The 115,343-nt window shown below is 50.7% G+C and carries 115 protein-coding genes, 6 tRNA genes and 5 pseudogenes (1 of these 126 running past the window's edge); 82 read left to right on the forward strand and 44 right to left on the reverse strand.

Annotated features, from left to right (window positions below):
- Positions 1-59 precede the first annotated feature (59 nt).
- The 16 genes from ACESSO_RS11875 (at position 60) to ACESSO_RS11950 (ending at position 23,152) form a co-directional block, all read left to right on the forward strand.
- Positions 60-362, forward strand: a complete 303-nt coding sequence (locus ACESSO_RS11875) for a hypothetical protein (RefSeq protein WP_373165589.1) — start codon at positions 60-62, stop codon at positions 360-362.
- 141 nt (positions 363-503) lie between these two features.
- Entirely contained in the window at positions 504-752 is a 249-nt protein-coding gene (locus ACESSO_RS11880; RefSeq protein WP_373165788.1) for an HU family DNA-binding protein, read from the forward strand.
- Between the two features lie 43 nt (positions 753-795).
- Positions 796-8,088, forward strand: coding sequence for a beta strand repeat-containing protein (locus ACESSO_RS11885; protein ID WP_373165591.1), 7,293 nt, complete (start codon positions 796-798; stop codon positions 8,086-8,088).
- Entirely contained in the window at positions 8,082-10,616 is a 2,535-nt protein-coding gene (locus tag ACESSO_RS11890) for an S-layer homology domain-containing protein (protein ID WP_373165593.1), read from the forward strand. The genes ACESSO_RS11885 and ACESSO_RS11890 overlap by 7 nt, the downstream gene beginning before the upstream one ends.
- 366 nt (positions 10,617-10,982) lie before the next feature.
- A complete protein-coding gene (locus ACESSO_RS11895; protein WP_373165595.1) occupies positions 10,983-11,150 on the forward strand; it encodes a hypothetical protein in 168 nt (55 codons plus the stop codon).
- Positions 11,126-11,914 (forward strand): hypothetical protein, encoded by a 789-nt coding sequence (locus tag ACESSO_RS11900; protein WP_373165597.1) that lies wholly within the window; start codon positions 11,126-11,128, stop codon positions 11,912-11,914. The genes ACESSO_RS11895 and ACESSO_RS11900 overlap by 25 nt, the downstream gene beginning before the upstream one ends.
- A 2-nt stretch (positions 11,915-11,916) precedes the next feature.
- Positions 11,917-12,231 (forward strand): thioredoxin family protein, encoded by a 315-nt coding sequence (locus ACESSO_RS11905; RefSeq protein WP_373165599.1) that lies wholly within the window; start codon positions 11,917-11,919, stop codon positions 12,229-12,231.
- A complete protein-coding gene (locus ACESSO_RS11910) occupies positions 12,231-13,082 on the forward strand; it encodes an NAD(P)/FAD-dependent oxidoreductase (protein ID WP_373165600.1) in 852 nt (283 codons plus the stop codon). The genes ACESSO_RS11905 and ACESSO_RS11910 overlap by 1 nt, the downstream gene beginning before the upstream one ends.
- 133 nt (positions 13,083-13,215) lie before the next feature.
- Positions 13,216-14,946, forward strand: a complete 1,731-nt coding sequence (locus ACESSO_RS11915; protein WP_373165601.1) for an ABC transporter ATP-binding protein — start codon at positions 13,216-13,218, stop codon at positions 14,944-14,946.
- Complete coding sequence (locus tag ACESSO_RS11920; protein WP_373165604.1) at positions 14,943-16,691, forward strand: ABC transporter ATP-binding protein; 1,749 nt, start codon at positions 14,943-14,945, stop codon at positions 16,689-16,691. The genes ACESSO_RS11915 and ACESSO_RS11920 overlap by 4 nt, the downstream gene beginning before the upstream one ends.
- Positions 16,688-17,221, forward strand: coding sequence for a hypothetical protein (locus tag ACESSO_RS11925; RefSeq protein ID WP_373165606.1), 534 nt, complete (start codon positions 16,688-16,690; stop codon positions 17,219-17,221). The genes ACESSO_RS11920 and ACESSO_RS11925 overlap by 4 nt, the downstream gene beginning before the upstream one ends.
- Positions 17,196-17,960: a LytR/AlgR family response regulator transcription factor gene (locus ACESSO_RS11930; protein ID WP_373165608.1), complete on the forward strand. Its 765-nt coding sequence runs from the start codon at positions 17,196-17,198 to the stop codon at positions 17,958-17,960. Before ACESSO_RS11925 ends, ACESSO_RS11930 begins: the two co-directional genes overlap by 26 nt.
- A gap of 13 nt (positions 17,961-17,973) precedes the next feature.
- Positions 17,974-20,844, forward strand: a complete 2,871-nt coding sequence (locus tag ACESSO_RS11935) for an insulinase family protein (protein ID WP_373165610.1) — start codon at positions 17,974-17,976, stop codon at positions 20,842-20,844.
- A gap of 12 nt (positions 20,845-20,856) precedes the next feature.
- Complete coding sequence (locus ACESSO_RS11940; RefSeq protein WP_373165612.1) at positions 20,857-22,119, forward strand: serine dehydratase subunit alpha family protein; 1,263 nt, start codon at positions 20,857-20,859, stop codon at positions 22,117-22,119.
- Positions 22,120-22,626: 507 nt separating this feature from the next.
- The gene (locus ACESSO_RS11945) at positions 22,627-22,875 is read left to right on the forward strand and encodes a transposase (protein ID WP_373165613.1); all 249 of its coding nucleotides are present in this window, start codon (positions 22,627-22,629) and stop codon (positions 22,873-22,875) included.
- The gene (locus ACESSO_RS11950) at positions 22,838-23,152 is read left to right on the forward strand and encodes a hypothetical protein (RefSeq protein ID WP_373165614.1); all 315 of its coding nucleotides are present in this window, start codon (positions 22,838-22,840) and stop codon (positions 23,150-23,152) included. Before ACESSO_RS11945 ends, ACESSO_RS11950 begins: the two co-directional genes overlap by 38 nt.
- A gap of 63 nt (positions 23,153-23,215) precedes the next feature.
- Here the strand turns inward: ACESSO_RS11950 and ACESSO_RS11955 are convergent, their stop codons facing one another.
- Together ACESSO_RS11955 and ACESSO_RS11960 are read right to left on the reverse strand one after the other, a co-directional pair.
- Positions 23,216-23,977 carry a 4Fe-4S binding protein gene (locus ACESSO_RS11955; RefSeq protein WP_373165615.1) on the reverse strand — a complete coding sequence of 254 codons (762 nt, stop codon included), beginning with the start codon at positions 23,975-23,977 and terminating at the stop codon, positions 23,216-23,218.
- 56 nt (positions 23,978-24,033) lie between these two features.
- Positions 24,034-25,035: an NADP-dependent oxidoreductase gene (locus ACESSO_RS11960; protein WP_373165616.1), complete on the reverse strand. Its 1,002-nt coding sequence runs from the start codon at positions 25,033-25,035 to the stop codon at positions 24,034-24,036.
- Between the two features lie 186 nt (positions 25,036-25,221).
- On the opposite strand from ACESSO_RS11960, the gene ACESSO_RS11965 reads away from it, so the two are divergent.
- Positions 25,222-25,680 (forward strand): Rrf2 family transcriptional regulator, encoded by a 459-nt coding sequence (locus tag ACESSO_RS11965; protein ID WP_373165618.1) that lies wholly within the window; start codon positions 25,222-25,224, stop codon positions 25,678-25,680.
- Between the two features lie 105 nt (positions 25,681-25,785).
- Here the strand turns inward: ACESSO_RS11965 and ACESSO_RS11970 are convergent, their stop codons facing one another.
- Complete coding sequence (locus ACESSO_RS11970; RefSeq protein WP_373165619.1) at positions 25,786-26,331, reverse strand: flavodoxin family protein; 546 nt, start codon at positions 26,329-26,331, stop codon at positions 25,786-25,788.
- A gap of 124 nt (positions 26,332-26,455) precedes the next feature.
- On the opposite strand from ACESSO_RS11970, the gene ACESSO_RS11975 reads away from it, so the two are divergent.
- From ACESSO_RS11975 to ACESSO_RS12025, 11 genes and pseudogenes are all read left to right on the forward strand, one after another.
- Positions 26,456-26,803, forward strand: a complete 348-nt coding sequence (locus ACESSO_RS11975) for a winged helix-turn-helix transcriptional regulator (protein ID WP_373165620.1) — start codon at positions 26,456-26,458, stop codon at positions 26,801-26,803.
- Between the two features lie 377 nt (positions 26,804-27,180).
- Positions 27,181-27,378 (forward strand): annotated as a pseudogene (locus ACESSO_RS11980) (DUF1349 domain-containing protein); the annotation flags it as partial.
- A gap of 735 nt (positions 27,379-28,113) precedes the next feature.
- Complete coding sequence (locus tag ACESSO_RS11985) at positions 28,114-28,404, forward strand: hypothetical protein (protein ID WP_373165621.1); 291 nt, start codon at positions 28,114-28,116, stop codon at positions 28,402-28,404.
- A gap of 151 nt (positions 28,405-28,555) precedes the next feature.
- Complete coding sequence (locus ACESSO_RS11990) at positions 28,556-28,744, forward strand: hypothetical protein (protein ID WP_373165790.1); 189 nt, start codon at positions 28,556-28,558, stop codon at positions 28,742-28,744.
- Entirely contained in the window at positions 28,665-29,201 is a 537-nt protein-coding gene (locus ACESSO_RS11995) for an aldo/keto reductase (RefSeq protein WP_373165623.1), read from the forward strand. Before ACESSO_RS11990 ends, ACESSO_RS11995 begins: the two co-directional genes overlap by 80 nt.
- Before the next feature lie 15 nt (positions 29,202-29,216).
- Positions 29,217-30,254 (forward strand): aldo/keto reductase, encoded by a 1,038-nt coding sequence (locus ACESSO_RS12000; RefSeq protein ID WP_373165625.1) that lies wholly within the window; start codon positions 29,217-29,219, stop codon positions 30,252-30,254.
- Positions 30,255-30,330: 76 nt separating this feature from the next.
- Positions 30,331-30,481: pseudogene (locus tag ACESSO_RS12005) on the forward strand (family 1 glycosylhydrolase); the annotation flags it as partial.
- On the forward strand, positions 30,455-30,583 hold the full coding sequence (locus ACESSO_RS12010; protein ID WP_373165801.1) for a hypothetical protein: 129 nt from the start codon (positions 30,455-30,457) through the stop codon (positions 30,581-30,583). The pseudogene ACESSO_RS12005 and the gene ACESSO_RS12010, both read left to right, overlap by 27 nt.
- Before the next feature lie 13 nt (positions 30,584-30,596).
- The gene (locus tag ACESSO_RS12015; protein WP_373165627.1) at positions 30,597-30,785 is read left to right on the forward strand and encodes a PTS glucose transporter subunit IIA; all 189 of its coding nucleotides are present in this window, start codon (positions 30,597-30,599) and stop codon (positions 30,783-30,785) included.
- Positions 30,767-30,958, forward strand: a complete 192-nt coding sequence (locus ACESSO_RS12020; RefSeq protein ID WP_373165628.1) for a DUF6363 domain-containing protein — start codon at positions 30,767-30,769, stop codon at positions 30,956-30,958. The genes ACESSO_RS12015 and ACESSO_RS12020 overlap by 19 nt, the downstream gene beginning before the upstream one ends.
- A gap of 64 nt (positions 30,959-31,022) precedes the next feature.
- Complete coding sequence (locus ACESSO_RS12025) at positions 31,023-31,322, forward strand: TIGR04076 family protein (RefSeq protein WP_373165791.1); 300 nt, start codon at positions 31,023-31,025, stop codon at positions 31,320-31,322.
- Positions 31,323-31,393: 71 nt separating this feature from the next.
- On the opposite strand, the gene ACESSO_RS12030 is transcribed toward ACESSO_RS12025, so the two are convergent.
- Positions 31,394-31,759: a winged helix-turn-helix transcriptional regulator gene (locus ACESSO_RS12030; RefSeq protein ID WP_373165630.1), complete on the reverse strand. Its 366-nt coding sequence runs from the start codon at positions 31,757-31,759 to the stop codon at positions 31,394-31,396.
- A 152-nt stretch (positions 31,760-31,911) separates the two neighbouring features.
- On the opposite strand from ACESSO_RS12030, the gene ACESSO_RS12035 reads away from it, so the two are divergent.
- The 7 genes and pseudogenes from ACESSO_RS12035 to ACESSO_RS12065 all read left to right on the forward strand — a co-directional run bounded on the left by ACESSO_RS12035 (position 31,912) and on the right by ACESSO_RS12065 (position 38,253).
- Positions 31,912-32,415 carry a flavin reductase family protein gene (locus tag ACESSO_RS12035; protein WP_373165632.1) on the forward strand — a complete coding sequence of 168 codons (504 nt, stop codon included), beginning with the start codon at positions 31,912-31,914 and terminating at the stop codon, positions 32,413-32,415.
- A 23-nt stretch (positions 32,416-32,438) separates the two neighbouring features.
- Positions 32,439-33,146 (forward strand): radical SAM mobile pair protein A, encoded by a 708-nt coding sequence (locus ACESSO_RS12040; RefSeq protein ID WP_373165634.1) that lies wholly within the window; start codon positions 32,439-32,441, stop codon positions 33,144-33,146.
- A complete protein-coding gene (locus ACESSO_RS12045; RefSeq protein ID WP_373165635.1) occupies positions 33,116-34,030 on the forward strand; it encodes a radical SAM mobile pair protein B in 915 nt (304 codons plus the stop codon). The genes ACESSO_RS12040 and ACESSO_RS12045 overlap by 31 nt, the downstream gene beginning before the upstream one ends.
- Positions 34,031-34,234: 204 nt before the next feature.
- A pseudogene (locus tag ACESSO_RS12050) lies at positions 34,235-34,411 on the forward strand (cation transporter); the annotation flags it as partial.
- 360 nt (positions 34,412-34,771) lie between these two features.
- Positions 34,772-36,151, forward strand: coding sequence for a PTS transporter subunit EIIC (locus ACESSO_RS12055; protein ID WP_373165637.1), 1,380 nt, complete (start codon positions 34,772-34,774; stop codon positions 36,149-36,151).
- A gap of 20 nt (positions 36,152-36,171) precedes the next feature.
- Positions 36,172-37,572 (forward strand): glycoside hydrolase family 1 protein, encoded by a 1,401-nt coding sequence (locus ACESSO_RS12060; protein WP_373165638.1) that lies wholly within the window; start codon positions 36,172-36,174, stop codon positions 37,570-37,572.
- A gap of 30 nt (positions 37,573-37,602) precedes the next feature.
- Complete coding sequence (locus ACESSO_RS12065; protein WP_373165640.1) at positions 37,603-38,253, forward strand: hypothetical protein; 651 nt, start codon at positions 37,603-37,605, stop codon at positions 38,251-38,253.
- Between the two features lie 7 nt (positions 38,254-38,260).
- On the opposite strand, the gene ACESSO_RS12070 is transcribed toward ACESSO_RS12065, so the two are convergent.
- A complete protein-coding gene (locus ACESSO_RS12070) occupies positions 38,261-39,145 on the reverse strand; it encodes a MurR/RpiR family transcriptional regulator (RefSeq protein WP_373165641.1) in 885 nt (294 codons plus the stop codon).
- 127 nt (positions 39,146-39,272) lie between these two features.
- On the opposite strand from ACESSO_RS12070, the gene ACESSO_RS12075 reads away from it, so the two are divergent.
- From ACESSO_RS12075 to ACESSO_RS12095, 5 genes are all read left to right on the forward strand, one after another.
- Positions 39,273-39,776, forward strand: coding sequence for a PTS glucose transporter subunit IIA (locus ACESSO_RS12075; RefSeq protein WP_373165643.1), 504 nt, complete (start codon positions 39,273-39,275; stop codon positions 39,774-39,776).
- A 109-nt stretch (positions 39,777-39,885) separates the two neighbouring features.
- Positions 39,886-40,674, forward strand: coding sequence for a sulfite exporter TauE/SafE family protein (locus tag ACESSO_RS12080; RefSeq protein ID WP_373165644.1), 789 nt, complete (start codon positions 39,886-39,888; stop codon positions 40,672-40,674).
- Between the two features lie 202 nt (positions 40,675-40,876).
- The gene (locus ACESSO_RS12085; RefSeq protein ID WP_373165645.1) at positions 40,877-41,293 is read left to right on the forward strand and encodes a hypothetical protein; all 417 of its coding nucleotides are present in this window, start codon (positions 40,877-40,879) and stop codon (positions 41,291-41,293) included.
- 284 nt (positions 41,294-41,577) lie between these two features.
- Complete coding sequence (locus ACESSO_RS12090; protein WP_373165647.1) at positions 41,578-42,447, forward strand: tyrosine-type recombinase/integrase; 870 nt, start codon at positions 41,578-41,580, stop codon at positions 42,445-42,447.
- Between the two features lie 1,035 nt (positions 42,448-43,482).
- On the forward strand, positions 43,483-49,482 hold the full coding sequence (locus ACESSO_RS12095) for an S-layer homology domain-containing protein (protein ID WP_373165648.1): 6,000 nt from the start codon (positions 43,483-43,485) through the stop codon (positions 49,480-49,482).
- A gap of 189 nt (positions 49,483-49,671) precedes the next feature.
- On the opposite strand, the gene ACESSO_RS12100 is transcribed toward ACESSO_RS12095, so the two are convergent.
- The gene (locus ACESSO_RS12100) at positions 49,672-50,151 is read right to left on the reverse strand and encodes a helix-turn-helix domain-containing protein (RefSeq protein ID WP_373165649.1); all 480 of its coding nucleotides are present in this window, start codon (positions 50,149-50,151) and stop codon (positions 49,672-49,674) included.
- A 256-nt stretch (positions 50,152-50,407) separates the two neighbouring features.
- Between ACESSO_RS12100 and ACESSO_RS12105 the strand changes: the two genes are divergently transcribed.
- From ACESSO_RS12105 to ACESSO_RS12115, 3 genes are all read left to right on the forward strand, one after another.
- Positions 50,408-50,584, forward strand: a complete 177-nt coding sequence (locus ACESSO_RS12105; protein ID WP_373165651.1) for a hypothetical protein — start codon at positions 50,408-50,410, stop codon at positions 50,582-50,584.
- Between the two features lie 202 nt (positions 50,585-50,786).
- Positions 50,787-51,290 (forward strand): transposase, encoded by a 504-nt coding sequence (locus ACESSO_RS12110; RefSeq protein WP_373165653.1) that lies wholly within the window; start codon positions 50,787-50,789, stop codon positions 51,288-51,290.
- A gap of 17 nt (positions 51,291-51,307) precedes the next feature.
- Positions 51,308-51,547 (forward strand): hypothetical protein, encoded by a 240-nt coding sequence (locus ACESSO_RS12115; RefSeq protein WP_373165655.1) that lies wholly within the window; start codon positions 51,308-51,310, stop codon positions 51,545-51,547.
- A 45-nt stretch (positions 51,548-51,592) separates the two neighbouring features.
- Here ACESSO_RS12115 and ACESSO_RS12120 read toward each other — a convergent pair whose 3' ends face one another.
- From ACESSO_RS12120 to ACESSO_RS12140, 5 genes are all read right to left on the reverse strand, one after another.
- A complete protein-coding gene (locus ACESSO_RS12120; protein WP_373165656.1) occupies positions 51,593-52,000 on the reverse strand; it encodes a hypothetical protein in 408 nt (135 codons plus the stop codon).
- A gap of 157 nt (positions 52,001-52,157) precedes the next feature.
- Positions 52,158-53,000, reverse strand: a complete 843-nt coding sequence (locus ACESSO_RS12125) for a metal ABC transporter permease (RefSeq protein WP_373165657.1) — start codon at positions 52,998-53,000, stop codon at positions 52,158-52,160.
- On the reverse strand, positions 52,987-53,706 hold the full coding sequence (locus ACESSO_RS12130; RefSeq protein ID WP_373165658.1) for a metal ABC transporter ATP-binding protein: 720 nt from the start codon (positions 53,704-53,706) through the stop codon (positions 52,987-52,989). Before ACESSO_RS12130 ends, ACESSO_RS12125 begins: the two co-directional genes overlap by 14 nt.
- A 12-nt stretch (positions 53,707-53,718) precedes the next feature.
- Positions 53,719-54,738 (reverse strand): metal ABC transporter substrate-binding protein, encoded by a 1,020-nt coding sequence (locus ACESSO_RS12135; RefSeq protein WP_373165659.1) that lies wholly within the window; start codon positions 54,736-54,738, stop codon positions 53,719-53,721.
- A gap of 126 nt (positions 54,739-54,864) precedes the next feature.
- Entirely contained in the window at positions 54,865-55,161 is a 297-nt protein-coding gene (locus ACESSO_RS12140; protein ID WP_373165660.1) for a hypothetical protein, read from the reverse strand.
- Positions 55,162-55,685: 524 nt separating this feature from the next.
- Between ACESSO_RS12140 and ACESSO_RS12145 the strand changes: the two genes are divergently transcribed.
- On the forward strand, positions 55,686-55,850 hold the full coding sequence (locus ACESSO_RS12145) for a hypothetical protein (protein ID WP_373165662.1): 165 nt from the start codon (positions 55,686-55,688) through the stop codon (positions 55,848-55,850).
- A 250-nt stretch (positions 55,851-56,100) separates the two neighbouring features.
- A complete protein-coding gene (locus ACESSO_RS12150; RefSeq protein ID WP_373165663.1) occupies positions 56,101-56,430 on the forward strand; it encodes a recombinase family protein in 330 nt (109 codons plus the stop codon).
- Positions 56,431-56,822: 392 nt separating this feature from the next.
- On the opposite strand, the gene ACESSO_RS12155 is transcribed toward ACESSO_RS12150, so the two are convergent.
- Positions 56,823-56,898, reverse strand: a tRNA-Ala gene (locus ACESSO_RS12155).
- Positions 56,899-57,038: 140 nt separating this feature from the next.
- Between ACESSO_RS12155 and ACESSO_RS12160 the strand changes: the two genes are divergently transcribed.
- Positions 57,039-58,430: a glycine--tRNA ligase gene (locus ACESSO_RS12160; protein WP_373165664.1), complete on the forward strand. Its 1,392-nt coding sequence runs from the start codon at positions 57,039-57,041 to the stop codon at positions 58,428-58,430.
- Positions 58,431-58,474: 44 nt separating this feature from the next.
- Here the strand turns inward: ACESSO_RS12160 and ACESSO_RS12165 are convergent, their stop codons facing one another.
- The 3 genes from ACESSO_RS12165 to ACESSO_RS12175 form a co-directional block, all read right to left on the reverse strand.
- On the reverse strand, positions 58,475-58,693 hold the full coding sequence (locus tag ACESSO_RS12165; protein WP_373165665.1) for a DUF378 domain-containing protein: 219 nt from the start codon (positions 58,691-58,693) through the stop codon (positions 58,475-58,477).
- Between the two features lie 85 nt (positions 58,694-58,778).
- Positions 58,779-59,495, reverse strand: coding sequence for an NAD-dependent protein deacylase (locus ACESSO_RS12170; protein WP_373165666.1), 717 nt, complete (start codon positions 59,493-59,495; stop codon positions 58,779-58,781).
- A 15-nt stretch (positions 59,496-59,510) separates the two neighbouring features.
- Positions 59,511-60,032 (reverse strand): nitroreductase family protein, encoded by a 522-nt coding sequence (locus tag ACESSO_RS12175; RefSeq protein ID WP_373165668.1) that lies wholly within the window; start codon positions 60,030-60,032, stop codon positions 59,511-59,513.
- 179 nt (positions 60,033-60,211) lie between these two features.
- Between ACESSO_RS12175 and ACESSO_RS12180 the strand changes: the two are divergent.
- From ACESSO_RS12180 to ACESSO_RS12195, 4 genes and pseudogenes are all read left to right on the forward strand, one after another.
- A pseudogene (locus ACESSO_RS12180) lies at positions 60,212-60,850 on the forward strand (ATP-binding cassette domain-containing protein); the annotation flags it as partial.
- A gap of 30 nt (positions 60,851-60,880) precedes the next feature.
- Positions 60,881-61,816, forward strand: a complete 936-nt coding sequence (locus ACESSO_RS12185) for an ABC-F family ATP-binding cassette domain-containing protein (RefSeq protein WP_373165792.1) — start codon at positions 60,881-60,883, stop codon at positions 61,814-61,816.
- Positions 61,817-62,182: a DUF2752 domain-containing protein gene (locus ACESSO_RS12190; RefSeq protein ID WP_373165669.1), complete on the forward strand. Its 366-nt coding sequence runs from the start codon at positions 61,817-61,819 to the stop codon at positions 62,180-62,182.
- Between the two features lie 150 nt (positions 62,183-62,332).
- Positions 62,333-62,944, forward strand: coding sequence for a CpXC domain-containing protein (locus ACESSO_RS12195; RefSeq protein WP_373165671.1), 612 nt, complete (start codon positions 62,333-62,335; stop codon positions 62,942-62,944).
- Positions 62,945-62,989: 45 nt separating this feature from the next.
- Here the strand turns inward: ACESSO_RS12195 and ACESSO_RS12200 are convergent, their stop codons facing one another.
- Complete coding sequence (locus ACESSO_RS12200; RefSeq protein ID WP_373165672.1) at positions 62,990-63,850, reverse strand: putative manganese transporter; 861 nt, start codon at positions 63,848-63,850, stop codon at positions 62,990-62,992.
- Between the two features lie 120 nt (positions 63,851-63,970).
- Here ACESSO_RS12200 and ACESSO_RS12205 point away from each other — a divergent pair, with 120 nt between their 5' ends.
- Positions 63,971-65,584 (forward strand): DEAD/DEAH box helicase, encoded by a 1,614-nt coding sequence (locus ACESSO_RS12205; RefSeq protein WP_373165673.1) that lies wholly within the window; start codon positions 63,971-63,973, stop codon positions 65,582-65,584.
- Positions 65,585-65,642: 58 nt separating this feature from the next.
- Positions 65,643-66,824: a phosphodiester glycosidase family protein gene (locus ACESSO_RS12210; protein WP_373165674.1), complete on the forward strand. Its 1,182-nt coding sequence runs from the start codon at positions 65,643-65,645 to the stop codon at positions 66,822-66,824.
- A gap of 60 nt (positions 66,825-66,884) precedes the next feature.
- On the opposite strand, the gene ACESSO_RS12215 is transcribed toward ACESSO_RS12210, so the two are convergent.
- The 5 genes from ACESSO_RS12215 to ACESSO_RS12235 form a co-directional block, all read right to left on the reverse strand.
- On the reverse strand, positions 66,885-68,207 hold the full coding sequence (locus ACESSO_RS12215) for a replication-associated recombination protein A (protein ID WP_373165675.1): 1,323 nt from the start codon (positions 68,205-68,207) through the stop codon (positions 66,885-66,887).
- 101 nt (positions 68,208-68,308) lie between these two features.
- A complete protein-coding gene (locus ACESSO_RS12220) occupies positions 68,309-69,631 on the reverse strand; it encodes a hypothetical protein (RefSeq protein ID WP_373165677.1) in 1,323 nt (440 codons plus the stop codon).
- Positions 69,632-69,656: 25 nt separating this feature from the next.
- Positions 69,657-70,181, reverse strand: a complete 525-nt coding sequence (locus tag ACESSO_RS12225) for a sigma-70 family RNA polymerase sigma factor (protein WP_346704042.1) — start codon at positions 70,179-70,181, stop codon at positions 69,657-69,659.
- A 99-nt stretch (positions 70,182-70,280) separates the two neighbouring features.
- Positions 70,281-70,943: a hypothetical protein gene (locus ACESSO_RS12230; protein WP_373165678.1), complete on the reverse strand. Its 663-nt coding sequence runs from the start codon at positions 70,941-70,943 to the stop codon at positions 70,281-70,283.
- A 98-nt stretch (positions 70,944-71,041) separates the two neighbouring features.
- Complete coding sequence (locus ACESSO_RS12235) at positions 71,042-72,283, reverse strand: 6-phosphofructokinase (protein ID WP_373165679.1); 1,242 nt, start codon at positions 72,281-72,283, stop codon at positions 71,042-71,044.
- A 249-nt stretch (positions 72,284-72,532) separates the two neighbouring features.
- On the opposite strand from ACESSO_RS12235, the gene fba reads away from it, so the two are divergent.
- The 15 genes from fba (at position 72,533) to ACESSO_RS12310 (ending at position 81,637) form a co-directional block, all read left to right on the forward strand.
- Positions 72,533-73,501, forward strand: coding sequence for a class II fructose-1,6-bisphosphate aldolase (gene fba, locus ACESSO_RS12240; protein ID WP_373165680.1), 969 nt, complete (start codon positions 72,533-72,535; stop codon positions 73,499-73,501).
- Between the two features lie 178 nt (positions 73,502-73,679).
- A complete protein-coding gene (locus tag ACESSO_RS12245) occupies positions 73,680-73,976 on the forward strand; it encodes a YerC/YecD family TrpR-related protein (RefSeq protein ID WP_297283087.1) in 297 nt (98 codons plus the stop codon).
- Complete coding sequence (locus tag ACESSO_RS12250; protein ID WP_373165681.1) at positions 73,969-74,709, forward strand: class I SAM-dependent methyltransferase; 741 nt, start codon at positions 73,969-73,971, stop codon at positions 74,707-74,709. The genes ACESSO_RS12245 and ACESSO_RS12250 overlap by 8 nt, the downstream gene beginning before the upstream one ends.
- A gap of 6 nt (positions 74,710-74,715) precedes the next feature.
- Positions 74,716-75,597 carry an Hsp33 family molecular chaperone HslO gene (gene hslO / locus ACESSO_RS12255; protein ID WP_373165682.1) on the forward strand — a complete coding sequence of 294 codons (882 nt, stop codon included), beginning with the start codon at positions 74,716-74,718 and terminating at the stop codon, positions 75,595-75,597.
- Between the two features lie 84 nt (positions 75,598-75,681).
- Positions 75,682-75,758: transfer RNA gene (locus tag ACESSO_RS12260), tRNA-Asp, on the forward strand.
- A 32-nt stretch (positions 75,759-75,790) separates the two neighbouring features.
- Positions 75,791-75,866, forward strand: a tRNA-Phe gene (locus ACESSO_RS12265).
- 7 nt (positions 75,867-75,873) lie between these two features.
- Positions 75,874-75,949 (forward strand) — tRNA-Gly (locus ACESSO_RS12270).
- Between the two features lie 5 nt (positions 75,950-75,954).
- Positions 75,955-76,028, forward strand: a tRNA-Cys gene (locus tag ACESSO_RS12275).
- Positions 76,029-76,156: 128 nt separating this feature from the next.
- Complete coding sequence (locus ACESSO_RS12280; protein ID WP_373165683.1) at positions 76,157-76,858, forward strand: response regulator transcription factor; 702 nt, start codon at positions 76,157-76,159, stop codon at positions 76,856-76,858.
- On the forward strand, positions 76,855-78,921 hold the full coding sequence (locus ACESSO_RS12285; protein WP_373165685.1) for a sensor histidine kinase: 2,067 nt from the start codon (positions 76,855-76,857) through the stop codon (positions 78,919-78,921). The genes ACESSO_RS12280 and ACESSO_RS12285 overlap by 4 nt, the downstream gene beginning before the upstream one ends.
- A gap of 150 nt (positions 78,922-79,071) precedes the next feature.
- Positions 79,072-79,449, forward strand: coding sequence for a GntR family transcriptional regulator (locus ACESSO_RS12290; RefSeq protein WP_373165794.1), 378 nt, complete (start codon positions 79,072-79,074; stop codon positions 79,447-79,449).
- The gene (locus ACESSO_RS12295) at positions 79,449-80,300 is read left to right on the forward strand and encodes an ABC transporter ATP-binding protein (protein ID WP_373165686.1); all 852 of its coding nucleotides are present in this window, start codon (positions 79,449-79,451) and stop codon (positions 80,298-80,300) included. The genes ACESSO_RS12290 and ACESSO_RS12295 overlap by 1 nt, the downstream gene beginning before the upstream one ends.
- Positions 80,297-80,956 carry an ABC-2 transporter permease gene (locus ACESSO_RS12300; RefSeq protein WP_373165687.1) on the forward strand — a complete coding sequence of 220 codons (660 nt, stop codon included), beginning with the start codon at positions 80,297-80,299 and terminating at the stop codon, positions 80,954-80,956. The genes ACESSO_RS12295 and ACESSO_RS12300 overlap by 4 nt, the downstream gene beginning before the upstream one ends.
- A 2-nt stretch (positions 80,957-80,958) precedes the next feature.
- On the forward strand, positions 80,959-81,108 hold the full coding sequence (locus tag ACESSO_RS12305; RefSeq protein ID WP_373165688.1) for a zinc ribbon domain-containing protein: 150 nt from the start codon (positions 80,959-80,961) through the stop codon (positions 81,106-81,108).
- A 64-nt stretch (positions 81,109-81,172) separates the two neighbouring features.
- Complete coding sequence (locus ACESSO_RS12310) at positions 81,173-81,637, forward strand: TspO/MBR family protein (RefSeq protein WP_373165689.1); 465 nt, start codon at positions 81,173-81,175, stop codon at positions 81,635-81,637.
- Positions 81,638-81,703: 66 nt separating this feature from the next.
- Here the strand turns inward: ACESSO_RS12310 and ACESSO_RS12315 are convergent, their stop codons facing one another.
- A complete protein-coding gene (locus ACESSO_RS12315; protein ID WP_373165691.1) occupies positions 81,704-82,366 on the reverse strand; it encodes a gamma-glutamyl-gamma-aminobutyrate hydrolase family protein in 663 nt (220 codons plus the stop codon).
- A 117-nt stretch (positions 82,367-82,483) separates the two neighbouring features.
- On the opposite strand from ACESSO_RS12315, the gene ACESSO_RS12320 reads away from it, so the two are divergent.
- On the forward strand, positions 82,484-84,271 hold the full coding sequence (locus ACESSO_RS12320; protein WP_373165693.1) for a Na/Pi cotransporter family protein: 1,788 nt from the start codon (positions 82,484-82,486) through the stop codon (positions 84,269-84,271).
- Between the two features lie 45 nt (positions 84,272-84,316).
- On the opposite strand, the gene ACESSO_RS12325 is transcribed toward ACESSO_RS12320, so the two are convergent.
- Both ACESSO_RS12325 and ACESSO_RS12330 read right to left on the reverse strand, forming a co-directional pair.
- Complete coding sequence (locus tag ACESSO_RS12325) at positions 84,317-86,422, reverse strand: hypothetical protein (RefSeq protein WP_373165694.1); 2,106 nt, start codon at positions 86,420-86,422, stop codon at positions 84,317-84,319.
- Entirely contained in the window at positions 86,409-88,721 is a 2,313-nt protein-coding gene (locus ACESSO_RS12330; protein WP_373165695.1) for an RND family transporter, read from the reverse strand. The genes ACESSO_RS12325 and ACESSO_RS12330 overlap by 14 nt, the downstream gene beginning before the upstream one ends.
- A gap of 170 nt (positions 88,722-88,891) precedes the next feature.
- Between ACESSO_RS12330 and ACESSO_RS12335 the strand changes: the two genes are divergently transcribed.
- On the forward strand, positions 88,892-89,440 hold the full coding sequence (locus ACESSO_RS12335) for a TetR/AcrR family transcriptional regulator C-terminal domain-containing protein (RefSeq protein ID WP_373165696.1): 549 nt from the start codon (positions 88,892-88,894) through the stop codon (positions 89,438-89,440).
- 75 nt (positions 89,441-89,515) lie between these two features.
- Here ACESSO_RS12335 and ACESSO_RS12340 read toward each other — a convergent pair whose 3' ends face one another.
- Together ACESSO_RS12340 and ACESSO_RS12345 are read right to left on the reverse strand one after the other, a co-directional pair.
- Positions 89,516-90,646 (reverse strand): glycosyltransferase, encoded by a 1,131-nt coding sequence (locus ACESSO_RS12340; protein ID WP_373165697.1) that lies wholly within the window; start codon positions 90,644-90,646, stop codon positions 89,516-89,518.
- A gap of 66 nt (positions 90,647-90,712) precedes the next feature.
- Positions 90,713-90,988 carry a SpoVG family protein gene (locus ACESSO_RS12345; protein WP_373165698.1) on the reverse strand — a complete coding sequence of 92 codons (276 nt, stop codon included), beginning with the start codon at positions 90,986-90,988 and terminating at the stop codon, positions 90,713-90,715.
- Positions 90,989-91,158: 170 nt separating this feature from the next.
- Here ACESSO_RS12345 and murC point away from each other — a divergent pair, with 170 nt between their 5' ends.
- The gene (gene murC, locus ACESSO_RS12350; RefSeq protein WP_373165700.1) at positions 91,159-92,529 is read left to right on the forward strand and encodes a UDP-N-acetylmuramate--L-alanine ligase; all 1,371 of its coding nucleotides are present in this window, start codon (positions 91,159-91,161) and stop codon (positions 92,527-92,529) included.
- Positions 92,530-92,703: 174 nt separating this feature from the next.
- Positions 92,704-93,315, forward strand: a complete 612-nt coding sequence (locus tag ACESSO_RS12355; protein ID WP_373165701.1) for an AAA family ATPase — start codon at positions 92,704-92,706, stop codon at positions 93,313-93,315.
- Between the two features lie 128 nt (positions 93,316-93,443).
- Here the strand turns inward: ACESSO_RS12355 and ACESSO_RS12360 are convergent, their stop codons facing one another.
- The 4 genes from ACESSO_RS12360 to ACESSO_RS12375 all read right to left on the reverse strand — a co-directional run bounded on the left by ACESSO_RS12360 (position 93,444) and on the right by ACESSO_RS12375 (position 97,631).
- On the reverse strand, positions 93,444-94,886 hold the full coding sequence (locus tag ACESSO_RS12360; RefSeq protein ID WP_373165702.1) for an aminoacyl-histidine dipeptidase: 1,443 nt from the start codon (positions 94,884-94,886) through the stop codon (positions 93,444-93,446).
- 25 nt (positions 94,887-94,911) lie between these two features.
- A complete protein-coding gene (locus ACESSO_RS12365; protein WP_373165703.1) occupies positions 94,912-95,256 on the reverse strand; it encodes a hypothetical protein in 345 nt (114 codons plus the stop codon).
- Positions 95,253-95,612 carry a PqqD family protein gene (locus tag ACESSO_RS12370; RefSeq protein ID WP_373165704.1) on the reverse strand — a complete coding sequence of 120 codons (360 nt, stop codon included), beginning with the start codon at positions 95,610-95,612 and terminating at the stop codon, positions 95,253-95,255. Before ACESSO_RS12370 ends, ACESSO_RS12365 begins: the two co-directional genes overlap by 4 nt.
- Before the next feature lie 75 nt (positions 95,613-95,687).
- Positions 95,688-97,631 (reverse strand): OPT family oligopeptide transporter, encoded by a 1,944-nt coding sequence (locus ACESSO_RS12375; RefSeq protein ID WP_373165705.1) that lies wholly within the window; start codon positions 97,629-97,631, stop codon positions 95,688-95,690.
- A 779-nt stretch (positions 97,632-98,410) separates the two neighbouring features.
- Here ACESSO_RS12375 and ACESSO_RS12380 point away from each other — a divergent pair.
- The 5 genes and pseudogenes from ACESSO_RS12380 to ACESSO_RS12400 all read left to right on the forward strand — a co-directional run bounded on the left by ACESSO_RS12380 (position 98,411) and on the right by ACESSO_RS12400 (position 101,456).
- Positions 98,411-98,896 (forward strand): hypothetical protein, encoded by a 486-nt coding sequence (locus ACESSO_RS12380; protein WP_373165706.1) that lies wholly within the window; start codon positions 98,411-98,413, stop codon positions 98,894-98,896.
- Positions 98,897-99,109: 213 nt separating this feature from the next.
- On the forward strand, positions 99,110-99,391 hold the full coding sequence (locus ACESSO_RS12385; RefSeq protein ID WP_373165708.1) for a hypothetical protein: 282 nt from the start codon (positions 99,110-99,112) through the stop codon (positions 99,389-99,391).
- Complete coding sequence (locus tag ACESSO_RS12390; RefSeq protein WP_373165709.1) at positions 99,388-99,771, forward strand: rhodanese-like domain-containing protein; 384 nt, start codon at positions 99,388-99,390, stop codon at positions 99,769-99,771. The genes ACESSO_RS12385 and ACESSO_RS12390 overlap by 4 nt, the downstream gene beginning before the upstream one ends.
- Before the next feature lie 1,165 nt (positions 99,772-100,936).
- A pseudogene (locus ACESSO_RS12395) lies at positions 100,937-101,302 on the forward strand (NgoFVII family restriction endonuclease); the annotation flags it as partial.
- 28 nt (positions 101,303-101,330) lie between these two features.
- Complete coding sequence (locus ACESSO_RS12400) at positions 101,331-101,456, forward strand: hypothetical protein (protein WP_373165710.1); 126 nt, start codon at positions 101,331-101,333, stop codon at positions 101,454-101,456.
- A gap of 579 nt (positions 101,457-102,035) precedes the next feature.
- On the opposite strand, the gene ACESSO_RS12405 is transcribed toward ACESSO_RS12400, so the two are convergent.
- The 14 genes from ACESSO_RS12405 to ACESSO_RS12470 all read right to left on the reverse strand — a co-directional run bounded on the left by ACESSO_RS12405 (position 102,036) and on the right by ACESSO_RS12470 (position 109,496).
- The gene (locus ACESSO_RS12405; RefSeq protein WP_373165712.1) at positions 102,036-102,635 is read right to left on the reverse strand and encodes a TetR/AcrR family transcriptional regulator; all 600 of its coding nucleotides are present in this window, start codon (positions 102,633-102,635) and stop codon (positions 102,036-102,038) included.
- A gap of 20 nt (positions 102,636-102,655) precedes the next feature.
- The gene (locus ACESSO_RS12410) at positions 102,656-103,015 is read right to left on the reverse strand and encodes a dihydropteridine reductase (protein ID WP_373165713.1); all 360 of its coding nucleotides are present in this window, start codon (positions 103,013-103,015) and stop codon (positions 102,656-102,658) included.
- Positions 103,016-103,223: 208 nt separating this feature from the next.
- On the reverse strand, positions 103,224-103,478 hold the full coding sequence (locus ACESSO_RS12415) for a hypothetical protein (RefSeq protein ID WP_373165714.1): 255 nt from the start codon (positions 103,476-103,478) through the stop codon (positions 103,224-103,226).
- Between the two features lie 98 nt (positions 103,479-103,576).
- Positions 103,577-103,972, reverse strand: a complete 396-nt coding sequence (locus tag ACESSO_RS12420; protein WP_373165715.1) for an SRPBCC family protein — start codon at positions 103,970-103,972, stop codon at positions 103,577-103,579.
- 10 nt (positions 103,973-103,982) lie between these two features.
- Complete coding sequence (locus tag ACESSO_RS12425) at positions 103,983-104,618, reverse strand: GyrI-like domain-containing protein (RefSeq protein ID WP_373165717.1); 636 nt, start codon at positions 104,616-104,618, stop codon at positions 103,983-103,985.
- 2 nt (positions 104,619-104,620) lie between these two features.
- Entirely contained in the window at positions 104,621-104,944 is a 324-nt protein-coding gene (locus ACESSO_RS12430; protein WP_373165719.1) for a TfoX/Sxy family protein, read from the reverse strand.
- A 1-nt stretch (position 104,945) separates the two neighbouring features.
- A complete protein-coding gene (locus ACESSO_RS12435; protein WP_373165721.1) occupies positions 104,946-105,854 on the reverse strand; it encodes a helix-turn-helix transcriptional regulator in 909 nt (302 codons plus the stop codon).
- A gap of 213 nt (positions 105,855-106,067) precedes the next feature.
- Entirely contained in the window at positions 106,068-106,709 is a 642-nt protein-coding gene (locus tag ACESSO_RS12440) for a CatB-related O-acetyltransferase (RefSeq protein ID WP_373165724.1), read from the reverse strand.
- A gap of 108 nt (positions 106,710-106,817) precedes the next feature.
- Positions 106,818-107,300: an EFR1 family ferrodoxin gene (locus ACESSO_RS12445; RefSeq protein WP_373165726.1), complete on the reverse strand. Its 483-nt coding sequence runs from the start codon at positions 107,298-107,300 to the stop codon at positions 106,818-106,820.
- Positions 107,297-107,557 (reverse strand): hypothetical protein, encoded by a 261-nt coding sequence (locus tag ACESSO_RS12450; RefSeq protein WP_373165727.1) that lies wholly within the window; start codon positions 107,555-107,557, stop codon positions 107,297-107,299. Before ACESSO_RS12450 ends, ACESSO_RS12445 begins: the two co-directional genes overlap by 4 nt.
- Positions 107,554-107,874, reverse strand: coding sequence for a hypothetical protein (locus ACESSO_RS12455; RefSeq protein ID WP_373165728.1), 321 nt, complete (start codon positions 107,872-107,874; stop codon positions 107,554-107,556). The genes ACESSO_RS12450 and ACESSO_RS12455 overlap by 4 nt, the downstream gene beginning before the upstream one ends.
- 96 nt (positions 107,875-107,970) lie before the next feature.
- Positions 107,971-108,105, reverse strand: coding sequence for a hypothetical protein (locus ACESSO_RS12460; RefSeq protein ID WP_373165730.1), 135 nt, complete (start codon positions 108,103-108,105; stop codon positions 107,971-107,973).
- 390 nt (positions 108,106-108,495) lie between these two features.
- Positions 108,496-108,571 (reverse strand) — tRNA-Pro (locus tag ACESSO_RS12465).
- A 364-nt stretch (positions 108,572-108,935) separates the two neighbouring features.
- Complete coding sequence (locus ACESSO_RS12470) at positions 108,936-109,496, reverse strand: cysteine hydrolase family protein (protein ID WP_373165732.1); 561 nt, start codon at positions 109,494-109,496, stop codon at positions 108,936-108,938.
- Between the two features lie 136 nt (positions 109,497-109,632).
- Between ACESSO_RS12470 and ACESSO_RS12475 the strand changes: the two genes are divergently transcribed.
- The 6 genes from ACESSO_RS12475 to ACESSO_RS12500 all read left to right on the forward strand — a co-directional run.
- Positions 109,633-110,337 (forward strand): N-acetylmuramoyl-L-alanine amidase, encoded by a 705-nt coding sequence (locus tag ACESSO_RS12475; RefSeq protein WP_373165734.1) that lies wholly within the window; start codon positions 109,633-109,635, stop codon positions 110,335-110,337.
- Positions 110,338-110,347: 10 nt separating this feature from the next.
- Entirely contained in the window at positions 110,348-111,703 is a 1,356-nt protein-coding gene (gene radA / locus ACESSO_RS12480) for a DNA repair protein RadA (RefSeq protein ID WP_373165736.1), read from the forward strand.
- A gap of 37 nt (positions 111,704-111,740) precedes the next feature.
- The gene (locus ACESSO_RS12485; RefSeq protein ID WP_373165738.1) at positions 111,741-112,745 is read left to right on the forward strand and encodes an efflux RND transporter periplasmic adaptor subunit; all 1,005 of its coding nucleotides are present in this window, start codon (positions 111,741-111,743) and stop codon (positions 112,743-112,745) included.
- Positions 112,742-113,914 carry an ABC transporter permease gene (locus ACESSO_RS12490; RefSeq protein WP_373165740.1) on the forward strand — a complete coding sequence of 391 codons (1,173 nt, stop codon included), beginning with the start codon at positions 112,742-112,744 and terminating at the stop codon, positions 113,912-113,914. Before ACESSO_RS12485 ends, ACESSO_RS12490 begins: the two co-directional genes overlap by 4 nt.
- Positions 113,915-113,975: 61 nt before the next feature.
- Positions 113,976-115,046, forward strand: coding sequence for an aspartate carbamoyltransferase (gene pyrB, locus ACESSO_RS12495; protein WP_373165796.1), 1,071 nt, complete (start codon positions 113,976-113,978; stop codon positions 115,044-115,046).
- 260 nt (positions 115,047-115,306) lie between these two features.
- Positions 115,307-115,343, forward strand: partial view of an SPOCS domain-containing protein gene (locus ACESSO_RS12500; protein ID WP_373165741.1) — the beginning only. It continues 1,439 nt past the right edge of the window; 37 of the gene's 1,476 nt are visible here — the first part of the coding sequence; its start codon is at positions 115,307-115,309; the stop codon falls past the right edge of the window.

Genomic DNA, 115,343 nt, shown 5'->3' on the forward strand with positions numbered 1-115,343 from the left:
CAACAACTTTCCCATGAGGCCTCTGGGTTGGCTTTCTCCTTTTGAGTTCTCTGTCCAATATGTTTGACAAACCTACAATTTTTCTAAAAGAGGGCGCAAAAAGGCAGATCGCAAAACTCAAAGATTTTGCGATCGCCTTTCTTGTGCTCTTTTTTATTCTGCTGAGGCTGTTTGAAGGCGTATGCAGTACCGTGAAAACGGTGTATTTGGTCGCGCAGATGCCTTCCTATCAACAAAATATAGATTTAAATATAGATTTTGCTGATAGGGGTGCAGAATCAATGAAAAACAAATGGTTAGTCTACTGGCCGCGAGCGAGGCCTGTATACTGGCAGGTCTTGGTGAGTGCAGCCTGTCCATAGGGAGTGGCGGAATGTATGATTCCTCTCCGCGTTCGAACCATGCGGTTCAACGGGTCTGACGATAGGATATATCCCACCGAGGAAAGCGTTCGGACGGCCTAATCCATACGTGAATGTAATTACATAAAAAGATTCATTGAACTGGTAATCGGTGAAATCAGGTTGCTCAAGCGGAAGGACGAGCAGATGAAGGATGTGGTGTTCCAAACATTGGACAAACTTATGACTCGTGGGGATAGACTGCAAGGTTCTAGGTTTGCCGTGCTTGATACCAGCATCCGCAGGGACCGTACCGCACGGAATCCCCGCACCGGTGAACTTATCCACCTGCCTGAGGAAAGGAGTGTTGCATTCAGGCCAGCGCAGGTATTGAAAAAAACAGTTGAGTGAATCCGGCAAAAGAAAAGACAAATAAAAAGAAGGAGATGGAAACATGAAGAAACGGCTTTTGGCATTGGTCATGGGATTGTTTCCAACGGCTTTCGCGGCTGGCCAGTCAGGAAACAGTTCTTCTTCCGACGGCGTGAGCACGCGGGCTATGACATCGGATAAGGATTATACCATAAGTTTCGTTAAGGACGCCTTCAACATTACGCAGATTGGCGTCAGGGTGGTCGACGGCAGCAGTCCGCCGGCTAATCTGTCAGGGCAGTTTAACGATGCTACGAAGCAGAAAATCACCTTGGACGGCGCCAGCTTTTCGATCGGCGACGGCTCGATGTCGCCGGCTAACATGGTGGCCGGATACGGACTGATGGATGTTACAACTACTAAGGTAGGCACATACTACTATCAGTATGCCACTTGGGAGCGGTCACTGACAGCTGATCCCGTTACGAGCCTCACCTATGAGGATATTAAAGCGCACGCGGGCCAGACTCTCTACCTCAATTATCGCACGTCTGCAGGTAAGCTGAAGGTTCCCGTCACCGCAGTGTCGGATACTGGCGAGACGCTTGCCCAAAAGTCTGACTTTGTTCCCGGTGATATCACCGAGGCGCAGGCGCAGGAGGTTGTGGCTGGGTTGAGTTCCCCCTATTACTTCCAAGGGGCAGAACTGCGGCCTAAAAGCGGAACGGCCAGCCCGATTCCCATTACCTATGTCAACCTTTTAAACGGTTGTTACTATGTCAAAAGCAGCTTGAGCAGCAATAGCATGGATGCCTTCGACATAAACGATTGGGATGTATACCTTGTGTATGAGCAGGCCTACAAACTGACCCTGCACATTGAGGATCCGGGCAACCACGCTAATAATAAGGTTAATGGGGTGCACCGCACAACCGGAGATTACGTCTACCAGATTCCTAAGAATGGTGTTCTGGAACTGACGTTTGGAATAGGTACGAACAGCAATCTCACAGTGACCAACACCACCGGTGGCGGCAACAACGTGCTCTTTAACTCTGCAACGAGCGGCTATCAAATCAAGGAATACACACTGACCTTGACCGGCTCGATGCTCAGCGGGGATCAAACGGTAACTGCAAACTATGAGAATTTATTGGGTAAGACCAGTTTTACGCTGGACTATAGCCACTACATAGATAGCCCGAACAGTTACCATGGCAATGAGGTGAAGCTATTCCCGGGCGGCGGCAGTAATGGCACTGCACTCGACAAAAATAGCACCACCACAACCATCAAACAAGGTGATATACTGCGATTCTATTGTAACGCATCTAGTGCAAGCTATCTGGTGAATACCCTGGTACTCAACGGCACGGCACTCAACCTGCCAGCCTGGGAGTGGGGCGGAAAAGGCACTCATGAGGCATCTGCTGATACCACCATCTATGATTCAGCGGGCAATGTGATGGCACAGGTAACCACTAGTGTGTGGATTCAGTACCAGTCTAGCACCCAATACACCTATCCCAAACAAGCCGATTTCTATATAACCTTCAAGGTACTTAATAATAATATCAAGCTTGACCGCGCCAATATGGCGCCCGTGACCTTTCCCGACCTCATTATCTACGAGATGGGAGACGGACTCAACGTTGAATACTACAATAACGCTTCAATGGCGTCTGAAGATGATAGAAAGCCTGCTCCCATCGGCTGCGGCATCTATCCCCTTGAGAATGGCGCGGTCTGGGTCACTCCGGAATTCGGCTACTATGTGACACAGTTCCGCATGGGCGAAAGCGATGCCTTGATCCCGACGACGGATACCGGTACTACATGGTATGGAGCTAAGACGTATAGAACCAATGATGGCGGTAGCGGTGCACCGAGCACTCAGAACCGCCAAAAAATTACTGATGCTGGTAGTAGTCCGGGTTATATCAAGTCTGACCTCATTGATTATTCCTTCCAGTATGACTGGGATGGCAATGTAGGCGATGGTTACTATACCGATAGCGCGGCCTTCAACTTGGGTATGGATAATTTGGCGACATCGGTTCTTGACGCCAGCTTGCAGCCCAATGCACCTGCAGGCACAACCTTCGTCGGGTGGAGCCTGACTCCTACCAATGGCGGATACGTAGATGACTATTATCTTCCCGGTCAGAGCATTCCGCGAGATGTGGTCGCGGCGAACAAATCTGCCATTACCTACGGTAACACCGGCAAGGCCGTCATCAATCTCTATCCTGTGTTCGAGAATAACAGTAACAGTCCTTATGTGAGTTACACGGTGACCATTCATGTGGGCAACGCAACCTATACTTTACCTTTCACTGGCGGCATGTTAGGCTCCAGCTTGGATCGCGATCTTGTCATGGCGCTGGGGCAGGTGTCGAGTTATATTGGTGGTCTGACTGATAACTATGTAATGGACGGTGCCCGCAGTGACAGCCTGGTGGAACTCACGGGTTCAGGGTCCAATGCCTTTAACCTCTACTATGTTGACACTGACCCGGTGAACATCACTTTTGTATCACCCTATGGCTTTACTGATGGAACTACAGGCTCGGAGCAGACCAAGACAGGTAAGCAGACACCCGGCAGTATCATGGAAGTGCCTACGCCCTATGAGGGGGATGGTGCTAACGCTTCTTTCATCGGATGGAGTTTGGACAAGAGTGCTACAACAGGCATGAACCTGACCAACGCTCTGGTGCCCTATGGGGATACCACCTACTATGCCATCTACGCGCCTAACCACACTGTCTCTTTCTACACATGGACGGAGGCGGACAGTTGGGGCGCGAGTGCTGCTCTGACTGCTTCCGTGGGTAATGGCCAGACTATCCCTACGAATAAGAAGAGTGAGATCAACGCCCTGACACCCAACATTACGGGTTACAATTTCCAAGGGTGGGCCAAGAACGGTCCCAGCGGTCCGACAGTTCAGGTGGACGCTCTGATGCAAACGACGTTCACAACAGACACGGATTATTATGCTGTTTATACCCCGAGAGATGATATTTCCGTTACGTTGAATGCCAATGGCGGTACGTTTGGTGCAGCACAGAATACCAAGACATTGTCTAATCAGGTCTACGGCCAGACGATGAACTATGGCGATGCTCCGACCCGTGAAGGCGGGTATGTCTTTGCCGGATGGAGTACTGACAAGAGTGCTACCGTGGGTCAATTGACCATCACCGCTCCGGCTACCCCGGGCGCCACTTATTACGCTGTGTGGATTCTGCCCCAGCTGGAAGTGACAGCGAATGGTCCTTTCACTTATGACGGCACAACAAAGACGCCTACGCTCACTGTAAAGTACAATGGAAAAGAAGTGTCCTCAGGAGACTACAAGGTACAATACAGCAGCGATACACGCGCTAACGCCGGTACTTACACCGTTTTGGTGACCTATCAGGATTTGCAGGGCATTGCAACCTTCATTGTTGAGCCGAAAGCCATCAATGACTCAAGTGTTACGGTGGAAAACATCGCCCAGCAGGAGTACACCGGTAGCGAACTGCGTCCCGGTGTGACGATCAAAGACGGTGAAAAAACACTGAATCTCAACGCCGATTATGTGGTAAGTTACAGCAATAACACGAAAGTAGGCGGCGGTGCTACTGTGACGATTCAGGGTATTGGCAACTATAAGGCGAGCACAAGCAAGACCTTCCAAATCGTGCCGCCCGCAAACATTTCTATTGCCGCCATTCCGGATCAGGAGTACACCGGAAAAGCGGTTACGCCTGATCTTGTGGTGTACGATAGCAACGGTCGTATGCTGACCAAGGAAACAGATTACACCGCAAACTTCACCAACAATACCAACGTAGGCAACGCAAATGTCAGTGTCATTGGTAAGGGTAACTATGCGGGCAAAACTGCAAACAGCACTTTCCGTATTACTGCTGCGGGCAACGCGCTCACTGTTACGGTGGATCCGGTGCAGATGACAACAAGTCAGGGAGCGCCCACTATCACCGTAAGCTCGGGCAATGTGCAGTTGTCTGCCGATAACGATTATACCCTGAGTTACCAGATGTATGGCGAGAATGGTGCTTTGCAGTCTACAAACGCTTCCATGACTGCGGCGGGCATTTATCTGATCACTGCAAACGGCAGGGGAAGCTATCAGGGTGCTACCGGTTCCGCCACTTTCGTGCGCATTCCGGTGGATACTGGTAATGATTTGACCATCACCGGCATTGATGCAGACAATCAGGTGCTCACCTACAATGGTCAGAACCAAAACACGGTGCTGAATGGTCTGAAGGTGCAGTATCAGGACAGTAACTTGTCTGCATCAGATTACGATATTTCCATCCAATACAACAATACAACGACATGGAATAGCGTGGCTGATGCGCAGTTGATCAACGCGGGTACCTATCTGGTTACTGTCACGGCTAAGAATACCTATAGCGGTACCGCCAACCTGACCATCTACATCCAGCCAAAGAACATTGCGGATGAGAATATTGTGGTAGACGGCACTCTTGAGGCGGTCTACAACGGTCAGGCGCATGACCACCCCTTCACTGTCACCGACAATGCTATTAGCAGTGGAACTGAGCTAATCAAGGATACTGATTATACTCTGGTGGATCCGGACCACGCTCAGCACACAGATGTTGGTTCCTACCCCCTCACTATCACCGGCAAGGGGAATTACAACGGTACGCGCGAGGTCACATACACCATTACGCCCGCAACCGGCACCGCTGGTACAGGCGGCGGTTTGACCATCGCACCCATTCAGAACCAGACCTACACCGGCAATGCTATTGAGCCGGAGGTGACCGTATCTTTTGACAGCACACCGCTGACGAAGGATACCCACTATACGGTGAAGTATGACTTTAATGTAAACGCGGGTCTTGGTGTGGTCACCGTTACCGGTAAGACTGGCACAAACTATGAAGGCATGACCGGCAGTGCTACCTTTACCATTGAACCAAAGAATATAGCTTCTCTCACCGTGAACGGCATCAAGAATGCCAACTACACCGGCAGCCCCATCCGGCAGACGATTACCATCCAAGATGGCGGAAAGACTCTGGTAGAGGGTACGGACTATTATGTGGAGTACTCTAGCAATATCAATGTAGGAACTGCTACCGTGACGATTTACGGCATCAACAACTACAAGGGTACAAATGCACAGAATTTTACCATTAGTACGGTGGATATCGGCGGCGGGGATGGCGATACCACTACGCCCGGCAGTGGGTTTGGTGTTGCGGTATATCCGCCTACCGGCGTGTATACCGGTGTGACACACAATCCTGCTGTGGTAGTGACCTACAACGGCGTGGCACTGGATGCTAACAGCGACTATACTTTGATGTATAAGACCCTCGAGGGTGTGGATGTTGGTGCTGGCGGTATGATCGACGTAGGCACTTATGTCATCACTGTCACCGGTCAGGGCAATTACACCGGCACAGTGGACGCTCGCTACACCATCACTCCGGTGAGTGATAGCTCTACCGGTGCGGGCAGCACACTGGCTATCGCCCCCATCGATTCCAAAACCTATACCGGAGACAGCATTAAACCCACAGTCAGTGTAACCTACAACGGACAAGTGGTGCAGCCCGATGCTTACACCGTAAGCTATAGCGCCAATGTTAACGTAGGTCAGGCGACTGTTATTGTCAGCGGTAACGCGGATACCAATTATGAAGGCATGGTAGGCGCTACAACCTTTACTATTACGCCTAAGGATATCACTCTCGATGATATCTCCGTCGGTGCAATTCCTGACCAGACTTATACTGGCAGCGCCATTGAGCCGGAACTTACCATCACGGACATGACCCGACAGGCCGAGCTGATCATGGGCGCGGATTACATTCTGGGTTATAAGAATAATGTGGACGTGAGCAGCCGGACAGCGACTGCCGTTATTACTGGCCGAGGCAACTACACCGGCACGAAAGAAGTGACCTTCAACATCACTCAGGCGAACATCGGCGGTACAGACACTGACCCAACTACACCCGGTACGGATTTCGCCGTGGAGGTCTATCCAAGCAAGGGTGCATACACCGCCAAGGCACATACCCCTGCTGTGATGGTTCATTACAAGGGATTACTGCTGGAGGAAAACAAGGACTATTACGTAACCTATACGAAGGATAGCGACAGCAGTGATGTAACTGCTTCCGGAATGATCGAAGTGGGTACATACACCATTACTGTCACCGGAAAAGGGAATTACAGTGGATCCGTTACTGTAAAATACGAGATTACCGCGGCGGATTCGAGCCAGGTGTTGATAACTGAACCTATTTCGGATGTGGAGTATACTGGCAGCCCAATTGAGCCTTCTCTGGAAGTGAGCTATAGCGGCCAGGAACTGACTAAGGACCGAGACTACACCGTGTCCTACGAGACCGACAACGTCAATGCGGGCGTGGTTGTGGTCAAAATTCAAGGTCAGGGTGAAACCTATGGCGATCTGAGCACCACATCGGCTTTCCAAATTACCCGCAAGGATATTGCCAGCAGCGACATTTCCTTGCCGTCCATTGGCAGCCAGACTTACACAGGTGGGTATATTACGCCTGCCGCCACCGTTACCGACGGTACCCGGTCTGAGCAGTTGGTATTGAATAAGGACTACACGGTAGAGTATTCCAATAACCTGAATGTTGGTGAGGCTACTGTTACTATCCGAGGCATCGGTAACTACAGCGGTCAGCGTACCACCACCTTCCAAATTGCGGCGGCAGACGTGAGCAAGCCCGGCACTTCCGGCGGCGACACTGGCGGCATCACCGCCAATGTATATCCGAATAGTGGCGTATTCAACGGCACGAGCCACGCTCCTGCAGTTATCGTCACACATGACGGAGCCATTCTGGTATACGGCAAGGACTATGAGCTTTCTTATGCCAACCAATCCGGTGGTATCAACGCAAATGGTATGATTGATGTGGGTGAGTATACCATTACTGTCACCGGTAAGGGCAACTATACCGGCGTCAAGACAGCCACCTATACCATTACCCCTGTAGATGGCCAAAGCAGTGGCACGCTGGTTATCGATAAGATTGCCGACGTGACCTATAATGGCAGCGAACAGCAGCCTGCGGTTACCGTAACCTATAATGGCGCTACCTTGAACGCTGATACGGATTATGATGTGACCTACTCAAACAATGTCAACGCTGGCCTTGCTACTGTTAAAGTTATCGGTAAGGATAACTACGAAAACATGACCGGCATTGCCACATTTAACATCAGACCCAAGGAGATTACGTTGACCACGGTGGATCCGATTGATGATCAGACCTATACTGTTCGGCCATCCAGCCCACGATCACTGTCACAGATGGGGATAAGAAGCTGGTGCTGAATAAGGATTACACGGTCACATACAGCAACAACACTACTGTGGGAGCGGCCACGGCCATTGTGAGCGGCATCGGCAACTATACTGGTGTGCGTTCGGAGACCTTCCAGATTGTGGCTTCTACCGGTCTTCGGATTGAGGCCATCCCGGATCAGACCTATACCGGCGAGACTATCACGCCTGCTGTGGTAGTAAAGGACGCCAGCGGCAAGGTGTTAAAAGCTGACACCGATTACACGGTGGCATATCGTAACAACATTGAAGTGGGCATCGCTACCGTCACAGTCACTGGCATTGGAAACTATGATGGCTTGACGGGTTCCATGACTTTCCTGATTGTTGCCAAATTGCTTCATCTGGAGGTGACGGCAGAACCGGCTCAGATGGAAGTGAATAAGGGCGATCCTGCCATCACTGTGAAACTGAACGGCACTGGTCTGACGGAAAACACCGACTACACCCTGAGCTATCAGAAGTATGGTGAGAGTGGTGCGCTGGAGAATGCTGAAGAGCTCTCGGACGTGGGCATGTATATCATCACCGCCACCGGCGTCAACGACTACGAGGGAGCTATCGGCTCCACTGTGTTCGTTCGTCTGCCTGTGTCCACGGAGGATGGTCTCACCGTAGGCGGAGTTGACGTATCACAAGACGGAAATTTCATTGAACGGACCTACAATGGTCAGGACCAGAAGTCTGTTCTGGATGGCCTGACCGTAAGTGCGGGCGACAGTCAGCTTACAGCAGATGACTACACCGTTTCCGTAGCCTACAATGGCGGTAGAGATACGACTCTGGAAGAAGCGGAGATGGTCAATGCAGGTATCTATGTCGTCACGATTACCGGTAAAAACAGCTATGGCGGCAATAGCGCGACTCTGGTTGTGCTAATCAACCCCAAGGATATTTCTGATTTGTCCATCGATGTAACAATCCCCGAGTCTGACTATAATGCCAAGGAGCAGACCGCCAGCGTCACCGTCAGTGACAGCGACATTGCAGGAATTTACAACGTGACGCCAGATACCTTCAGCAGGATCGTTCCCATGGTTGATTCCGATGCGAAAGCACGAACGGTTGATGTCACCGCGATCAACAGCGGTAGGGAAACTGTCTACATGCTAGCGCAGGATACCGATTACACTGTGATTGGCGGCACTCAGACCAACGCAGGAAAGCATCGGGTGACCATTACCGGTATCGGCAATTACACCGGTATCCGCTTTGAGGATTTCATGATCAACCCGGCGGAAATCACCGTCAGCGGTGAGGAGACTATCACCTATGGTGAGACTCCTAATCTGGATACCATGACGATCAGCGGCATTCTGGATGCGGATGTGAACGATGTTACTGTGGAGCTTTCTGCACCTGCGAATTTGAATGCAGGTGTGCATGCTGTGATAGCCAGCCTGTCAGGGGCCAAGTCGGGCAATTACACGGTGAATATGACCGCAAAGATCACCGTCAATCCGCTGGATATTGGCGGCGGTGAAGGGGAAGGCGGCGATGAAGACAATGCCAATAGCTTCACCGCGAAGCTGACTCCCACCAGTGGATACTACAACAACCAGCCGCACAACCCTGTTGTGACTGTGACTTGTAACGACAAGAACCTGACTCAAGGTGTGGACTACATCGTAAATTACTCCGATAGTGAGGGCAATCCTGTGAGCGAAATGGTGAAGGTGGGTGCATATACCGTCACTGTTGTTGGAACAGGAAATTACACTGGTACTCTGCAACTGACTTACACCATTATGAACACGCCCAGCGGCGGCGGTGGCGGTGGCGGCGGTGGCGGCACCACCGACCCCGATACGAATCCGCAGGAGCCTGATCAACCCGATGAAAATCCGGGTGTCGCTAATCCGGACGATACCGGCGTATCCAATTGGCTGAATACTTCCGAGCATATCGCATACCTGAGTGGATACCCTGGAAATCTCTTTGGTCCGAATAAGAACATGACCCGCGCGGAAGCTGCCCAGATGTTCTACAATTTGCTGCTGAATCAGAATGTGCCCATCACGGTTAACTTCAATGATGTTTCCGCAGATGCCTGGTATGCTCAAGCGGTGAATACTCTGGCTTCGCTGGGCATCATCAACGGCGTGGGGGACAATCGGTACGACCCGACACGGTCTATCACTCGTGCAGAGTTCACAACCATCGCTATGCGCTTTACCAATGCGAAAGGCAGCGCAGAGAATATTTTCTCGGATGTGAGCTCGGACGACTGGTTCTATGAGTATGTTTTGGGAGCCATTCAGTACGGATGGATTCAGGGATATCCGAATGGTACATTTGGTCCCTATGATACCATCACTCGTGCGGAAGTAACCACAATTGTAAACCGGATGCTGGGCCGCAGTGCTGATGAGAGCTATGTTGACGGACATCAGGACATCCTGATGCAGTTCAACGACATAAGCAGCAGCCACTGGGCTTATTATCAGGTCGTAGAGGCTACTAACGCTCATGACTATACCAAGAATAACAACAAGGAAACCTGGACTGGGCTGAAGTAGGTCCAACTGTACTATTTGTGCGACTACAATGAGGGATATCAAACCTCGAATGTGGCGCAGTACGGCATATCCGACTCTGTACTGCACAAGGTGACACAACTGGAAAAAAGCACCGGCGTCTACATCATTTCATGTAGATGCCGGTGTTTTTCAATGACTGTTTTGATAATAAATCAGTCAAGATTCAAATCGATAAACAACAGGGACGTTATGACTCTGTGCAATATGGAATTGCCGCGCGCTGCAACCGCGTGCCAAAATCCGACAGATTCGGCAAGGATACCGGCAGATTCTACACGGTTTATTGTGGACTTCGGGTAAATTATGTATACTGTCTCTAAAAGTGCATGATGGGAGGAAAATATCTTGCAATCAAGGGTCATCTCCATGTTCCCATATCAAAAGGTCGATATAACGCCTTTCAAACGCAGCCCGGAAATTGACGAGGCGAAGCTGCAAAAGGAGTTCGATCGTGCGGTATACCCCACATCACGTGGTCAGACGGCGATGTGGCCGCTCTGGGAGACGTGGTAGAGTGCAGCATGACTTCTCCGGACAAGCGCTTCCAGCGCCCCAGTGCAAAGATTACGGTGGGTGCTGGGTTGCTGGACCGAGAGGAGGAAAAAAAGCTGGTGGGACAAAGGGTAGGCGATACGCAGATGCTTATTTGCCGCGGCAGCGAAGTCAGCGTCACAATTCTTTCGGTTAAGAAGCGGTGTGTGCCACCGCTGACCGATGAGATGGTGGACGCTCTGGGCCTTGAGGGGGTGCGCACGGTGGAACAGTACCACACCTATCTGGTGGAACAGGCGTTGGACGAGCGGTTCTCTAATGAGAGCTATGCAGTCATCCAATCCGTGCTTCAGACCGTGCGGGAGCGCAGCGAGGTCTTGATCACCCAGGAGGATTGGCAGCAGAGCGTACAGTGGGACATCAACCGGCTTTCGGTCATTGCACGGTTCGACGGGATGGAACTGGAAAAGATGACAGCGGCGGAGTTTGAGGGACGTATCCCGGTTCAAAGTTATTATGAGCTTGTGGCTATGCTGCAGCGTGATGCATGGCAAAACACATGGCAAATGCTTCTAGGCCGGAAGTTGGCGGAAGAGGATGGTTTCACAGTGACCGAGGCAGGATACGAGGACTTTCTGGCTGAGCTTGCTGCGTCATGGAATTCCACTGTTGAGGCGTACCGCCCCGCCTATCCCTATGCCTACTATGAGGCGATTCAATACCGCATTCACTATTATGACGCCGTATCCGATTACATCCGTAAAAATATTTATAGGGAGGACTAACCATGGCCATTCAGTATGCAACCGCAGAAAATTTTGATGAACTCGTCCAGCAGGATTTTGTAATCGTGGATTTCTTCTCTGACCACTGTGGACCCTGCAAGGTGTTCAGCAAGATTCTGGAGGATATCGCAGCGGAGATGCCCTTTGTCAACATCGTCAAGGTTAACACCACCGCAGAACCTGCACTAGGTGAGCGGTTTGAAATTCATGCGGTGCCGACGGTTCATTTTTACCGCAATGGTGAGTTTGCCGAGAGCTATCTTGGTGTCATTCCGGCCGACAAGCTGCGCGAGATGATTTCGGGATATCTATTCTGATGAAGGATTTGTTGATTGTGGGCAGTGGCCCAGCAGGAATCTCGGCCGCGTTGACCGCCGCTGCCCGGGGATTGGATTTTCTGTGGTTCGGCAGTCGGGAACTCAGCCCGAAAATTACACAGGCGCCCGAGATTTCCAACTATCCGGGGCTGTGTCGGGCATCAGGTCGTGCATTTCAAAAGGTATTGCAAGAGCAGATTGGGACTATGGAGCTTGAAATACGCGAGGAGCGCATTGACTCTATTTTCCCTATGGGGGATTATTTTGCGGCCTGTGTTAACGAAACTATGTATGAGGCAACAACCGTTTTGCTTGCTGTGGGGGTTTCTGCAACGGGGACAGTGCCGGGTGAACTGGACTATGTGGGGCAGGGGGTAAGCTACTGCGCAACCTGCGACGGTGCGCTGTACCGAGGCAAGACCGTGGCCATTGTCTCCACAAACCCGGCATTTGAGGAGGAGGTCGATTTTTTGGTTGGCCTTGCCGCCAGAGCGTATATCAGCCGCAGTTACGCGGCGGTTGATACGCCCAATGCTGAGTGTATTCCTTCCTTTCCCAGAAGCATTCGGCGGGAGGGGGGCAAACTGCTGCTCACCTACGCCGATGGAGAGCGCGCCGTGGACGGAATCTTTTTCTTGAAAGACTCTGTTTCTCCAGCTGTTCTATTGCAAGGCTTAGATATCGAAGGGGCGCACATTGCAGTAAACCGTGATCTGGAGACGAATATTCCCGGCTGCTTTGCCGCGGGAGACTGCACCGGCCGGCCGTATCAGTATGCCAAAGCGGTAGGTGAGGGCAATGTGGCCGTCCATACCGCGATTCGCTATCTGAAGCAGAAAAAAGAATCATGAAACATATGAAAACGCCGTCGGTTGGAACAGCCCGCTGACTTCTCCGGAGCGCAGGACGCACGGAAGGCGTTGGAAGGATTGTCCGCCGAAGCAACGGCTGCGGTCCAATCTCAAAAAAAGAGGATGAGCGCATATGCAAAATAAACTGCCTGTAAAAGGCTCCATGGGCAGGTTCTTTTCCATGCTGTGGAAGGCACGCTTGCCTTACGCTTGGATTTTGGGTTATATTATTGTTAACATCGTATTGACCAATGTGGGAGTCAGCACCACCGAGTATACCGCTGAGCTGTATGCCGGCAATGTGGATTTTATGGGCGTGGTGCTGCCATTCCTGATGGTTTCTCTGGTCAGCCTTGTTATCAGCAGTATCTCGGGAATTCTGAGTGGGTTGTGTATGGCGCGCATCGACCGCAATCTGCGTCGGGCAGTGTGGGAAAAAGTAGTACGCCTGCCCTTTGGTTATTACCAGCAAAACGCGCCTAAGGAGCTGATCTCCCGCGTGACCACCGATGTCAGCACCATCAGCGCTCTGATTATGCAGGTGTTTATTCTGGCGTTGACCTCGTTGTATGCGACGGTGCGCCTCTTTGTACAGATCCGGTCTTACGACCCACGGCTCATGGTGGCGACACTGGTGCTGCTGCCCCTGCAGGTGGTCATCGGCGGTATCGCCGGACATCTCAAATTCGGGCTGAGTGATCGGGTCAACCGCCGGACGGCGGAACTGACAGAGGCGATATCGGAGCGCACCAGTCAGGCTATGCTCATCAAGTCTTTCTCGGCGCAAGAGCGGGAGGAACACACCGTTGGCCAGCGCGCCAAAGCCTTCTATAAGATTTCGATCCAAAACGCATGGGTCACCAATTTTGTTTCCCCGGTCTATGTGCTGGTGGGCGCGCTGCAATTCATCGTCATCGTTATGGTGGGGCGTGGATTCTATTCGGACGGTTCGATTACATTGGCTCAGTGGGTGGCTTATTTTGCCTTTGCCAATCAGATCATCAATTACCTGACTGCCTACACCGGTTACTGGACAAGCCTCAAGGCGGCTCAGGGTGCGACAAACCGGGTGGCCGCCGTGATGGCCGAGCAGGAGGAAGATCGGGATGCCGGCGACAAGGTGGAAACACTTCGGGGTGACATTGCCTTCGACCATGTCTACTTTGCCTATGGGACAAAGCCACTCTTTGAGGATTTGTCCCTGACCATTCCTCAGGGACGGGCCACGGCGGTGATCGGCCCCTCGGGCAGCGGAAAAACGTCGCTGCTCAACTTAGTGGAACGACTGTACAGCCCGCAGTCCGGGTCCATCCGCATCGGTGCGGATGACATCCGCCGTTTCAGCAAAAAGAGCTATCGCGCTGCGCTCACTTACATTACGCAGGAATCTACCATGCTTTCGGGCACCATCCGTGAAAACCTTGTGTTTGGTGTCCGCCGCGAGGTGGAGGATGACGAGTTGGATCAGGTTTGCAAACAGGTCAATCTGCTGGATTACATCCGCAGCCTGCCTGCAGGCTATGACACACAGGTAGGCGAGGATGGGTTCCGGCTTTCGGGCGGACAGAAGCAGAAGCTGGCAGTTGCCCGGGGCATGCTGAAAAATTCCGAATATTTTCTGATGGACGAAGGTACAGCGGCCATGGATGCCGAAGCCAAGGATGCGGTGTGGGACGCAGTATCCCGCATGATGCGTGACAAAACCACACTCTATGTGGCTCATGACAGGCAGACCGTGCTGAAAGCAGACTACGTGGTAGTCATGGAGCAGGGCCGCGTGACGGCCTTTGGCCCCATCGAAACGGTGTACGAGAAGAATGATTACCTGCGGCAGCTGGTTGGCGAGGGAGGTCTGAAACGATGAAGCAAGCGAAAAAACACGAAAAGGAACGGCCCCGGAGGGAAAAACTCTGGGGGCCGTTTCTCAGACTTTATACCCGGTTTCCCATTCCCTGGCTGTTTTTTATCGGCGCGATTCTGCTGGGGGTCGCCGCTACGGAACTTGCGCTGCGGGTGGCAGACTTGACGATCCGAGTCAACAAAGGAGAACTATACAACGGGGTCATCATCGCGTATGTGTTGCTTAGCATTCTGAACGCTGTGATCATAGGCTTCCAGAATATATTGGTCACCTATGGTACCCAGACTACCACATTGCGGGTGCGGGGCGTAGTGTGGCGGGCAATCTTGGGACTGTCGATGAAGGATGTTGAGCAGGAAGGTCCCAGCAATCTGATCTCCTGTGTGACCAATGACGCCACGCAAGCAGCCAGTGCTTTACAGATGCTGTTTTTGTGTGCATCCTCGCTGTATGCACTGATACGTGCCTGTATGAAAATGGTGATTTACAACGTGAGAATGTCGCTGGTGTTGGTTATCGCGATTCCGCTGGCTATGTTGGTGTTCTTTATCGTAGGACGAATGCAATTCATTGCCAGTCGGCGGCAGTATGAGGCACTCAACACGATGACAGCCTTTTTTTCCGAGCATATTGCCTGCACCAAGCATGTCAAAGCGCAGGGGATGGAGGAACGCGAGATTGAGGAGGGGATGCATGCCATTGAGACGCGGTACAAAGCAGATATTCTCAATGTGCTGTTCAATATGGTGCAGACGGGCTTGTTCAGCCTTTGCGGAAAGCTAAATACCGTACTGATCGCCGTAGGCGGATCACACCTCATCCGCACCGGTCAGATGGAGAGCACCGGCATTAACGATTTCACTACTTACTCCGGCACGGTGGAACAATATGAGAGCGAGATGCTGACTCTGTATCAGACCGTTAAGGGAACACAGGGCAGCTTGCGGCATGTCAACGAGATTCTAGGGCGCGAAGCGGAGCAGTTGGACGTGGGCAGCCCGCTGGGTCCGTCTGGTGACATTGAACTGCGCGACGTTCAGTTCAGCTTTGACGGCGAGTATTCCGTTCTGCGAGGCGTTTCCTTCACCATTCCTTATGGCAAGCGCACGGTGATCATCGGCGGCAACGGCAGCGGTAAATCCACCGTACTGAAACTGCTGCAGGGGTTTTACCGGCCGGATTCCGGTTCCATCACAATAAATGGCCAGAATCTGGCGGACGTTCGATTGTCCGACTTGCGCAGTCGCTTTGCCTATGTACTGCAAAATACGCCGTTACTTGCCGGCACGATTCGGGAAAATCTGGTCTACGGCGCCAAGACCATGCCGGACGAACAGACTATCATTGCGGCTGCCAAAGCCGCGAATGCCCACGATTTCATCCGGCAGCTGCCCGACGGATACGACACGCAGGTAGGTTCCGCCGGAATGCACCTTTCGGGCGGTCAGCGGCAGCGAATCGCCATCGCGCGCGCTCTGTTGGTACAGCCGGAATATCTGCTCCTGGATGAAGCCACCGCCAGTCTGGACCATCAAACCGGCGGACAAGTGTTCCAGAACATTCTCGATGGTAAGGTGCCTACGGTTATCTATATCTCCCATAACATGGACGAAGTCCGACGGGCTGACCATGCTGTTGTCCTGCGGAACGGACAGGTTGAGGCGAGCGGCACCCCCGAAGAGTTGGCACGCGTAAGCCCGACTTACCGCGATTATGCGGCCAAGCAGCGGGTGGAGGTATCGGTATGAGAAAAATTACGATTACCTTTATGCTGCTGCTTATTCTGGCGACGGTCGGCGCGTTGGTCTTTGTAGGACTCTCACCGGACTTTGTGGAACCGCTCAAACTGAACGACCAAACGGAGCTGACGGCCGATAACCCGATATGGGGTAAGTCTATCGACGAACTGGCGGAGTATCTGGTTGCGCAGGGTGTATTGCCCTCGGCAGAGTACGCGCCGCTGTCGGGAGGTATTGCTACCGTGGCGCGGAGCTACAGCGGTCTGGAACTGTACTGGTGGGATCTGGAGACTATGAAAGAGGGCAGTGATGAGTACAATGCCTATATCGGCGCTCGGGACAACGGAGCAATTGATCTCTGGGGCAGCGGTAGTCTGATGACTATTACGGCGCTGCGCGGTCCCTTTGCCCTGAACATTACCACCGCCTACACCGGCGATCCTGTCAAAGCGGAAGCGGCATTCCGGAGCTTTTGTGCGGACGCGGAAAACCAAGCGGAAGGAGGAGACAGTTATGCAGATTCGGACAGTAATCGTTGAAAAAAATCCCGAACAGCTCATCGAAATTGAAAATCTGCTGGCGTTCTACCGCAAGTTCGAGATTGTGCGCACCTTTGACGACATTGATTCTGCCAGCCAGTATTTACAGGAAGAGGAGGTCGGTGCGGTCTTTATCCGCAGTGACGTAGGTGATCCTCAGCGCACTCCGGACGGCAGCTTTCTGTTAGGCTACATCACACAGAAAAAGCCCGATCTGTTGGCTGTGCTTTACTGTGATTCCAAGGATACCGCTTTTTGGGGGCTGACGGCTGGGGCAGTGGCCGCCTTCACCACGCCCATTGATCCGCTGCTGTTTCAGCGTGCCATCGACCGGGTGCTCTATGTGTTTGACCTGCTGCAGTACAAGCGGGATGCTCAGGCGCGGAGCATTATGGTAAAAACCAAGGACGGATACCGGATGCTGCGCCTGACGGATATTCTGTTTATTGAACGCCGGGAGCGCAAAAAATACATCGTCTGTGCTGATGGCTGTGAGGTCACGGTGTCCAACTATTCTATGGATGACTTGGAGACAATGCTGAGCACCAGCCATTTCTATCGCTGCTATTCTTCTTTTATCATTAATCTGGAACGGGTGGTTCGCATCAACATCAACACAGACAAAAAGCTCTATTCTATCACTCTGGACGGCTTTGACGGAGAGATTATTCTGAGCCGTGAAAAGTACAAGGAGCTTATGGCTGTTCTGAAAAAGAAATATTCTGACTTGACACTGTAAAGGAGGTTCCTTCATGGGATTTACCCTTCTCTCCAAACGTCCGCTGGACGAGCTGGATGCCGTGATGTGGGAAATGCAGCATGAGCCGACCGGTGCCAGATTGATCTGGCTGGATCGTGCGGAAGAAAACAAGACGTTTTGCATCGCGTTTCAAACCCAGCCGCGGGATGACACCGGTGTTTTTCACATCTTGGAACACTCAGTGCTTTGCGGTTCCGAGCGATATCCGGTTAAGGACCCCTATGTGGAGCTGATGAAAACTTCGCTCAACACCTTTCTAAACGCCATCACCTTCCCGGACAAGACGCTGTACCCCTTTTCCAGTCGCAACGAGCAGGATTTCCGCAATTTGCTGCGGGTGTATCTGGATGCCGTGTTCCATCCGCTGCTGCACCAAAAGCCGGAAATCTTTGCGCAGGAGGGGTGGCACTATGAGGTCAGCGCCGATCGGGCTGTCAGCTGCAAAGGCGTGGTATTCAATGAAATGAAGGGCGTTTTTTCCTCTCCTGACGCGCAGCTGGAATACGAGATGAACCGTCGTCTTTTCCCCGACACCTGCTACCGCTGGGTGGCCGGCGGTGATCCCGAACACATCCCGGAACTGAGTTACGAGCAGTTCGTGGCGGTCCACCAGCAGTGGTACCATCCCTCCAATGCCTACATTTTTCTGGATGGCGCTTTGGATCTGGACGAGGTACTGAAAATCTTGGATGACGAATATCTGTCGGCCTGCGCCCGTCGTACTCCACCACCGCCGGTTCCGATGCAGACGCCGGTGGACGGTGGTACAGCCACTCTGGACTATGCACTTAGCCGGCAGGAATCGCTGTCCGGCCACTGCTGGCTGGGACTCGGATATGGGGCCGGTACCTTTCGTGACCGAGAACAGCTGACCGCGCTGCAGGCACTCTGCGATGTCCTCTGCGGCGACAATGAATCACCCCTCAAACGCTGCCTGCTTCGCAAGGGTCTGGCGCAGGATGTGACGATGCAACTGAATAGCGGCGTGCTGCAGCCCACCGTTTTGCTGACCGTGAAAAACTGCGATGAGAACCGGCTGGAGGAGGCCTCTGCCGCGATTCAGGACGAGCTGGCGCGTTTGGTGCGTGACGGCTTGAACCACCAGCGAATCTGCGCTACGCTGGACAATCTGGAATTCAACCTGCGGGAGCGGCAGGGCGGCTGGATGCCCCAAGGCCTGCTGCTGGCTACGCAGGTGTACGGGAGCTGGCTCTACGGCGGCGACCCGGCGGCAAATCTTTGCGTAGGCACTCTGTTTCGGCAACTGCGTCAACAATGCTCGGAAGGGTATTTTGAGCAGCTGATTGATCGGGTGCTGCTTGACAATTCTCATCGTTGTCGGGTGATTCTGCGACCCTCCCATACTCTGGGGGACGAGCGCGCTGCGCGGGAGTCTGGGCGCATCCGCGCAGCAGCGGAAGGCTGGGACGTTGGTATGTGGGAGGCTGTCCGGTACCTGCAGACGCAGACTGAGGCGTGGCAGACCACGCCTGACAGCACCGAGGCACTGGCCACGATCCCACGGCTGCGCCTTGATCAGATTGAAGCGGAACCCCGAATGCTTCCGACGGAGGTCGAAACCCTGACGGGGCTGTCTGTGCTGCGGCATACGCTACCCACCCACGGCATCACCTATCTCAATCTCTATTTTGCCTTGGAGGATCTGGATCGGGAATCTATCTGTGATGCTTCTTATCTCTGCGAGCTGCTGGGCGCCCTGGATACCACCTCGATCCCTGCGGCAGAGTTGTCTGGAAAAATTCGTGCATGCTTTGGTTCACTGCAAAGCCGGGTAGAGGCCTACGGCGAAGCAGAACATTTCGATCGCTGCCGGGTTTTTCTCTGCGTTTCAGCCAGTATGCTGAACACCAAGGTGGAACAAGGCGTTCTGCTGCTGAGCGAACTGCTGCAAAACACCCGGTTGGAAGATCATGAAAAGATGTTGGAAATCCTGCGTCAGCGCCGAGCCGCGCTGACACAACAGATTGCGGGCAACGGCAGCAGCTTTGCCATGACGCGGGCAGGCGCGGCCTTCCGGGTAGAATGTGTTGTTCAGGAATATGCCGGCGGCATTGAATATCTCCAATGGCTAAAGACCATAGAGGATCAAGGAATGGATGCCATGCCTGTTCTGGCCGAACGGTTACAGGCTTTGCTAGCGCGGGTGTTTACCGGTGCTCGGCTGACGATTAGCGTGACCTCTGATGCAGAGGAGGCAGCGGGAAAGACTGCGGACCTGCTGGCACGCACACTCCCGATTGGAGCGTTTACGCGCCCAGACCGCCCCGTCGTGCAGCTCTGTGCGCCCCGTCGGGAAGGGATTGTGCTGCCCACCGACATTTCTTTTACCGCCATGAGCGGTCCTTTTCCTGATGCCAACCGTGGCATTGCCCGGGTTATGAAACGGGTGGTTTTTCTCGATCACCTCTGGAATAGCATTCGCGTTCAGGGCGGGGCCTACGGCACCGGCATGGTGCTGCGCAACAACGGACTAGCCAGTCTTTATTCCTACCGAGACCCCAGTGCAGCCCACTCGCTGGCCTGTTATCGGGAGATCCCTGCCTTCCTAAAAACGTTTACTGTAGAGGTGCAGAGCGCAATTATAGGCGCCATCGCTGAGAGTGATCCGTTGCTGACGCCTCGCGATAAGGGCAAGACTGCTGATGCTTACCACTGGAAGAAACTTTCTCACGAAACACTCTGCCGCATCTGGCAGGAGATCCTAACAGCGACCGGTAAAGATGTGGCCACGTATGCGGAGAGGATGGAAAGATTTGTGGGGCAGAGTGCGGTCTGTGTATTGGGTCCCCGCAGCCAGCTGGAACAGTGCGGGGCTGAACTGGAAACTATCCTGTCCATTTGAAAGGGGTTTACTATGACAAAAGAACTCTATGAAATATATACCGCTATACTAACCGAGGAACTGATTCCGGCGATGGGCTGCACCGAACCCATCGCTCTGGCCTACGCTGCCGCTTGTGCCCGGGAGGTGCTGGGTGCCGAACCGGACGGCATCCGAGCACTGTGCAGCGGCAACATGATCAAAAACGTTCGCTGTGTGCAAATCCCAAATTCCGGCGGTATGACCGGCATCGAGGCGGCGGTCTGCCTCGGCGCTTTCGGCGGGGACGCTGCCCGCCGTATGGAGGTGCTCGAAGCGGTTACCGGTCCAGCTCGCCAGCATGCAGCGGACTTTATCGCGGCGCAGAAGTGCACGGTGGAATTTCTGGACTCTGATATTCCGCTGCACTTTATTGTAGAGCTATCTTGTGGGACGGACTGTGTTTCCGTGGAGGTGCGTTATGCTCACACCAACATTGTTTCCATCATGAAAAATGGGGAACCGGTCTTTTCGGGAGGAGAGGGCCAGCAGAGCACCAATACGGATCGCAGCAAGCTGACAATTGACGCCATCAAGGAGTATGCCGACACGGTGCCGCTGGGAAAAATCCAGCGGATTTTCGAGCGGCAGATCCGCTGCAACATGGACATTGCCTATGAGGGGATGAGCGGCCATTATGGCGTGGGTATTGGCCGGATGCTGCGCACTGCCTATCCGGACAGCACCTTCACCCGGATGCGTGCCTATGCGGCCGCTGCGTCGGAAGCCCGCATGGCGGGCTGCGATATGCCGGTGATTATCAACTCGGGCAGCGGCAATCAGGGAATTGCCTCTTCGGTGCCGGTGATTGTCTATGCGCGGGAACACTTCCTTCCCGCGGAAAAACTTTACAGGGCCTTGGCATTCTCGGGTCTTTTGACAGTGCATCAGAAGGAGTACATCGGCAAGCTCAGCGCCTTCTGTGGGGCGGTCTCGGCCTCCTGTGCGGCGGGGGCTGCCATCACCTATCTGGTAGGCGGTACTTTGGACCAGATCAAGGACACCATCGATAACACGCTGGCCAACATTCCCGGTATCATCTGTGACGGTGCCAAGGCCAGCTGTGCGGCCAAGATTGCTGCCAGTCTGGATGCCGCTATGCTGGCGCACAATTTAGCCATGGCGGGCAAGAGCTATGGCGCTCATAACGGCATTTTGCGGGAGAACGCCGACGAAACCATCAGCTGCGTTGGCCGTATCGGTAAGGAAGGCATGCGGGAAACTGACCGCGAGATCATACGGCTTATGCTGCAGTAAGCGGGGCGCACCGACATCGAACGGAAAGCATTGGATGTGCTGCTTGTTCTGCTGTTGGCCCGATAATGAGGATAACCTTTTGTCATTTGTCAAACGCACACGATGGTTGAAGATACAGAAAAGGCAGTTTGTTCACTTCTCGCGGTTATGCGGTTGTTTTGACTAACCAGATGAAGAACATCCATGAAAACAATGACCATATTTGTGTTCTGTATGTCATATAATCATAACTTTGTGTGTAAAATGAACAATTTTTATGTGAAAGCTTTGTTCTGTTTGGCCTATTTAAAATGCACACTGGAATTTCGGCTATAGCGGATGAAACCGTTGTGATGGATTTAAAAAAATACTGAATAATAGTGCAAAAGTTTTTTCTATCTACCAAAAACAGCAGATGGAAAGAGTTTTTCCTAATCTATATTCCCATATGAGTAAACCTCCGATGTGGTGTTGAATAGAAGCACCACATCGGAGGTTATACATATTCTAAGGAATCATGCCGAATTCATGGAAAACGGTCTAGAGGCTGAACTGGTCAACGAGTGGGGACACAGCAAGTATGACTACAAAAGTCAGAACATGGATAAAAGCCGCAACGGCTACAGCAGCAAGATAACGTTCACCAGTTTTGGAGATATAGAGGTGTCGTTTCCCCAAGAGCGGAAGGACGAATTCGAGCTCAAAGTGCTGAAAAAGCAGACCAACATCAGTCAGGACGTTGAGGCTCACATTTTGTGTAGGTGCTGCACGCGCTGACGGAGTTCCGCGCTCGCAATGCGGGAAACTGAACGGTGCGCAACTGGATATCCTGCGCAACCACGCTCAAACGGCCACAGACATAAGGAATCTGTGCAATCATGCGCCTCAGATTCGTTGCAATAGTATCCGTATTCCGGAGGGGGTTCTGGTCATCCACATCGCGGGCAGCTTTATCGAGATGGTGCTGTGGTGGAGCAAAGGAAACAGCAAGCACACGCCGGAGGAGCGGAACCAATACTTTCGTGCGGTCATCGAACTGAACATAAGAGCATAAAAGCAACTGAAAAAGGGCCTGATTTGGATAAATCAGGCCCTTTTGAGAAAGAAAGTGGCTTTGTCAGAAAAACAATTCGCACGCTTTTCGTTCGGAACAGACTTTTTTCAGTGCCAGTCCGGCAGCGGACAGCAACACGCGGTTGACCTTGCGGGCAGCATGTGGGCAGACTGAAACACAGCGCATACAGGAGATGCAGGCTTTGGAATCTACAGTTGCAGGATTCTGCGTATCGATAGCCCGTACGGGGCATTTTGCGGCGCAGATGCCGCAGTTTACGCAGTCTTTGGTGGGTTTGGGAATCAGCGCAGCGCCGCCGGCTTTTTTATAGGGTCGATTGCCGGGAAGAGAGGGGGGCGTGTCATCTCCGGCCGCAATTTTCTCACGAATCTGTTTGGCAAAACCGGTGAGTTGCTGTGCATCCTGCGCGTCCGGACGGCCGGTGGCAAACTGACGGGCAATGGAATGCTCTGCAATGGCGGCAACTGCCGCAATTGTGCGGAACCCCGCTTGTTCTGCGGTGTCCTCCAATTCCACCAATGTATCCTCGTAAGCACGGTTGCCATAGACGCAGACCAAAACCGCGCGGGCACCATTTCCGTGCAGCGCAGCTAACCGCTCAGCGGCGGGCGTGGGCACCCGTCCACCGTAGGACGGAACAGCAATGACAGCCAGATCGTCCTGTGTCAGCGAAATTTTATCAAAATCTGTCCGGCTATCCGTCAAATCTACCGAGATGGCTTGCTCTGCCAGCGCATAGGTCAAAAAATCTGCCGCTTTTTGCGTGCCGCCCGTGGGGCTGAAACAGATTTCATAAACTTTCATATGTATTCCTCCTCGAAAATAAGTAGCTGTATTTCCATTTTGCGAAAATCCTCCTGTTATAGCCGAATGATCACTTTGCCGTTAATCGGCCCGTGTGCGACTAAATGCAGTGCCTCGTTGACCTGATCGATGGAAAATGCATGGGAATCGATTGCCGGCACAATATGATGCTGCTCTACGATTTCTGTAATTTTTTTTAGTTGTGTGCCATCGGCATGGACAAACAGAAACCGATATTCTTTCCCTTGTTTGCGGGCTGCGGCATCGTATTTAGCGCCGGCCAGCGTGAACAGCATTCTCTTGCCTGCCGAAAAATGATTGCGGACCGCAAATGCTTTATTGGGCCCCGTGCGCAGACTTACCAGCCGACCGCCGGGCTTGAGTACTGATAACGCATGGTTGAACTCGGTGACGCCCAGCGTATCGATCACATGATCAATCCCGGACAGAAGCTCCCAGTAGTTTTCTTGCTTATAGTCGATGTATTGCTCGACACCCGTTGCAAGAAACCGCTCCCGCGCCCGGTCGTTGCCGGTGACGATTACACGCAGTCCCAGCGCTTTTGCAATGGGTACCGCCATCTGTCCAAAGCTGCCGGAGGCGCCGGTAATCAGCAGCGTTTCTCCTGACTTGGCCTCCAGTTCTTCTACAATCGCCTGATAGGCGGTTAGGCCAGTCAGCGGAACGGCGGCAGCGGTCGTAAAATCATATCCGGCGGGCATTTTTGCAAGGGCTGTCTGCTCTACTGCAACATACTCCGCAAATGCGCCGATCTTTTGCAGAGGAAGGCGGGTATAAACCCGATCGCCTGTATGAAATTGGGTTACCTTATGGCCAACCTCCTCCACGATGCCGGAACACTCGTTTCCCAATGTAAGCGGCATGGCATAGTCCTGAATCAGCCTTATGCTTCCTGCCAGAATCAGAAGCTCCAGTGGGTTGACCGCTGCGACTTTCACTTTTATCAGAACCTCTGTGTCGGATATTTCCGGTACTGGAATATCGCATAGACAGGTGTTGATGTTTTTTGCATATTTTTTGATTTGTACTGCTTTCATATAAAAAGCCTTTCTATCTGATTTTGTTTATCCATTTTTTGCGGAACACTTGCATTTTTCAGGCAGGCTCGATACAATATGATGTAAAAGATGAAATTACATCTTGTGTTACTATATCATTCGTATGATGTAATGTCAATAGTTACATCTGTTATAAAACAAAAATAGGGAAGAAAGGGAGATAGCATGCAGATCAGCACAAAATGTTCGATTGCCGTTCACTGCCTGATTTTTATCCACGAAGCCAAAGGAATTGCAAAGGTGACAAGCGCACTGCTTGCGCAAAGTACCGGGTGCAATCCCGTAGTCATTCGGAATATCATGAGCGCACTGAAAAAAGCCGGACTGATTATCGTGGCGCGTGGCACCGGAGGCGCGGAGCTTAGCCTAAAACCTGATGAGATCACGCTTTACGCAATTTATGCGGCGCTCGAGCCGGATGGCATGACTTCGCTGATTGGAATTCATTCATGCGAAGGAAGAAAATGCCCTGTGGCTCAAAACATCCGTCAGGTGTTGCAAGGCCCATATCAGCAGATTGAGGATGCAGTCATTCAAACGATGAAAGGCATTACGTTGCAATCCATGATCGAGGAGTTTCATCACAGAGTCGCATCATCAGTACCCAAAGATATTGAGAAGTAAGCTGGCATGGCAGCAAAAAAGCAGCAGACCCTTGAAAATAACAAGGTCTGCTGCTTTTCGTTTGGCAGGAGGATACATCATCCGTCTGCCGGATTTTATGACTGCTTAGATTTTTTCGGCCAAAGCCGCGGCTTGCTGACAGCCATCTGTATGGTCAATGTCGCCGGGCTTCAGGACGCCGGGAACCAGTACTTCTCCTATCATCTTCCATTTGTTCAAAGCGGCGGTGCGTTCTATCGGGATGCGTATCCCATCCAGCACGGACAGATCATCTTCTTCACAGCAGGCGATCAGCGCGCATTCTTTTCCGGAAATATCCTTGCCACCTACTACCAGCGAATAAATCCGGTCGATCACGCCTTTGATCTGCGCGGGAATGGAATACCAGTAAACCGGCATGGTAAAGACAATGGCGTCCGCTTCCAGAATGGCCGGGGCGATGATATTGAAATCATCATCAAAAGAGCAGGCTTTTCCGGTTTGAAAGCAGGTTTCGCAGGCGTGACAGCCGCCAATTTTCATCATCGCCGCATCAAAACGGGTAACAGAGTGGCCCTTCGCCTGTGCTGCCTGAATAAACCTATCCGTCATGGCAAAGCTGTTTCCGTTTTTGCGCGGACTTCCTGTAATCACAACAATTTTCTTGCTCATGCAAATCCTCCTCGTTTCGATCAATTGACTTTTCTGATCTTTGATATTACAATCATAGCAAGATTTGGAGAAAGAACAAGTACGCACATTTTGGTGCGATACTTACCGGAAGGAAAGTGCAAAAATGGGTGAAAAAGAAGCATATCAGAGCTGCATTGCGGCTTCTCATCTTGCAGACACCGGATTCAGCTATACGTTATCTCTGATCAACGGAAAATACAAAATGACCATTCTATATACGCTTATGTGTTTTGGCGTCGTCCGTTTTAATGAAATGAAAAAATATATTGGAGCAATCTCTTATAAAACCTTAAGCGCCACCCTCAAAGAGTTGGAGGCAGATCAGCTGGTGCATCGGGAAGAATATCCACAGATTCCACCAAAAGTGGAATACAGCCTGACAGAGCGGGGAAAATCGCTGATTCCCATTTTGGATCAAATGTGCGATTGGGGCGAAAACAACCGATTATAAGAGCAGACCGACATAGCTCAAGCGCAAGATGATGTATTATAGGGTTAGAAAAGGGGAGTAGCTTATGGAACTGCGCACGCTGCGCTATTTTCTGACGGCTTCATATGTATAATGAGATGGCGGATAACATTAATGATAAGCTGGATAACGGCCTTATGGACGTTGGTCTTTTGCTTGAGCCGGTAGATGTTCAGAAATATGAATAGCTGTGTTTGTCGCAAAAGGAGACATCGGGCGTTCTTATGCGCACAGACCATCCGTTAGCTGGTCGAGAGGCGATTTCACCATAGTAAGCGGATAGTTTTGAGAATCGTTCATGGCAGTTGGTGCCGCTGATGTGTTGTCAACCGGGATATTCAGGATGAAGTAATAGCGGTATTGAATGTTCAGAGGATGGCGTTGTCTTTCGTCAGATGCGTGTCTGCCATCTGCATGAAGCAAAGGGTAAAATTCGGTTTGGTGTTTATGCCTGCAGCCCGGAGGATTCTTCTTTCCGTGCAGTCTTTACGAATATGGAACTGACTGAATGCAAGTGGCTGGCACACGATGGTCAGGCACCAGATGAAGAACTTTAATATTCCAAGGTATATGGCAAATGTAAAAAATATGCTCTATGCCCTTGCTGGTTTCCTCGGTCTTTGCAGTGTTGTAATCAAGCAGGTGCAAGCAGAAAGTCGCTTATGCCCACTGATATTATAATGTTTGTATCCACGTATTTAGAATAAATTAGTCTAGCAAATTTCGATAAGAAAGCTTTTTTCATAATCTGATTTACCCAACGCACACAACTACGATCTCATATCTCTTATGGCAGGCTGATTGATGAAAAATTTGTATTATCAGTGATGCATAATAGCAAAATACAATCCTGTTTGATAAAATGGGCATTTGAAAAGGAGTGGATGCTTAAAGCTTCCACTCCTTTTTGCACCTTTTTACCAGTCGTGGAGTCAGTACGTTTTTGTTTCTTCCATATTAGGGTTTATTAAATAGGCTGGACATTTTTTCAAGAAGAAAGTATGCGGAAAAAGCATGATTTATGATAAAGAAAAGGTATTAGACATTTTAGTGCTACAATGCTTATAATGAAATAAACATTTAACTGCTTGTGAATCAAGGAGAGGTGAACATAAAAGATTTTTTGTCTGCTTGCGATATTGCTGCTGGCATTGGACTGTCAGCCTGCAAGGCGATAAAGGAAGATTCCGAGGCAAACATTGTTGAGCAGCTTGCGCCTGATGTTTCTACGCTGCTGGGAGACGGTGCCAATGAAGTAAAACCTCCGCCAACAGATGATACGCGTATATTAGTTGTATATTTTTCATGGGCTGACAATTGTATTTTTAGACGAAAACGTGGATGCAGTGACATCGCCCAGTGTGGTAGCGCCAGATAATGTACAGACGCTTGCTGGCTGGGGACAGGAAGAAACCGGTGGGGATCTGTTTTCCATCCGGGTAACAGAACCGTATCCAAGTGATTGGGATACATGCCTTGCATATGCAAACGAGGAACGCGGCAATAATGCACGGCCGGTACTGACAGCAAGCATTGAAAATCTGGAACAGTACGATGTTGATAACCCGCAAAGAACGAACTGAGCAAACGATGCAGGAACGGTTCCATATTCACGCCGCGGGGGAGCAAAGCAGCGATGGGGGATTCATGCAGATTCTGCTTTTGACTTAGCTGTGTTTTGGTGACTTCCTTACCCGTACTGGTTTGGAAAGCAAAACCAGAGAACTGCTTTCCGTGGTACTGCTGGCCGCTTTGGGTGGTGCAGAAGTACAGGTCAAAAGCCATGTGTACGGCGCGCTGAAGGTTGAAAATACCAAGGAGGGGATTGTCTGCGCTCTGGTACATGCCAGAGGCTATATGGGGATTCCACGCCTTTTCATTTGGCGGTCAACTGACCTCGGAACAGCTGCGTCCCGTATTTGACGCTGCCATGAAGGCAGGACTGAATCTGTGGGATACCGCTTATGCCTATGGCATGGGCACTTCGGAAAAGGTGCTGGGCGAGTTCCTGCGTACAGTTCCTCGGGAAAACTACCTGATCTCGGATAAGTTTATACCCCAGTGTGCCGATCCTGCGGCAGACAATGCGATTACAGCCATGTACGAAATCAGCACTCGGTTGCTAGGAACGGATTTCATGGACATCTACTGGATTCACAATCCAGTCGACGCTCCTGAATGGACACGTAAACTGATTCCGTTAGCTAAGAGCGGCAAAATCGGCCGCATCGGCCTTTCCAACCATAGTCTGGCGGAAATTAAGGAGGCTGCCGAAATTCTGGAGAAGGAAGGGCTTCGCATTGCAGTAGAAATGCCTGATGAAGAATCTGCTAACGGATGGTTGGAAGCGGTAAGCAATGAAATTTATGAATGCTTGTAATGAGGAGGACGCACTATGCAATATACGAGATTAGGCAATTCCGATCTGCTCGTCTCTCGCATCTGTATGGGATGTATGGGATTTGGTGACGCCAAAAAAGGGCAACACAGCTGGACACTGGATGAGGAGTCCTCACGAGAGATTATTCAGCACGGGCTTGAGCTGGGCATTAACTTTTTTGATACGGCCATTGGGTATCAAAACGGCACCAGTGAACAGTATGTGGGACGAGCCTTAAGGGATTTTGCCAAGCGGGATCAGGTGGTTGTAGCCACAAAGTTCCTGCCTCGCACTCAGGAGGAGATCGAAAACGGTATCTCCGGACAGCAACATATTGAGCGTATGCTCAATACCAGCCTAAAGAACTTGGGACTGGATTATGTGGATCTGTATATCTATCATATGTGGGACCACCAGACGCCGCTCTATGACATCATGGACGGCCTAAACCGGATCGTGAAAGCAGGCAAGGCGCGATATATCGGTATTTCCAATTGCTTTGCCTATCAGCTGGTAAAGGCCAATGCGCTGGCAGAGCGAGAAGGCTTTGCCAAGTTTGTCTCCGTTCAAGGACATTATAACCTAATCTTCCGAGAAGAAGAACGGGAGATGACCAAACTGTGTGTCGAGGACAATATTGCTATGACGCCATACAGCGCTCTGGCGGGCGGACGGCTTTCCAAGCACCCCGGTGAAACTTCGAAACGCCTAAAAGAGGACAGCTATGCTAGGTTCAAATACGACTCCACAGCTCAGCAGGACAGTATCATTATCAACCGCGTAGTGGAATTGGCAGAAAAGCGTGGCGTGACCATGACAGAGATTTCTCTGGCATGGTTACTTACCAAGGTGACCGCACCGGTAGTGGGTGCTACCAAGCGCCATCATATAGAAGACGCAGCAAAAGCCACGGAGCTGGTACTGACGGCAGAAGAAATTAAATATCTGGAAGAACCCTATATACCACACAATCTGGTGGGCGTTATGGCACAGAACACCCCGGCGGCGGCCAAACAGACACATGTGTGGTCAACCGATGCAGCTGTGCGATAACCAGACTTTGCATATGTGGATTAGCAGCAACTGTGAATCTACACAAAATTGTTGTCTTCTTTTATCTAAATTGAACATTGACCACATATCGGCCGGTACGGGCGAGATGCGCAAACGGTATGGCTTTGCCTATGTAGAATGGCCAGGGCAGCGGTACGCTGGAGCGTCGTAAAAAGGACAGCTTTATATGGTATCAGCGCGTGATCACCACAAATGGCGAAGAACTGGGTGCGGGTCCAGCGTTAGATTATCTGCGCACAGGCGCGCGCAATACACAGAAGAAAACGCTGGCGGCAGGTACGCAGCCGGCAGAAGGCACCGTGATTTGATGAGGAGGTAATTTTGAAGTTTTCCTTGTTTCAGAAAAAAGAAAAGAAAGAACCTGCGGCAGTGAACGAGCTGCGCGCTTTTGCCTCCGGTCGTGTCATGCCGATCACTGAGGTAAACGACCCGGTATTCGCTGGCAAGGTGCTGGGCGCTGGACTGGCTATTGAACCGGAGGGTGACATACGGTGTATAACGAAAATCTGAAAGATGTATTTCTACTGGAGTGGGAAGGGCTTGCCTTTGTGTTTGCACCGAGTGAACCCATCCGCGTGGGAACATATTCTATGCAAGAAGATGCAGAACGGGAGTTATACCATGTTGGCCTGCGAGATTTTTCTGTACGGAAGGCGCAATTGATGGAATTTCTTTCCGCCTGATGAAAAGCAACATAATCTAATAAGCGCGAGAAGGAGAAGATACTCTTATGCGTAAAAAATCAAGATCACAGTTCTTAAAACCGAATATAATCACGATCTTGCAGAACGGTATGCCGTTCCGAACTTGGGCATGTGCCCGTTCCACCAAGAGGGACAGGTGCTGTACAGCGACGGCATCCATTTGCCCAAGGGTATGTGTGAGGTAGCTTGGCAGGTTATGGCGCCTATCGTGCGCCAGTTGTCCGAGGGCCGATTGGTTCAGCCCTCCGGCACATGGCTCAAGGATGACTCGATCTGTATGCTGGCTTGCCCTGACGGCATTCGACCGGTCATCTATTTGCTCGAATCACAGGAAGAAATCTAAAGAAAAACACCGGAATGTTCAATGCATTCCGGTGCTTTTTTATGCCCTATATAGGGCAGACGCGCGGGTATTTATGGGATATACTTCATGCCCCACTGAGAAATTGCATAAAAAACAGGCAGCAAATCGCTTCCTTTTTCGGTCAGGGCGTATTCCACGCGGGGCGGGATTTCGTTATACTGTTCCCGATGCACCAGACCATCTGCTTCGAGCTCTTTCAAGGCGCTGGCGAGCATGGTGTTGGTGATGGGGGTGAGCATTTTCTTGAGTTCTCCGAAGCGTATAGGCGACTGGATACATAGTTCGTAGATGATTTGGAGTTTCCACTTGCCCTGAAGCATTTGAACGACCGGTGTGACCGGACAGTTTCCGTGCTCGGTCAGAATGATGCTGCTTACATTTTTTTTGAATTCCTCATAAGTCATGGATGGATTCATTGGTTTGACCTCCACTCTGATAGTACGTTTTACCGTACCGAGTATAAATAATCTGCGTACTTGAAACTCTATTTATTCTAAGTATAATAATTATATCGACCGCAAAGTTGTGTGTCAATCACCAAAACATAGAAAGCGAGGTACGTAATCGTATGAAAGAAATGACCATTATGGATGCCACTGTTTTGACCTCTCCGAACCCGCTCACCTTAATCTGCTCGCAAAATGAGGACGGAACCACCAATCTGGCACCTATTTGCTTTGTATCCTATCTGTCTTTCAATCCGCCTATGATCGGTTTTGCCTGCGGCAAGCAGTCTCACACTGGTATTCGGGTGCGGGAGACCGGCAAAGTGATCGTAACGGTGCCGGGTGAAAGCATGGCGCAGACGGTTATCGCCTGCGGCGGATCTACGGGTGCAAATACCAACAAGGTTGCGGAAAATCATATTGAAATGGTGCCTGTTGCGGGCAGCGACATTCAGATTCCGGAAGATACCCGTCTGGCGATGGTGGCGACGCTCGAGCAATCGGTAGAGGTGGGCGATCACATCCTGCACATCTGTAAAGTAGACAAGTTCCTGAGAGACGAGAGCCGTAGGGGACTGTATGCCTGGAACGGTTTCGGCAAGGTTTCACCGGCGGCAGAAGGCTGACAGGCAAATAGGGGGAGTATTTTATGGCGGTCTGCATTAAATCACTAATCCAGAATATGAATGTGGTTATCGGCTGCACCATTGGATGCAGCTACTGTTACGCGCGGAACAATGTCCGGCGGTTTCATATGATTGCGGATTTCGAGCGGCCAGAATACTTTCCAAGCAAACTGCGGCGGATGGCAAACAAACGGCCCTGCAATTTTTTCCTGACTGGCATGAGTGATTTTGCCGACTGGAAACCTGCGTGGCGTGCGGAGATTTTTGACCAAATCGCGCGCAATCCCCAGCATCGGTATCTGTTTTTGACCAAGCGTCCGGAGCAGATACATTTTTCCACGTCCTTGATGAATGTCTGGTTTGGTGTGACCGTCACTTCGCGCAAGGAAAAAGACCGCATCGCGGCGCTGCGGGAGAATATCCACGGCGGACACTGTTATGTGACCTTTGAACCGATGTTTGACGACATCGGACAGGTAGAACTGGCCGGGATTGAATGGATCGTCATTGGAACCGAGACCGGGTACCGCAAAGGGAAATCGGTATCCAAACCGGAATGGGTGTGGAATCTGACAGAGCAGGCGCATGCACTGGGAATTCCTGTTTTTATGAAGGAAGACCTACTTGCAATCATGGGAGAACCGCAAATGATACAGGAGTTGCCGCCGGCTTTTTGCCGGGTGTTGGAGGAGCAAAGTACATGGCAGAAACGAGAAAAAACGACATTCTGATCAGTGAGATCCAGACCAGAAATATTATGACCAAATCCAGCCTGCCGGTGGGAGGATATTCGGTCAACCCTTATGTGGGCTGTACGCACGGGTGTAAATACTGCTATGCGTGCTTCATGAAGCGATTCACCGGTCACACCGAGCCTTGGGGCATATTTCTGGATGTAAAGCACTGGCCGGAAATCAAACACCCGGAGAAATACCAGGGGCAGCGGGTGGTTATCGGCTCGGTGACCGACGGCTATCTGCTGCAGGAGGCACAGTTTGGCAATACACGCAAGCTGCTTGAACAGCTCAAAGACAGCGGTGCGGAAATTCTGATTTGCACCAAGTCCGATCTGGTGGTACGGGATTTGGACTTGCTCCGGCAAATAGGGAAGGTGACCGTCTCATGGTCGATCAATACGCTGGATGAGGATTTTCGGGCGGATATGGACAAGGCGGTCAGCATCGAGCGCCGTCTGACCGCCATGAAGCAGGTCTATGATGCAGGTATCCGCACAGTATGCTTTATTTCTCCCGTTTTTCCCGGTATCACAGACTTTGAGGCGATTTTTCAGCGGGTCAAAAACCAGTGCGATCTGGTATGGCTGGAAAACCTCAACCTCAGAGGGGGCTTCAAACAGGATATTCTGGACTATATCGCAGACAAATATCCCCAGCTGCTCCCGCTGTATCACGCGACTTACAATAGGGGGGATCGCAGTTACTTTCAGTCCCTGGAAAAGCAGGCAGAACAAATGGCTAAAGAAAACGGCTGTCTTTTTGTCGATAACGAATTGCCATATGGCAGGGCAGAGCCGGGCCATCCGGTGATTGTGGATTATTTCTACCACGAAGAAATTCGGGGGTCGGGAAACACGGGAAAACGCAAACGGACATAATACCGTGATGTAAGAAGGTCGGAGTCAAAATACTCCGATCTTTTTACTTGACTTTCCCCATTTGGAAGGATCTTTTGCTCGAATAGCAGGACATGGAGAAAATGCATTGACGATGCTGGGGGGGTGTGCATATGATGGCGTTACAGTTAAACGATCACTTAATCATTACATGGAAATGTAGCGATTGAGAGAGGAGCTTTTAAAATAAAAAAGACGTATAAGATTGAAGTAGACTGTGCCAACTGCGCAAATCTGATGGGGGATGCTGCGCGGAAAACGAGTGGGGTCTGCAAGGCCATGGTAAACTTTATGACCCGGAAAATGCTCGTGGAATTCGATGAGGATCAGCAGCCGGCACGCGTTATGCAGGATGTGGCCAAGGTCGGCATTGATTTTTTGCCGCAGAAAAGCCAACAGAGAAAGGAACCTTTCCTTCTCTGTTGGCTTTCTTTCATTTGTTCTGATCAGACCACGTTTTTTGTTTGTGCATGTTGTATCTTTTTATCTGAAAAACTTGTCTATTTTTTTGATTTTCCGCAACTGTGTTCCGCTTTTCTGAGCAACACACAGATGAGATGTAGAACGGTGTTCAAATCGATTCATATTCTATTGCTTTTTTTATTTCAAATAACTATGATAATGCCATAAAAAGCAAGTCGATTTGCAGCATGCTTACGATACACAGATAGCTCTCGCACTTAAAATGTTCCAAAAATAATGCAACAGAAAAAGGAGGAGCCCATGGATCACGCGAAATTGGCAGCCGACATCATTGAGAAAGTCGGCGGAAAGGATAATGTCACCAATCTCGGGCACTGCGCAACCCGTCTGCGCTTTAATTTAAAGGATACCGACCTGGCTCAGACCGATGTCCTCAAGAAAACACCGGGTGTTGTCGGCGCAGTGGAGCACGGTGGACAGTATCAGGTCATCATTGGCAACGAGGTCAATGAGGTATGCGCGGAATGCTTAAAGCTGCTGAATCTTGCTGCTCCCCAGACCGAGACTTGCAACGATGATACCGAAGAGGAGAAGAAAGGCGTTGTGGCCAAAGTATTGGACACGATTGCCGGCAGCTTCTTTCCCATCATTCCGGCCATCGCCGGTGCCGGTATGGTCAAAGCATTGCTCAGTCTGCTTGCCTTCCTCAAGGTCGTAGACAGCACGTCCGATACATACCAGATCCTCAACCTTCTTGGCGATGCCCCTTATTATTTCCTGCCCATTCTGCTTGCGTTCTCTGCAGCAGAGAAATTTAATGTCAACAAGTATCTCGCCGGTACAGTCGGCTGCATCTTTGTCAGTCCGACCCTTGCATCGCTCTTCAATGCGGCAACCGAAGCAGGTACGACGGTCAAACTGTTCGGTATCCCGGTCACAGCTGCAACCTATACCAACTCGGTCATTCCCATCCTGCTGACCATCTGGCTGATGCACTATGTCGAACCGTTCTTTAACAAATATATTCCCAAATCCGTCCGCTTCATCTTCTCTCCCATGCTGACACTGCTGGTCGTCACACCGATCGGCTTAATCGTTCTCGGTCCACTGGGTACTTGGCTTGGTGATGGCTTGGGACTGCTTATCAACACGCTCAACAGCACGGTGAGCTGGCTGGTTCCGACTATCATTGGTGCGTTTACGCCCCTGCTCGTCATGTGCGGCATGCATTACGGTATCATTCCCATCGGCATTAATATGCTGGCGACCACCGGTACTGATATCGTCGCTGGTCCGGGTATGATGGTTTCCAACATTGCACAGGGCGGTGCCTCTCTTGCGGTTGCCCTGCGCGCAAAGCGTCAGGATATCAAGTCTCTCGGCGCATCCTGTGGCATCTCGGCTATCTGCGGCATTACCGAACCGGCCATGTACGGTGTCAGCCTGCGGTTTAAGACACCGCTGTATGCTGCCATGATCGGCGGCGGCGCAGCCGGGTTCTTCATGGGTATCTTTCAGGTTTGCCGCTTCGCGCAGGTCGCTCCCAGTATTTTTGCCCTGCCCAGCTTCATCGGCCCGGACGGCCCACGCAATATGATCTTTGCAGCCATCGGCTGTGTGATTGCCTTTGTCATCTCCTTCATCGCAGCCTATCTCATGGGTGTAGATGAAAACCGCTAAGCGAAAGGAGCGCAAACTATATGCCTTTTCCGAAAAATTTCCTATGGGGCGGCGCGACTGCTGCCAATCAGATTGAAGGTGCTGTCACAGAAGGCGGCAAGGGATTGTCCACAGCGGATGTTATGACAGTCGGCGGCCACGGGGTCAAGCGCCGTATTACACCCACTCTGGAGCCCGACACCTATTATCCCAGCCATGTGGCGATCGATCACTTCCACCGCTACAAAGAGGACATTGCGCTGTTTGCCGAGATGGGCTGGAACTGCTACCGTATGTCCATCAGCTGGCCGCGCATTTTTCCCAACGGCGATGAAGCCCAGCCCAATGCACAGGGCTTAGCTTTCTATGATGCGGTCATCGATGAACTGCTCGCACACGGTATCCAGCCGCTTGTCACGATCTCGCATTTTGAGACCCCGCTCGGACTGCAAAAATATGGCTTCTGGGAAAACCGTCAGCTGACAGAGTTTTATCTACGGTATGCTACGACCTTATTTGAGCACTTCAAGGGCCGCGTAAAGCTGTGGCTGACCTTTAATGAGATCAACTGCATGTCCACACAGCCGTGGGTTGCGGGCGGCATTGATTCCGAGGATGAATCGGTGCGCATGACTGCTGCATATCATCAATTTCTGGCCAGCGCGCAAGCCGTGCAGGCCGCCCACGCCATAGACCCGGAAAATAAGGTCGGCATGATGTACTGTGGTCATTTCGCATACCCCAATTCCTGCAATCCTAACGATGTGATTGGCACCATGAACTTTATGCACCAGATGCTGTTTTACAGCGATGTGCAGTGCCGAGGCTATTATCCGCGCTATAAGCTGCGCGAACTGGAGCGTCAGGGCATTACACTGCCGATTCAGCCGGGCGATTTGGATGAATTGAAGCGCGGAACGGTTGATTTCATCTCTTACAGCTACTATATGACCCATGTAACCGGAGAAAAAACACAGGGCATCCTCAAAGGCCTCAACGGCTTGGATACCGGATATAAAAATCCCTATCTGGAGCGCAGCGCATGGGGCTGGGCGATCGACCCGCAAGGCTTGCGATACAGCCTCAACCTGCTATACGACCGCTATCAAATCCCGGTCATGATCGTGGAAAACGGACTGGGCGCGGTGGATACCGTTGAGCCGGATGGCAGCATCCACGACGACTACCGCATCAACTATCTGCGCCGGCACATTCAGGAAATGAAAAAAGCCGTCGAGCTGGACGGCGTGCCGGTGATGGGCTATACCTCTTGGGCGCCCATTGATTCGATCGCATTGAGCACCGGTCAGATGAGTAAGCGATATGGGTTTATCTATGTCGATCTGGACGAAAACGGCAACGGTACGCTGGAACGTCGCCGCAAGGACAGCTTTTACTGGTATAAAAAAGTCGTTTCCAGCAACGGCGAGGATCTGGACTAAGTTCATTTGACACATGAGAGGAGAATTGTTATGTATATCTATCTGCCTAGCTGTAACTTTACCGCGGCTCGCCCAGAAACAAGCAAAAAGATTAAGCAGTATCTGTCTTCCAAACCCGATGTTAAGGTCGTTGGATGCTGCCGCCCGCAGCAAAAGCAGCTAAACCCTGAGGACACCGTGCTGTCCATCTGCCTGACCTGTTCGGCCATCACAAACGAGGCCAATCCGGAGACCCCGGAAAAGAGCCTGTGGGAATACCTGCTGACAGACAATGATTTTCCATGGCCTGACTTCCACGGCGAAGAAATGACCATTCAGGACTGCTGGCGCGCACGCAACAAGCCTGCTATGCTCGATGCCGTGCGTGCATGCATGGTGAAAATGAATCTGTGTCCGGTCGAAATTTCCGAAAACCGCGAGAAAACGCAGTTTGATGGCGTATGGCGCTATAATCCGGTGCTTCAGAAAAACCTGGATATCGCCCCCAAATATTTTCAGAACATCGCTCAGACCGGTTTGGAACTCATCCCGCCTGAAGAACAGAAGGCGCGTATGGAGGCCTGGATCAGCCAGTACACCACCGATCGGGTAGCGACCTACTGTACCGCATGCCTGAAAGGCGCTCTGTTGGGTGGTGCCAATGCGGTACATCTTCTGGAGCTGTTGACGGCAAATATGTAAGCGTGGGTCAGGGGAGATCCTGCAAAATCGGATTTTCCGAGTGTCGGAACTGCTCAAATTCCTGAGAGTTCTTTTGCTTGACATGATAGAGGTACTCAAAGTCCTGATTCATGATCCCTGCATAGATCAAATCCAATAAGAACAGGGCGGATAAATGGGTGCTGAAGCTGCCTAGATTGCTGACCAGTCGTTCACGTGTGGACACAAACAATCTACAGGGAAACCAGTTTGCTAAGGTGTTATTTCCAAACGAGGTGATTACCACCGTGTGCACCTTGCGCTTTTTGAGTTTTTGTGCCACGCGCAGAATATTCGGCGTTTCTCCGCTGTACGAAAACAGAATAAAACAGTCATTGGGATCACAGTTGCACGCATGATGGAATAAAACATCGTTTCGATCGGTTAGCAGCACGGTTTTACCGATTTTTGCCATCTTGTCCTCGAATGCAGCCGCAATTCCGCTTTGAGCACCCGCCGAGCAAAAATAGATCACATTCGCCTGATTGCAGTATCGCACCGCCTGCGCGAGCTGCTCGGCGTGCTGCAAGGACAGGGTATCTGCGATGGTCTCCTGATACAATGTGCTCAGTTTATTCGCTACTACGCAAATCGGATCTTCCGGTTCAAATGGACGGTTGGCATCGACATTTTGAAAGTGGCTGGATAAATAGTCCAGTTCTTTCAACCAATCTTTCTGAAACTGCGCATAGCCGGAATACCCCAGTTTTTGGCAGAATCGTACAATCGAAGACGGTGCAGCGAAGACTGCAGTTGCAATGTGCCGCGCGCTTTCATTCTTCAAAGCCGAACCTCGCTCCAAAATATAATCGGCAATGACGTTCTCAACATTGGAAAACGTCTCACGATGTTTCAGCTTTTCCTGAATCAGCATACATGGCACCTTCTTTTTCCTGTTCTCTCATTTTATTTCATCATACCCTATTTACATGCAGTATGCAAGATTTTGTATTGCAATCCGTTAAGAAAGGACAGTCGTTATGGGTTTATTCGATAAATTATTGCACAAAAAAGAAACGTGCTCCAAAGAGAGCATTGACACGCAGGCCGCACCTCTCACTGTCTGTGCGCCCTTTTCCGGTAAGGTGATCCCCATTCACGACATTCCCGATCCGGTGTTCAGCGAAGGGATTGTCGGCCTTGGCTGCGGGATTGAGCCGGAAGAAGAGACGGTTTACGCACCGTTTGACGGTGTCATCAGCCAGATTACTGAGACAAAACATGCTATCGGCATCACCAGCACGGATGGAATGGAACTGCTCATCCATATCGGAATTGATACAGTTGATATGAACGGCAAGGGCTTTGATGTGCTGGTCACCGAGGGACAGCAGGTCAAGGCTGGTCAGCCCCTGCTCACATTCTCTCTTTCCGAAATTCAAGCAGCCGATCACCCAACTACCACGGCTGTACTTCTAACCAATCACGAAGACTTTTCCGCGCTGAACCTGATGGTCATCGGCCAGATTCAGCATGGTCTGGCCATTCTGAAAGTCAGCAAATAATTTGTGTCCTTCCATGGACAGGCCCCTGTCCTGTCGCATGGTTTTCCCAATCCAGATAAGCCGAGCCAGTCCCAAGGCTCGGCTTGTTTTATGCCAAAAAGGAGTCGCTATGAATCTGTTGCAATCATTATTATTCTTTGTAGTCAGTCTGGCAGCCTCTGTTGTCGGCGCGATCTGCGGCATCGGTGGCGGTGTCATCATCAAGCCGACCCTTGATGTATTCGGTTGGGCAAGTGCATCTACGATCAGTTTTCTTTCTGGTTGCACGGTGCTGTCGATGAGCTGTTATTCGGTCGTCAAATCGATGCGTTCTGGAGAACGCCAGGTAAATCTGCGCACCGGAACATCCTTGGCCATTGGATCGGTTATCGGTGGCGTAGCAGGCAAGCAGCTGTTCACCTATCTGCAATCTTTATTCTCCAACCCCGAGCGAATCGGAGCGGTACAGGCCTTGTGTCTTGGAGTGATTACACTCGGTACCTTGCTTTATACCCTACGCAAAAATTCCATTCGGACACACCATATCTTACATCCGCTTGCTTGTATCCTGATTGGTCTGATACTGGGAATCTGCTCGAGCTTTCTCGGCATTGGCGGGGGTCCCATCAATTTGGTCGTGCTCTATTACTTTTTCAGCATGGATACCAAGACAGCTGCGGCAAACAGTCTGTATATCATTCTGTTCAGCCAAATTGCCAGTCTAGTTACCACCGTACTGACCGGTACCATTCCTGTTTTTGCCCCGATCACCCTCATCCTGATGATCTGCGGCGGTATTTGGGGGGGTATTTTAGGTCGGATTATCAATCGAAAACTGAGTAATCTTGCAGTAGAGAAATTATTTATCGCTTTGATGGTGCTAATTATCGGCATTTGCATCTATAACACAATACAGTAATTTAGATATAATTAAGTTTGCAAAAGCAATTACAAAATAGACAAGCCATTAGGGCTCCCGTAAGAGGAAACCTAATGGCTCAAAGAAAGAATATCACAAATCTGACAGAATTGCTACTGCAATGCGTAACGTAACAAGAGTCGATGCTGAGCATGCTGGAATGGATATGCAGTAACTGGTGGGGACGGAGGTCAGCGGGCAGTTGGATGCGGCTAAAAGCGAACGCATCAGCAGCCGCTGCGGCTATCGTCACTGGTGGTTAAATACACGAATAGGAATCATGTACCTTATGGCTCCTAAAGTTCGTCAGGGCGGCTGCATATCGTTCTTTGTCAACGAACACAAACGAGGCGCTGATTCAGGTCGTGTAGAAAGCCTTTATGCAAGGCGTATCCACTCGCAAAATGTAGAGACTGGCCAGGAGTCTTGGTGTTCAGAACATCTCCCGCTTATACGCAATATTTGGGCACATGTACCCCACAAGGAGAAAAATACTTTTGTGCAGCAGCTGAAGGCTATCTGGCTGGTGCCTACCAGAGAGCAGGCCTGCAAACGGCTGGTCTGCCTCCAGAGCTTATCTCAGCGAACAATCTGTTCAGGCGATACTGCAATTAATTGAAGTATCATGCAAAACGATCGACTTACGAACCAGTAATCAAGATTAGTGTACAGAAGAACTCACTATAACAGGTATTTTCCAACACCTGCACACTCAGTCGCAAATGTTTCTCAATGGCATATTAATTTCTTTATTGCGAAGTTGTTACTCACTCCCGAAAACGAATACTTTCTCAACAGAATTCAGTTTGGGCGAAGTCAGGATTTTATCAACACTTTTTCTCGTAAAAAGTCATTTGCGAGGTAAAATGGATTTATAACTCTTTGAAAGCGGAGGACTGAAATATGTGCGAGAACTATATTACAGCAAAGCAAATTGCAGCCTATGGTTGTCACCTGCGTGCCGAGGAACGCTGCCCAGCCACAGTAGAGAAATACCTGCGGGATGTGGAGATGTTTATGCGGTGGCTTCGTGGTAGACCGGTGACCAAGGAACAGTCTACCGAGTGGAAGGAGTATCTGCGAAACCTTGGCTATGCCGCTGTCACAGTCAATACTATGTTATCTGCCATCAATGGTCTATTTTCCATGCTGGGTTGGGAGGAGTGCCGGGTGAAATTTTTAAAAGTTCAGCGCCGTTTGTTCCGGAATTCAGACCGAGAGTTGACCCGTCAGGAATATGAGCAGCTGCTTTCTACGGCTCAGGTCCGGGGGCAGGAACGATTGGCTCTGCTCATGGAAGCTATCTGCGCCACCGGCATTCGAGTGTCCGAAGTGCGACATCTAACCGTGGAAGCTGCCAAAGCCGGCAGAGCGGAGATCGCCCTTAAGGGTAAAATCCGAACCATCCTCCTGCTGCGAAAACTCTGTCGCAAACTACTTAATTATGCACAAAAGCAAAAAACCGTTTCCGGCGAAATTTTTCTTACCAGAAACGGAAACAGCCTATCACGCCGCCAGATATGGACAGAACTGAAACGACTGTGCAAATACGCTGGAGTGAATCCCTTCAAAGTGTTTCCTCACAATCTGCGACACCTATTTGCTACAACCTTTTATCAAGCCTTCCGTGATATTGCCCATTTGGCTGACTTGTTAGGCCATTCCAGCATTGAAACCACCCGCATCTATCTTATGACCTCTGGCGAAGAGCAGGTGCGCCAGCTCGACCGCCTGGGTCTGGTGTCAAAGGTCAGAATCAACATTCCGACCTAATTCAACTATATGTGATAAAAAAACTATAGCATTTTTTTCTAAAAATTGCAACAGTTCACTACTATTTTGGTATAAAAAACTAAGCCACAAAATATGACTTTTTTTGTGGCCTTATTTTTTGCATTCTTTTTTTGCTATTCCAAAGAAAAATAGATGGTAAATTTTACGCAAGATCAGTGGAATAGTTAAGAAATAGATAACGGAATGTTGATTCTGTTATCAGGAGTGATCACAATATGAGCAAAAGGTTTATGGTCTACCGGCCGCGCGCAGCTCCCGTCACGGCGAGTGAAGGAAGCCTAAAGAGGATGACGGAAAATGAGAAAAAAGCGGTGACCTTCATGGCTGCTCAGTGCAGCACTATTTGTCGGTGCTGGTTGCACCGCCTCCACCGCCGGAGTCACCGCTATCCTTCGCAGTAGCTCGAATGATAATATCACCACTTACGTTAGTAATGTTGTCCCTGCTAGTAGTCGGGTTATAGATAGAGACGCTGGAGGCCAATTCTGCAGCGTTCATCTTGATGCTCACGCTCTTTACTTCGGGAGACAGGATGATTTCATAGCAGCCGCTCAACGCGACGTTTTTTCGGTATTGGTGCTGGTCACACGGGAAAGATTATAACCCACTTCGAAAGAGGTTCGTTTCCCAACAGCAGATAGGGTAACGGTTTTGCCGTTTTCGTCAATTCGGCCGTCTGTGAGGCATTGTCCTGCTTGGCTACTTTCCCGGAGAGCGAAGTAGCCCAGCCTGTGAATGGGAGGTGGTCCACTGGATAGGCGAATTTGTTCTCTGTCAGGTACAGAGTCATACTACCATAATTTTATTTTGCAATAATTTTTAATGCTACCAGTTGCTTACAACTTATATTCATAAGTGTGTGATAACAGTATACTTTTAAAGAAAAGGACTTCTAATTCAGCTGTTTATGTAATGAGTAAATAGCATAATCCCAATGTTCTTTTTCATTTCTTGCCGGGGGACGGAAAAATCAAAGGGAGCGATAGAATATAAAAGAAACAGGAGATATCAGTTATGTTATATTCATCCAGATGGTTGAGGGGTATTTCACTATTTTTGTGCTTTGTCCTTGTCTTTGCCATGATGTCTGTAGGGCAGTTTGCTAGTGCGCAAGGAATTCAGAGCGATACTCAAGGCTTCATCGACCAATTCCAGTCCGAGATTGTTTATCTCAATCCAGAGCGAACAAAGGCCGAAATCACATTTACCAAATATGGCACGCCAAATGATCCGGTAAATATGGTAGTGCTGATGGATGCATCTGCAGACAATACTGCTGCGCGTAACTATACACAGCTTGCATTCGATAGCGAAATCCATCATTATATGTATGACTTCGGCACCAACACACCGCTGAAAATCGTTTCCTATGCGGAGGATGTTAAAAGCACTGCTTTGATGGAGACAGCTACCGATTCGGAGAACTTTATGTTCGAAGAAATGCCGGGAACAGCAAATGAAGTCAAGGGGCTGGAAGCGGCAATCGAGGCGGTGAAAGAACTGCAGGAAAAGTATCCGGATAACTCCACAGTAGTTGTTTGGGTTCCCTCATCCAAGTTCAATCAGAGCGAGACGGATATCGAAGCCAAACTAATCGAACTGACTGGATTGTTAGGGGAAAATGATGTATTCTCTACTTTCCAGGTAGCCACAGCTGTTACACCGTTGCTGGAAAAATATGCAACGAAATACATTCCTGCGCATGGTTCGCAGGAGGATGAGCGTTCGGCTGCTTATGCTGGCACTTTCCTCAAAAGCAGGTTATGCCAAACGGCAGAGAGCTGTTTGCATGATCACTATCATAATGTAGAATTTGATATCGCGTTGGAAGAAGGACAGACTCTGGTAAAAGAAATTACCGATGTTAGATGGAATACCAGCAGTACGGTGTCAAACTCCATTACAACAACCAATAATTCCGACTCCGTGACGGTCAGTATGGGAGCAGCATGCCGTCAGTCCAGAATCAGCTTTACGCTGACGGTGGAACTCGATCCCAATGTAAACGCAAAGCAGACAGTGTTTGCATTCAAGACCATAGATGTGCCGCATTCCGATGCGGGCGGCGGACTGCATACAGGCATTTTTGACAATGTCCCAGTGACAAACCTGCAAATTCAGTTGCCTGAGGTTGTGCTGAACCGTTCCAACAGCACAATCACTTATGATCTGAATGGAGGTACTGCGGAAGAGGCGATTTCTCCCGTTACGGCGCAGGCGGGTATGCAGGTTCAGGTCAGCGACGGGTTTGGATTGACCAAAGAGGGATATGAATTTGGTGGCTGGACTTATAAAGATGCATCTGGCAGAACCAACCGTCTTGCACCCGGAGAGATCACGGGTATGTTTGATGAGGACACCACCCTTACCGCAGTATGGGGAACGACAGATCCCTACATGAGTGTGGATGTGGTAACTGAGGTAGAAAAAACCAACCTTATTGCGGAAAATCCGTCTGGTGCAAATGGCGGTCAACATATTTTTGATTTTACCCAGGTGATGATTGGTGGAGCGACGGTGGGAGATAAGGTGGTCTCCATCAGTTTCCAGGATCAGGCACTGCAAGGCACCTTGAATGCAGACGGCACAGACCCGCGTAAGGCTACTATCACTGACGCACCACAAGGTGTAGACTTAAGCAAAATTTTGTATGCTCGTTATGTTGGCCCGATACACGAGGACGGCAGTATTTCGGATACATCAGTGTATGCTTATTTGGTGGAAAGTCAGACGAACGCCGGAAAATATGATATGATCGTGGCAGGTGACGGTGGTGTAACCGCGCCTGAAAGTGCAGTAAAGTTGTTTAGTAACTTTAAGGCTGACGGTTGGCAGAAGTCCATTGAGCGCATTGCTTTTAATGACTGCCTGGATACAAGTCAGGTGATAGATGCAAGTCGTTGGTTTAGCTACTGCTCTGCTTTGAAGGAAATCAGCGGTATTGATACGTTGTTTGCCAATGCAGCACCGACAACATTTTATGCTATGTTTTATAAATGTGGCGCCCTTACATCGCTGAATCTGAGTCAGTGGAATGTCTCTCAGGTTACCAACATCGCATACATGTTTGAAGGATGCAGTGCATTAAAAAGCGTAGACGTGTCCTGGGGAAGTCAAACCAGCAATATTCAAACCGCAAATCAGGTATTTACGTCCTGTACGGTTCTCTCGAAAATCACGGGCATTTCTGATTGGAAGCTTCCCAACGTAACAACACTTAGCTACATGTTTAATGAGTGTAAAGGAATCACCTCTCTGGATATAAGTGGTTGGATGCCGGAGAAGTTGCAAATCATGAGCGGATTCATCAATGATGCTTCTAATTTAGAGTCTCTTGAGTTGGGAAATTGGAGCGTACCTAATCTTACAAGCGTATCATCATTTAATACAGGTACGAAACTCTCTGAGATCGATTTTTCCGGTTGGACAAATGTAAATAATTTGTATTACTTTTACGGTTTTATTCAGGAATCTAATAACGAAAATCTATCTGTTGTCAAACTGCCACAGACCAAAATGCCCTGGTCCAAGTTGTATTTTTGGGTTACGTTGGATCTACCATATAGTTATTTTTATGGATCGATACCGGGCAATTTGGATACTGTGAAATATGTCGATATTTCCGGTTGGACCTTTGACTCGAACCAGAATGACTATAGTAACAGTGCAGACGCTAATCTTATTGGCAACGCTCCCCCCACTAGTAGCTATCTTTTCTTTAAAGGGGATAATATCCAAATCACAGATGCTGCAAATCTGAAGCAATCAAATAATTCTACGTTGCCGTGGCAAACTACTTTACCCAATGTGAGTTTCATTTCAGCCAACAACTGGAATCTGAACGGAACGACACAGGATTTGTCTAATATTCTCTCTAATATATCCGCAACCCAAACGTTGCAGGAGTTTACCGGATGGACAGGGCTGGAGGGAGTAACCAGTCTGGAGAAGGCTTTCGCCAATGCTTCGCGTCTGACCACTGTCTCCATCACCAACGCGAACATGCCTGCGCTGAAGACCACAGCCAACATGTTCCAGGGTGCATCTAAGATTTCTTCCATTGATTTTACCGGTTGGAGCGGTATCACCAGTGAATCGGTGATCAAGGGTATGTTTGACAACATGTCTGGTGTCAGCCCCACTCTTACTGTATCCAACGATGAGATCGGCAACTGGATCAAAACGGAATTTCTGAGTAAGTTCCCCAGTGGAACTGTGACCTATGCGGGTGCAAATCAAATAGAGACAGTCACAGAAGCGGTATCGGTGGATGAACCGGAAGCAACACCGGAAGCGCCGGCGCAGGGCACAGAATCCGAGGAAGCGGTAGAGGTGACTGAGCCGGAAGCAACACCGGAAGTGACAGAACCGGGTGCAGAATCCGAGGGAACGGCAGAATCGACTGAGCCGGAAGCAACACCGGAGGTGACAGAACCGGGTGCAGAATCCGAGGGAACGGCAGAATCGACCGAGCCGGAAGCAACACCGGAGGTGACAGAACCGGGCACAGAATCCGAGGAAGTGGCAGAATCGACTGAGCTGGAAGCTACACTAGAAGCGCCGGTGTCTGTCGCGGAATTAGAAAAAGTGGCAGTGCCGACCGAACCGGATGATGAAGTACCGGCGGAGAACACATCGACATCCTCGCAGCAAGATGCAGGCATCGTGCAGTCCAACGTTCAAAGAGCGGCACTGAATATTGATGAAAACAGTATCAGAGCAGAAAACGGTACAGAACTTACGATTCATCCCACCAAAACGCCGGAAGGCAGCATCATTACAGTGCTGACCAATATTGAATATATTGGTGACTTGGGTGCTCGCTCCGGACAGGTTTCTTTCTGGATCCCCATGCCGCAAGATATTTCTCTGGCAGATGATCCCAATATTACGCTGGGTAGTTTCCGATACAGCGAAACTGCCACTGGCTTCACCGGTGGCACAGTGGTAGAAGCACCAACCGTAAAAGAAATAAACGGCGTGAAAGGCATCTACGGTACGGTCGGTGATATGTATACCGGCATTGAGGTACCGCTCAGCTTCGATATCGTGTTGGGCAAAAAAGATTTCGATGTTAATTCAGGCTATAAGATTTGGTATCTGACGACTTACACCCAGCAGCAGAACATTGCCAAAGCATCCAACACCTTGATGTTTTGGGATCACAGAACCAATGATACACCGCCCAGTGGTGATGAACACAGATTGAGCTATACCTATGCAGGTGATGTTCCGCCGCTCTCGCTGGCACCGCTGCCTGAGGTGGAATGGCATAAGTTGAGTGATAGCGTTACATTGCCGGAGATGAAGGATGTCAGCTATTATATCTGGAAGGGATGGAGTTATAATGGCACCCTTCAGGGCACCACATTTACCATGCCGGACGAGGATGCCGAGATCGTAGGCACCTGGGCGTTGGATGAGGAAAGAGCACCGAAGATTGCTGTAAGCTATGCCTATGAGACCAACAATGCCAACGGCCATGTGCCGGACGGAGCACCGGCACTTCCTGAAGAAGCGGTGCAGGTACTGATTGGTCGCAGCTATCAGGTGATGCATATTTCTCAGGATGTGGATTATCATCTGTTCGAGAACTGGGTTCCCACCTTGCAGATCGGCGATACAGAGTATACTGCTACCGAGACAGATGACAATATTTATTCTATTGAGGTAGAATATGAGGGGGAAACATATCACTATACCATTGACCTGAGCGATGCAGGAGGCGCATTACATACCGAACAGTTCCGCGCCTTGGCAGATAAGCTGTTAAGCGATGGTAAACAGATTTCGATTCATTTTTCGGGTAATTGGCGTCCGTATACCGGTACAATCTTCTTTAATGGAGCTGGCGCAACGGGCGGCAGTATGATGCCCATGTATAATGTGATCTATGATGACCAGCGGACACTGAGTGCCAATGGATTTACCAAAACAGGTTTCAAATTTGGTGGCTGGGCGCTGGATCCTGGTGGAACAAAGATCAAGGCAGATCAGGATATTGCCTCAGGTCTGATCAAAACCGATCGTGCAGAGGTTACGCTATATGCTCTGTGGGTGTCCGAGGATGACTCAGGTAGCACTGGCGGCGGTGGCGGTGGCGGCGCTGTAAGCCTGTACCCGGTGACAATTAGGAGCACCGGTTATGGCACTGCTTCAGCCGATAAGTCTACGGCCGCAGCAGGTCAAACAGTGACGGTCACTGTTTCCGAAGGCGAGCTTATCTCTATCACTGCTCAGGATGCCAATGGCAAGACGGTGGAGCTGAAGGATCAAGGCAGCGGAAAGTACACCCTTACCATGCCGGCAGCAGCTGTGACGATTTCGGTAAAGTTTGCAGAAGGCATCGCTGATCCGGATGTCACCGGTGTATCTGATATGCTTGATACCGTCAATCACAAAGCTTATATCAGCGGTTATCCGGATGGAACATTTGGTCCGGAGGGTAGCATTACCCGAGCAGAAGTTGCAGCGATTTTCTATCGTCTGCTGCTAGATACCAATGTAGAACCGGCTGCATTCTCCGATGTGGAAAGTGGCACATGGTATTATGATTCAGTAAGCACTTTGGCCGGTCTGGGTATTTTGCAGGGTTACAAGGATGGGACTTTCCGCCCGAACAATCCCATTACCCGAGCAGAATTTGCCACGATTGTTACCCGATTCACCAAGGCAGTGGATATCCAGTACACCACTACCTTTAGCGATGTGAACGAGGATAACTGGTTCTATGACGCGGTTAATCTGGCTGCGCACTATGGATGGATCGGTGGTTATGGAGATGGCACATTTAAGCCTACCAACTCTATCAACCGCACAGAAGCGGTAAAAATCGTCAATGGTATGTTAGGGCGTATTGCCGATGAAAGTGCTATAGATAGTGGACTTGGTGCTCGTTTCCCTGATGTGGTACCGAGTTTCTGGGGTTACTACCATATCATTGAAGCAGCTACTACCCATACTTATAGCAGACCTTCGAATACTTCGGAGGAGAGTTGGGAGAATGTGAGCTGAAAGCGTTCTTATCGTTGCATTAAAAAATCAGAAGCGTGTCAGATAACTCCACTTAACTGAGCGAAAAAGTGCAGCTTTTTCTCAATACCGTTAAGTCAAGAAAAACTGGACTTCACAAAATGTGAAGTCCAGTTTTTTCTATTTTTGAATACATTACGTGATAAAACATATGTAAAAACAAATATTATTTTAACTCGAATTTTTTTTCCACTGTTGACGATTTTGAGCATACCGAATAACTGTCTGCTCAACATATGACTTGTAGGGCGCATTCGGTTGATTTTCAAAGTGTTTTTTCCATTCTTGTCCTAGCTCTGATACAAATGAGTCTGTAATAGATAAATTGGGAAGAGAAATACCATTCGCTTCACTATCATGAATTTCTATAATTTGATCTGGCTTCAATTTTTTAAGTTCCGACAACAACTCATTCATATATAATGAATTCTTGCTCATTTCTTCTTGTCCTCCATAATATAGTGCATAACTCGTTACGGAAAAAATGTCTGCTAATAGCATAAGATTATGAAGTGTAGGTTGCATCCCACCTCTATCTTGCTCGTAATTCTGGATGGTTTTAATCGAAATACATGAAATATCTGATAATTGTTTTTGGCTCCACCCCTTTTCTTTTCTCAATTTTTTTAAGTTTTCAGAAAATTTTCTCATCGCTCTACATTCACCCTATTTCTCTTTACATTTGTTATCTTATCACATAAATTATCGTTATTGCTATACGCAGATCTGCGTACTTAATACTGCCTGTACCGAGTATCCACGGTTGGACAGGTGGGAAAATCCCATACGGATACCGTCTGGAGAAGCGAGGACGCCAGAATAAGAAGAATCAGGATGTGAACGATTTGGTTGTAGACGAAGAAGTTCTGCAATCATTTGACTAATTTTTGATAAATATGTCAAGGAGATGGAAAGCTACTGGGCAGAAACCATACGGGTGATTCGTGGAGAGGGTAGGTTAGATATTGACTTGCTCAATAGCCTGCTCTCAGATGGAAAGGCAGAAGTAGAGCGGTTATCCGCCGCAGCGGAGAACGCAAAGTGCGAATTGGATGAGTGCACGGCAAGCAAATGCGCCGAATAAAAAGAGTATCTTGGACTTATGAAGAAGCAGGAGGAAGCTAAATGTATTCTCAAGAAGAACGAATGGCAGCGGTACACGCATATATAGATTCACATTTTATGAAAACTATGTAATCAGAACACTCGGGTATCCGTCACCAAATGCTCTGCGCAGTTGGTGCAAGGAATATAAGGCTACCGGTACACTCCACGCAAAAAGTCGTTTGAAGCCACGCTATACACAAGCTCAGAAAGAAAAAGCTGTTACTTATTATGCCGAACACAATATTTCCATTACACAGGCTTGCAGAGAAATGGGCTATCCTCATCGTGATATGCTTTGTGCATGGATACAAGAAATTCGCCCGGATTTGCTTAGTCGAAAACAAGGATCTTGTAAAAAGGACTCCTGTTTGATACGATACACGAAAGAAGAAAAGTATTCGATTGTAGAGGAATGGATGACATCCAATATTCCGGTGTATCGGGTCGCGGCGAAGTACCGAGTAAGCAAGGCGACGATTTCAAAATGGAAATGCCTAATTCTCGGAAAGGATAGCAAAGTGCCGATGCGAAAGAACGAAGAACATTGGCTGACGGAAAAAACTAAAGCAGATTTACAATCCGAAATTGTCCGGTTGCAGGCGGAGAACCATATGCTTCGAATGGAGCGGGATGCGCTGCAAAAAGCAAGTGAATTGCTAAAAAGTGAAGGAAATCAATCTTAAAAAAACGGTGGAAAGCCATGGTGATTGATGCCCTCAGAGAGCAGTATCGGTTGAAGGAACTTCTTATTACAGTTTACAAACTGTTTGTATTTGACTGTGTGACTGGATGGTTACAAAAAACTCGTCAGGCGCATATTCCGACGCAGCAGGACAGTTTCTGCGCTGAGAAAATGACACCGATTTTGCACTTGATGAATGTGAGATTCTATAATAATCAACGCCGCTATTCGGCTTCCATAGTACAGGAAGTTGGATAGCGGCGTTGTTCCTTTGTTACAAGATTTGGAGATTACAATAGAGCTTTATTCAAATGCGACATCTTCTAGTCGAAGCAGTACAATACCACTTTTTTTCAGCTCTTCGTTTGCTAAAAGCGTGCCGCGCACGGTGATTTCCGAGGTATCCGCCGGATAGTCCTCCGGATAGCGGGCCTCCTGCGGCATGACGATATCAAATCCTTGTGCGCAGCAAGCGGTCGCATCCTGCACTAATACGCCGCAGTATACCTGTCCGGTTTGAGGATCCTGATAAGTTGTAAAAATACCGCGCATACGTATGGTTTTTCCAAGATAATCATCTGGCTGCATCATCATGTTGCTGACTTCTGCAAATACCATAGTGCTGCTCAATTCGGTCAGATCGATATCTACGGATGTGGTCGTGGATGAAGGTTCTGTGTCTTCAGCTTCCTGTACATCAGGCCGCGTCAATTGGGCAGAGGAAGACTGGGATGACGATGTTTCGTCTGTCAGAACCGGCAGGGAAACCGCATCTGAAGCTGTGGTATCAGTGGGAGGTTGCCTGCAGGCCGTACATAGCAGCAAAATGTAGAAAAGTATCAATATAGAGCAGAATCGTTTCATTTTATTACCCCTTTCTAACAAGACTAACGGTAGAGCAGAACGCAAACGCGATGATTTCCGCCAATACAATAGTGGAGCCAACCGGTGTGCCTGCCAAAATGGAGATGATGATACCCGCGGCAGCACAGCAGACTGACAGAATCGCCGCGCAGACTGTGACCGCGCGGAAGCTGTTGAAAATCCGCATGGCAGACATGGCGGGGAAAATGACAAGCGCGGAAATCAGCAGAGAGCCGACCAGCTGCATGGACATGACGATCACCACGGCGGTGACCACTGCAAGCAGCAAATTATAGATTCTGGTTTTAATACCCGTGGCGGCGGCAAAGTTTTCGTCAAAGGTGACGGCAAAGATTTTGTGGTAAAAAAATACATATAGCAGAACGACTACCACGGACAGGATTGCGCACATGCTGACTTCTTCCGGTGTTAGCGTCAGTATCGAGGTTGAGCCGAACAACGTTGTGCATACATCTCCTGCCAGGTTGGAAGATACGGAAAACACATTAACCACCAGATAACCGATCGCCATTGCGCCGACCGAGAGCATCGCCATGGCGGCGTCGCCCTTGATGCGGACATTCCGTCCGGCGCACAGTAGCAAAATCGCGCAGACAATGGTGATGCCCATGACCAGCGGCATATCGTTGGTCAGATTAAAGACAGCTGAGATGGACATGGCGCCAAAGGCAACATGGGAAAGCCCGTCTCCAATGAAAGAGAAGCGCCGTAGCACGAGCGTCACGCCCAGCAGGGAGGCGCACAGCGCCACCAGTATGCCCACGATCAGCGCATAGCGGACAAAGGGATAGGTCCAGTACAGTGCCAGTTTGTCAAACAGTGTCATGCGGTGTCTCTCCCTTCTGTCCGGCGTAGGCAAGACCATATTCGGTTGTCAGAAAGTCCTTTCGAGTGCCAAAAAACACCTGTTCTCCTAGATGCAGAATATGGCTGGCATCATCCAGTGCCGCCTGTGTGTCATGGGAGATCATCAGAATGGTCATGCCGTTCTGTCGGTTCAGGTTGGCAATGGTTTGGTACAGTTCGCGGCTCGCCGCAGGGTCCAGGCCGGTGACTGGTTCGTCCAGCAGCAGCATTTTCTGCGCCGCACACAGCGCACGCGCTAACAGCACGCGCTGCTGCTGACCGCCGGAAAGCGTGCGGTAGCTGCGTTTTTGCAGATGTTCGATTCCCATGCGTGCCATTGCCCGCTCCGCCAGCGCTTTTTCTGCGGCAGAGTAGAACGGACGCAGCCCGCAGCGGCTCTGACAGCCGGAGCGCACAATCTCGCGCACGGTAGCAGGAAAGTCCCGCTGCGCCTGTGTCTGCTGCGGCAGATAGCCGATTTCGCCCGGACGAACTCCGTCCCCGAGTACGACCGTGCCGCCCAAAGGGGGCTGCAATCCCAGCAGTGTTTTCATCAGGGTGCTTTTGCCCGAGCCGTTTTCTCCGAGCACACAGAGATAATCGCCCGCGTGGACGGTGAAGTTGAGATTTTTCACCAGCGCGTGGTTATAACCCAGCGTCAGTCCCTGACATTGCAGTTGTGCCATGAATTTGCCTCCTCAGGATAACGCTTGTTTGAGCGTTTTCAGATTTTCCTCCATGATGGAGAGATAGGTTGCCCCCGCCGCGATATCTGCGGATGTGATCGATTGCATGGAGTCCATCGTCAGAATGGTTTGGTTCTGGGTGCTGGTACTGCGCACCACGGTATCGGCTACATCGTGACTTGCGCCTTCTATGGTCAGAACAGAGGGCAGCTTGAGCTGCTCGACCTGCTCTGCCAGAAAGGCAATCGTTTCGAAGCTGGCTTCGGTTTCCGCCGAGCAGCCGGAAAAAGCCGCATAATATGTCAGGCCGTAGTCGTCCACCAGATAGCGAAACGGGAAGCGGTCGCAGAACAGCAGAGTCTTTCGCGCACCGTCATCCACAGCGGTCTGATAGTCTGCGTCAAGTTGCTGGAGCTTTTGCAGATAGGCTGCATTGTTTTCCTGATACTGCGCAGCATGATTCGGATCGATTTGAGACAGGCTGCGGGTGATGCCGTCGCACAGCGTCTGTGCATTCTTGAGCGAGAGCCACACATGCTCATCCGGTTCGTCTTCGTGTTTATGCGCTGCTTCAGCTTCATGGTCATGCTCGTCCTCGTGGTCGTGATCATGGTCCTCTTCCTGCATGCCTTCTACTACTTCCTCGTTTTTCACACCGTCACCCAGCAGTTCCAACAGGCTGATCGCGTGCGGATTGGGATTGGAATTGTCTTGCAGTGCCTCTTTTACCCATGCATCCGACGGACCTCCGACATAAACAAACAGGTCGCACGAGCGGATGCGCAGCATATCCTCTGCGCTGGGCTGATAGCTGTGCAGGTCTACGCCATCCTCGTTGAGCAGCGTCAGCTCCACATTCTCTGCGTGATCGCCGAGAATTTCGCGCATCCAGTCATACGCGGGGAAAATCGTGGTAACAACTTGCAGTTTGTCGCTGCCGTCTGCGGTCTGCGGTATTTGGGTTTTGACACAGCCAGTCAGCAGAACGGCTGCGGACAATGCAGTCGCCAGAATGATCTTATATTTTTTCATGATATGTTCCCTCCAATTGGATGTTTTCAGTAAAAATGGGCGCAAAAAAGCAAGGGCGTGTCGCTGAAAACGCATAGCGACAAAGGCCTGCACATCCGCAGACCAACCCTTGCTTGATTTAGCTGTTTAATTGGAGAGCTTTACCTTGAAATCAACCGGAGAGGGGACGCAGATCGTCCACTGGGGACGGACTGCAATAAAAGTGCAGATCCGTGCGGCAGCGATCGCCAGCATAGCGGGCAGTGCAGCTGCCCCTAACTGATCGAGCAGTTTTTGACAGGTGTAGATTTGGTGGCAGACGGTACAGCTGTCTCCGGTACAGTCGTGATCCGCTTCGATCGCGACAAAGGCGATGGAGAAAAGTATGCAGACAAGCAGCAGCGTTGCAATGCAGGATGCCACAAAACGATGGGGTCGATTCATGTCTTTTTCTCCTTATGATATCAGATCACTCCTCAAATAGAGTAACAGATGAAATGCCTTGTGTCAACCAGCTGTATGATCAAGTGTCTGTAGAAAATGTAGAAGTACAATACATATTGGACAGTGGGATAAAAAGAATGAAGGATAAGGCCTCATCGGTTAAAGTTGAGTTGTAAGACGGCAACTTGGCAAAAGGAGGTCACATCCTTCATGAGCAAGAGTATAACACAGGACATGGCATATCGGTAATCTCTGATGAAGTACGCAGAGAAATACGGTGTCAGCCGCGCCGGTATGATCAGTACATAAGACTGAAGGTCAATCCCAAAAGCAACCTGAACTCTCTGATAGACGGGACCTTTCCCGGCATTAACACACTTTTCAAAAGAGCTTCCCGGAGTACGGATGGACATGAAAAATGGGTAGATTTCGCTTGGAAATTCTGGCACCGCGAATGCGTCTGCGGGAATTCGGAGAAAGTATTTACTACACATTTCCAAACGCGGAAAACTCTCTTCCAAGTTATGTCTACTCTCATTCAACATGCGCCAGATGATGATACTGTATTCCAATTCCTTGACCGTAAACAGCAGGAGGGCAAGCACCACTATCTTTACATGACCGCTGCAGCAAACAAGTTCCTGCGAACCTATTACGGCACTGTCATGGTATATTGGGAGAAGTTATAGCACATCATATCCCTCATTTTCATTTTAGTTCCGCGGCTACCATAACACGATGGCATGTTTTTTTTTTGTGATGGTTTTTTTGAGATTTTTCTGTCTCTAGGGCTTGCCAGCTCTTGACAAGTTTGAGGTTTGGAGCGCGGTGCAAGGACAGCAGCGGTTTGATAACCATGTTGACAAACTGCTCAACTACATACGGTATTAGCAAACTTCCGGCGAGAGCATCAAAACTTCTGTGCGCGTAAAAACCCGTATGGAGCAACTGACTGAAAGCGGATATTTTACGGGTGGAAAAATCCCGTACGGATACCGTCTGGTGAAGCGAGGATACCAGAACAAGAAAAATCAGGATGTAAACGACTTGGTTGTAGACGAAGAAGCTGCTGCAATCATTCGGTTGATTTTTGATAAATATGTTAATGAGGGATATGGAGCTCAACGGCTCTGCCGCTATCTAACAGAGAAGGGGATTTTTAAACCGTACGGAAAAAATTTTCTAACACCTCCATCAATCACATTGTCACAAATCCCATTTATATTGGCATCATTCATAAAGGGGAGTCCTGTTCTGGAGTTATGCTAGACTTGCAGATTATCGTTCGAGATACATACGAAAGGATACAGAGGCTCATGAAGGCCAGAGCGACCCATCACCAAGACACCCCGCTCAATATACGGGGGCGGTCTTTGTTGGTAGGAAACATCTTCTGTGGTCACGGCAAACACCGTCTCACGCTAACAACAAGCGGACGGAAATGGATAAACCAATATGGCGAACTGATCCGAGAAACACGGTACCGGCATCAATTTCACTACAACTTATGTTTGCCGGGACTACATGTTGGAAATTGAATTTAGTGTGTCTTTTGAAGATTTCAAGACGTTAGAGACGCAGTGTAGGGGGAACAGAGAAGGAGCAAGCAGCCATCCATGTGACGGCATAAAAAAACAGACCTGCATACGCAAGTCTGTTTTTGGTGGACCTGAAGAGATTCGAACTCTCGACCTCTCGGATGCGAACCGAACGCTCTCCCAACTGAGCTACAGGCCCATAATTTATTTTTTTAAGCATTTTTTAACTGCTCTTGACAAGTAAATATTATACCTGTAGAATAAACTCGTGTCAAGCATTTTTTTAGGCTTGATGAAAAAAAGCGTGCATCAGCCAGATGCGCCAAAAGGAGAATGAAAATGAAAAACAGCGAAAAGACAATGGAAAAAATCGTCGCCCTGTGCAAGGGCCGTGGCTTCGTGTATTCCGGCTCGGAGATTTACGGTGGCCTTGCCAACACGTGGGACTACGGTCCGCTTGGTGTTGAATTTAAGAACAACGTCAAGGCGGCGTGGCGCAAGAAATTTGTGCAGGAAAGCCCCTATAACGTCGGTCTGGATTCCGCCATTCTGATGAACCCGACCACATGGGTGGCTTCCGGCCATGTCGGCGGTTTTTCCGATCCGCTGATGGACTGCAAGGACTGCAAGACCCGTCATCGTGCCGATCAGCTGATTGAAGAGGCGACCGGTGAAAATCCGGCAGGTTGGACCAATGAGCAGATGAAAGCCTATATCGACGAGCATCAGATTGCCTGCCCGAATTGCGGCGGACATAACTTTACGGATATCCGTCAGTTCAACCTGATGTTTAAGACCTATCAGGGTGTTACAGAAAATGCAAAGAATGAGATTTATCTGCGTCCCGAAACCGCACAGGGTATTTTTGTCAACTTCCAGAATATTCAGCGCACCACCCGCAAAAAGATTCCCTTCGGCGTAGGGCAGGTGGGTAAGTCTTTCCGCAATGAGATTACGCCCGGCAACTTTACGTTCCGTACCCGTGAGTTTGAGCAGATGGAGCTGGAGTTTTTCTGCAAGCCCGGCACCGATCTGGAGTGGTTCAAGTATTGGAAGGACTACTGCCACAACTGGCTGTTGTCGCTTGGCATGCGGGACGAGAACCTGCGTCTGCGCGACCATGACCCGGAAGAGCTGAGCCACTATTCGAATGCGACTACCGATATTGAGTTCCTGTTCCCGTTCGGCTGGGGCGAGCTGTGGGGCATTGCCGACCGCACCGACTTCGACCTGACACAGCATCAGAACACCTCAGGTGTTTCGATGGAATATTTCGATCAGGAGGCAAACGAGAAGTATATTCCGTATGTTATCGAGCCGTCGCTCGGCGCAGACCGCGTAGCGCTTGCGTTCCTGTGCGACGCATATGACGAGGAAGTCGTTGGTCAGGATAAGAACGGCAAGGACGATGTGCGCACTGTGCTGCGCCTGCATCCGGCGCTCGCACCGTTTAAGGCTGCGGTGCTGCCCCTGTCCAAGAAGCTGACGGAAAAAGCGATGCCGATTTGGCAGGAGCTTTCCAAGCAGTTCTCGGTGGACTTCGACGATGCCGGTTCGATTGGCAAGCGTTATCGCCGAGAGGACGAAATCGGTACGCCGTACTGCGTCACGGTGGACTTTGAAACTGAGCAGGATGGCTGCGTAACCGTTCGTGACCGCGATACCATGGAGCAGGAGCGCATCAAGATTGAAGATGTAGCTGCTTATATTGCAGAGAAAATCGCATTTTAAAAGAACTATGTAGAAAAACCGCTGCATGCGCAGCGGTTTTTCTTTTAGGAAGTGTGACGGTCCTCGGTATCATTATTGCCGCGGAAGAGCAGGGAAATGCACCACAGTGCAGCCAATCCCACAAGGGAAAAAATGATGCGGCTCATTGCACTGGCCTGTCCGCCGAACAGAAATCCGACCAAATCAAACCCGAATAAACCGATGCTGCCCCAGTTCAGACCGCCAATAATGGCAAGAATCAATGCAAGTTTGTCAAGAAACATAAAAACTCCCCTTTCCGGTTTTCCATAGTATGGCCGGAAAGGGGAGAAAACATACGGATAAATCGTTTTTTGTGATGAGCGGACATTACAATTGAGAAAACACCTGACCAATTGGCGCATGAATCACCAAATCAGCACGACGGTCAGCAGGGGTTTCAGACTTGTTGACCAGAACCAGCTTGTTGCCGCGGTAGTAGTCAATCAGACCGGCGGCCGGATAGACCGCAAGGGAAGTGCCGCCGATGATGAGAATGTCTGCATTGCGGATGTATTCTACGCTCTTATTGATAGTATAGCTGTCCAGACTTTCCTCATACAACACAACATTCGGTTTGATGATGCCGCCGCATTCACACTTGGGAACGCCAGTGCCGGCGGCGATGTCACGCACATCGTAAGGCTTGTGGCAGCGCATGCAGTGGTTGCGCAGAACAGAACCATGCAGCTCTAAGACCTCTTTGGAGCCTGCTTTCTGATGCAGACCGTCGATGTTCTGTGTGACGACCGCGCGGCATTTGCCCATGCGCTCCCATTCGGCAAGTTTCAGGTGCGCGGCATTCGGCTCTGCGTCCAATGCAAGCATTTTGGCGCGATAAAAACGGAAAAATTCTTCCGGTTCCGCCATGAAAAAGGTGTGGCTTAAAATGGTTTCCGGCGGATACTTGTATTGCTGATTATATAGGCCGTCCACCGAGCGAAAGTCCGGTATACCGCTTTCTGTAGAGACGCCTGCACCGCCGAAAAATACGATGTTATCACTGGCGTCCACCCATTCTTTCAGCTTGGCAATTTGTGCATCCATGCTTTTTTGCCTCCTTTATTCCACGAAGGAAACAATACCCTCCTTGCGGGGTTTTGCGGGTGTTTCCTTGGCAATGTAGCCGATTGCAGCTGAACAGATGACAATATGATCCTCGGGTACACCGTATTCGGTCAACAGGGAGCGCACCTTCGGGTCGTCACAGCACTCACGAATCTGATTGATCCAGCACGAGCCGAGACCCAGCTCGGTCGCCATAAGAAGCAGATTCTCCATTGCTGCGGCGCCGTCGACAAAAGCGTGATGTTCATCGCGTTTGTAGGAAATGATAATATTGACCGGCGCACCGTAAAAATTATACTCCGGACCACGGTTGTCCGCCTCCGCGACCGCGCGGGCCAGCGTCAGGGATTTCTCTGCGCTGTATACCACTGTGAAGTGCCAAAGATACTTGCCCATGCCGGAAGGCGCCCATTCAGCGGCCTCGACCAGCTGCATGATCTGGTCTTTGGGAGGGAGCTTGGATTCAAACGCGCGCGTGGAGCGGCGGGATTTAATAGTCTGCATCAGGTTGGACATGAAAAAAACCTCCTTGATTAGAACTTGATTAGAATAAATATAGTATAGCCCTTGTGGGGTCAGGTTTCAAGACAACATCACCAAAAATGCGAATTGATGTGTAAAAAAACTGTGAAAAGCAGGTTTTCTATGTTATACTGTTACAGATTAAAAATGATAAACAGGAGACGGATGCGAATATGATTACAATCAGCGATCTGAGCTTGAATTTCAGCGGGGAGCCGCTGTTTAAGGATGTCAATCTGAAGTTTACGGAAGGAAACTGCTATGGTGTCATCGGTGCCAACGGCGCAGGAAAATCCACGTTTCTGCGGATTCTGTCGGGCGATCTCGACCCGTCTACCGGTACGGTATCTATTGCGCCCAAGACGCGCATGAGCGTTTTGAAGCAGGACCACTTTGCCTTCAACGAGGAGACCGTACTCAATACTGTCCTCGGCGGCAATCCGCGCCTGCTGGAGGTCATGCAGGAGAAGGATGCGCTTTATATGAAGGACCCATTCACCGAGGAGGATGGCAATAAGGCGGCGGAGCTTGAGGCCGAGTTTGCCGAGATGGGCGGTTGGGAAGCGGAGACCGAAGCCGGTCAGCTGCTCAACGGCCTGGGTCTGGATGCAGATGCGATTTTCTATACCGAGATGCAGTACCTGGGCGACGTAGAAAAGGTAAAGGTGCTGCTCGCGCGCGCGTTGTTCGGCAAGCCGGATATCCTGCTGCTTGACGAGCCGACCAACCATCTGGATATTCAGGCGGTACGCTGGCTGGAGGACTTCCTTGCGGATTTTGAGGGCACGGTTCTGGTTGTTTCGCATGACCGTCATTTCCTCAATAACGTCTGTACGCATATCGTGGATATTGACTACGGCAAAATCAAGCTGTATGTCGGTAACTATGAGTTCTGGTATGAGTCCTCGCAGCTCATTCAGCGCATGATTAAGGATCAGAACCGCAAGAATGAGGAGAAAATTAAGGAACTGCAGAACTTTATTCAGCGTTTTGCAGCAAACAAGTCCAAATCCCGTCAGGCAACCAGCCGCCGTAAGCTGATCGATAAGCTGACGGTTGAGGAACTGCCTGCTTCCTCGCGTCGCTATCCGTGGGTGTCGTTTGCGGCTGACCGCGAGGCAGGCAAGGATATTCTCGAGGTGCGCGGTATTTCCAAGACAATTGACGGCGAGAAGATTCTGGACAACGTATCCTTTATTGTGCGCCGCGGAGATAAGATTGCATTCATTTCGGATAACGAATTGGCGATGACCACGCTGTTCCAGATTCTGATGGGTGAGCTGAAACCGGACGAAGGCAGCTTTAAGTGGGGCGTAACCACCTCGCAAAGCTATTTCCCCAAGGACAACAACGAGTTTTTTGAGGGCCATACGGAAAATATGCTGGACTGGATTGCACCGTATTCGCGCACGGACACGCTGGAATCCACGCTGCGCGGCTTTTTGGGTCGCATGCTGTTTTCGGGCGACGATGTGTATAAGCCGGTGCGCGTGCTTTCGGGCGGTGAAAAGGTGCGTCTGATGCTCGCTCGCATGATGCTGTTCGGTTCTAATGTGCTGGTGATTGACCAGCCGACCAATCATCTGGATCTGGAATCCATTACGGCGGTCAACAACGGCGTGCGTGATTTTAAGGGAACGGTGTTGTTCGCTTCGCATGACCATGAGTTTGTACAGACCATTGCAACGCGTATCATTGAAATCCGCGATAAGGGTGTGTTGGATAAGGAATGCACGTACGATGAATTCCTTGAGTTCCGCGAAACCTATCAGGGCTAAATGAAGAAAGGGATATATGGCCTGCTGGTATTGCTGGCGATGGTTGCGGCGGCTTTTATATCTTCCTCTTGGTTGGGGTGGGGGTGTCCGGTACAACATTTTACCGGAATACCCTGTCCGGGCTGCGGTTTGTCGCGGGCAGCTTTCGCGCTGCTGCGGCTGGATTTTTGGACGGCCTTCCGCTATCATCCGATGATTTATGTACTGCCGCCCATTGTGCTTTTGGTTCTGTTCCGGAAAAAGCCATTGCTCGGTACGAAGAAGCGGGAAAGTATCTTGTTATGGAGTGTGATGGCGCTCTGGGCAGGCATCTGGATTGTGCGATTGGTAATGCGTGATCCGTTGATCTGCGGCACTGCGGCATAAGGTATCGTTTTGCGAAAACGCATGGCTATCCACCATGCGTTTTCTTTATAATAATTAAGAAACAGGATAGGCTGCATCGCTTGCTTCATCACGGAAAACTGTGGTATAATAACTTAAATTGGGCATATACCTAGGAGGAAAACCGGAATTATGATTATCACTTGTCCGCACTGTCAGACGGAGACCGACTATAAGGTGCACGATCATATCAATATTGACCGCAATCCTGAATTGCGGGCGCAGGTGCAGGATCTGTCCTGTTTCCGTGTCAAATGCCCCAATTGTGGTGAAACGGCTCTTGTCGTTCACCCGTGTCTGTATCATGACATGGCCAATCAGTTTATGGTTTGGTTGTGGCCGGAGGAGGGCGAAGCGCCCAAGGCGCAGTTCGACCCGCTGGCCGGATATACCCTGCGCATCGTGGACAGCCTCAACGCTTTCCGCGAGAAAATCAATATTCTGGAGCGGGGCTTGGATGACCGCGCGGTAGAAATCATGAAACTGTTGCTGTTTACGCAGCTCAATCATGACTTGGATGTAGTGGAGCTGTTGTTCCATGAATTGGACGAGCGTAGCGGGGACTTCCGGTTCGTCGCTGTGCTGTCCGATGGAGCAGAGCAGTATGCTGCCATGCCGGGTACGGTTTATCAGCGCTTGCGGGAAGACGTGGAAACCTATCTGTATACGCCCGGCGGTGATTTTACGAAGATCGATATGGCGTGGGCGCACAGTGCGCTGGAATTGCTGCACGAGTTGGGATAAAAAACGGCCTTCCCGCAAGAGAAGACCGTTCGATATGAATTTGTTTTAGCCAAAGAAAACCTGCACCAGCGTGCCTCCGATGACAGCAACAGCGAACGTGGCTGCGATTACGGGCAGGGCGCGATGCCGTCCCTCTTTTTCCTCAAACAGCACGATGTAACCGAAGCCTGCGCCGGTGGAAAGCCCTGCAATCAAGGCACCGAAGCTGATTGTGCCGCCGACAAACAGCTCGGACAGCAGCACGCTCATGGCGCAGCTGGGAATCAGGCCGAGAATGGCACAGAGCAGAGGCTGGAAGATGCTGTCCGACAGAAGCAAGGATGCAAGGACTTCTTCGCCGATGAGGTGCACGACCAGATTTAAGACGAAGAGTACTGCAAACAGGAAAAATGCGGTTTTCAGAGTGTGCCAGACGACGCTCCAAACCGGGGAACCTGCGCTGCAGTCACAAGCCGACATTTCAATTTCCAGTTCTTCGTCGCTGTTCGGACGGTGGCTGCGGAATACGGTATAGCGCAAAATATAGCCGCCGATGACGGCGATGGCAAACTTGACAACCAGAAGGGAAACGACCTGTGGCACACTGGCGCCACCGGCGAGCATAACGGGGACTGCCTCATCTGAAGTGGCCAAAAAAACGGCAACCAGCGTGGCGGGCGCGAGGTATCCGGCAGAGAATAGTGCGGCAGCCGCAGCGGAAAAACCGCATTGCGGAATGGTTCCGGCCAGCGCACCGACAACAGGGCCAAACTGTGCGGCACGCGAAAGCAGCGCCGGTGTATTGGTCAGCCGGTTTTCGATATAATAGAGAAGAGCATATACCACAAGCAAGAGCGGTATTGTCTTAAGAACATCGAAAAACGCTTCCGGTAAAACGTGAGATACAATATCGAGCAATAAATTCACCTCATAGCAAATGACAGTTAAACACAGACAACTACAGAACAGTATAACACATTATCATGCAATCGGGCAAGAAAGATTTGCCGAAATACACCAGTTTTGAAAAGGAAACGATCGAAGGATATGAAATTTAGCGAACTTAAAATTGAAAAAAATATACTCAAAGCACTGCGCGAAGCCGGGTATGACGAGCCGACACCCATTCAGCAAAAAGCGATTCCGCCGGTTTTAGAGGGCCATGACCTGATGGGCTGTGCACAGACCGGCACAGGAAAAACCTGCGCATTTTCGGTTCCGATCATTCAGCGTCTTGCCGGCTCGAGGGGGAAAGCTGGTACGATTCGCGCACTGATTTTGACGCCGACGCGGGAACTGGCGCTTCAGATTTATGAAAATGTATGCCAGTATGCGCGGTATACGCCGTGCACCGCAGCGGTCATCTTTGGCGGTGTGTCGCAGGTGCCCCAGGTTGAGGCCATTGCGCGCGGCGCGGAGATTTTGATTGCAACCCCCGGCCGGTTGTGGGACTTGATGGGGCAAGGCATTGTAAAATTAAATAAAGTGGAATGCTTTGTACTGGATGAGGCTGATCGCATGCTGGACATGGGCTTTTTCCCGGATGTCAAGCGCATCATCAAATATCTGCCTGCTAAGCGGCAGACGCTGCTGTTTTCTGCAACCATTCCGAAGGAAATTGCTGCGCTGGCAGACAGTTTACTGACCAATCCTGCCCGTATTTCCATTACGCCGTCTGCCAAGCCAGTGGAAAAAATCGAACAAAAGGTTTTCTTGGTGGAGAAAGCGGAAAAAAGGGAACTGTTAATCGACGTAATTCGTCAAAGCAACGTACACCAGACGCTGGTCTTTACGCGCACCAAGCACGGTGCAGACCGCGTTGCGCGCGATTTGAACCGTGCGGGGATTACGGCAAAAGCCATTCATGGCGATAAGAGCCAGAACCAGCGTCAGCGTGCGCTGGAGGATTTCAAGGCGTGCAAAATCGCTGTACTCGTCGCGACAGATATTGCTGCGCGCGGTATTGATATCAGTGAACTGCCGCTGGTCATCAACTTTGACCTGCCCAATATTCCGGAAACCTATGTCCATCGTATTGGCCGTACGGGACGTGCAGGGCAGGAGGGGACAGCGATTTCGTTCTGTGACCAGTCTGAACGTCCGTATCTGGCGGATATTGAAAAGCTGATTGGCAAGCGTATTCCGCTTGCAGGCGAAATTCCGCATGTAGAGAAAGAGAACGAACGGGCGGGAAGGGAATCCGGTCAGCGCAAAACGACCAATGTGCGTACACGACGCAAGCCGGTTTCGGAGAACGCTTCCGCGGAGGAGGTTGCCGCGGATGCTGCAAGGGAAAAGGCAGCGAAGCAAAAAGCGCGTAAAAATACCGCTGCGAAACGCCCCTCCCGAAAGGAGAAGGCGGCAGAAGCGCAAAATGAGCAGCGTGCAAAAGCGGCTGCGCCTCGCGCAAGAAAAACGGCTTCATCCCGTGCGCGGGGGCGCCGCAATGATCCCTATGCGCGTTTTGAGAAAAATGAACCTCGCGTGGATGCGCATACGCCATCGCGTGCCTATGCCCTGAGCGAAGAGGCGGCTGCGCGTATTCGGAAAAAAGTGGAGGATGCGTTGGCAGCACGTGCACAAAAAGCATCCGCTCCGGCACAGCCTGCTAAGAAAAATACAAAAAGTGCTGTTCATCGGAGACGGCGCAGCGCGAAGTAACCGGCTGGAAGAGCACCCTCTTAGATAGAAAAATGAGCAGGAAAAGGAGTAAACAACGATGAACGGCGCACGACACCGCTTTGCCCTTGGGCTAACCTGTTTTTTTCTGATATGCGTGACTGTGGTTTACCCCTTTCTGCTCTATACTCCAAATGCGTTTGTCAGCCGGTGGAGAGAGTGGTATATTGAAACCGCAATGGGAACAATGACACACCAATGGCTGGCCACTTGGTTTATCCCGGGCGATATCATCGAAGAAGTAATGGCGAAGCGTTATTTGCTCAATCAGAAGCAAGAAGGCATCACAAGCGCATGGGGCAATGTGGATGATAAAGATACAAAGGCGTCTACGCCAAAAGAGCAATTTTATCAAACCTTTTCTGAGTTGGATGAAGACAGCTTTGAAGCGTTCCTCCGGGACAATCCGGAGTACATAGCCGACGGATATGACCATATCAACATTGACCTTATTGGCGATGCCACGCAAAAGAATTACAACACCGGCATAGTCACCAAACAAGGGGATACAGTTTTGGCAATCAATGCGGAGCATGGAATCCTGATTGCGGAGATTGTCGGTGAAGACTCGCTCGGTATGGAATATGCCGGTAAGGTTGCGCTTTGCAAAAAGCCGGAAAATGTATTTGTCGGAACATGTGAAGGGCTGTTTTCCTATGGCTCTTATGTTTCGGACATGGTGCGGAACTATGATGCCATTTTGGGCATCAATGCATCTGGTTTTGCGGATTATGAAGGCAATGGAACGGGCGGCTTGCCGTATGGTTTTCTAAAAAGCCAAGGTGAAAAGTTGCAGAGTGCTGTCGGCGATACCTGGAAGATCATCGGCTTTGACGAAGAGGATCATCTGCAGATCGGTGCGTTCACCGATACATCCAATCTGCGCGATGCGGTGGAATTTCATCCGGCGTTGATTATCAACGGAGAGAACCTGGTGGCGGGGACGGGGCTCAATGAGCAGCAGCCGCGTACCGCCATCGGTCAGGCAGAGGATGGAACGGTTATCATGCTGGTGGTGGATGGACGTCAGTTCCATTCTTTCGGTATTTCCATTGAGCGATGCGCTGGAATTATGGAATCCTATCATGCGTATCAGGCCTCCATGTTGGACGGCGGTTCGTCGTCTGTGATGGTGTATCGAGGCCGGGAAATTACCAGTCCGACCACCTTATCGAAAAACCCGGAGGGACGTTATCTGCCGGATGCATTTTTGATTCGGTAAATCTTCAGACAGCAAAATATAACAAAAAGCACGGCAATTTTGCCGTGCTTTTTTGTGCGGTTATAGTTTACGGTGCTGTTGTTTCCATGCCTTGATTTGTGCAAGACGTGCCTTGTATTTACTTTCCGATCCCTGTTCGGTCGGATGGTAGTATTCGCGGCCTTCCAGCGAATCGGGCAGGCATTGCATATTGGTCAGTTTGTCGGCGGTATCGTGCGCGTATTGATAGCCTTTGCCGTAATCCAGCTCCTTCATCAGTCTGGTGGGCGCATTGCGGATAACCAGCGGTACCGGTTCGGAGAGCTGTGTCAAAGCATCCTTTTTTGCGCTTTCGTAGGCGACATACAATGCGTTGGATTTTGGCGCAAGCGACAGATAGACCACCGCGTGCGTTAGATGGACGCTGCATTCCGGCATGCCGATAAAGTGACACGCCTGATAGGCTGCGACTGCAATTTCCAGCGCGCGGGAGTCGGCCATGCCGACATCTTCGCTGGCGAAGCGAATCACGCGCCGCGCAACATAGAGCGGATCTTCACCGGCCTCCAGCATACGCGCCAGCCAGTAGACCGCGGCATCCGGGTCAGAATTGCGCATGGATTTGTGCAGCGCGGAGATCAGGTTATAATGCTCTTCGCCGGTCTTGTCATACAGCAGCGACTTTTTGGAGATGCATTGTTCGAGAGTCTCCCGCGTCACGGTGACAGTCTTTCCGTCCGTATCGCTGTTGAGCACAAGCATTTCAAGCGTAGAAAGTGCGGCGCGCGCGTCGCCATTGGCAAAGTTTGCGATTGCTTCCAGCATGTCTGGCTCGATTTGGATTTTCTGCGCGCCGAAGCCGCGTGGGTCGGTCACCGCGCGGGAGAGCAGGGAGGTCAGGTCGCTTGTTGTCAGCGCTTGCAGCACAAATACTTTGCAACGCGACAAAAGTGCGCCGTTGACTTCAAACGACGGGTTTTCGGTCGTGGCGCCGATCAGGATAATGCTACCCTTTTCAACGAAGGGCAGGAAAGCGTCCTGCTGTGCCTTGTTAAAACGGTGAATTTCGTCCACAAACACGATGGTCCGTTCGCCGAAGCGACGGTTGTCCTCGGCCTGCTGCATGACTTGCCGTATTTCCTTGATGCCGCTGGTGACAGCGGAAAAGTCGATAAACGTTGCCTTGGTGCGGTTTGCGATGATGCGCGCCAGCGTAGTTTTTCCCACGCCGGGCGGTCCCCAGAAGATCATGGAGCTGACGCGGTCGCTTTCGATTAGGCGGCGCAGTACCTTGCCTTCGCCCAGCAGGTGAGATTGCCCGACAAACTCGGACAGGTCGCGCGGGCGCAGCCGCGCTGCGAGCGGACGGCTATCATCTCCGCCAAATAGGGTTTGTTGTTCCATGCCGCGCACCTCCTTCGCATGATACCTGTATTATATCACCGAACAAATGTTCTTGCAAGATGACATGAAAAATCCTCTCCGAAAAGGAGAGGATTTTCAAGCTATTGCAGGGGAGCGTCTACGCCATCGAAGTTCAGCAAGACGATATCGGACGGGTCAAGCGGTTCATCAAATTCCCATTGGTCGTGTGCGTAGCCCATACCGTCCGGTAAAGGATTACCGTTGTCTTCCAGTACCGTACCCCAGCCACCGTCGATGCAGTTATTGGTGAGGTACAGCTTTTCGCCATCTTTGGTTATGGCGTAAGTAGGGCGATAGCCAAGTGTGGTGCCTTTACTGGAAGAGCGTGCAGATATGCCAATTTCAGAGACACGGATTTCTTCGACCAGCGCGCCGCCGACCTGTACGTTGGGATGGTAGACAACTTCATCGGCTGTCTCCACCGTGATGGTGCACGACCAGATGCCTTCGACGGGGTCGTGCAGCTGATAAGTGCCCTGCAAGTCGCCAAAGGTCAAATAGGGGAGATCTTCCGGGGTGATGTCGAATACTTCGTCATAATACCATTGGTCGTTGTACTGAAAGTATCTCCCGCCACCCAAATACTGTTCTGGATTACGTTCGTCGGTAGCGCGGCTATGTATTGTGCTGCCGGAATGATTGGCTTCTCCCAGAAATGCGACTTGAATATGCAACTTGCCGTCCTCGCCAAAGCCGACCGAGGACAGACGGACGCGGTCGCTGCCTTCCAGTTCACAGGGGGTCTGTTCAGGAATTAACGGAATGTGCTCTGCAAAGAGCGGCACGCCCATGTCCGGAGTCATGTTTTTCAGCCCAGTGACGGACAGCATCTCGCGTGGGAAATCGACCGTCTCTTCTGCGCGTTCGGCAGGCTGGAAGCTGCTGAAAGACACGTTGACCTTGGTACCATCCGCGATCGAACGGCCAATCTCGTAGATTTCGATGAGTGCTGTGCGGCTATTTTCGTCATAGTATATTACTCGCTCGCCGCCTTTCCAGCCGTTGATGACCGGCACGTCTTTATCCTGCTCATGGTCGATCCAGCCGTTGATTAGCATATCCTCGCTGAGTCGGTCACCGGTTTTGTCCTGTACCTCCACCCACACGCGCACTAGATTGCTGCTTGCCAGCGCTGCTACCGGCCGCACTTCAATGCCGTTGTCCTCAACAGCAATGCCGGTAATAGGCTGGGTTTGCTCAGAAAAACTGCCGAGCGCATTTTGCAGTGCGGCGCGGATAGCCGGGATTGCAGCGGCGAATGCAGAAAAGGTCAGCAGCGCAGCAAGTACCGCCGCCAGAACGATTCTTCCGGTTGTCCAGCGCAGCTTAGTACGGCGGGGATGAAGTTGTTGGAGAATTTCCGCGCGCCGTTCGGGCGAAAGCGTAATATTTTGCATCGTCATATCCAAATCCCTCCTCATATTGCGTTTATTCATCGTAGTACCATCCTTTCAAGGCTTCGCGCAGCATTTTGCGGGCGCGGGACAGGCGAGCGGTGACAGTCGAGACATCCACATGTAAAACGTCTGCGATTTCGCGCGCTTTGAGTTCTTGATAATAGTACAAGATGATCACTTCACGGTAAGGACGGGACAGCGCAAGAATCGCGCGCGGCAGCGTGTCATCTACCTGCGGATCATCTGTAGGTGCAAGCAGCGTATCCAACTCTTCGGCAGGGGCACGGCGGCGTTTCCAAGGAGAACGAAGATAACTTTTGCATACGTTGATTGCAATACGGGTGATCCAAGTGGTTTCACTGCCTTCGCCATGGAACGTATCCGCTTTACGCCATGCTCGCAGCAGCGTTTCCTGTACTGCGTCTTCGGCCAGATGCACGTCTTTCAGATAAAGCGTGCACAGACGCAGCAGGCGGTCGCCCCAATCATCGAGCAGGCGTGCAAAGCCGTCCTCGTCCTGCAGATACGAGAGTGTTTTGGTTTCGTTCGGTTCCACAGCGGCTTCACATCCTTTCCAATCATTTGACGCATGGGGAAGGGAAATTACTGCAAAAAATTGAGGCTTTTTGAAAAGCCTCAATTGAGATGCAGCCTATCACTCATAATCAACCGGCTCACCGGTCAGCACATCGTAATAATACCAACGCTCGCTATCATCATTTACGAAAAAGTAGAGGCCGAGTGGGTTTTCGGTTCGGTCGCCCGTGATGCGTCCGATATATCTGCCGCCCTCGGCTTCGCCAATCGGTGTGATCTGTGCGACCGAGACTGGATGCATGACAAGCAGATACAGCGGCAGTACTATGAGGAACGGTACATAGAATACCATCAACAGAATGAAGGTGCTTCGTGCCCGACTGCTTACAGGATGCGGCTGTATTGGTCGGCGGAAGGGCAGAATTTGATACAGCCAGAAGGTAATGCCAATCAGTGCCAGCAGGCACAGCCACCAGATGTCGGGTTGGTACCACATGTACCAGCCACCGTACTCCAGCAGCAGATAGGCCGATGCGGTGCACAGCAACAGCAGCAGTACACCCTGCCAGCGCGGTGTGCGGTCGGGGCGTTCGCGCTCAATATACTCAACAGCCACCAAGGGAATCAGCAGCATCGCTGCGCCCCAGATCCACAGATAGACTACATTGATACCAAGGGCGTCGTCATATGCGAAGTTAACCCAAGTGGCAAGACTGCTTGCCGCCAGCCATGCGGCAACAGCCAGCACAGCCAGAACAGGGGTGGAAAGCTGCTTTTTCATCTCTATCCAACCTTTCGGAAAGGCAAACGGGCAAAGCCTTGCGGCTTTGCCCGTTTTATCATTCTGCGCCGCAAGGCGCTATTCATGAAAAGAGAAACTTACGCTTCTGCCTTGATCTTCTTGAGCTTAGCAAAGCGCGGCAGGCCGTTCACCTTCGGGCCTACGTTCTCGCCGGCGATCAGCGGCATAGCATACTCGACAAACTTCTCGGTTACGCCGTTGCCTTCCTCGTTGATCCAGTCGCGCGGAACCTTCTTCTCGGTGTTGGCAACTTCGGACAGCGGGAGCAGTTCAATCTCGCACTTGTAGCCGTTCGCGTCACGAGTGCACTTGAAGCCCGGCATGTAGTCGGTCTTGCCGGCAACAGCATTCTCAACAGCAGCCTTACCGGACATGTAGGACTCGTCTACGTCGGTCTTGGAAGCGCAGTGTGCAGCGCAGCGCTGGAGCAGAGAAAGCTCGATGCCGCGAACCTTGCAGCCCAGCTCGTTCTTAACGGTGTCAGCCAGCATAGCAGCCAGACCGCCCAGCTGTGCATGGCCGAAGCCGTCGGTTGCAGAGGTCTTAGCCTCGGATACGAAGGAGCCGTCTGCATAGTGGATGCCTTCAGAAACAGCAACCAGGCAGTTGCCCTGTTCTGCATAGATGCGCTTTACGTCTGCGAGGAACTTCTGCATGTCGAAGTCGGTCTCGGGGAGGTAAATCAGATCCGGACCTGCGCCCATCGCGGTTGCCAGACCAGCAGCACCAGCCAGCCAGCCGGCATGACGGCCCATGATTTCAACAACGCAAACCATGCCGGTGTCGTAAACGCGCGCATCCTGATAGATTTCCATGCAGGAGGTGGCGATATACTTGGCAGCGGAAGCGTAGCCCGGGCAGTGGTCGGTGCCGAACAGGTCGTTGTCGATGGTCTTCGGAATACCCATGACGCGGCACTCGTAGCCGGACTTCATCATATACTTGGAAACCTTGTTGCAGGTATCCATGGAGTCGTTGCCGCCGTTATAGAAGAAATAACGGATGTCGTACTTCTTGAAGATTTCAAGGATACGCTTGTAATCGGTGTCGTCCACATCCGGATCAGCCAGCTTATAACGGCAGGAGCCGAGGGCAGAGGACGGGGTGTAGCGCAGCAGCGCGAGCTCGTCGCGATCTTCCTTGTCGATGTCGTACAGCTCGTCGTTCAGCAGGCCCTTGATACCGTGTGCCATGCCGAATACACGGGTGATGGACGGGTTGTCCAGCGCGGTCTCCAACGCGCCGAGAACAGAAGCGTTGATGACCGAAGTCGGGCCGCCCGACTGGCCGATGACGCAAGCGCCTTTCAGTTCACTCATAATGATAAACCTCCTAACAATTTAAAACACAGGGTTTGTCCACTGCATTTTCTTGCAATATAAGGGTATCATAAAACCATTTCAAAATCAATGCAAAACAAAATTTTTTGCATACAGCCGCACATTTTAGGCAGAAAAGCAAAAAATGGGCGCAATTTTTCTGATGCACTTGATTTTATGCGAACATACTGATAAAATAAAGGAAGAATTCAGCTTAGGCTAATTTGTTTGTAGGAAAGGAAGTTTACTATGCCATTAGTTACTACTACCGAGATGTTTAAGAAGGCCTATGCAGGCGGCTATGCTGTCGGCGCCTTCAACGTAAACAACATGGAAATCGTACAGGGCATCACCGAGGCTTGCCAGGAGCAGAAGGCTCCGGTTGTGCTGCAGGTTTCCAAGGGTGCGCGCGCTTACGCTAACCACACCTATCTGGTGAAAATGGTGGAAGCTGCGGTGCAGGAGTGCCCGGACGTTCCGATCGCGCTGCATCTGGACCACGGCCCGGACTTTGAGACCTGCAAGTCCTGCATCGACGGCGGTTTTACTTCGGTTATGATCGACGCTTCCAGCAAGCCGTTTGATGAGAACGTCGAGATCACCAAGAAGGTTGTTGAGTACGCACATGCGCACGGCGTTGTTGTTGAGGCAGAGCTGGGCACGCTGGCAGGCGTTGAGGACGACGTAAAGGTTTCCGCTGAGGATTCCTCCTACACCCGTCCGGAAGAAGTAGAAGAGTTCGTTTCGCGCACCGGCTGTGACTCGCTGGCAATTGCCATCGGTACCTCCCACGGCGCTTACAAGTTCACTCCCGAGCAGTGCACCCGCAACGAGCAGGGCATTCTGGTTCCGCCTCCGCTGCGTTTCGACGTGCTGGAGGAAGTCTCCAAGCGTCTGCCGGGCTTCCCGATCGTTCTGCACGGTTCTTCTTCTGTTCCGCAGAAGTTTGTTGACATCATCAACGCGCACGGCGGCAAGATGCCCGATGCAATCGGCATTCCGGAGGAAGAGCTGCGTCAGGCTGCTAAGCTGTCCGTCTGCAAGATCAACATTGACTCGGATATCCGTCTGGCTATCACCGCTACCATCCGTGAGTACTTCGACGAGCATCCGGATCACTTCGATCCCCGTCAGTACCTCAAGCCCGCTCGTCAGGCTGTTAAGGACATGGTTGCTCACAAGCTGGTCCATGTGCTCGGCTGCAACGGCAAGGCATAAGAAGTTTCTGCGTTGGAAACAGTGCGAACCGCATCCTTTTGGATGCGGTTCGTTTTTTTTATCGGAATGGACTGCATAAGAACGGTTTGTAAGTCGGTTTTCGTACTTTACATTATGAAAGCGCTGTGCTATAATGTGAATAAACGAAAACGTAATATGCATGTAGGAGGGATACGTCTTGAATCGAAAGCTGAAAGATGAGGATATGGACATCTTGTTTCGAGGGATCCTGAAGCTCAAGACAGTGGAAGATTGTTATGACTTTTTTGAGGATTTGTGTACAATCGCTGAGCTTCGTGCAATGGTGCAGCGCTTTCAGGTTGCTCGCATGTTGGACGAGGGCCGCATTTACAGCGACATTGTGCAGGAGACCGGTGCATCGACGGCCACAATCAGCCGTGTCAATAAGTGCTTGGTATATGGGTCCGATGGATATCGTAAAATGCTGGACCGTTTGAAGGAAGACGATGAATAGTTATCAAACTCTGTCGGCATACTATGACCGCTTTACAGATGATGTGGGCTATGAGCAGTGGGCGGAGTTTTTTGTTGCGCTGTTTGCGCGTGAAGGTGTAGAACCCAAGCTCGTTCTCGATCTGGCCTGTGGTACAGGCAGTCTGACGCGATTGCTGGCGCAGCGCGGATACGACATGATCGGTGTGGATGCTTCCCCTGAAATGCTGATGCAGGCGATGCAGAACACCTTTGATTGCGAACCGCGCCCGCTGTTCCTCAATCAGCGCATGGAGCAGCTTGATTTATACGGTACGGTGGATGTGTGCCTGTGCTGTCTGGACAGCGTTAATTATGTGACGGAACCGGCGGTGCTGCAAAAGGCGTTCGACCGGGTACACTTATTTCTGGAGCCCAAAACGGGTTTATTCGTGTTCGATATCAACACGCCAGAAAAGTTTGCGCGCATTGATGGTAACAGCTATGTGCGCGAGGATGAGGACGTGTTTTGCGTCTGGCAGGCCGCAGTAGAGGACGGTCTGTGTGCCTATCAGTTCGATATTTTCGAACGGGACGGTGATGCATGGACACGCGCGCAGGAGACGCATGAGGAGCGTATTTACACCATTCCGGAACTGATCGCCATGCTGGAAAAGGCAGGCTTTTCCGAAATCAAAACCTATGGAGACCAATCGTTCTCGCCGGTACAGGGTGGGGAAGATAGGGTTTATATTACCGCACGAAAGAGAGATTAAACAAATATGAGCGATACGTTACTTCGCGCAATCGCCCGAGATGCGGGCATTCAGATTTCCGCCGCCGTGACGACCGGATTGGTCGAGCGTGCGCGGGAGATTCACGATACTACGCCGGTGGCGACCGCGGCGCTTGGTCGTACCCTGACTGCGACGGCGATTATGGGCAGCCAGCTCAAGACCGATGATGGGTCGGTTACCGTACAGGTTAAGGGAAACGGCCCGCTGGGGACGATTGTTTGCGTCGGCGATGCAGACGGCTGGGTACGCGGTTATCTGCAGAATGCGGGCTGTGAGCTGCCGCTGCGCGCGGATGGCAAGCTGGACGTGGGCGGCGGTGTAGGCCGTGGCTATCTGATGGTGATAAAGGACATTGGGCTGAAAGACCCGATTACCGGTACGGTTGCATTGGTCAATGGTGAAATTGCCGAGGATTTGACACGCTATTTTGCGGAGAGCGAGCAGATTCCGTCTGCGTGTGCGCTGGGGGTGCTGGTGGATACCGACCGTTCGGTCAAGTGCGCGGGCGGCTGGCTGGTGCAGCTGATGCCGGGTGTCAAGGATGCGGATATTGACCGTCTGGAAGCGAATCTGGCAAAAATTGAGCCGATGACCACAATGCTGGACAAGGGGATGACGCTCGAGCAAATCGTGCAGACCGTGCTGGACGGCTTCGCGGTAGACTTTTTACAGACCGATCCGATTGGCTACCGTTGTGCGTGCAGTCGGGAAAAGGTGGAGCGCGCTCTGCTCAGCATGGGAAAAGACGAATTATCCAAAATGGCGGAAGAACAGGAAAAAAGTGAGGTAACTTGCCAGTTTTGCGATAAAGTCTATGTTTTTTCGCGGGAAGAGTTGCGACAGCTTTTGGCCCATGCAGAAAAATAAAAAAATCGTCAAAAAAGTGTTGACATTTCGCTAATGTTTCGATATAATAAATCTCGCCGCTGATGATTACGGCGGCGGCGATTCGGCCCGGTAGCTCAGTTGGTTAGAGCGCCAGCCTGTCACGCTGGAGGCCGTGGGTTCAAGTCCCATCCGGGTCGCCATTTCTTCAGTCTTAATCGATTGAAGAAAACTTGCCTCTGTAGCTCAGTCGGTAGAGCAGGGGACTGAAAATCCCCGTGTCGGTGGTTCGATTCCGCCCGGAGGCACCATAAATATGCGGCTGTAGCTCATCTGGTAGAGCGCCACCTTGCCAAGGTGGAGGTAGCGAGTTCGAGCCTCGTCAGCCGCTCCACATCTGGTACCATAGCCAAGCGGTAAGGCGTGGGACTGCAACTCCCTGATCCCCAGTTCGATTCTGGGTGGTACCTCCAAAAAAAGAGACGCCAATGTGGCGTCTCTTTTTTTGCTTTCTGAAAAATAATAAGAAAATCTTAAGAATTTCATGAGGAAAATCAACAGAAACCTTTGTTATCATAGAACCATAGAGGAGGGGGACACCATGGAGAAGCTTACGGTACTAGTGGTGGACGATGATAAGGAGATTGTGGACAGCATTGCGATTTTTTTGCAGGCAGACGGCTACGCGGTTGAGAAAGCCTATAACGGCCTGGAAGCGCTGGACATTATTATGACGCGTATGGTTCATCTGCTGCTGCTGGACATCATGATGCCCGAACTGGACGGTATCAAGACACTGCTCAAGGTGCGGGAGAGCAAGAACATTCCGATTATCCTGATTTCGGCCAAGAGTGAGGATGCGGATAAAATTCTCGGTTTGACGGCGGGCGCGGATGATTACATCACGAAGCCTTTTAACCCATCTGAGTTGGTGGCGCGGGTCAAGAGCCAGCTGCGGCGCTATACGCAGCTTGGTGCAATGCAGGTGACGGAAAAGCAGATTGCTATTCGAGGGCTGGTGCTCGATACCGAGAGTAAAACGGTAACAGTAGATGGTGAAGCGGTGCGCCTGACGCCGCTTGAATACAAAATCCTCGAACTGCTGTGTCGCCATCCGGGTAAGGTATTCTCTACCGAGGAGATTTATCGGCAGGTATGGAATGATGAAGTTGTGTCGGACAATGCGATTGCGGTGCATGTGCGGCACATTCGTGAAAAGATTGAAATCAACCCGAAGGAGCCGCGGTACCTCAAGGTCGTGTGGGGCGTGGGATACAAGATAGAGAGGAGTGAGGGAACATGAAAAAGGTGATGCGTTCGCCTATTCTGAAGGGCATTGCGTTTGTGGTGTGCCTGGTCTGTGTGGCGGTGGCCGGATTGACGGCTGGCAGTGCGGCACAGTGGTTTTATGAACAGAGTGAAGAGTATGGAGGCAGCGTTTATCTGCTGGAGTCCAGCTTTGAAAGCTCGGGGATGTTAAGTCGAGGTTTCAATTCTGCATTGACGATTTTGGATAATTCGCTTCGCAATGGTCGGGATCAGAATGAAACTGCGCAATTGCTGAAAGATAATTTCTATGGTGACTATTATGCCAGATTGGGTGGTACGGTCTTAAAAAATGTCGATTTGACTGAGACGAGGACAGAGAGTTCTCCTTATTATCTGATAATCAAACCGGGAGAATGGTATGGCAATGTTGAAGTATGGGACTATACGTATGTACTTCTGGGCTGGACAGACAAGTATGACGATTACTGGGATGAGCAGACAGTGGCAGAAAAAGCAGCGGATAGGACCCAGTTGCAGGCGGGAGACTGCATCCTCCTGCGTATGACGGAAGAGCAGGCTGCTGCATTGCGTACGCGATGGGAACAGGGACGCGACGTATTCAGCGGTGCAGTTGCCAAATGCATCGCGGTGTTCTTTGTGGCGCTGGTTGCATTAATTTATCTGCTGTTTGTTACCGGTCGTCGTGCAGAGGATGAGCAAGTACATCTGGTGTTGCTCGACCGAATGTTTGTTGAACTAAATTTGCTGCTAATCGGTGGCACAGCGATTGGCACAGCGGCGTTGGTGTTCGTTGGTTTGGATATGGTGTTTAGTAGCAGCAACAGCGGTGCAATGACGGTAATGACCAAGCTGCTGACTGCGCTGCTTGTCTGCGCGTTCGCGCTGGTAATAGAATTGATTCTCTCGCTCGTGCGTAATATGAAAAATCGTACGTTTGTTGAGCGCTCCTTTGTCCTGCGGGCGATTCGCTGGTGCTGGCGCACGGTGAAACGAATTTTCCGCTGGGCGATCAACTTGTGCAGAAATGTCTGGCATGGCGTGGGACGTGGCAAGGATGGTCTGTGGCACAAGGCATTTCAGAATTATAAAACGCGCAAGTTGTTGATGTTGTTCTTGGTTTATTCCATTGTGTTGGCTTTTTTGGCGTGGCTGTTTGGCATTTCACCGATCTTCAGCCTATGTTTTTTACTGGGTATTGTGTGGGTTTATGCAGCAATCTGGTTTCTCATCAAGCGTATCGACGGCTTTGAGCGCGTGGTCGAGGCTCTGCGGCGGTTGCGTGGCGGCGATCTGAGTTATAAGCTGACCGATATGCCTGAGGGTGTATTTGCCTCGATGGCAGATGACATCAACTCGCTGGGCGATGGCATGCAGCTTGCCTTGCAAAACGAGGTGCGTGCGGAGCGTATGAAGAGCGAACTGATTACCAACGTCAGTCATGATTTGAAAACTCCGCTGACCTCGATTCTCAATTATTCCGACCTGCTCTGTCAGGAGCATTTGACACCGGAGGAGGCAAACGACTACGCCAAGATCATCCACCAGAAGGGCATGCGTCTGAAAAACCTGACGAGTGATCTGTTTGACATTTCCAAGGTGCAGTCGGGCGCGGAGCAGATTTTCTGTGAACGGCTGGATGCATGTACGCTGGTGCGGCAAGCACTGGGCGAACAAGATCAGTCGATCGATGACGGCAAGCTGGCGCTCAAGGTCGATATGCCGGAGCATGAGGTGCCGATCTGGGCAGACGGCAATAAGATGTCCCGTGTGATGGAAAATCTGATTGGAAATTGCATTAAATATGCAATGCCGGGCACGCGCGTGTTTGTGTCGGTTACGGAGCAAGAGAATAATGCGGTAATTGAATTGAAAAACATTGCCAATTACGCGATGGATTTTGATGCGAGCGAGATCACCGAGCGATTTGTCCGCGGCGATGCAGCGCGTTCGACTGAGGGCAGCGGACTCGGCCTTGCGATCGCCAAAAGCTATGTTGAAGCCTGCGGCGGTACGTTCGCGGTTTTGGTTGACGGAGATTTGTTCAAAGTCCAAATAACTTTTGCGATTCAGCAGTAATAACAATAAGGATAGGGTATCAGCCGACCTGGCACTTTGCCGGGTCGGCTTTTTATGTGCAGGTATGCGCATAAATTATTTGCGCAGAGGGTTGACATAATGTTCATATTGTATATAATGAGTATATACGATATGGAAGGGGAGGATGCAATGGACATCATCCTGTCGAACGTGGATGGTACACCGATTTATGAGCAAATTGCACGGCAAATCAAGGCTAAAATTGTCGGTGGTGAGCTGCAGCCGGGCGAAGCGCTGCCGTCTATGCGCTTACTGGCGAAGGATCTGCGCATCAGTGTGATTACAACCAAGCGTGCGTATGAGGAGTTGGAACGGGAAGGATTTATCATCAGCCAGACCGGTCGCGGCAGTTTCGTGGCCCCGGTGGGGGTGGAGTTGCTGCGCGAGGAACAGCTCCGTCGGGTAGAGACACATCTGGAAGAAGCGGCAAAGGCGGCGCATCTGGGCAATTTGGAAAAGGATGAATTTCTTGAGATTGCAGCCGCGGTATTTGAGGAGGGGATATGATGGAAAACGCATTGGAGATTACGGGTCTGTGTAAGCAATATAAAGGATTTGCGCTCAAAGATGTCTCGTTTACGCTGCCGAGCGGATGTGTAATGGGGTTCATTGGGGAAAATGGTGCGGGTAAGACCACAACTATTAAAGCAATTTTGAATCTGATTCACCGCGATGCAGGCAGTATCTGCTTGTTGGGGCAGGACAATATTGCGGACGAACGCGCGGTCAAGGAACGAATCGGCGTGGTGCTCGAAGATGGCTGTTTTCTCAACACGATGAATGCCCGTCAGGTGGATGTGCTGATGGGAAAGGCATATCGAAATTGGCATTCCGAGCAGTTTTTCGATTTTTTGAAACGATTTGGCATCGACACAGGCAAAAAAATCAAGGACTATTCTAAAGGCATGCGTATGAAGGTCAATATTGCCGCGGCGATGTCACATGATGCGGAGCTACTCCTCATGGACGAACCGACCAGCGGTCTTGACCCTGTCGTACGCGATGAGGTACTCGACCTGTTTTACGACTTCATGCAGGATGAAGGACACTCGATTCTACTGTCCAGTCATATTACAAGCGATCTGGATAAAATTGCGGATTATATCACGTTCATTCATCAGGGACGTATTGTTTTGTCCGAGCCGCGCGATGTGCTATTGGATACCTATGGTGTGCTGCACTGCACGGCAGAGCAACTTGCCGCACTCGACCCGTCTGCAGTGCGCGGCAAGCGCGTGGGTGCGTTCGGCTGCGAGGCATTGGTGCGCCGCGATGGCGTGCCGGCTAACTGGACGGTCGATCCGGTCAATATTGAGCAAATGATGCTGTTTCTGACGAGAGGGGAGAATGCGAAATGAAAGCGATGCTGTATGCGGACTGGATGAATTTCCGCCAGTCAATCCGGTCAATGCTGTTTATTCTGGCGGTGTTTGCGTTCGCCGCTTTTGCATGGAGCCGCCCGATGTTTTTCATTATGATCGTCGTTATGCTTAGTATCTTGTTGCCAGCGACGCTGTGCGCCTCGGATCAGGCTTATGGATGGGATAAGCTCAGCCTGTCGCTGCCGATTTTACGGCACGAAGTGGTCAGAAGCAAGTATCTGATGGGGTTGTTGGTCAATCTGACACTGCTTGCGCTGGCCGCAGCAATGACGGTGGTCTATTCGCTGGTTGATCCATCAATATCAATGATGGAAAATATGCTCAGTCTGTTTGGAGGCGAGCTGCTCTCGTTGCTGCTGATGGGGCCGATGTTCGCGGTGACGTTTAAATTCGGCGTAGAGAAGTCGCGGTATATCCTGATCGCGGTGGTTTGGATACCAATTCTGGCGATGGCGGGAATTGTCAAGTTCGGCATTATACCCGGCATAGTGGATGCGATCAAACAGGGATTTAACCGGCTGGAAACCGCACCAATTGTCCTACCAACGATAGCGGCACTGCTCGTCTGCTTTGTGGTGTATGCGATAAGCTATGCTGTCAGCGTGCATACCTATCAAAAAAAGGAGCTGTGAGCATGAAATTTTGCGAATACTGTGGCAAATCTTTTGACGATGACCGAGAAACCTGCCCCAACTGCGGTGCGAAGCTGCGTTTTTTGCAGCACGGCGAGACTGAGGACGACGCGCTGACCGTGGAGGAAATGCTGCTGCTCGGCTTATTGTAAAATTGTTTTTGATGCATAAAAACGCGCGGTAAACCATATCCTGACCGTAAAGGGAGGGAGAGTATTGCTGTGGGTTTGGATAATAGGCCTTGCGATTCCGTTGGCGGTTGGTGGCTTGGCCGGTCGGCTGACCATGGGAAGCATGGCCACATATGGCGCACTGGTACAGCCGCCGTTGGCACCACCGCCATGGGTGTTTCCGGTAGTCTGGGCGGTGTTGTATCTGCTGATGGGCATTGCCAGCGTGCTGGTTTGGAAGGCTGACGTGCCGCAAGAGGAAAAAAAGCGGGCACTGACCTGGTACGGCGCGCAGCTTGCTGCTAATTTTGTTTGGCCGCTGCTGTTTTTTAACGCAGGTTTGTACGGAATTGCGCTCATGTGGCTGGTGCTGCTGCTGGCATTGGTGACGGCAACGATTGTAGCCTTTCGGCAAATTAACCCGACCGCCGCATGGTTGCTGGTGCCGTATGCGTTGTGGCTGCTGTTTGCGACGTATCTGAACGCAGCAATTTGGTTGCTGAACCGCTAAAATTACGTAACGGACAAAAAGGAGCGGGGAATTGTCCCTGCTCCTTTCCTGTTTCGGAAATTGGTATTAGCAATGTGCGCACAGCCAGGAAAACAGGGGCAGGTGATTGCCCTCTGCCACGTCTTCGCATATTGATGGCACCATGCGCTCCGGATGCCATTGCACACCGAGCAGCGCTGCGGAAGGGTGGACAAGCGCTTCCACCGATTCGTCCGGCGCATGGGCAACAGCTGTTAAATCGTCTGCGATGCGGTCAACAATCTGATGATGGTAGCTGTTGACCATAGCATTTGCGCCAATCTGTTCGGCAAGCCAGTCTGTGCAGTGGACGCTATGACAGCAGTTCGCATGACCGTCTGTGTGTTGGTGCAGGGTGCCGCCGAGAAAGACATTGATGGCCTGCATTCCGCGACAGATGCCAAGAATCGGCTTATTGCGCGCAAAAAATGCGTCGAACAGTGCCTGCTCCTCTTCGTCGCGCACGGAGTCGATGGACAGCCGGTTGCAGGCACACGTCTGCCCGTATCGGGTGGGATGAATATCGCCGCCACCTGCCAGCAGCAAGCCGTCAAAGCGTTCGGCCAGTGCGGCGGCGGAGGTGCCGCTGTATAGCACACCGGCGCCGCCGGCTGCGGACAGGCAGGCGGCGTACAATTCGGATTGACGGCGGCTCATGGACAAAGTGTCCATAAATCGTCCGCTGGAAATCAATATTAACGGGGCTTTCACACAATATCCCTCCATGAAAAGTTTTTATCGTTGACAGAGAATAGCGAAAACAGTATACTGAGAAATGTATGGGGAACATCAGAGATTTGTAAGAGAGATGTGAAACGGAGGAAACCCATGGAGTTTAATGCGCTGTCTATTGTGCAGTTGATTGGCGGTTTGGCGCTGTTCATCTACGGCATGACGACAATGGGAAAGGGTCTGGAGCGTGCGGCAGGCTCCAAATTGGAAAAAACACTGGAAAAAATGACCGGCAATGTGTTCAAGGCATTGCTGATGGGTCTGGTAGTGACGATGGTGATTCAGTCGTCATCGGCTACGACCGTCATGGTGGTTGGCTTTGTTAATGCAGGCATCATGTCGCTGCGGCAGTCCGTCGGCGTGATTTTAGGCGCGAATATCGGTACGACGATTACAGCGCAAATCCTGCGTTTGGACAGCGGCGGAGCGGTGAGTGAAAATCTGTTCATGCAAATGCTCAAGCCGAAAAATTTGGCGTATTTGATTGTGCTTGCAGGTGTCATCATCATGATGCTCGCAAAAAAACGCCGCACACGCGATATTGCGGATATTTTTTCCGGTTTCGGTATTTTGTTCATTGGTATGTCTGTGATGGAGAGCGCGGTTGCGCCGCTTGCGGATTTGCCGCAGTTTGCGCAGCTGTTTGCAACGATTGCAAACCCGGTTCTGGGTGTGCTGGTCGGCGCGGGTGTCACCGCAATTATCCAGTCCTCCTCGGCGTCGGTTGGTATTTTGCAGGCGCTGTCTACCACGGGGGCAATCACCTATGCGGCGGCGATTCCCATTATTTTGGGTCAAAATATCGGCACCTGTATTACCGCTTTTCTATCCTCGCTGGGCGGTTCGAAAAACGCGCGCCGCACCGCGATGGTTCACTTTTATTTTAATCTGATTGGCTCTATTGTGTTCCTGATTGCAGTATATGCGCTAGAGTATACTGTCGGCTTTCCGTTCTGGAACACCGCGATCGATAAAGGCGGCATTGCAAACTTCCATACGTTGTTTAATGTCACCTGCACGGTTCTGTTCCTGCCGTTCACCGGGTTGCTGGTAAAGCTGGCCACATGGAGCGTGCCTTCCGGCGAGGTACAGGAGGATCCGCTTTCCAAGCTGGAGCCGCGCTTTTTGACTACGCCGTCGCTTGCGCTAGAGCAAGCGCAGCGGTGTATTGCGGATATGGGTGATGCAGCCAAGCAGAATTTCCATTTGGCAACCGACCCTCTGTTTGGTGAAGGAATGCCGAAGGAGGATATTTTCCGTGAGCATGAGAGCTTTTTGGATCGTGCGGAAGTGGAGATTGGTCGCTATTTAACCAATATTCACAACATCCGTTCGGTGGATCAGCGGCGGCAATTGGCTGAGATGATGCATTCACTTTCTGATTTCGAGAAAATTGGCGACTACGCGCAGAATATTTTCGGCAGAGTAGATGAGTTCCGTCAAGGAGATATGTCGTTCTCACCGGCAGCTATGCAGGAGCTACATGCGATGTGCAGCGCGGTCGGCGAAGCACTTGATTTAACAGTGGAAGGCTATGTGACGCGTTCGGTATCGGTTGCCAGAACGGTGGAACCGATTGAAGAAGTGGTTGATACGCTTAAGGAACGTCTCAAGAGCCGCCATATCGAGCGATTGAGCAGAAATGAGTGCACGATGCAGACCGGTATTCACTTCCTCGATATTGTGCATGACTTGGAGAAAATCAGCGATCATTGCTCCAATATTGCGATTTACACCATTCAGCTCGGCGAAGGTGCAGAGGAATTCGATACGCATGCCTATGCCAAGCAGGAATATAAGGCTACGCCTCAGTTTGCAGAGAAGTTGCGTTATTATCAGCAAAAGTATCTTACGCAGGTCGAACAAATAGCGGAGAAAAGCTGACGCTTGGAAAGAAAGCGCCGCGTTCCATCGAACGCGGCGCTTTTGTTATGTGTTTTCCGAGGTGAATACGCCATAGACTGCGGAAAAAAGTTTTTTGAAGATATTAACGATGCGAGAAAGAACGCCCTGATCGTTATCGGATTCATCTGATGAGGCGGTATCTGAATCGGAAGGGGTGGATATTTCCTGCGTGCGCAGGATAAATTGCAAGCTGGATGGGGTTGGATTTTGGGATGAGGTAACAGATTGCAGTTCTGCTTCGGCATCAATGTTCAGTACGTTGGTGTCCTCTTCCAAATCTTTTTCTGCATCATTGATTGCACTGTGAATGGAATCGTTGGCGTTTTGCAGATCGGAGGAACTGCTGGATGAAGATGCACGGTTGAGTACATCGATGAGACCGTCCAGAGAGGTTTGCAGACTAGCGTCCGACTTGTCGCGTATCGCGCGCAGATTATCTGTTGCCGATTGCAGCAAATCGTTGGCAGATGTGAGGGTCTTGGTCAGAGCAACCATCAAATCAGAGCATTTATCCGCAGCGGTATTTGTGGTTTCGGTTATCTGGTCGAGAGACGCGGATAGTGCGGGAATATCCGCGATCAGCTGATGCACTCGCTCGAGTGTTTGGTCTGCCAAAACGGTGAGATCCTTGCCTTCTCCAATCAGATCCTGCGGTATGCCATCATAGTTATCCAGCACATTGGTGATTTGATCCAGACCATTGAGCGTGGAATCCGCGGTTCCGAGAAGCCCATTGGTATCGGTAAGAATGTCTTCCAGCGCCCGAATGCTTTGCTTGATAGCGGAAAGAGAACCGCTAGCACTGCTTAGAAGAGAGGAAAGCAGGGAATACAACGGTTCGCTCAGCTCGCTGCCATCTAAAATGACTTGCAAAGCGGAAATTTGGCTGCTGAGTGCATCTGCTTTTTCTCGAAGCGTGCTTAAATGGGTTTGCAAAGTCTTAGTGTCTTGCTTGAGGTTTTCCAAGTCGGTTTGCAGCTGACGGATACGGAGTAGGTCATCGCCGGATGCATTTTGCAGATCGCTGACAAAATCGTCCAGATTGCCGAGTGTGGTATCCAGATCTTTCAAAAGCTGCTGATAGCCATTGATATCTTCGGTGGTAGATTGCACCGTGTCCAGCATGCTGTTGATGGTCGCACTGAGCGTGGTCAGCGTGGTTTTCATGGAATTGAGTTCGGGAATCAGCGAGTCGGTCTGTCCAGCCAGTGTTTCCAGCGAGGATAATGCGGCGTCGATCTGCGGATCTATTGTGCCTCGGTCGGCTATTAACTGCTTGCGCACAGAATTGATACCGGAAATACCGCTTGAAAGTGCTCCCAGCCCGCTTTTCATGGACTGCATGGAGTCAAGCATGCTGCTTAAGCCTTCGTATAGACTGTCCCCGGAGCTGCCCAATCTGTCCTTGATATCTCGCATATCGGACAGGATATCCAAGGAAGAGAGGGTGGCAGGCGCCATAAACAGGATAAGTCCCATACTTTCAAAGGAATTCGAGCCGATGCGCACTGTAAATGTGCTCTCTTCACCCGGAAGGCCCATAAACATCACGATTTTGTAAGTACCAATTGACTGAACCTGCGCGCCGGGCGCGTCGATGGAAAGCGCTTTGCTCATGTCAATGCCCGTGGCGCAAACCAGCATCATGTTGTTTTTGTAGTATTCTCCTGCAGCGTCGTTAGGCATCGCGTGGATATTCATTTCAATTAAACCGTTTGCGCCGGCACATTTCTCTGCTTCTACCGGTACGCCGTTGAGTTTGTAAGACACATCAAAATTCCACGGCAGCTGGATAGTGTTGCTGCTGTCTGGAACACATTCGTAATAGAAACGCTGCAATCCGTCATCTGCAAGCGCCCAGGAAACCTCACCGTCGCTCAGTGTTGGTTCGTCAAGCGTAGACATATTGTAGACATCGGAATAATTGCCGTAGTCGGTAAACTCGGTATGTCCGTTCAGACTGACTCCCTTGACAATACGGGTGTTTTCCGGCGTGCCGTAATAATCCAGATTGATATAGACCGCTTCGTCCGTTTGGATGGTGGGAGCGGCGGCTTGCGCCGCCTGCGGCAGCACGCACAGAAGTGCCAGCGCAGCTGCCGTGATACGGCGAAATTTATGTTTCATCATCGTGTTTATCCTCCTTGTTGTCGGGCTGAGATGGACTGTTATCAGTATTCTGCGGCTTGTGACGAAGCGAAGAAAACAGATGTGTGAATTTCTTTCGCATCTCCCGATGTCGTGCCCGACGGTTTTCACGAATCTGCGCAATCAAACGCAGACGCTGCTGGTGCAGTTCACTCAGTACCGGCAGAATCAGCTTCTTACTGCGAATGCTGTTCATCTTTGCGTGCTTCTTCTGCGCGTAGTCCGGTTTTACAATCCAACGGTCGAACAGCATCAGACAGACGGGAAGCAAAAACAGCACCAGAATCACAGAGATGAGCGCGCCGCGTCCAATCAGTTGACCTAAACCGGAAACAGCCTCGACTGAGGTCATGAAATACAGACCGTAGGCCACGGTCATCAATATCATGCCGGAAGTCAAAATGGATTCCGCGCTGACGGTGACGGCACGAATGGCGGCTTCTTTTTTGTCGCCCTGTGCACGGGCATCCAGATAATTGCCGGTCAGCAGAATAGAGTAGTCGATCGTTGCGCCGAGTTGGATACAGCTGACGATAATAAAACCGAGGAACATCGTGCGCTGTCCGTAAATATAGGGCATAGCGGTGTTGATGAACACAGCGCATTCGATCGGAATCAGTACGACAATTGGCAGCAATAGCGATTTATAGGTAATTGCAACGACCAGCGCAACGCCGAGCAGGGAAACCAGATTGACCAGTTGGTTATCCGGCACAATAATATCCTTGATATCCTGCGTGGACGGCGTGACGCCAACCAGATAGGTCTGTTCGTCCGGATAATAGCGGTTGATGATGGTGCGTATCTCATCTGCATACGAAAACGCAGCATCACTTTCGCCGGCAGACCGGACATTGATGATGACACGCGCCCAGTTTTCACCGTGCATCATGCCGGTGACACTTTCCGGCAGGAACCCTTCCGGTATGCCATCCGGCAGGACAGAAGCAAGCCCAAGCGCGTACTTCACATAGGGAAGGTCATTTATCTCCTCACACATGGCCTTTTCCGTAACGTTACCGTCCAGCGGAATGAGCGCAAGCATCATATTGCTTTGGCCGAATTTCTCATTCATTTGCTGCTCGGCCTCATACACCGGTGTGCCGGGGGAGTTGGCAACCGCTTCGTTGCCGTAAGTAAAGTCAGCCATGCCTTGCGCAACATAGCAAGGGATAATGAGTAGGGCGACCACTGCCAGCACCGGCTTGCGCAGTTTATAGGAAAATTCGCCAAACCCGCGCCATTGACGGGGGATAAAGGAGCGATGCTGCGTTTTGGCGATGACGTTTTGAAAACGTAAAATCAGAGCAGGCATCAGCAGCAGCACAGTCAGCAGGCTCAGTGCGATGCCCTTTGCCAGCACAAAGCCCATATCCGGACCGATGCCGAACCGCATGAGCGCCAGTGCGAGAAAGCCGACGATCGTGGTAGCGCCGGATGCACCAATGGAAGAAAAGGCGGTGCGCAGCGCATTGGCCATAGCCTGTTCGGGTTCCACGCCGTTGGCTTTTTCCTCTGTAAAGGCATGCAGCAGGAAAATGGAGTAGTCCATCGAACAGGCAAGCTGCAAAACCGCGCCGACTGCATTGGAAAGGAAGGAGATTTCACCGAAAATGATGTTAGAGCCCATGTTGATGACAATGGCAATGCCCAACACGGACAGAAACAGGACGGGTTCAAACCACGATGTTGTCGTGAGCGTCAAAATCAAAAAGATGATGACAACCGCCAACATCATTACACGCGCAACCTCTGCGTTGATTGTAGGGCCGAGGTTGGTGTCTGAGACTGCGGAGCCTGCCACAAGTCCGCGGTCTCCGACAATCTGTTCGATTTCGGCTACGGCCTTGTGGGTGCGCGTGGAGGAGTCTTTTTCCAGAAAGATGACGTCCATATACGCGTTGCCGTCTTTGTAATAGTCTTCAATGCTGGAATAATCAATAAACAAGTCGGAGCCATAGATATTGGTTGTGGTATCACACCACATGACCATATCCACACCATCCACTTCGGCAATGCGGTCTTTGATGTTTTTGGCTTCGTACAGTGTGACATCCTGCAGCATGACCCGTCCCATACCGGGATAGGTAAACTCTTCCTGCATAATGTCCAGCGCCTGCGCAGAAGGTGAGGAGTCCGGCAGGTACTTGGTTAAATCGTAGTTGACACCGACCATAGGGATGCAGATCAGGCTGAGCACAACCAGCACAACAAAAACTTTTTCGATCTGCTTGCGTTTATGTATGATCAGGTCAACCGGACGATGGCCTTCCTGTTTCAAATAAGCACCAACTTTCCTGATAATAGATATTGTGTATAATTTTATTTCGTGATATAGTATAGAACATAAGGATAACATACACAAGAATCAAATACGACTGTTATGAATGTTAATAAACAATATCATGAAATATGTTTATTTATGTGCAAAAAAGAACGGAGGGACGGACTATGCAGCAACAGGAGGATAAGCGTATCCGGCGGACAAAAAAACTGCTGCGGCAGGCGCTGACGCGTCTGATGCAGCAAAAGGATTTTCAGAGCATTACCGTAACCGATGTTGTGCGCGAGGCGGATATTAACCGCGGAACATTTTATGCGCATTATCGGGATGTGTATGATTTGCGTGAGCGGATAGAAGCGGAGATGATTGCGGACTTTCGTGGTATGATTGCGGGGTTGCGGCCCAGTGAGATTGCAACATTGCAGCCGGTTCTCAGCCGGGCGGTGGATTATCTGGAAGAAAACCGCGAAATTGTCACGGCACTGATTAAGGGCAGCGGCGTGGAGGGGTTTGGGAAAAAACTGATCGGCGTTTTGGAAGAGTGTCGGCTGGAAGGCATGCCATACCGCAGTGTGGAAGATGTATATATTGCACGATTTGTTGCAATGGGAGTCGTAGGAATGCTGGAAAAGTGGATTACCGAAGCGCAGCCGGTGCCTAAAAACGAGATGATCGCATTGATGGCCAAGGTTTTAGCGCCTTTGATGCAATCTTGATGCGATGATTTGGTAGACGATATAAAAAACGGCGAAGGACACAAAAATGTCCTACGCCGTTTTAACTATAGAGATTTATTTATTGTGCAGAACAAACTCTGCCAGTCGCTCAGTTGCGTCCGGGTGTGCAATAGCCTGCATGGTTTGACGCACGGTTTGCAGACGAACCGGGTTACGGAATAGCTCATACACGGCTTCGTCGATGGGGAAGTGCTTGGTGATCAGGGCAGCCATTCCATTGTTTACCAGAAATTCTACATTGCGTTCCTCGTGTCCGGGAATGGGGTCAACCAGCAGCATGGGCAGGTTTTTGGCGAGCGCCTCGGAAACGGTCAGACCGCCCGGCTTGGAAACAATACAGTCGGATGCACTCATCATCACCTCGACATTATTCACAAAGCCATACGGCTTGACCACGCAGTCGCCCTCGTAACGGGAGGCAAATTGTTCGACGCGCGACTGCATTTTCTTGTTGTTGCCGCAGACTACAAGCAGTTGGAGTGGAATGCCGATGGAGGTTAGCTTTTCCAGAATTTTAACATGGTCGGCATAACCCATGCTGCCGCCCATCAGGAGCAGCGTACGCATGTTCGGGTTAATGTCCAGCTGCGCTGCGGCATCGGCTCGTGACAATGTTTGGTTGAATTTCGGATGCACGGGAATACCAAGGGGCAGAATACGGCGCTCTGGAATGCCGCGCTTGACGCAGCGGAAGGTGAGCAGTTCACTCGCTGTGACAATATACTGTACGCGCGGTACATCTTCCCAATAGGGGTGCAGGGTGTAGTCGGTCACAATGCCGATGGTGGTGATATCATCGAGCTTTTTGCGCTTTTTCAACTCATCTACCATTTGCGCCGCAAAAATATGCGTGCAAATGATGGTGTCGGGGGCATAGCCTGCGAGTACCTTGGCAAATTTGGAAGCCCCCAGTGCGTTGATGATATTGATGATGCTTGGGGCGCTCGAAAAATAGCTTGCTCCATTATTTTCGGCAAGCTGGTATACCAGACGGTACAATGTCTGCATGTGTTTAGACGAAAACAGATAGCCCTTATCAATGGTATTCTTAATCAGATTGCTGATATAGGCATAAACGTCCAGCGTATGCACCTCTGCGCCTTTGCTGGTCAGCATATCGCCGATGGCTTTGGCGGTGGCATGGTGGCCATAACCTGCGGTGACAGATAAAATCAAAACTCTCATAACCGGTGTCTCTCCTTGTTCAAGAGTTATTTTACCGCATCGGCGCGAAAAATGCAAACCAAACCGTTAGCAAGAGGCGGATTGTTCGTGAGAGAGGGCGAGATAGGCGTCGAGTACCTGCTGCTCAAGTGCCTTGCGCAGCGCGCCGCCGACCGGATGTGCAATGTCGCGGAAGCGTCCGTCCGGCATGCGGCGGGATGGCATGGCGAGGAACAGTCGGTCATGCCCGGCAATAATTTTGATGTCATGCACCGCCAGCACGCCGTCAAAGGTGACGGAAACCAGTGCTTTGAGTTTACCGGAGGGTTCAATGTGACGGAATTTAATGTCGGTGATTTCCATGGGATACTCCTTTTTGAGTCAGAACAGGGATTTTAGTTTGTTTGACTCTTTTCATTTTAACAAAACTATACTATAATATACCTTGTCTGGTAAGAATAAATACAAAGCTGCGGAGCGGTAGGATATCTTCGTTCCTCGGCAAAAAGTACAAAACGGGAGGCTTTGGGGAAATGGCCCTGTCTATCAAGCCCTATATTGAGAATAAGGAAAAAATACACCTGATTGGCATCGGCGGCGTGTCGATGAGTTCGCTGGCGGAGCTGCTGCTGAGTTGGGGAGTGCCGGTGAGCGGTTCCGATCGGTTGAAAACCGATGTGACGGCTCGACTGGAGGCGCTGGGTGCGAAAATCGTTTATGAGCATAAGGCGGAGAACGTGGAAGGTGTATCGCTTATTGTGCGTACAGCCGCTGTGCATGACGACAATCCGGAAATTGCCCGTGCGCATGAACTCGGTATTCCGGTGATGGAGCGTGCGGAGGCGTGGGGACATCTGATGCGCGATTATGAAAATGTGGTCTGTCTGGCGGGTACGCATGGCAAGACCACATCTACCTCCATGATGACTCTGATGACGATGGAGGCGCAGATGGACCCGACTGTGATGGTCGGCAGCAATCTGCCTGCGATCGGCGGTACGCTGCGCATTGGCGGTAAAGGCTGCTTTGTGGCGGAAAGCTGCGAATACTGTAATTCCTTCCTGTCTTTTGCGCCAACAGTTGCCGTTGTGCTCAATGTGGAAGAAGACCATCTGGACTTTTTCAAGGATATCAACGATATTATTCATTCGTTCCGTGCGTTTGTTGAGCTGACGCCGATGAACGGTCTTGTGGTTGTCAACGGAGATGACCCGAATGCCATGCGCTGTGTGGATGGGCTGGATCGTCACATCCGTACTTTTGGCCTGAATGATGGCGCAAATGTGCGCGCAACGGATATCAGCGACGTTAACGGTTATTATCGATTCACTGTGCTGGTGGATGGCGCACCCTATGCCAAGGTAGAGCTTTCCGTTCCCGGACGGCATAATATGCTCAATGCATTGGCGTGCTGTGCTGTGGCAGAATTTCTCGGTGTGCCGGGTGCTGCAGCGGAGCGTGGGTTGAATCGGTTTACGGGTTCCTCGCGCCGGTTCCAGCTGGTTGGCAAAATGCCGAATGGTGCAACAGTGGTAGATGACTATGCGCATCATCCGAGCGAGATGAAGGCAACCTTGTCTACGGCCAAGGAAATGCATTTCGATCGAATCTTGTGTGCCTTCCAGCCGCACACCTATACGCGCACCAAAGCGCTTTTCCCTGAATTTGTCGAAGCGCTCCGTATGTGCGATCGAGCAGTGTTGGCACCCATTTATGCGGCGCGTGAGCAGAATACAATTGGAATATATTCTTCCGATTTGGCAAAGGAAGTACCCGGTGCAATTGCGCTGGACAGCTTCGAGGAGATCGCGGATTATCTTCGTCGGGAAGCTGGGCCGAACGACCTTGTGCTGACTATGGGCGCAGGAAATATCAATGCAGTTGGGCCGATGCTCATCAAATAAGTGGTAAAAAAGCGCTGCGAAGTAAGTTTCGCAGCGCTTTTTATATGCATGTGCAAAAATACCGTTTGCAAAAAAATTCTCAAATGATCTTGACAAAAATTATAAAATGGTGCATACTGATAACACAAAGTATTATGCAATTTGTATAATAAGAGTCAGTAAGGAGGGTGCGTTATGAATAACAATCTGATCATCACTATTGGCCGTGAATATGGTACCGGAGGCAGGGAGATCGGCCAGAAACTCGCGCTCCGCCTTGGCATTCCTTTTTATGACCGGGAATTGATTACCCGTGCGGCGAAAAAGACCGGTTTTGACGAAAAACTGTTCGAACAACTTGATAAGCGCGCAACCAACAGCTTTTTGTATTCTCTGACGATGTTCGGTTCGGTTGGTCTTAACGGAATGAGCCTGACCGATCAGTTATATTTGGCACAGTCCAATATTATTCGTGAGATGGCGGAGGATTCGTCTTGTGTCATAGTCGGTCGGTGTGCAGATCACGTGCTGCGTGATTTCCCCAATAAATTTGATTTCTTTATCCATGGCTCTATTGAGGATCGCGTAAAACGAATCCAGACTTGCGGCGACTATGAGATTGAAGGCAAGACCCCGGAAGCCGCACTTGAAAAGATGGATAAGCAGCGTTCTACTTACTACAATTACTACACCGGAAAGGTATGGGGCAAGTGTGATCACTATGACCTGTGTGTCAATGCGGGTCGTTTGGGCGTAGAGTATTCGACGGATATTATTTTGGAGTATGTCAACCGTCTGAAGAAATAATTGTCCAATACGGGAGAGAAAAGAGAGAAAATGGAGAGCCGCGCCTATAAGGTGCGGCTCTCCATTTTTTGATATTGGCTAAGCAGTCAAAATTGGCTGCCTGATTGTATCTGATTGCAGTGTCATGCTCATGATTTGGAACGCTTGAGAACTTCCACTAAGAATCTCCAGACACGCTGCACCGAACTGATGCTCATGCGTTCGCGGGGGGTGTGAATTTCCATAAGATCGGGACCGATGGAAACGCAGTCCAGACCGGGAATTTTTCCTGCAAACAGTCCACATTCCAAACCGGCATGGATGGCTTCGATTTTGGGCGCCTTGCCGTACTGCTCTTCAAAAACCTCTGCCATCAATTCGCGTAAGGGAGAGTGTTCCTGATACTGCCAGCCTGTGTATTCTCCTTCAAATTCTACATGGCCGCCCAGTTGTGCCATCAGGCAAGTCAAACGGTTTTTGAGCATTTCCTTTTGGGAGTCAATCGAGCTGCGCAGGCTGAAAACGGCACACAGTTCCTCATCAGCTGTGGTCAGAATACCGAGGTTGAGGGAAGTCTGTACCAGCCCCGGAATATCTGCGCTCATGGCCTGGATACCGTTGGGCAGGCAGGTCAGCATGCAAAGGACTTTACCGGTGGTTTCTGCATCCAGCGGATTCTGAGCCGGCTGCTCGGCTTCTGCGCGGACAAACAGGTTGGGGTCAGTGAGATGGTATTCGATTTGCAGTGCTTGTTCCATCTCCGTGATGGCTGCGCGCGCCTTTGCTTCATTCTCGACCATGATGCAGGCAACGGACTCGACCGGAATAGCATTGTTCTTCAAACCGCCGTTGACGGCCGTAAGGCGCAGCTCTGTGCGCGCGGCAGCGGCTTGCAGAACACGGCCCATCAGCATATTGGCGTTGGCACGGCCTTTGTCGATTTCAGCGCCGGAGTGACCGCCTGTCAGACCGCCGACCGTGACACGCAGGGGACAGCCCGAAAAAGCGTTGCGGCGCAGCGGAAGAATGCAAGTGGTGGTGTTGCCGCCTGCACAGCTAACCGTGAAAATACCCTCGACTTCAGAGTCCATGTTGATCATCTTATGGCCTTGCAGCGGGCTGACATCGAGCGAGTCGGCCCCCAGCAGACCAATTTCTTCGTCAATCGTAAAAACAGCTTCCACACGCGGGTGCACAATATCGTCAGCATCGAGAACTGCCAGCGCCATAGCGACGGCAATGCCGTCATCACCGCCCAAAGTGGTGCCCTTAGCACGGATCAAGTCGCCGTCAACTTCGAGATCCAGCCCTTCCTTTTCCATATCCTTGGTGCAGCCGGGTTCTTTCTCGCACACCATGTCCAAATGACCCTGCAAAATCACCGGTTCTGCCTGCTCATAGCCGGGTGTTGCTTCTTTGATAATGATGATATTGTTGTCGGCATCCTGATGGTATTCCAGATTGCGCTCCTGTGCAAAAGCAGCACACCAGTCGCTGATAGCTTTGGTATTGCCGGAACCATGTGGGATCGCACACATTTGCTCAAAAAAACGGAATACGCTTTGGGGTTCTAATTGTGACAAAACATTCATTGTACGATACTCCTTTTTATATTATTTATAATTTTCGTTTATAACAGGCGTTACCAGCCTGTTCCAGAAGCTGCTGCTCCAGCATATAGCGGATCAGCTTTTTGGCAAAGGCAGAGGCATTCTGTACTTCCACATGCTTGCGGGACCAGAACAATCCGGCCTTAACGTTTTTGATTTGGCGTGCAATTTCCTTTTGCGTGATGGTCGGGTTATGCTTCAGATACTTGATCACGCGAGCTGCGCTTTTGCCTAGCAGAATCCGCTCCAGATCGGCGGTCTGAGTCATACTTTTGCGCAGTCCCCAGACGTACAGAATTGCAGTGACTACGGCAAACAGAAAAATGCCGAAAATAATCTGTCCTGTTGTCATGATGCTGCCTTGTCCTTTCCACGAAACAGGATAAAACGGTTGTTGTGCAGAATCTGCATATACTGGACCAGACGGTCATACAAGGGTTCGGCCCGTTCGCCGAACTGCGTTTTCATTTTCTGTGCCAAAGCGCCCACGGTTTGAGAACCGTCAATTTCTTTCCATAGAAAACTGCCGTATTCATCCAGCTTGATGTGACTGATGCGAGGGGTGTGAAAGAATTTCTGCGCAATGCGCGCATAAAAGCCGCGATGCACCATATCAATCGTGACGATACCCTGTGCGTCTTGTGTCCAACTATTCTGCGGATTGATCACAGGGACAAAGTCCAGATAATTTTGCTGCTTCTTTGCCATATTATACACTCCTAAAATGATCAAATAGGGCTGCATACCAAAGTATACAGCCCCGTTTGGAAGAAAGCAATCTTTTTATTTGACGTTCTTCTGCTCCTTGGTCGCAAAGAAGTAAATGCTCAGCAGCAGAAGTGCAAACACAATCAGACCGCCGATCCGGCCGATGCTGAAGACGTTGCTCAAATCGATGAATGCGCCGACGTTGCTGTCTGCGCCCATCGGAATGACGGCCAGCATTGCCAGCAGGATACCAACAATACCTTCACCGGCAATCAAACCGGAAGAGTACAGAATACCGGACTGAACCACGGTAGACTTTTCTTTCTCGGAGTTGTACTTGCGCTTATCGAGAATCCAACGCAAAACACCGCCCAGCATAATCGGAACCGAGAGGTAGATGGGCAGATACAGACCGAGGGAGAAGGGCAGAACAGGGAGGCCCAGAATTTCGACAACCAGTGCAATAAAGATACCGGCAAAAACGAGATTCCAAGGAAGATTGCCGCCCATAACGCCTTCGACGATCATTTTCATCAGCATTGCCTGCGGTGCGGGCAGTGCATCCGAACCATAGCCGCCCCAAGCCATGGAAAGCAGATAAAGAATGCCGCCGATGGCAATCGAGGAGACTACAACGCCAATCAGTTCGCCAATCTGCTGCTTTCTCGGGGTTGCGCCAACCAAGAAGCCGGTTTTGAGGTCCTGAGAAGTATCGCCAGCAATGGCAGCAATGACACAGATGATACCGCCGATTACAATAGCAGCCGTCATACCTTCCGTTCCAACGGTACCAGTGGACTTCAACAGGATGGTGGAGATCAGCAGCGTGGCGATTGCCATGCCCGAAACAGGATTGTTAGATGAGCCAATCAGACCAACCATGCGGGAGGATACGGTTGCGAAAAAGAAGCCGAATACAATAACAATCAGTGCGGTAAAGAAGTTCAGCGGGATTGCCGGAACAAGCCAGAGAACCAGAGCCATCACCAGAACGCCGATAAGCACAGTGGACATCGGAATATCCTGATCGGTACGCAGACTGCTGGCCTCGCGGTTCTTGCCGTAAACACCCATGGAATCCTTGAAAGTGCGAATGATCAGGGGCAGAGATTTGATTAGACTCAGCACACCGCCGCAGGCCACGGCACCGGCGCCAATGTAACGCAGATAGTTACCCCACAGGGCGGAGACACCGCTTTCCGCAACCTGTTGACTAATGGTCATGTCAGTGACAGGGAAGAGAATTGCATCGCCGCCAAACAGGTACATCAGTGGCATGATGACCAACCAACCCAGCACACCGCCGGCAAACAGGTAGGAGGATACTCGTGCGCCGCAGATATAGCCGACACCGGCCAGAGCGGGCAGCACATCAATACCGATGCCCGAACCCTTATAGGCGGAAATGTCATAGGTGATTTCGCTCGGGAAGATCTTCAGGCCATCAGCCACAAACTTATACAGTGCAGCAATACCCAAACCGGAGAACACGGTAGATGCTTTGGAACCGCCTTCCTCACCGGCGATCAGAACTTCTGCGCAAGCCTGTCCTTCCGGATAGGCCAGCACGCCGTGCTCCTTTACAATCAGTGCGCTGCGCAGGGGGATCATCATCAGAACACCCAGCACGCCGCCGCACAGTGCAATTAAGCCGATCTCAACCAGAGACGGTACATCGCACAAGCCGTCCTTTGCCCACATGAACAGGGCAGGAAGCGTGAAAATCGCGCCGGCAGCAACGGATTCGCCGGCAGAGCCAATGGTCTGCACCATGTTGTTCTCCAGAATGGAGTCACGCCGCAGAATTTTTCGGATGATGCCCATCGAGATAACAGCTGCGGGAATGGAGGCAGATACCGTCATGCCAACACGCAGACCTAGATAGGCGTTCGCGCCGCCAAAGACAATTGCCAGAATTGCGCCCAGCAGAATGGATACCACTGTGAACTCAGGCATGACTTTGTTGGCAGGAACATAAGGTTGGAATTCTTTCTTTTCCACAACATTCGATCCCTTCATTTTGTTTGCTGCTTGAACTGTTGCTTAGTGAAACGATGCTTATTTAGAACAATGCAAGCAACTTTAATTATTCTATACAATAATACTCGGTTCGTCAAGGCATGTTTTTATTTTTTGTGACGAAAAATGACAAATTCATAATAAATTTGCGCAATTTGGTTGTGTATAGGTGCGTTTTTTGATAGAGAAAGATTGATTTATTAGATTGTAGAGGTGCTAAAGTGCAGATGCCGGACAAAAAGATATGTTTTTTGATGCCTCATCGTTTGGCTGCACGTGCTCTTTGGCACTCTTATATTCATTGATTTCGGCTGCTCCGACCCTGACTGTGGTCAAAAAACGCTTGTTATCCAAGAAAAACAGCAGTTACCTCCTCCGGAGCTAGCTTATACCGTGGCCGTGTGCTCTGTGACATGGTTGTAGCAATAAATACAGTTGCAGGTGAACTGGAAAAAATTTCCTTCAAAGAGGCGAAAGTGCTTGTCGGATATTGAAAATGCAGGTATACTAAACATAATAATTAAAGAAAGAGCGACGCTTCTATCCGGGAAAGCTCCTCTCAAAAGTTGGAGCATGATGACATCCGATGGATGACTGTGGAGGAAATCGACCAGTACGATTTCTGTCCAGTGGACGAGGGAAGTCTGAATAAACGGGAGAAACAACGACTTTAGTCAACAGTATTGGTGAGTAAAAAGGTCATTGCGCAAGCATACAGATTACGTTTCCTGTATGAATGATTTGATGTCGGTTCATTCTTGTGCGGGGAGGTTTTGTGAATGGGTCAGAAAATTAAAATATTTCGAGATGGTTCATATTTGGAATATGACAGCGGAAAATTTGATAAGTGGTGTGTATATCTGACCCATCCCGACGGAAGTCGCCGCCCTCCAAGAGATGTGGATTATTTTGCTGATTTAAAAGCACTCTCGGAAAAGTATGGTACAAATCGAGTATACCAAGACTATGTGCGGGTTTATGAAATGATAAACAAGCAGGTGAGTGAGCAGGTTCTTAAATTCATTTCCCAACTTGCTGAAAGATATGGCATCGATGCCTTGAAAGTGGATATAATATTTTCTGTTTTATATCTGGCAATGATTGCAGAAGAGCAGAAACAAAATACACGGCTCGGAAAAAGAATAAAGCGACTTGGGATTCATGCATTACTTATTGAAAAGCGGTCAGTGCAGGACTCGGCAAACTTTATGCGTGGTATGGGGTGGCGTGATATAGATGCATTGTGCAGAGCAAGGGGGTTCTGAAGTACAAAGTACACAAGCGTTGGTATGGCGCTTGAACAAGAGGGGGTTAAAATCATTCATAACACAACATGGCAAAAAACAAATCCACCCGTCAATTTGGCATGTAAATGCTTTACGCATAGTACAGAAACAATTATAGGGAAGAAGAAACTATTATGCCGCGCCAGAGTTGAGGGGGAGAGAGGAGGTCGCTTGAAGTGAAGATCATTTGCTTTGGAGATTCTAATACCTACGGCTATGATCCTCGCTCTTGGTGTGGCAGTCGCTATGATGAAGGCAGCCGCCGCCCGTATCATGGGAGAATGGGTGCCTAGTCAGCATTACATTGACGCTTCTCACATCTTTGCGCAATACTGTCAGTCACTTGCCGCCGAACTGGGGATTCGCTTTGCTGATGCCGGACAATGGGGCATTTCCTTAGCCTATGACGGTGTACATTTCACGGAGCAGGGGTATAGAGCCTTTGCTGCCGGACTTTTGGAGGTACTTAAATGAAACGACTTTTTCCCGTACTGACCGCCCTTTTGCTGCTGCTCGCCGGCTGCGGTGGAAACGAATCGGACGGCTCGTACCAGCAGATCACGCAGGAGGAAGCCAAGGAGATGATGGACAACCAAGAGGTCGTCATCTTAGATGTGCGGGAGCAGGACGAATACGACAGCGGCCACATTCCTGGTGCTGTCCTGCTACCGGTTGGAACCATCGACAAGGACACTGCCGCCGCAGTCATTCCAGAGGAGGAGTCCATTGTTCTGGTGTACTGTCGCAGCGGAAACCGCAGTAAGACAGCTTCTTCAACACTGGCTGAGTTGGGCTATACCAACATTTATGAATTTGGCGGGATCAACACATGGCCCTGTGAGATAGAGTTGTAAAAAGTTGATTCAACATACCAAAGCAGATTAGCTATTTTGTTATTTGAGTACGAATATCATAAAGCAAACAAAACAAAAAGGTGCTCCTTCAATAGAATTCTCCTTTGATTTGAGCGACGGCATCTGAATCTACGGTATCCTGTTTTTAAACGGTTGAACCCAATTTTTAGTAATCGTTTCTAATCGTTTTAACCCCTTTCGCTCCATTCTACCCACTCTTTGACACTCTTAATTCCGCGGTTTCCGTGTGATTCGACGCCGTCTGCGGTCAAACATGTGGACAAAGAGCCCTTCTTGCTCAGATGCGGCACCGGTTGCCGCCTTCTGTTCAGAAGGGCTCTTTTCTATGTTGGGTTTGGAGTATTGCACCTCTACTGGGGTTGAGAAGCAAGGTATTTTTTGAGTCAGGCGTATCAGTTTTTATCCGCCATAGACAAAGAATATGGCCTGTCGAGAGGGGAATTTATCTTACCTGCGCAGGAGCCAACAAAGGCCTGCAGCTGTGCGTTCCACAGCGTGGTTGTAGTGATTGCCTGAGTTTAACTGAAACACCGTATCGATTCCCTTACTTTGGTAGAAAGCGTGAATCTCCTCCGTGTTCTGTCGGACACTTCGTTGAACCGGGTTTCGAGTTTTGCTTTCCTTGTCACCCAGGAAGAAATACATGCAGTCCGGCAAGCGCTTTGCCTCATGGGAGAAGATATACTACTTCATTCCGGGAAACCAAAGAGAGCTGGATATGCTGCCCACACGGGAAAACAAACCTGTCTGGTAGATCGCATACAGGGCAAACAGCCCTGCCAGAGAATACCCGGAGATCCCGAGCCAACAATGCTAAACTAATTTTCCAACGAAGAGAAAAAGATATATTAAAGCTGGATAGCTTGGTTGATATTTGTCAATAAGTCCTTGTCGGATTTTGGAATTCCAGTTATACGCTAAATATAATATACATCCGAAAGAAGAACATAGGAAGAGTGAACTTATATGCTGCCTCCCGGCCTTTACGAATAAGTCATCAATACTGCGAGCTTTCGGAAATTTCCGATGCCCGCAAATTGCCCATTGATAAAGCAGAGGCGTCCAAGGTGCTGGCGTAGTATCTGGCGGATGTGTTGCAAAAGGGTCTGTAGAATGTGGCAGATAACGGTGGGAACATCTCCACAAGGTCAGCTACGACACAAAGCGTACCCAGCTTCACGCCAAGAACTATGTTTTTTATCGTAGCTTCGGCTTTACCAGTGCCTATGTGGGAGCTTCTAACCAGTCCAATGTTGCTATCTCCAGAGGCTTGGAATGGAATGTGAAAGTTACCCGCAGAGATCTGCTGGAGACCATTGACAAGATCGCTGACATATTCGAGAGCTGCTGGAACTCCGCTGAATTTGAGTACTATTCCGAAAATCAGAAAGAGCGGCTGGCCCGAGCGCTGAAGGCCGAGAAATATTTTGGCACCAACAACGCTAAAGTCTGTACCATGGATATCGCGCCCTATTCCTATCAGCAGGAGATTCTGGACAAGCTGTACGCCCTCTCGGATAGTCACGTGTTGCTGGGTGATGTTCCGCTATCGATATGAGCAGATAGACTTCATTGACGAGCCAGAGGACTTGGGTTTTGATTGCCCGCTGGACCTTCACTGTACCTATACCTGCGACCGACTGCTGGTGGCATTACTCCATTAACGAGACTTTGTTTCATTGGCAGAGTCAAGGTACCATGGCAGCGAACTCGCCCACCGGGCAGAAATATATCCACCATCGAGAACGCGGGAGCAAGGTGCTGCTGTTTAGCCGGTAGTTTAAGACGGATCGTATTATAGGAGGCGCAGCGGTCTATATCTTTTGGGGGATGACAAGCTATGTGAAGCATGATGGGAGCAGGCATATGAATATCACATAGCAGCCGTACCGGCCTATTCTAGCGAAGTTCTTAAATAAAACGAATAAATTGGTGGTGGGATAAGTGACCGAAGTAGTTGCAGCCCTGATTTGGGATCAGGACAAGTTATTGTATTTCTGACTCGTCTTTGACACGCTTTCTGTTTATCTGTATTATATCGCTTGGATGTACGGTTTTAGTGTATCACTTTACTCATCCGATGGGTAGAGAGTGGAACCATGATGGTAAAGCGGAATTTCACGGTAGCTCTCTCTATCGGTGTGCGCTGAGGCTGCCGATAAAAGGATAAGTCCAAATCATGGAATATGAAAAAGCACACCGGCAGAAGGGAAGATGCCATCTGCTGGATGTGCTTTTATCCGTTATTTTCCATGGCTGCCGCCCCTCGGACGTACACAGGATTCGATGATATCGGCAATCATCTCCACCTCATCTGTGCAGCCCTGCTGCAGCCACTCCTTGATGATAGCAGCGATGCCCTCCACATAATAGGCAATGTAATAGGGGCGGTGGGCGGCCGGAATTTCAAACCGCTCCAAAATGGGGCCGAGAATATGCTGCTTCAGCTCTCTGTACTGGGCATAAGCCTGCATACTGCTCGGATTCCGGAATGCCGCTCGGTAGACCTTTTTGTTGTCCTTAATAAAGCGGAGATAGGGGAGAAGGTATTCTCGGGTGACTAGAACCAGTTCTTCGCGCTCTCGGCTGCTCATGTTGCCCAGAACATCTTCTTCCTGCTGGGGAAAATAGGAGAGAAAGCGACGGTGAATCATTTCCAATGTCTCGTTCACCAGATCGGCAATGGTCTCATAGTGCAGGTAGAAGGTAGAGCGGTTCACGCCGGCCTGGTGACAGATCTCCTTCACCGTGATATATTCCAAGTCCTTTGTCTCCAGCAGTGCGATGAGCGCTTCGTTCATTCGTAGGGCGGTATTGAAGTATTTGCTTTCGGACTTATTCATCTGCCGCCCTCCTGTTATTTTTATTCCGCTGATTCGCTGATCTCCCGGGCCAATTGCATAATCTCAAAGGCATACTTTTCCTTGCCGGAGCGCAGGAGCTTTTTGTAGATAGGGTAGTCCAGTCCCACACCGACGATGCCCAGAACCCCCAGAAGGATTCCGGCGCCTGTTATCAGAATGCCGCCTCCTCCAATCACCTGCATGGAAAGGCACATCCCTACACCGAGCACCAGAGTCATCCCGATGCCGAAGCTATAGGCGAAGATGTTCGCCGTACGCTTTGCTTTCCAATCCAGCTTTCTCAGAGCGACAACCTTGGAGGTGTCCTTGGGGGCGTATTCGTTGGCTATGGCTTCCGCAAAAATTTTATCTGTATTCATCGTGATATTCTCCTCTAATGAGCGATTCTCTGCAGCTGCTGATATAATCATAGAGGATTTTGGAGCAAAAGAGAACGACACGGTTTGGGATTCGTGCCGATTTCAAGAACTGCGTTATTAGGAAAGAACCGCAATCCTGATATCTATTGTATCAGAATTGCGGTTCTTATCATAGTCTTGAATTTTCTTTGGAAATCTGTTAGTTTTATTACTTTTCTACCGGGGTCCAGACCTCGCAGTAGTAGTCTTGATTCTGGGCGTCGTTCTCAAACTTGCCGTCGCCTGTGCCGAAATGCTCCGCCCAGCACTGGGGAACCTGTGCATGGAATCGGGCAAAGCCCTTCTGATGAAAGTAAAAAGGGGACAGTGCTGCCTGCTGTGCAACCTCTCGGATGGTCAGTTCTTCCCATAGTTGTTCCTCAATATACTGGATCGCCTGATGAATGCTTGTTACCCAATTCATTAGTTGCACCGTCCTTCTGTCCTCCAGCATACCGGAAATCCGCGGCTCTTGCCTGTTTTTCCGTGCTCATTTTTGTCCGGCATTGAGGTACATAACGCTCATTTCAGCAATTCCTTTCGCAGATCGTCCAGATACCGCTTCTGCTGCCGTTTCAGATAGCCGGGGACAAAGGGGTGCATCCACCAGTGCTTGGCGATGACGGTCTCGGTGCAGGTCAACTGCGTACCGTTCTCCATCGCCTTGAAAACTCCCTCCCAGGAGCCGGACATGTTGCCGTTCTCCATGGTAAAGGCCCAGTAACGGAGCGATTCACAGGCCGTGACCGTAAACTCCGTGGCATAGCCGCTTTGGGTGTGCTCCACAAAGTGGGCCTCGTCTAGAACTTCCACCTGGGCCAGGTCACTGCGCCAGGCAATATGTGTAAGGTCGGTCACCACATACCACACCTGCTCCACCGGGCAGGGAAAATGGACGGTTACTTTGGAAACAGCCATGGTTTCACTCCTATTTCTGTTGTTTTATCGGATGCCGGATGACGGTTTTCAGCCGCTCCGGTTTGCACCGCCGTACATCGCTCAAATAGATCTCGTGATGGAACCGGCCCGCTCCAAAATCTTCATCATAACCCTGCGCCTTGACGTATTCCTCCATGGCGGCCACGGTAGCAGGCTCGTTGTCGTAGGGACCCAGGTGCATACACTGGACGCATAGCCCCTCCTCCCAGGGAAAGAACTCCACCGGGGAGAAGTCCTGCTGTTTCTTTTCTGTCGCCTCCCGGATGGCCCAGCCAAAAACCTCTCTTGTCACAAACTCCGGCAGGCGGATGAGGGAGATCCACTGAAAATCCTCCTTATGGGCGTAGTCCACCCTGTGGGTGCCCTCCTGCCACCACAGGCCTTCCAGGGGCGGAACCACGTAGTCAAAGTAACCCTCCAGCCGGTGTTGTCCCATCTTGCTCATTTTGATGGTAAAGGCCACGGCGTAGAGCATCTCAAGGGCATGCTTGTAAGCGCCGTTTTCCTCATTGGGATCGCCTTGGCCCCGCACTACCAGGAAGTTCATGGCGGGTACAGTCACAATGCCTGGCGTTCTGGGCGGCAGATAGAATTCCTTGTATGCTTTCTTGTAATCAAAGGCCATGGTCAGTTCCTCCGCTTCTTTTGCAGGTTTTTCCGCAACGCCTCGCAGGTAATGCGGGTCAGCTCCGTCATCCGCTCCCGGTCCTCCACATCCTCTACCAGAAAGGAGTCCTTGGCCCCCTCATGGGGCGGAGCCTTGGGCAGGTCGGGAAACGCCGCTTCGCCCTGTGGGGTGATCTTCACAAAAAACTGGTCGTCGCAGATGACGGCGAAGAACACATTGTCGCAGTAAAGTCCGTATTCGCCGAACATCTTCCGGCTGTGGATGGCTCCGGCCTCTCGCAGCTGCTCGGCTATAAAGTTTACAAAATCCGGATGAGACGCCATATCAGTTCCTCCTGTAACGGTCGGCCAGAGTTTTCGTCAAATCCCCAAGCTGTTCCCGCAACTCTTCCGGTTCCAATAGCTCCGCCTTTTCTCCAAAGGTCAAAACCCAGCTGAGCACGCTGTCCGCATCGGGAAAGCCACCGGTAAAGCGCAACCGACCATCCGGCTCCACGGTGAAACAGTCTGCCCCGTATTCCTCTACCAGCCGCCAGCGGCAGGATGGATCAAGGAGGACGGTGACCTGATATTTTACCGGAAAGACCCGCTCCGGATCCAGATTGGGCAGGGGAGAGAAATGAGGAGTGAAGGGTTCTCCGGTGGTGAGTTCCGTCATGCGGTTGAGCTTAAAGAGACGGAAATCCTCCCGCATTTGGCACCAGCCCCACACATACCAGGTGGACCAATGGAACACCAGGTAATAGGGCTCCACCGTACGCACAGATTCTTCTTTGGGAGAGAAGTAAGTGAAACGGATGGTGTGGTGCTGCTCGATGGCTCCTTGAATTCGCTCGATTTTCGGCGGCAGACTGGTCTTGTACCAGGAAGCCAGGTCAATGAGCATGTGGGCGCCGCCGGGCACCAGCCCGCCTGTCCCGGCGGAAAGCTTCTCCATCAACTGGGCATAGCGCCGGGTGCCGCTGACGCTGTCCAGACTGCGTAACCCGGCTAAGATGGCCTGCATCTCGGGAGCGGTGAGCACCGTGCGGTCCACACGGTAACCCTCCATGATGGAGATGCCGCCGCCTGCGCCTTGAACGGTGGAAATGGGGATACCCGCCCGACACAGGGAGTCAATGTCCCGCTGGATGGTCCGGCGGGACACCTCGAACTGATCCGCCAGCTCCGGGGCGGTGACCCTTTCCCGTTGGAGCAGGATGGACAGAATGCCGATAAGCCGTTCCATCTTCATGAGCTGCACCGCCTTTCCATCTTTTTGTGTATTATACCATAGAAACACGACAACAGTCTGTCATGTTTCTCGAAGAATTGCGGACAAAGGCATGCTTAACCACTACGATCATCCTATCTACGAGTGCGGGGCGTATAAAAAGCGGAGCGCTCGTGGGCACTCCGCTTTCTCCTTGTGGCAGTATGTGGTTTTGGCTTAACAAACTGGAGCCTGTCAGTTTAACCGCTTTTTTAATTCAGTCCTTACTTTTTCCAAATCACTGCAGGTAAGGATGGGAATCAAATGATTGATTTCATCAATGTTTTTTTCCCACCACTTAAATTGAAGCAGTAGTTCAATCATTTCATCATCAAAGCGCTTGCGGAGGACTTTTGCGGGATTTCCCACAACAATCGTATAGTCTTCAACAGGACTGCCTACCACGCTGTTTGCTCCGATGATTGCACCGTTGCCGATGTGTACGCCAGGAAGAATCACGGCATTTTGTCCAATCCACACATCATTTCCGATAATCGTATCGCCTTTCAGCGGCAGGTCGGACGGTGCAGGCGGCGCCATGTCCCAACCTTCCAATGTGTAGAACGGGAATGTGGAAACAGCGTTCATTTGGTGGTTTGCGCCGTTCATAACAAATTCAACCCCTGCGGCAATCTGACAGAACTTCCCGATAATGAGCTTATCGTCATTCCATTCATACAAATGTGAAACATGGCTTTCAAATTCCAAATCCGCAATATAGGTAAAATCCCCGACGATGATATTGGGGTTTGTAACGGTCGGTTTTACATAGATTTCTTTGTTGTATCCGGCAATCGGGTGTATGGTGTTTGGATTTGGATATTTTCCATCCTTCATTGCGGATTCCTCCTAACATTCCGATTTTTGTGGCGAGAGGCTATCCTTCTGTCCGCTGAGCCAGAAAGGCTTCGATGGCCTCCACGGTCTGCTCATAGGCGGCTCACTTCATTGCTCGTCCTGGGGCAGATACCCCCGGATGGTGTAGCGCCGTCGCCCGGCCGTGGACTTTCCGTATTGGATGGCCTGCTGGGGACATTCGTTGATGCAGCGCAGGCACTGGTAGCACTGTGCCGCCCAGACGGGCTTGCCGTCTTGGAGGGTAATGGCGTGGGCCGGGCAGTTTTGCACACACAGGCCGCAGCTGTTGCAGCTGTTCTCGGTAAAGAAAGGCTTGGCGCTTCGGGCAAATTTGTTAAACCCAAAGTTGGCAAAATGGGACTTTACCCCGGCCAGCCCACCCTCATGGACACGGTACACCGGCGCCTGCCGCTGGATCTCCTGGGTCATCCGCTCCAGCTCCGCACGGGCAGCGGTGATCTTTTGGCGGATCTCGCCCTCATCATCGGTGTCGGAACCAATGATGTAGTTGTTGGGCATCACCAGGCTGTAGCTGCTGCTGAGCGGGTACACCTTGGAAAACTGCTTCATGGCAAGGCCGGCATCCTCACCGCAGGTGCAGACACCGAAGGTGAATGCCTGGCTTTTGGGCAGCTTTTAGCGAAGTCTGCCATGAACTCCGGCGCTCCCCAAGCATAGCTCGGAAAGATAAAGCCGATCTGCCTGGCGCTGTCCAGATCCGGCAGCTGGTTCAGAGTGGTAATATCACAGGCCTCATCCCCAGTGAGACGTGCCAACTGCCGGGCCGCCCACGCCGAGTTGCCTGTTCCGGAAAAATAGAAAATCATCTTTTATATTCGCTTCCTTTTCTTGCTTCTTCTATATGGCAGTCATGGACGATGAAATCTGCCGGAACGAGCTGGAGGGCAGCCAGATCGGGAACGAGGTTATCATATTCCCGCCCAAATTGGAAACCCTTCAAGAACGGTACCATCTCTTCCTGCGGATGAATTAAGCGAAAAGCCGCCGGCAGATTCAGGGGGAAATTGCGGACATGGAGCAGCGGCTCCAGAAGTCCCGGCAGTACATTGTCCAGCCCAAAGAGCAGCTGGAGGTGGAGAACGCTGGGGCAAATGATATGAGATAGTCTGCTCTTTCTGCGCATCAGGTAGAGTGTTTTTTAACAAGCAATAATCAAAAATAAACACCCTCTGACATTTAATTTAGCGCGTGTTTTCTTCCGGGCGCTGTCCCTATGGAGTCAGCCGAAATCATGCCGACTGCCGCCGCCGGAACCCAGCGCCTCAAAAGCGCAGACGATCTCCTCGATTTGCTGGAGGCATTCGCTGTCTGCCAATGCAAACACATGACAAAGGATTTCTTGAAACAACTCCATCCGAACGCCGCTTTAGTACTTATAAGTTTTACTATCAACATTCTAATGAAAATCTGCGGCATCGTCAATAGTATCAATCCGTACTAAAGGCGGTGGGCAGTGTGTTATTTCAACGATTAAGAGACTTGCGCGAGGATAGGGACCTGCGGCAGGAGGATGTGGCAGAATTTTAGGGAGCAGTCAGACGGTGCATTCCCGCTATGAGCGTGGATTTCAGACGATTTCGGTGATTCATTTGCTGAAATTGGCGGACTGCTATAAGGTTCCACGGATCATATCCTTGGACAGACCAACAACAGTAAGCCCTATGATGCAAAGTATGGCATTGTTATCAAAAAGTTCTATATAACGCAGAAAAACCGCCAAATTCGGCGGTTTTTCTAAGAAAGATGGTCCGAGTGACAGGATTCGAACCTGCGGCATCCTGCTCCCAAAGCAGGCGCGCTACCAGCTGCGCTACACCCGGTTATAGCTATATTAACGGTAGCCAAATATGTGGTCAAGGCTATTTTCTGCCAAATGCTTTGCTGGAAGAATTCCCGCGTCTAGTCATGTCCAAACGAGGTGTCGGTTGCGGTTTTCCTTTCATCGATGAGACTTGCGCCTCCTCCAAAATGACACGGAATCAGCCTAGCCATATTAGAATATTAAGTTAGCATGTTTACGCAATAAAAGCAAAATCGAATCACTTTTATTTGTAGCAACCATGCTAACTTAATAACTATACCAAATAAACTGTGGTTATGTCAATATGGGATACATGAAATATTTTATCAGATCTGTTATTACGGATGAAATTTTTCAGTGTATCACAGTATGGTCAAAATAACTTATCGGTTGATAATGTTCATTTGAAGTCCTTGCATGACATCCAGTGCTTTATCATGGAGCACCGGATCAAAGCTGCGGCACAGCGCAGCATCAACCGTGATTTGCGCTTCCGGCCACTGGGCTTGCATCAGAATGGCGTTGGAGATCACGCACATATTGGTAACAACGCCTACCACCAAAATATCGCGCAGGTTGGGCAACTCCTGCCCCAAGGCAGAGAGGTCGGTAGGGGACATACCAAAGGTGTTTTTGCAAACCGTGTGAATTTGATGATTGGCACAGGTTTCACAGCAAATTTCCTGTGTCTTTCCATATAACCGCCAGCCGGTTTCTTTGGGATTGCAGTGGGGTATGGGTAAAGCACGACCTTCTCGCGTTTCGAGATAGTAGTCGTCATGGGTATCGTAAGTGAACAGAACATGGTCGCCTTGGGCAAGATAGGTCTGTACCAAATGTGCAATACCATTGTCAATGGCTGCGGCACCCTCAAATCCCAGCGAACCGGTCACAAAATCATTTTGATAGTCGATGACAGCCAGCAGTTTTGAAGCCTCATGCATTTTTCATTCCTCCAGTTTGATGACACTATCATATCATAATTTTATGGAAGCAACAACGAAATTATTGCGTGCTGCGGGAATGTCAATTATAATGGACAGAGAATACGCATACCTTGTCATAACGGAGGTGTGCGCAGTGAGACAACGATGGAAAAAATATATGCTGGGCTGCGTGTTGCTGGTGTTAGCTGTTTTGCTGGCATGGACAACAGGGGAGCAGGTGGTTCAGGCGATTGCGCAGAATCATATGGCGCGCACATTGGTGATTGATGCCGGGCACGGTGGATTTGACGGTGGCGCAATCGGTTCCAATGGAACAACCGAACAGGATATCAATTTGAGTATTGCAAAGCGCGTGCAGCTGCTGGCATCTTTTTTTGGTGTGCAAACGGTGATGACGCGAGAGGACACGAACGCACTGGATTACGATGCTTCCCGTCCTGTGCGGGAGAACAAAGTTTCTGATATTAAAGCACGTCAGCAAATTGTGGAGCAGACTGCAAATCCTGTCTTTCTCAGCATTCATTTGAATAAGTTCAGTGATGCACAGTATCATGGGGCTCAGGTTTTTTACTCTACCAATCATGCGGGCGGCTGTGCGTTGGCAGAGCTTTTACAGGATGCGTTGATTACAGGCTGTGATCCAACTAACAAAAGGCAGGCTAAACCGGCTGACCAGAGTATCTATCTGATGAAAGTGCTGGATTGTCCAGCTGTGATCGTGGAATGTGGTTTTTTATCCAATCCTGCAGAAGAAGTGCTTCTCGGGAACCCGGAATATCATAAAAAGCTGGCCGCTAGTATTGTAACCGGATATCTTCGGTACGAAAGCGGCATTTAACGGAGGAAATATGAAACAGAAAACTGTATATCTTTGCAGTGATTGTGGTTATGAAAGCCCCAAATGGTTCGGCAAATGCCCTTCCTGCGGAGCGTGGAATACCATGAGCGAATTTAAAGTGAAGCCGGAATCCGCGGCGCGCGGTACGGATACATTTCAGCGCGGAGTGTCGCGTCCTACGTTGCTCAAGGATATTGACAGCGGTGACGAAAGCCGGTTTCACTCTGGTATAGGAGAGTTGGATCGGGTGCTGGGCGGTGGTGCCGTACACGGTTCCTTTGTTTTGGTGGGTGGTGAACCGGGTATCGGCAAATCTACGCTGCTACTGCAAATGTGTCAGGAGATGTGCAAATCTGCACGTGTTTTGTATGTGTCCGGCGAAGAATCCCTCCGGCAGATTAAGCTGCGGGCAGCGCGGCTTCATATCTCGTCGCCTGATTTGTACATTCTTTCGGAAACCGACATGGAGCAAATCATTGCGGAAACCGAGCAAATGGCGCCTGACATTCTGATTGTGGATTCCATCCAAACGGTTTACAAGCGCGATTTGACGGCAGCGCCGGGCGGCACGACGCAGATCAAAGAGTGCGCCATGAGCCTGATGCAGTATGCCAAAAACAAAAATGTGACCATTTTCATTGTTGGTCATGTCAATAAGGAAGGCACACTGGCGGGACCGAAAATTTTGGAGCATATGGTCGACTGTGTGCTGTACTTTGAGGGAGAAACCACAGGGCCGTTCCGTTGCCTGCGCGCAGCGAAAAACCGTTATGGTTCCACCAATGAAATCGGTGTATTTGAAATGAGCGACCACGGTCTGTTGGAGGTGCAAAACCCTTCCGCCGCTATGCTGGCCGGGCACCCGCAAGGCGCCTCCGGAAACTGTATTGCCTGCGTGATGGAAGGCAGCCGTCCGCTGTTGGCGGAAGTGCAGGCATTGGCAGCGAAAACGCAATTCGGCGTACCGCGTCGCACTGCGGCGGGTGTAGACTACAACCGCATGGTGTTGCTGCTTGCCATTCTGGAAAAGCGCTGCGGACTGTTTCTCTCATCCTCGGATGTGTATGTAAACGTCGTGGGCGGTATGCGGCTGGACGAACCGGCGGTGGACCTGCCGATGGTCTTATCGATTGCGTCCAGCTTTCGGGATAAGCCGCTTCCGGAGGGCGTAATGAGCTTCGGTGAGATAGGTCTGACGGGAGAATTGCGGGCAGTTTCTAACGCCGCGCAGCGCATCAACGAAGCATATCGGCTGGGATTCCACACCTGCGTTATGCCGATGCAGGAGATTGATGAGGAATTGATGAAAAAAATGAATGTTGTGCGTGCAAAAACGGTCGCAGATGCGATTCGTGCGGTACTGTGAGGGAAAACCAGTTTTTGCATGTGTAAAACCGGCTGTTATGCCGCAGACTAATGACAGTCTTGCGGCGGGAGGTCGGTTTTTTGTGGAAAAAAAGGCGCGGATGGTGTTGAGCGCAACGGCAGTTGTATTGTGTGCATTGACCTTTTGGTCGTGGAGACAGCATACGCCGGAGACAGTGGCTGTGCGGACCGGCGTGGCTACGGTGCAGGATATTTATAATAGCATTACCGTTTCCGGCACGATTGAGGCAGCTGACAGCACAGTGGTAGTGCCGTCAACCGACGCGGTAGTCACCTCCGTCTATGCGTCGGTTGGTGAAAACGTGGAGCAGGGAACCATCCTCTGCACATTGACGCCGGCCAGCCAAACCAACTTGCTGTTACAGGACAGAATACAGTCTGTCTGGAATGCAATGGCGAGTGGAGAAGCACAGTCTGTGCAGGCGGAAGAAGATATGGTACTGCGTGCACCGATTTCAGGAACAGTTTTGGACATGCCGGAGGCGGGGGAAAGTATTTTTGTAGACGTGCCGTGCGTCAGGATATCCGATTTGGACTGTTTACAGGTGCGTGCGCAATCTCCGGAGATTTATGCGGGAGAACTGGAAAACGGTCAGCGCGCCAATGTGACGGTCTCGGCCTTGGAGGGCGCTGTCTTTGGCGCGGAGGTCAAAAGTCTGTCGCCTGTCGCAGCGCGTGCAGTCAGTCTGACGGGGGAAAGCGGGGAAGCAACAGTCGAGGCGGTTTTGGACTTGACGGGAAATGTGGAAGGGCTGCGTCCGGGGTATTCGGCTACGGTGAAAATTTTTACTGATTACCACCCGGATGCAATTGCAGTGCCGATGGAGGCGATTTGCCAGCGCGGGGAACAGGAGTATGTGTTTTGTGTAGAAGGGAACAGAGCGGTTCAGCGGGCTGTGACAACGGGGTATATCCTGGAATCAGTGACAGAAATCTGTGAAGGAGTGGATGCGAATGCAGTGGTGATCCTGTCGCCGCCGGATTCGCTGGAGGATGGTGACTTAGTCGAGGTGATGGCATGAGATTTTTCGACTTGCTTCGACTGGCCGTGGGCAATTTGCGTGAAAATCCGTTGCGCACCATCCTGTGTGCGCTGTCCGTTGCCGTTGGTACAGGCGCTCTGCTGCTGATTGCAGCGATTGGGCTGCTGGGACAGGAAAAAGTGAGCGAAGGGCTTAAAACCCTCGGTGTCAGCGGACTGACCGTATATCTGGAGGATCATGGTGCAGGCAATCCGCTATCGGCAGAGCTTGCCGACCGAATGGAACAGGCGGTGGCGGAGATCGACAGCGTTATGCCGATTAAGGCTAAGTCCGGTACTGTCCGAGCCGGACATGCCAGTGAAGATGTACTCTTTCTGGGCGCGGATGAACGACTGGGAGAGGTAATGCAGCTCGAAGTGCTCGCGGGTACCTTGCTTGGCGCACAGCAGGCAGATAGCGCCAAGCCGGTCGCAGTGGTCGGGGACGAGCTGGCACAGGCCCTGTACGGACGAGACAATATCGTCGGCCGCACCATTCGGGTCCGCTTTGACGGGCGAGACCAAAATTTCACCGTGTGCGGAGTGGTAAAAGCACAAACCAGCGCGTTAGGCTCGCTCGCTTCATCCTTTGCACCGCATTTGGTATATATTCCGTATGCTTGTCTGGCAACACCGCAGGAAAATGCGGATCAGGTTTTTGTGCAATGCATGGCGGATGCAAATTTGTCCGCTGTCAGTGCGCAGATTTCACGATACCTGACCGGATACGGTCAAGTGGATGGAACGGTTCGGGTGCAAAACATGTCGGGCATGGTGGATACCGTGAATCGGTTGGCAAGTCTTGGTGTGATGCTGTTTGCTGTGGTCGGAGCAATTACGCTTTGTGTCGCGCTCATTGGCGTACTTTGCAGCATGCTGGCGGCGGCATATGAAAAGACGGGGGAAATCGGAATTCTACTTGCGCTCGGTGCGCAAACGCGGGATATCCGCCGCATTTTTCTGCTGCAATCCGCGTTGCTGTGTGCGTTGGGCGGATTATGTGGTATGGGAATTGTGCTGGCAGTGCTTTTCGGTACGATTGCGCTTTTACCGGATTGGCGTATGATGATTGGACTTTTCGCATTATGCCTTTTCTGCGGCGTCGTCGCTGGCCTGTTGCCGGCTGTGCGCGCGGCACGACTTGACCCAATTGAAGCAATGCGGAAATAAATCTTTTCTTTCTTTTTTTCCTGTGGTATGATAAACGAAGAAAAGAAAGAAAAGGGGATGGATCATCCAAATGCGCCATATCATCGATTTGTGCGATTTGACGGAAAAAGAATTTTCCGACCTATATAAGCTGACCACGAACATCATTGACCGCCCCGAGGGTTATACGGATGCCTGCCGCGGCAAGGTGTTGGGCAGCCTGTTTTATGAACCCTCTACCCGAACCAATCTGTCGTTTTCTACCGCGATGATGCGTTTGGGCGGCAGCGTGGTCGGCTTTTCCGATCCGGGTTCCTCGTCGACGACGAAAGGCGAGACCTTGAAGGATACCATCAATATGGTTTCCAGCTATGCGGATATGATTGTCATGCGTAATCCGCGAGAGGGCGCAGCAAAAGCAGCATCCATGTATTCTTCTGTGCCAGTTATCAACGCAGGTGACGGCGGCCATTTGCATCCGACTCAGACGCTGACGGATATGGTCACCATACTGCGTATGCGCGGTTCGGCGGACGATATGAAAATCGGTTTGTGCGGCGATTTGAAGTACGGACGTACCGTACACTCTCTGCTGCATTTTCTCGAGCGATATCATAATGTGCAAATCTATCTGATTGCACCGGATGTGCTGGGTCTGCCGGATTATATGATTCAGTTCCTAAAAGAGCATAATATGCCGTATTGTGAAGTGAAGAGCATTGATGAGGCGCTGCCCGAACTGGATGTGTTGTACATGACGCGAATCCAGCGGGAACGTTTTGTGACTGCGCAGGAATATCAAAATTTGGAAGGAAATTACCAACTGACGGCAGAAAAACTCAAGCGCGCCAAAAAGGATATGCTGGTGCTGCATCCGCTGCCGCGCGTGGATGAAATTGCGCAGGACGTGGACGATGATCCGCGTGCTGTTTACTTCCGGCAGGCGCGGTTCGGTATGTTTGGACGTATGGCGCTGCTGCTGACATTATCCAAGCTGCCGTTTATCCGCGCAGGCCATCAGGATATCGGTTCACACGGTGTCAAGTGCTCAAATCATAAGTGTATCACTAAAACCGAATCCTATCTGCCGTTAGAAGGGAAAGTGGGAGAGCGCTGCCCGTATTGTGATGCGCCGCTGGAAATGTTGCTCTAAGCCAAAAAATATGGTTTTCGGTTAGAACTTGTGTACACAGAGACAATACCATCGTGTCAAAAGCCCGGTTCAGTTTCATACTGAACCGGGCTTGTTCTATTCAGCGCCGCTTTTGTGATTGGATGCATCATAGGAAAGTGATAGCGAGCAGAAAAGCAAATCGTTGCAAGTGTCACGCATTTCCTTGATTATTCTCATATTTCACTGCAGGAGGACATATTGTTAGATAGGAGCGCAGTGAAAAGGAGGAGACAGCACCAATGGAACTAAATCAAACAAGCATCCAATACTATGATA

It is taken from the genome of Agathobaculum sp. Marseille-P7918 (assembly GCF_964248325.1).
Taxonomy (GTDB): domain Bacteria; phylum Bacillota; class Clostridia; order Oscillospirales; family Butyricicoccaceae; genus Agathobaculum.

Coding starts and splice junctions, on each gene's coding strand:
- ACESSO_RS12405 (WP_373165712.1), bottom strand. CDS start 102,635: ATGAATAAGTCCGAAAGCAAATACTTCAATACCGCCCTACGAATGAAC.
- ACESSO_RS12230 (WP_373165678.1), bottom strand. CDS start 70,943: ATGAAAAAGCAGCTTTCCACCCCTGTTCTGGCTGTGCTGGCTGTTGCC.
- ACESSO_RS12250 (WP_373165681.1), top strand. CDS start 73,969: ATGAATAGTTATCAAACTCTGTCGGCATACTATGACCGCTTTACAGAT.
- ACESSO_RS12460 (WP_373165730.1), bottom strand. CDS start 108,105: ATGGAGTTGTTTCAAGAAATCCTTTGTCATGTGTTTGCATTGGCAGAC.
- ACESSO_RS12445 (WP_373165726.1), bottom strand. CDS start 107,300: ATGAAGCAGTTTTCCAAGGTGTACCCGCTCAGCAGCAGCTACAGCCTG.
- ACESSO_RS12380 (WP_373165706.1), top strand. CDS start 98,411: ATGGGTCAGAAAATTAAAATATTTCGAGATGGTTCATATTTGGAATAT.
- ACESSO_RS12390 (WP_373165709.1), top strand. CDS start 99,388: ATGAAACGACTTTTTCCCGTACTGACCGCCCTTTTGCTGCTGCTCGCC.
- ACESSO_RS11940 (WP_373165612.1), top strand. CDS start 20,857: ATGACAAAAGAACTCTATGAAATATATACCGCTATACTAACCGAGGAA.
- ACESSO_RS12285 (WP_373165685.1), top strand. CDS start 76,855: ATGAAAAAGGTGATGCGTTCGCCTATTCTGAAGGGCATTGCGTTTGTG.
- ACESSO_RS12325 (WP_373165694.1), bottom strand. CDS start 86,422: ATGATGAAACATAAATTTCGCCGTATCACGGCAGCTGCGCTGGCACTT.
- ACESSO_RS12135 (WP_373165659.1), bottom strand. CDS start 54,738: ATGAAAAAATATAAGATCATTCTGGCGACTGCATTGTCCGCAGCCGTT.
- hslO (WP_373165682.1), top strand. CDS start 74,716: ATGAGCGATACGTTACTTCGCGCAATCGCCCGAGATGCGGGCATTCAG.
- ACESSO_RS12175 (WP_373165668.1), bottom strand. CDS start 60,032: ATGTCCAACCTGATGCAGACTATTAAATCCCGCCGCTCCACGCGCGCG.
- ACESSO_RS12365 (WP_373165703.1), bottom strand. CDS start 95,256: ATGACAACAGGACAGATTATTTTCGGCATTTTTCTGTTTGCCGTAGTC.
- ACESSO_RS12375 (WP_373165705.1), bottom strand. CDS start 97,631: ATGAAGGGATCGAATGTTGTGGAAAAGAAAGAATTCCAACCTTATGTT.
- ACESSO_RS12195 (WP_373165671.1), top strand. CDS start 62,333: ATGATTATCACTTGTCCGCACTGTCAGACGGAGACCGACTATAAGGTG.
- ACESSO_RS12340 (WP_373165697.1), bottom strand. CDS start 90,646: ATGAGAGTTTTGATTTTATCTGTCACCGCAGGTTATGGCCACCATGCC.
- ACESSO_RS11920 (WP_373165604.1), top strand. CDS start 14,943: ATGAAGCAAGCGAAAAAACACGAAAAGGAACGGCCCCGGAGGGAAAAA.
- ACESSO_RS12485 (WP_373165738.1), top strand. CDS start 111,741: ATGCCGCAGACTAATGACAGTCTTGCGGCGGGAGGTCGGTTTTTTGTG.
- ACESSO_RS12210 (WP_373165674.1), top strand. CDS start 65,643: ATGAACGGCGCACGACACCGCTTTGCCCTTGGGCTAACCTGTTTTTTT.
- ACESSO_RS12430 (WP_373165719.1), bottom strand. CDS start 104,944: ATGGCGTCTCATCCGGATTTTGTAAACTTTATAGCCGAGCAGCTGCGA.
- ACESSO_RS12055 (WP_373165637.1), top strand. CDS start 34,772: ATGGATCACGCGAAATTGGCAGCCGACATCATTGAGAAAGTCGGCGGA.
- ACESSO_RS12455 (WP_373165728.1), bottom strand. CDS start 107,874: ATGCGCAGAAAGAGCAGACTATCTCATATCATTTGCCCCAGCGTTCTC.
- ACESSO_RS12130 (WP_373165658.1), bottom strand. CDS start 53,706: ATGGCACAACTGCAATGTCAGGGACTGACGCTGGGTTATAACCACGCG.
- ACESSO_RS12400 (WP_373165710.1), top strand. CDS start 101,331: ATGTTCCGCTATCGATATGAGCAGATAGACTTCATTGACGAGCCAGAG.
- murC (WP_373165700.1), top strand. CDS start 91,159: ATGGCCCTGTCTATCAAGCCCTATATTGAGAATAAGGAAAAAATACAC.
- ACESSO_RS12165 (WP_373165665.1), bottom strand. CDS start 58,693: ATGTTTCTTGACAAACTTGCATTGATTCTTGCCATTATTGGCGGTCTG.
- ACESSO_RS12220 (WP_373165677.1), bottom strand. CDS start 69,631: ATGACGATGCAAAATATTACGCTTTCGCCCGAACGGCGCGCGGAAATT.
- ACESSO_RS12205 (WP_373165673.1), top strand. CDS start 63,971: ATGAAATTTAGCGAACTTAAAATTGAAAAAAATATACTCAAAGCACTG.
- ACESSO_RS11930 (WP_373165608.1), top strand. CDS start 17,196: ATGCAGATTCGGACAGTAATCGTTGAAAAAAATCCCGAACAGCTCATC.
- ACESSO_RS12145 (WP_373165662.1), top strand. CDS start 55,686: ATGTCTACTCTCATTCAACATGCGCCAGATGATGATACTGTATTCCAA.
- ACESSO_RS12440 (WP_373165724.1), bottom strand. CDS start 106,709: ATGAAGGATGGAAAATATCCAAATCCAAACACCATACACCCGATTGCC.
- ACESSO_RS11925 (WP_373165606.1), top strand. CDS start 16,688: ATGAGAAAAATTACGATTACCTTTATGCTGCTGCTTATTCTGGCGACG.
- ACESSO_RS11965 (WP_373165618.1), top strand. CDS start 25,222: ATGCAGATCAGCACAAAATGTTCGATTGCCGTTCACTGCCTGATTTTT.
- ACESSO_RS12040 (WP_373165634.1), top strand. CDS start 32,439: ATGGCGGTCTGCATTAAATCACTAATCCAGAATATGAATGTGGTTATC.
- ACESSO_RS12000 (WP_373165625.1), top strand. CDS start 29,217: ATGCAATATACGAGATTAGGCAATTCCGATCTGCTCGTCTCTCGCATC.
- ACESSO_RS12370 (WP_373165704.1), bottom strand. CDS start 95,612: ATGGCAAAGAAGCAGCAAAATTATCTGGACTTTGTCCCTGTGATCAAT.
- ACESSO_RS12450 (WP_373165727.1), bottom strand. CDS start 107,557: ATGATTTTCTATTTTTCCGGAACAGGCAACTCGGCGTGGGCGGCCCGG.
- ACESSO_RS12435 (WP_373165721.1), bottom strand. CDS start 105,854: ATGAAGATGGAACGGCTTATCGGCATTCTGTCCATCCTGCTCCAACGG.
- ACESSO_RS12415 (WP_373165714.1), bottom strand. CDS start 103,478: ATGAATTGGGTAACAAGCATTCATCAGGCGATCCAGTATATTGAGGAA.
- ACESSO_RS11995 (WP_373165623.1), top strand. CDS start 28,665: ATGCCAGAGGCTATATGGGGATTCCACGCCTTTTCATTTGGCGGTCAA.
- ACESSO_RS12170 (WP_373165666.1), bottom strand. CDS start 59,495: ATGGATGCACAAATTGCCAAGCTGAAAGAATGGGTGGACGCCAGTGAT.
- fba (WP_373165680.1), top strand. CDS start 72,533: ATGCCATTAGTTACTACTACCGAGATGTTTAAGAAGGCCTATGCAGGC.
- ACESSO_RS12490 (WP_373165740.1), top strand. CDS start 112,742: ATGAGATTTTTCGACTTGCTTCGACTGGCCGTGGGCAATTTGCGTGAA.
- ACESSO_RS12065 (WP_373165640.1), top strand. CDS start 37,603: ATGTATATCTATCTGCCTAGCTGTAACTTTACCGCGGCTCGCCCAGAA.
- ACESSO_RS12045 (WP_373165635.1), top strand. CDS start 33,116: ATGGCAGAAACGAGAAAAAACGACATTCTGATCAGTGAGATCCAGACC.
- ACESSO_RS12160 (WP_373165664.1), top strand. CDS start 57,039: ATGAAAAACAGCGAAAAGACAATGGAAAAAATCGTCGCCCTGTGCAAG.
- ACESSO_RS12470 (WP_373165732.1), bottom strand. CDS start 109,496: ATGCATGAGGCTTCAAAACTGCTGGCTGTCATCGACTATCAAAATGAT.
- ACESSO_RS12290 (WP_373165794.1), top strand. CDS start 79,072: ATGGACATCATCCTGTCGAACGTGGATGGTACACCGATTTATGAGCAA.
- ACESSO_RS11975 (WP_373165620.1), top strand. CDS start 26,456: ATGGGTGAAAAAGAAGCATATCAGAGCTGCATTGCGGCTTCTCATCTT.
- ACESSO_RS12080 (WP_373165644.1), top strand. CDS start 39,886: ATGAATCTGTTGCAATCATTATTATTCTTTGTAGTCAGTCTGGCAGCC.
- ACESSO_RS12115 (WP_373165655.1), top strand. CDS start 51,308: ATGGTGATTGATGCCCTCAGAGAGCAGTATCGGTTGAAGGAACTTCTT.
- ACESSO_RS12100 (WP_373165649.1), bottom strand. CDS start 50,151: ATGAGAAAATTTTCTGAAAACTTAAAAAAATTGAGAAAAGAAAAGGGG.
- ACESSO_RS12345 (WP_373165698.1), bottom strand. CDS start 90,988: ATGGAAATCACCGACATTAAATTCCGTCACATTGAACCCTCCGGTAAA.
- ACESSO_RS12140 (WP_373165660.1), bottom strand. CDS start 55,161: ATGAATCGACCCCATCGTTTTGTGGCATCCTGCATTGCAACGCTGCTG.
- ACESSO_RS11910 (WP_373165600.1), top strand. CDS start 12,231: ATGAAGGATTTGTTGATTGTGGGCAGTGGCCCAGCAGGAATCTCGGCC.
- ACESSO_RS12410 (WP_373165713.1), bottom strand. CDS start 103,015: ATGAATACAGATAAAATTTTTGCGGAAGCCATAGCCAACGAATACGCC.
- ACESSO_RS12335 (WP_373165696.1), top strand. CDS start 88,892: ATGCAGCAACAGGAGGATAAGCGTATCCGGCGGACAAAAAAACTGCTG.
- ACESSO_RS12190 (WP_373165669.1), top strand. CDS start 61,817: ATGAAGAAAGGGATATATGGCCTGCTGGTATTGCTGGCGATGGTTGCG.
- ACESSO_RS12070 (WP_373165641.1), bottom strand. CDS start 39,145: ATGCTGATTCAGGAAAAGCTGAAACATCGTGAGACGTTTTCCAATGTT.
- ACESSO_RS12090 (WP_373165647.1), top strand. CDS start 41,578: ATGTGCGAGAACTATATTACAGCAAAGCAAATTGCAGCCTATGGTTGT.
- ACESSO_RS12320 (WP_373165693.1), top strand. CDS start 82,484: ATGGAGTTTAATGCGCTGTCTATTGTGCAGTTGATTGGCGGTTTGGCG.
- ACESSO_RS12235 (WP_373165679.1), bottom strand. CDS start 72,283: ATGAGTGAACTGAAAGGCGCTTGCGTCATCGGCCAGTCGGGCGGCCCG.
- ACESSO_RS11955 (WP_373165615.1), bottom strand. CDS start 23,977: ATGAAAGTTTATGAAATCTGTTTCAGCCCCACGGGCGGCACGCAAAAA.
- ACESSO_RS12030 (WP_373165630.1), bottom strand. CDS start 31,759: ATGAATCCATCCATGACTTATGAGGAATTCAAAAAAAATGTAAGCAGC.
- ACESSO_RS11915 (WP_373165601.1), top strand. CDS start 13,216: ATGCAAAATAAACTGCCTGTAAAAGGCTCCATGGGCAGGTTCTTTTCC.
- ACESSO_RS12425 (WP_373165717.1), bottom strand. CDS start 104,618: ATGGCCTTTGATTACAAGAAAGCATACAAGGAATTCTATCTGCCGCCC.
- ACESSO_RS12420 (WP_373165715.1), bottom strand. CDS start 103,972: ATGGCTGTTTCCAAAGTAACCGTCCATTTTCCCTGCCCGGTGGAGCAG.
- ACESSO_RS12305 (WP_373165688.1), top strand. CDS start 80,959: ATGAAATTTTGCGAATACTGTGGCAAATCTTTTGACGATGACCGAGAA.
- ACESSO_RS12300 (WP_373165687.1), top strand. CDS start 80,297: ATGAAAGCGATGCTGTATGCGGACTGGATGAATTTCCGCCAGTCAATC.
- ACESSO_RS12280 (WP_373165683.1), top strand. CDS start 76,157: ATGGAGAAGCTTACGGTACTAGTGGTGGACGATGATAAGGAGATTGTG.
- ACESSO_RS11885 (WP_373165591.1), top strand. CDS start 796: ATGAAGAAACGGCTTTTGGCATTGGTCATGGGATTGTTTCCAACGGCT.
- ACESSO_RS11875 (WP_373165589.1), top strand. CDS start 60: ATGTTTGACAAACCTACAATTTTTCTAAAAGAGGGCGCAAAAAGGCAG.
- ACESSO_RS12125 (WP_373165657.1), bottom strand. CDS start 53,000: ATGACACTGTTTGACAAACTGGCACTGTACTGGACCTATCCCTTTGTC.
- ACESSO_RS11945 (WP_373165613.1), top strand. CDS start 22,627: ATGGAAAACGGTCTAGAGGCTGAACTGGTCAACGAGTGGGGACACAGC.
- ACESSO_RS11970 (WP_373165619.1), bottom strand. CDS start 26,331: ATGAGCAAGAAAATTGTTGTGATTACAGGAAGTCCGCGCAAAAACGGA.
- ACESSO_RS12360 (WP_373165702.1), bottom strand. CDS start 94,886: ATGAATGTTTTGTCACAATTAGAACCCCAAAGCGTATTCCGTTTTTTT.
- ACESSO_RS12060 (WP_373165638.1), top strand. CDS start 36,172: ATGCCTTTTCCGAAAAATTTCCTATGGGGCGGCGCGACTGCTGCCAAT.
- ACESSO_RS11935 (WP_373165610.1), top strand. CDS start 17,974: ATGGGATTTACCCTTCTCTCCAAACGTCCGCTGGACGAGCTGGATGCC.
- ACESSO_RS12095 (WP_373165648.1), top strand. CDS start 43,483: ATGTTATATTCATCCAGATGGTTGAGGGGTATTTCACTATTTTTGTGC.
- ACESSO_RS12295 (WP_373165686.1), top strand. CDS start 79,449: ATGGAAAACGCATTGGAGATTACGGGTCTGTGTAAGCAATATAAAGGA.
- ACESSO_RS12035 (WP_373165632.1), top strand. CDS start 31,912: ATGAAAGAAATGACCATTATGGATGCCACTGTTTTGACCTCTCCGAAC.
- ACESSO_RS12150 (WP_373165663.1), top strand. CDS start 56,101: ATGGAGCAACTGACTGAAAGCGGATATTTTACGGGTGGAAAAATCCCG.
- radA (WP_373165736.1), top strand. CDS start 110,348: ATGAAACAGAAAACTGTATATCTTTGCAGTGATTGTGGTTATGAAAGC.
- ACESSO_RS11905 (WP_373165599.1), top strand. CDS start 11,917: ATGGCCATTCAGTATGCAACCGCAGAAAATTTTGATGAACTCGTCCAG.
- ACESSO_RS12215 (WP_373165675.1), bottom strand. CDS start 68,207: ATGGAACAACAAACCCTATTTGGCGGAGATGATAGCCGTCCGCTCGCA.
- ACESSO_RS12355 (WP_373165701.1), top strand. CDS start 92,704: ATGAATAACAATCTGATCATCACTATTGGCCGTGAATATGGTACCGGA.
- ACESSO_RS12105 (WP_373165651.1), top strand. CDS start 50,408: ATGGAAAGCTACTGGGCAGAAACCATACGGGTGATTCGTGGAGAGGGT.
- ACESSO_RS11960 (WP_373165616.1), bottom strand. CDS start 25,035: ATGAAAGCAGTACAAATCAAAAAATATGCAAAAAACATCAACACCTGT.